We start from the raw sequence: 112634 nt of genomic DNA, 5'->3' as shown, positions 1-112634 counted from the left end.
GGCAGGTCGAGCACGAGCGGCCGCACCTTGGTCCGCAGGAAGTGGTCGGGGCAGGAGGTACCGAGCCCGGCCAGCCTCGGGTGCTCCGTCCTGGACAGGAAGTCGAGCACCACGTCCGAGTCCGTGAAGTGCCCCACCTGCGGCCGGTCGGCCGAGGCCAACGACCGGATCGTCGGAGCCAGTTCGGCCGCCCGCGCCCGGCGCTGCGCCGCGGGCAGCGGCTCGAAGCCCTCCAGGACGGGACCGAACGGCTCGGGCCTGCCGCGCTCCGCGAGGAACGCCTCGGCGGTCCTGATGATGTGCAGCGAGTTGCGCTCGCACTCCTCGCTGGTCGCGCCCCAGGCCGTGATGCCGTGGCCGCCGAGCACGCACCCGATGGCGTCCGGGTTGGCCGCCCGCACCGCCGCGATGTCCAGGCCCAGCTGGAAGCCCGGGCGCCGCCACGGCACCCAGACCACCCGCTCGCCGAAGCACTCCTTGGTCAGCTCCTCGCCGTCCGCGGCGCACGCCAGCGCGATGCCGGAGTCCGGGTGCAGGTGGTCGACGTGGGCCGCCTCCACCAGACCGTGCATGGCGGTGTCGATGGACGGCGCCGCCCCACCCCTGCCGTGCAGGCAGTAGTCGAACGCCGCGACCATCTCGTCCTCGCGCTCCACCCCCGGGTAGACGTCGCGCAGCGCGCGCAGCCGGTCCAGGCGGAGCGCCGCGAGCCCCTCGGGCTTCAGCGTGCCGAGGTCGCCGCCCGATCCCTTGACCCACACGAGCTCCACGTCGCCGCCGGTCACCGGGTCGACCGCGGTGCCCTTGGCCGAGGTGTTGCCGCCGGCGTAGTTGGTGTTCCGCGGGTCGGCGCCGAGCCGGTGCGAGCGGGCGAGCAGCGCCTCGACCTCGGGATGTCCTGCCACGTCGTGCTCCGTCGCGTTCGTCATCGTCGTCACGCCCCCCAACCGGCCTGCTCGCCGCCCACGCGCTCGGCCCTGATCCGCTCGCTCCAGCCCGACCTCCGGTAGGCGGCGATGGGGTCGGGGTCGAGGCCCTGCTCCTCCCGCACCTCGGCCAGCAGCGGCCGCACGTCGGTGTTGAAGGCGTCCATCAGCACCGCGTTGGCGCCCAGCACGTCACCGGACGCCTGCGCGGCTGCCAGCGCGTCCCGGTCCACGAGCAGTGCCTTGGCCGTCGCCTCCTGGACGTTCATCACCGAGCGGATGATCGCCGGGATCTTGGGCTCGATGTTGTGGCACTGGTCGAGCATGAACGCCACGTCCGGCGTGAACCCGCCGCCGCGCACCACCTCGTACATGATGCGGAAGAGCTGGAACGGGTCGGCCGCCCCCACCATCAGGTCGTCGTCGGCGTAGAAGCGGGAGTTGAAGTCGAAGCCGCCCAGCCGTCCCTCGCGCAGCAGCACCGCGACGATGAACTCGATGTTGGTGCCCGGCGCGTGGTGGCCGGTGTCCACCACGACCTGCGCCTTCGGGCCGAGCCGCAGGCAGTGCGCGTAGGACGTGCCCCAGTCGGGGACGTCGGTGGTGTAGAAGGCGGGCTCGAAGAACTTGTACTCCAGCAGCATCCGCTGGTGCTCGCCGAGCCGCTCGTAGACCGCGGCCAGCGCCTCGGCCAGCCGGTCCTGGCGGGCCCTGATGTCGTCCTGCCCCGGGTAGTTGGTGCCGTCGGCGAACCACAGCTTCAGGTCGCGGGAGCCGGTGGCGTCCATGATGTCGACGCACTCGAGGAGGTGGTCGAGTGCCTTGCGGCGCACGGTGGCGTCCGGGTGGCAGACGCTGCCGAGCCTGTAGTCGTCGTCCTGGAAGACGTTGGAGTTGATGGCGCCGAGCCGCAACCCCCGTTCCTTCGCGTAGGCGGCGAGGGCGGCGTAGTCGTCGACCCGGTCCCAGGGGATGTGCAGCGCGACGGTCGGCGCGACTCCCGTGTACCGGTGCACCTGGGCCGCGTCGTCGAGCTTCTCGCGCGGGGTGCGCGGCACACCCTCCTGCGTGAACACCTTGAAGCGGGTGCCGGAGTTTCCGTAGGCCCACGACGGGGTCTCGATTGACTGCGAGGTCAGTGCCGCCTTGACGGCGGATGGGGCGGTCATGCGATCAGGGCTCCCGGGGTGCGGACACCGATATGAATCGTTTCACTGAACCCCGACGCTAAGAGCGGGCGGCGATCGCTGTCAAGGGAGCGGATCATGATCGGTGCGTGGCGCGTGATCCGCCGGGTCCCGGTGTTGAACTGGGGATCTTGACGCTCGGCGGCGGCCGTGGCTAGCTTCCCGGCAGTCGAATGAATCCTTTCAGCCCCGTCGGTCGCGGTCGTGCCCACGCCCCGAGGCGGGCGGGGCGTGCTCCGGGAGGCGGGCAACCATGGCGCAACGGGTCTGTTTTCTGCTCAAGGTCAGGGCCGACCGGATCGAGGAGTACCGGGAACGGCACGCGGCCGTCTGGCCCGAGATGCTGGAGGCGCTCTCCGCCACGGGCTGGCACAACTACTCGCTGTTCCTGCGCGAGGACGGGCTACTGGTGGGGTATCTGGAGACCGAGGACTTCGCCGCCGCCCAGGAGGCGATGGCCGCCACCGACGTCAACGCCCGCTGGCAGGCCGAGATGGGGGAGTTCTTCGAGTCCCTGGACGGAGCTCGGCCCGACGAGGCGATGAAGCCGCTGACCGAGGTCTTCCACCTGGCCTGAACCCGGCCCGACGGGTGCGACCTCGCCCGTGCCGCACGATGCATACGATGGCTGGGCGTGACTGACGCGTAACGAGACGAACGGGGCACGGCACATGGCGCACACGGTGGGGATCAAGGAAGTCGCCCGGCAGGCCGGGGTGTCGGTGGGGACGGTCTCCAACGTGATCAACCGCCCCCACATGGTCGCCGACGAGACCCGCGAGCGCGTCCAGACCGCCATCGTCGAGCTCGGTTACGTGCGCAGCGAGTCCGCGCGTCAACTGCGGGCCGGTCAGAGCCGGATCATCGCCCTGCTGGTGCTGGACATGGCCAACCCCTTCTTCGTGGACGTCGCCTCGGGCGCGGAGCGGGTGGCGCGCGCGGCCACCCTCGGCGTGATGCTCTGCAACAGCGCCCAGAGCACCTCGGAGGAGTCCGACTACCTCTCGCTCTTCGCCGAGCAGCGGGTGCGCGGCGTGCTGCTCACCCCGGCCGACATGTCCGGGCGCAACCTGGCGGACTTCCGTCGCCACGGAATCCCCTTCGTGCTGGTCGACCGGGTGCTGCCGAGCGCCGAGGGCTGCTCGGTCTCGGTGGACGACGTGCTGGGCGGCACGCTGGCGGTGCGCCATCTGCTCGCCCAGGGACACACCTCGGTGGCCTATGTCAGCGGCCCGATGACGCTCCAGCAGTGCCAGGACCGGATGGAGGGAGCGGTGACCGCGCTGACCGAGGCGGGCCTGCCGGACTCGGCACTGCGCCACGTGGAGGCCGAGCGGCTCGATGTGCCGGCCGGGCGGGACGCGGGCGGCCGGTTGCTGGGGATGGCGGACCGACCCACCGCGGTGTTCTGCGCCAACGACCTGCTGGCCCTTGGCGTGCTCCAGGCGCTGTTCGCGGCCGGCGTCCGGGTGCCGGACGAGGTGGCGCTGGTCGGCTACGACGACATCGAGTTCGCCGCGGCCGCGGCCGTGCCGTTGACCTCGGTGCGCCAGCCGGCCGTGCGGATGGGGCGGCAGGCCGCCGAGCTGCTGCTCGAGGAGACGGGGGAGAGCGCCGGGCTCCACCGGCACCAGCGCATCGTCCTCGAACCCGAGCTGATCGTCCGTGAGTCGAGTATGGTCGCGCGGCGCTGAGCGGTCGCCGGCTCGTAGCGTTGGACCATGAGCGATTCCTTCCACACCCGGGTGCTGCGCGTCGCCACCGGCTCCCGGGAGACCGTCGTCGACCTCACCCGTGACTGCGAGGCGTTCCTCGCCGAGTCGGCGCGGGGCGCCGACGGCCTGTTGAACGTGTTCGTGCCGCACGCGACGGCCGGGGTGGCCGTCCTGGAGACGGGCGCGGGCAGCGACGACGACCTGTTGGCCGCGCTGCGCGACCTGCTGCCGGCGGACGACCGCTGGCGCCACCGGCACGGCTCCCGCGGCCACGGCCGGGACCACGTGCTGCCGGCCCTGGTCGCCCCGCACGCCACCCTGCCGGTGATCGGCGGCCGGCTGAGCCTCGGGGCCTGGCAGTCGGTCTGCCTGGTCGACACCAACGTCGACAACGCCGAACGCCAGGTCAGGCTCAGCTTCCTCGGCTGAGCCGGCGGCCGGCGGTGGTCGGTGGTTGCCGGGCACGACAGGGCCCGAGGTGCCGCGCGCGGTGAGCTCGACCGCGGGGTACCTCGGGCCTGGGACGTCGCCGGGGGAGGGGCCGCTTCCCGGCCCGCCCGCTCAGCCGACGGGTGAGCCTGGGCGCTGCGGGGTGATGCCGACCTCCGCCATGTAGGTCGACAGCACCAGCTTGCCGACCGCCGGGTAGGCGCCCAGCGGCTCGGCGGCCGCGCAGCCGGCCTCCTCGGCCGCCGCGGCCAGCAGTCCGTCGGGCACCTCGGGGCCGATCAGGCAGGGGGCCAGGGCGAGTTGCTGTGAGCCGGCCTCGGTGAGCCGGGCCGCCGTGTCGGCGACCGCGCCGTCCTCGTCGAGCGCCGCGGCGAGCACCGGCACGGCGAGCCGCGCGGAGAGCAGCATGCCGGTGATGCCGGCCGCCTGCACCGCCTCCTCGCCGCCCACCGTGGCCAGCACGATGCCGTCGGCCGCCGTGGCGACCGTGAACAGCCGGGCCCGGTCGGCGCGGGCGAGACCCGCCTCGGAGAGCCGCACGTGCACGGCCTCGGCGAGCAGCGGGTGCGGCCCCAGGACGTCGGTGAGCCCCGCGCCCGAGCCGCTGCCCAGCACCGCCTGCCGTATGACCCGCAGGTGGGCGCTGTCCGGGCTGGCCAGCAGCGGCACGACCACCGGCGCCGGCCGCTCCGCGTCGTCCACGTCGCCACCGGCCTCGGCCACGATCCGCGCCAACACCTGCTGCAGGGACGGGAACTCCTCGTCCTGGCTCTCGGCGAAGCCGATCCGCGCGTCGAGCCCGGGCAGCTCCGAGCGCGCGATGCTCACCACCTCCTCGGCCAGCGAGAGGCTGGCGGCGGAGGGCGCGCCGGGCACGGCGAGCACCAGCGTGGGCGCGCCGTCGGGCGCGGACGCCGGCTCCGGACGGCGGTGGCGTCCCGGCTGACGTGGACGCGGCATTCGTACGGGGAGGCCGGATCCCGGCCCAGTGGGGGAGCTCATGTCGCCGCATGTTAATGCCTTGACGTGCTGGGCAGTTCGCCAGGGGGGATACGGTCACCTTCCATCCCGTTTTGTCCAGCGCGTAGGTGTGAGCCCTCCCGTCGCCGCGTTACCGCGCCGCCATCCGACCGTCATGGGCCGGCGCCTCGTGCACGCTGAGCAGTCCCGGCTCCTCGGGCAGGCCGAGCGCGCCGGCCGCGGCGCGCGCCGCCAGCGTGAGCGCGCCCCGCAGCGGGTCACCCGCCGCCGGGACGAGCGTCGCCGCGGGCAGCCGGGCCGCCAACTCCTCCCGCAGCGGCCCAAGCAGCGGCTCGCCGAGCCGCGACAGGCCGCCGGTGAGGGCGATCACCGGCTCGGCCACCGGCGGGCAGACGGCGGCGGCCGTGGCTGCGATCTCGCCCGCCGCCGAGCGCAGGATGGCCACCGAGACCGGATCCGGCGGCTCGGCGGTCGCGCACCGGGCGACCTCGGGGGCGAAGGCGGCCAGCCAGGCGGGCCGGTCGGAGCGCGGATACACCAGGCCGGGCAGCCCCGCGGCCGGCCCGAGGACGGCCTCGACCCTGGCGAGCAGCGCCGCCGAGCCGCCCGCCCGCCCGTCGTGGGCGCGCAGCGCCGCGGTCAGCCCCTCCCGGCCGATCCAGGAGCCGCCGCCACAGTCGCCCAGCAGGTGGCCCCAGCCGTCCGCCCGCCGCCAGTGGTGGCCGTCCAGGCCCAGGGCGATCAGGCCGGTGCCGGCGGCCACCACGGTGCCCGGCCGCCCGCCGAGCGCCCCCACGTGACCCGTCACCACGTCGGCTGCCAGCACCAGCCGGCACGCCCCGAGCCCGGTGGCCAACGCCTCGGGCAGCTCGGCGCGCAACCGCCCGCCGAGGGTCTGCATCCCGGCGGCGCCCACACAGCCGGCCACCACCCGGGAGCCGCCCGCCTCGGCGAGCAACCGCCGGGCCGCGGGCAGCAGTCGGGCGACCAGCTGGCCGGCGTCGATGCCGCCGCCGGCCGTCGGCACCGGCTCGTCGGACGCCACCACCCCGCAGGGCTCGGCCCCCGACCCGGAAGCCACCCTGGCCAGCGCCACGCGCAGCCCGGAGCCGCCGGAGTCCACCCCCAGCACGAACCGGGGGCCGGCCGCGGGGCCCTCGGTCACGGCAGCTTCCAGTCCACTGGCGCCGCGCCCTGCTCTTCGAGCAGTGTGTTGACGCGGCTGAAGGGGCGGGAGCCGAAGAACCCGCGATCGGCCGACATGGGGGAGGGGTGGGCCGACTCCACCGTCGGCACCGGGCCGAGCATCGGCCGCAGCCCGCGGGCGTCCCGGCCCCACAGGACGGCCACCAGCGGCCTGCCCCTGGCGGCCAGCGCCTTGATGGCCTGCTCGGTGACCTCCTCCCAGCCCTTGCCGCGGTGGGCCCCCGGCCGGCGGGGCGCGGTCGTCAGGGCCCTGTTGAGCAGGAGCACGCCCTGGTCCGTCCAGGGCGTCAGGTCGCCCGTGGACGGCCTGGGCAGCCCGAGGTCCGTGTTGAGCTCCCGGAAGATGTTCTCCAGTGAGCCGGGCAGCGGGCGGACGTCGGGGGCGACGGAGAAGCTGAGCCCCACCGCGTGCCCCGGCGTCGGGTAGGGGTCCTGACCGACGATCAGGACCCGCACCTCGGTGAAGGGCTGCTGAAAGGCTCTCAGGACGTTGGGTCCCGCCGGCAGATAGGTGCGCCCGGCGGCGATCTCGGCGCGCAGGAAGTCGCCCATGGCGGCGATCCGGTCGGCCACCGGGGCCAGGGCCTCGGCCCAGCCGGGCTCGATGATCTCGTTCAATGGTCGTGCTGCCACGGTCCGTCACCCTACTGGCCCCGCCGGGCCCCGGTCTCCCCGATCCGGGAAACCGGAGCCCCACGGACCTCGCCTCCGCCGGCCGGTCCCGCCCGGGACCGGCCGATCCGACCTCACCGTCGGACCAGGCCAGTGTGTACCAGGGCACTGACAACGCGTGTCCGGCGACCGCCGGGCGCGCCGGTCCCCGGGGCGCTCAGGCGGCCCTGTGGTACTGCGCGGGACGGTGACCGAGCTCCGCGCCCAACTCGCGCGCCGCCCGCCTCGCCCAGTACGGCTCGCGCAGCAGCTGGCGGCCGAGGAGCACCGCGTCCGCCTCGCCGTTCTCCAGGATGGCGGCCGCCTGTGCCGGCTCGGTGATCAGCCCGACGGCGGCCGTCGGCATCCCGGTCTCCGCCCGCACCCGGGCGGCGAACGGCACCTGGTACCCGGGTCCGGTCGGTATCCGCGCGTTCGGCGCGTTGCCGCCCGTGGACACGTCGAGCACGTCCACCCCGTGGGCGCGCAGGTCGGCGGCGAAGCGCACCGTGTCGTCCGCGGTCCAGCCGTTCTCGGCCAGCCAGTCGGTGGCCGAGATCCGGAAGAAGAGCGGCAGCCGCTCGGGCCAGACCGCCCGTACCGCGTCGACGACCTCGAGCGCGAAGCGGGTGCGGCCGGCGAAGTCGCCGCCGTAGGCGTCGGTGCGCCGGTTGCTGTGCGGGGAGAGGAACTCGCCGATCAGATAGCCGTGCGCGCCGTGGATCTCGACCACCTGGAAGCCCGCGTCCAGCGCCCGGCGGGCGGCCGCCACGAACTGGTCCTTGACCTCGGCGATCTGCTCGACGGTCAGCTCCGCCGGCACCGGGCTGCCCTCGTCGAACGGCACCGGGCTCGGCCCGACCGGCCGCCAGCCGCCCGCCTCGGGCCCCAGCGCCCCGCCGCCTCGCCAGGGCCGGTCGGTCGACGCCTTGCGCCCGGCGTGAGCGAGTTGGATGCCCGCGGTCGAGCCCTGCCCGCCGACGAACGAGGCGATCCCGCGCAGCCCCTCGGCCTGGCGGTCGTTCCACAGTCCGAGGTCGGCCGGGCTGATCCTGCCTTCCGGGCTGACCGCGGTGGCCTCGACCAGGATCAACCCGGCGCCGCCCACCGCCCGGGAGCCGTAGTGGGTGAGGTGCCAGTCGTTGACGGCGCCGGTGTCGGGCCCCGAGGTGTCCGCCGAGTACTGGCACATGGGCGACATCCAGACCCGGTTGGGGATGGTCAGGGACCTCAGTGTCCAGGGCTCGAACAGCGCGCTCATGCGACGTCCTCCGTGATCGGCCGGCCCCTCCGGGCCCGGCGGCGGGATGCCACCCCATAGTACGAGGGGCATCGTACTATCGGAGCGCTCGGTCCCGGGGGTCACCTCTCGTACAATTGCCCGCATGACCCCGAGCACCTCAGGCGCCGCCGGCCGCGATCTCCCGCACCCGGCGCGCCAGCAGATCCGGCTCGAGGAGGTGCTGCACGCGCTCGCCGACCCGGTGCGGCTCGCCGTGGTGAGCCGGCTGGCCACGGGGGACGAGGAGCTCGCATGCTCCGTCTTCGACGTGCCGGTGAGCAAGTCCACCAGCACCCACCACTTCCGGGTGCTGCGCGAGAGCGGCGTGATCCGCCAGGTCTACCGCGGCACCGCCAAGATGAACGCGCTGCGCCGAGCCGACCTGGACTCCCGCTTCCCCGGCCTGCTCGACGCGGTCCTGGCCGCCGCCCGCCACGAGCGGCAGCCGGTCGTCGCCCGTTAGGCCCTGTCCGGCCGACAACCGGTGCCCCGCCCGGCGTCAGCGCATGGCCTCCATCCGGTCGATCTCGATGCTCTGGTCCGCCAGCATGTCGTTCGCCAACTGCTGGGCCGGCCCGTCGTTGCCCGTGGTGAGCGCCTCCGTGGTCATCGTCACCGCGCCCTGGTGGTGGGCGATCATCAGGTCCAGGAAGAGCGTGTCGAACTCGGCCCCCTCGGCGGCCTCGAGGGCCTCCAACTGCTCGGGCGTCGCCATCCCCGGCATGTCCTCGGAGTCATGGCTCCCGTGCCCCTCGCGGTCCTCGTCCGCCGCCGCCCCCGCGTTGCGTGTCAACCAGGCCTCCATCGCGGCGATCTCGCCGTTCTGTCCCGCGGTGATGCGGTCGGCCAGCCGCCGCACGGACTCCTCGTCCGCCCGGTCGTCGACGAGTTCGGCCATGACCAGGGCCTGTTCGTGGTGCTCGATCATCATCCGCATGAAGCGGAAGTCGGCGGCGTTGGGCTCGGTGCCCTCCTGAGCCGCCTCGCGCGCCTCCTCGGGCGAGATCGTCCTGGCCGGCTCTCCTGGCCCCGCGGGCGCGATGACCTGCTGCGAGTCGGCGTCGGCGGCTGGCTCCGCCTCATCGGTGCAGCCGGCCGCCAGGGTCAGGGCCGCCACGGCGGCCAGGGCGGCGAGCAGGGGTCGGCGACGGTCCGTCAACGCTCCTCCTGTTGTACGCGGATGACAGTTCGGTTACCCATCTTGATATGTACATGGGTGGGCGGATACTGAGGGATCATGTTCCGCCCGGCACAGGGCGGAACCCGCGGATTCAGGGAGGACGCGTGACATCGTTGCACACAACCCGGGTGCGACGCAGACGGCTTGGCACACTCGCTGCCGTCTCCGGCCTGCTGGCCGCGCTCTTCGTGGCGACCCCGGCATCGGCGACTCCCGACCCCGGAGACGGCTCCGTCCCGGGAGAAGAGGTCTCAGGGAGCGAGCGGGCCGAGGTCAGGGCCGCGATAGCCGACGGCGAGATACCCGGTGTGGGCGAGATCGCGCACAGCGAGAACATCACGCCGGTCGCCCATGTCCCGCACGCCTCCGGGCTGCCAGGGACCAACTCCGACATCGCCTTCCAGGGCCGGTACGCCTTCGCCGGCAACTACGACGGCTTCGTGGTCTACGACATCCGCCGCCCCGAGTCGCCGAGGATCGTCAGCCAGGTGCTCTGCCCCGGCGGGCAGGGCGACGTAGCGGTCAGCGGCGACCTGCTCATCCTCGCCGTCGACTCCTCGCGCAGCGACGACTCCTGCAACAGCGTTCCCCAGTCGGCGAGCATCGCCGAGTCCTGGGAGGGCATCAGGATCTTCGACATCAGCGACGTGCGGAACCCGGAGTACGTGGCCGCCGTCGAGACCTCCTGCGGCTCGCACACCCAGACCCTGGTGCCCGACGGCCGAAACCTCTACGTCTACGTCTCCTCCTACTCCCCGAGCGCCTCCTTCCCCGACTGCCAGCCGCCGCACGACGGCATCTCCGTGGTCCGCGTGCCGCGCGGCGCGCCCGAGCGGGCCGAGCTCTCCTCCTTCGAGATGCTCTTCCCCGAGGGTGGCTTCCCCGGTGACGACTCCGGCTCCGCCACCACCGGTTGCCACGACATCACCGCCTACCCGGCGCTCGACCTGGCCGCCGGCGCCTGCATGGGCGACGGCATCCTGATGGACATCTCGGATCCGGCCAGGCCCTACGTCATCGACCAGGTGCAGGACGCCGAGCACTTCGCGTTCTGGCACTCGGCCACTTTCAGCCAGGACGGCTCCAAGGTCGTGTTCACCGACGAACTCGGCGGCGGTGGCGGTCCGATGTGCAACCCCGAGACCGGCGACGAGTTCGGCGCCGACGGCATCTACCACGTCACCGGCCGTGGCGACAACCGTCAACTGGTCTTCCAGGGCTACTACAAGATGCCGCGCGAGCAGGCCGACACCGAGAACTGCGTGGCGCACAACGGCTCGCTGATCCCCGCCCGGGGCCGCGACATCATGGTGCAGGCGTGGTACCAGGGCGGCGTCTCGGTCTGGGACTTCACCGACTCCCGCAACCCGCGCGAGATCGGCTACTTCGAGCGCGGGCCGCTCACCGAGGACGTGCTGTCCTTCGGCGGTTCCTGGTCCGCCTACTACTACAACGGCTACATCTACTCCAACGACCAGGCGGGCCTCGACGTCCTGCGGATCGACGACCGGCGCACCGACAGCGCCGAACGCGTCCGCCTGTCGGAGCTCAACGTCCAGACCCAGCCCAGCTACCGCTGAGTCAGCTGACGTGTTCGTGACGTCCCGCCGGGCGGCCCCCCGTCCGGCGGGACCCCCGACTCCCAGTCGAGTCCGTAACGCTCGAACAACTCACCGCGCAGCCGCGCCAGCGGCATCGGCGCGCCGGGCAGCAGTTGCGCCACCACCGCGCCCATCAGCAGTGCCCGCAGCATCGGGTAGTCGGTGTCCGGGTCCGCCGAGCCGTAGCCGACCACGGTCTGCCGCAGCAGCGCCGCGAGGCGCTGCTGCTCGGCGCACTGGATGAACCCGTTCTGCTGCAGCAGCCCGGCCATGTGCGCCCGCATCAACACCGGCCGGTCGCGGGCCAGTCCCAGGATCGCGTCGATCGCCCGCGCCAGCAGCTCCTCGCCGGCGCGCGGGCCGGTCGGGACCGGCGGCCGCTCCAGCGCCTCGCTGAGGGTGAGGTGCATCAGACGGTGGACGGCGGACTGCACCAGCTCCCGCTTACCGGGGAAGTAGTAGGAGATCAGACCACGCGCCGACCCCGCCCGGTCGGCGATGTCGCCCAGGGTGGTGGCCTCGTAGCCGCGCTCGGACACCAGCTCCACGGTCGCCTCGAGCAACCGCTGTCGGGAGCGGCGCCGCATATCCGCATTGACCGACGCGTTGCGAGGGGACATGCTGGACTCCGGATGACTGGCTAACGGCCAGTATACTCGGCTGGCGCCAGGACATCCGCCCGCGGCGGAGTCCTGCCCGGCGGCTGTGCCGGTATCGGACGGCGCGGGGGACCGTCCGATACCGGCGCCGGCCTCTTCTCCCGGCCGTCGCTCAGCCGACCAGGTCGAGCACCGGGCGCAGCGCCGAGGGCCGCTCGTCGGCCGGCAGATGCTCCACCAACCGCACCGCGCAGCCGATCGCCGCCGCACCGGCGTCGGCGTGGGCGCTGTCGCCGACCATCAACACCCGCTCCGGCGGCAGCCCGAGCGCCCGGCAGGCGGTCAGGAACAGCCGCGGGTCCGGCTTCTGCACCCCGTGCTCGAACGACAGCGCGTACGCCTCCACGTAGCCGTCGAGTCCGTGCGCGCGCAGCACCGGGCGCAGGTCCCAGCCGATGTTGCTCACCACGGCGACGCCGATGCCGCGGGCGGCGAGTCCGCGCAGCACCTCCAGGCTGTCCGGATAGGGGTGCCAGGCGGCCGGCTCCATGTGCCGGTCGTACAGGGCGTCGTAGAGCGCGGGCTCCGGTAGCCGCACCAACCGGGCGAGACCCGTGTACAGCGCCCGGTGTCCGGCCGCGTGCCGGTCGCGCTCCCGCCACAGGTCGGCGAGCGCGGGCGGCACCGCCCGTGGCGGCGCGCCGCCGGGCAACGCCCCGGCGTCCTCCAGCGCGGCCGCGTACCGGCCCAGCTGCTCCGCGGTGAACACGGTCCCGGTCCGCTCCGACGCCGCGCGCAGCCAGGAGACCGCAGGCTCCACGCGCATCAGCGTGCCGGAGAAGTCGAACATCACTCCGTCGAGGCTCATGGCACGATCCTGCCCACATCGCGGCCCGCGCCCTAGCCGACGAGCGGTGCCAGCGCCGTCAGGCCGGGCGCGAAGGCCACCAGGAGCGGCACGGCGGGCAACAGCGAGGCGTACGTCGTCAGCCTGGCGCGGCGTGGGGCCGACAGCCGCGGGGCCGGGCGCAGCAGCCGGTGCACCCGGTGCGGGAGCTGCGCGCGCTGGCCGGCAGGGCAACCGAAGACGCCGCGGTCCTCGTTGAGCCCGACGAGCGCCAACGCCGTGGTGAGCCGGCCGAACCGGCGCGAGGCCACGTCGTCCGCCGCGAGTTCGACCAGCCGGTGCACCTGCTGCCGGAACCCCTCGAAGACCGGCACCCCGGGGAAACCGTCGGCCAGCGCGCCCGCGCAGTGCGACAGCCAGTGGTGTCTGGCCCTGACGTGCCCCTGCTCGTGCGCCAGCACCGCGTCCAACTGCCGCCGGTTCAGCCGGCGCAGCGCCCCGGTGGTGATCACCAGGCGCGGCACGGAACCCGGCAGCAGCCAGGCGTCGGGGCGCGGGTCCTCGAGGACGACCAGTCGGTCGGCGGACGTCGCCTCCTCGCCCGGCAGCCGGGGCGAGCGGGCCAGCAGCTCGGCGCGCCGGCGACGCCGCCAGGACCGGGCCGCCCGCACCTCGCGGGTCAGCCTCAGCGCCGTCCAGGCACCGCCGCAGGCGAGCAGCAGCGCCAGCGCCGCGGGCCACCGGCGGCCGGCGGAATGCAGCGCGTAGGCGTCCACCACCCGGGTCGGCGCGGGGGCGAAGAGCTGGCCGCGCACCTCGTGCCAGGCCGCGGCGCCGGCCAGGGCCATGGCGAGCACGCAGCACAGCAGCACCGCGACGACCACGCACTGCCACACCCACAACGCGAGCACCGGCTCCCGGTCCGGCCAGGAGCCCCGGGCCAGCACGCGCGGCGCCGTCGCCGCGGTGAGGCCGCCCAGCACGAGCAGCGCGATGGCGATCACCATGCCACCAGCCTAGGACGAGACCGCCACCGCGCCGGAACGCCCCCGGGTCCGGGCCGGTGCTCACATGCCCAGCAGCATCGCCACCATGGCCACCGCGAGGGCCAGCCGGCAGGCCGCCGCCACCTCGGGCGACCGCCCGGCGTCCGCCGGCCGGCCCACCACCACCTCACCCGGCCCGGCGGCCGGCATCAGGCGGGGCGCGGTCAGCAGCGCGTAGCCCGCGAAGTAGACCAGCAGCGCCCCGGTGAGCGCCGGCAGCCCGGACGGCGTCCCGTGGCCGGCGTGCGAGCCGGGCGCCGCGGCCATCGCCACCACGGTATAGAGCATGGCCGCCGCCTCCACCAGGTGGTGGGCCCGGTGCGCCGGTCCCCGCACCGCGAGGAGCGCGGCGCCACACAGCGCGGCGCCGGCGCACACCAGCGGCAGCACCGGGGCGGCGGGCCACGGTGGCGCGGCCGGCAGCGCCATCGCCGCCATGCCGAGGCCCATGGCGCCCTCGGCCGCCGCGACCACCCGCCGCGGCCCGTCGACGCCACGGCGTGCCAGCAGCAGGCAGTAGCCGCCCGTGGCGCCGCACAGCGCGACCATCAGCCACCCCACCAACGCCGGACCATGCATCGGCACCTCCCGCGCCACCCGCCGGGAAGGCTGCCCAGGCCCAGGCGCGCATACGGCGGCGCACGCCCACCGAGAGGGAGCGCGCGGGCGCGCGCTACGATGCGCGGCTGTGACGGCGAAGACAGACCTCAGCTTCCGGGTGGCCGGCGAGGCCGACGTGCCGGCCCTGGTGGGGCTCGTGGAGTCGGCCTACCGCGGCGACGCGAGCCGCGCCGGCTGGACCACGGAGGCCGACCTCCTCGACGGCCAGCGCACCGACCCGGAGGGGGTGCGCGCGGTGATCACCACCCCCGGCAGCCGGCTCCTCGTCGTGGAGCGCGCGGACGAGCTGATCGCCTGCTGTCAGCTGGAGCGCCGTACCGGACCCGGCGGGCTGGTCGCCGCCTACTTCGGCATGTTCGCGGTCCGCCCCGGCCTGCAGGGCGGGGGAGTGGGCCGCCGCCTCCTGGCGGAGGCGGAGCGCCGGGCCCGCGCCGAGTGGGGCGCGACCGAGATGCGGATGCAGGTGATCTCCGCCCGCGACGAGCTCATCGCCTGGTACGAACGGCGCGGCTACGCCCGCACCGGCGAGCTGGCGCCGTTCCCCTACGGCGACGAGCGCTTCGGCGTCCCCCGCCGCGTCGACCTGGCCTTCGAGCTCCTGGTCAAGCCCCTGACCTGACCGCCGTCACGATCTCCGGCACGTCGGTCACCACTCCGTCGAGAGCCAGCTCGCGTGCCCGGGCGAGCTCGTCCGGCGTGTTCACGGTCCAGCTGATGACGCCGATCCCCGCGGCCCGGCAGCGGGCCACGACCTCGGCCGAGAGCTGAGCGAACTCGCAGGAGACCAGCTCCGCGCCCAGCTCGGCGGCCCGCTCCGGCGCGGTGGCCGTCGAACGGCCGGTGACCAGGCCGAGCGCCACCTCCGACAGCAGCGCCCGGGTCTCGCGCAGTGCCTCGTCGTGGAACGAGATCACCGTGACCCGCTCGGTGAGGCCGCGCCGCTCGATCACCTCGGCCAGCGCCCTGGCCGCGGCCCGGTCCTTGATCTCGGCCTGGATCGGCGCCGAGACCGCGTCCAGCACCTCGGTGAACAGCGGCACCCGCTCGCCGAGGCCGGCGTCCAGGCCGCGGAGCTCGGCGAGCGTGAGGTCCCTGACCTGTCCCGTGCCGTCGGTGGTGCGGTCGACCGTGGCGTCGTGCATCACCACCAGTTCCCCGTCCTTGCTCAGGTGCAGGTCGAGTTCGATGGCGTCCAGCGCCATCCGGTCGGCTCGGCGGAACGAGCGCAGCGTGTTCTCGGGCTCCGCGCCCATGAGCCCGCGGTGTCCGATGGTCTGAAGCGGCATGGCGCGACCCTAACCGCCGCCGGTTGCCGCCGCCCGAACGGTGGGCGAAGGGGGCGGGGCGCGAACTTCCCCGCCCCCGGTTGATCGAAGGATCCGCTGCGGATACCGTGCTATTACGAGAAGTTCTGCTGTGGAGGATGGGTTATGACGGAAACTTTGGCGTCCCTCACCTCTGAGGGCGACACCGCCCCGACCGACCGGATCGTCGCGCGGCCCGCCTGGCACACCCTCAAGCGGGCCGTCGAGGCGATCCGCCCCGCCCAGTCCAAGGACGGCTCGGTGGACTTCGCGGCCGAGGGCGCCCCCACCCGCTCACAGCTGACCCGGGAGATCGAGCAGGCCGTCGCCGCGATCGAGGAGCTCGCGCCGCTGCTGCCGCACGACGCCGCCTACCACCGGGCCCTCGTCGCCGACCTGCGCCGCTGGGCCGACGAGGGCTTCGGGGTCCCCGACTTCCTGGACTCGCTGCTCGCCTTCCACCCGGAGAAGACCCGCGCCGACGGCCGCCAGCACCTGGTCGTCTTCCCCATGTACACGCAGAACGGCAACCCGGACCGCAACCTGGAGGCCGTGGTGCTGCGCGTCGTCTGGCCCGACTGGCTGGCCGCACTCGAACGCGAGCGCTTCGACAACCCGATGTTCGTCGGCATCACCTTCGAGGACTTCACCCCGGGCTATGACACCAACTCCGCCGTCCTCTTCCCCGAGACCATCGCGGTGCGCCAGGCTCCCGAGCGCTTCTCCTGGGGCGGCATCTTCTGCGACCGCGAGGCGGCCCGCTTCCGGCGCGTGATCGGCGCCGCCTGCGAGGTCACCAGCCTGCGGCTGCCCGAGGACGCGGCCGGACTTCTCACCGACCAGGACCGCTGCCAGCAGACGTTCGTCCTGTGGGACATGATCCACGACCGCACCCACAGCCACGGCGACCTGCCGTTCGACCCCTTCATGATCAAGCAGCGCCAACCCTTCTGGATGTACGGCCTCGAGGAGCTGCGCTGCGACCTCACCGCCTTCCACGAGGCCGGGCGCCTGGCCGCCGACGGCCACCCGCAGGGCCGCGACGTCCAGTACGCGGTGCTGCTCGACCGGCTCTTCCGCTTCCCCGTCACCGGCGCCCGGGTCCGCAACTACGACGGCCTCGGCGGCCAGCTGCTCTTCGCCTACCTGCACCAGCACGACGCGCTGCGCTGGACCGACAACCGGCTGACCATCGACTGGGACCTCGCCCGCCGGGTCACCGCGCGGCTGCGCGAGGAGATCGAGACCCTCTACCGCCAGGGCATCGACCGCCCCAAGCTGGTGCACTGGTTCAAGGCCTACGAGCTGGTGTCGCGCCATCTCGCCCCCCACCCCGGCTCGACCTGGGCCAAGGGCCCGGAGGCCCTCGACCTCAGCCTCCCGCCTCGCAAACTGGTCGACGAGGTGCTGCCCGACGAGTTCCCGCTCAGCCTCTTCTACGAGGCGCTGGGCAAGAAGCTCCGCAAGGTCATCGAGTCCACCCGTGGCATCACCGCCACGGCCCCCGCCGCCAGCGCGGCGTGAGCGCGGGGGCGCGGCGCGGCATGATGGGACCCGACGAGGAGGCGAGCACCATGAGCACCACCACCCCCCGGGGCCCCGGCGACGGCGGCCCGCTGGACGGCGCGGTCGTCGCGGTGGCAGGCGCCGGCGGCGCCGCCGGCCACGCCGTCCTGTTGCGCCTGGCCCAGGCCGGCGCCACGGTCGTCGCGGCCGACGCGGACCCTCAGCGGCTCGCCGCCGGCGTGGACGCGGCCCGGTACGCCCACGGCGGCGCCACCGTGGTCGGCGACACCGTCGACCTGCTGCACCTGGCGGCCACCCGCGAGTGGACCGCCAAGATCCTCAAGGACTTCGGGCGCGTCGACGGTCTCGTCCACCTCGTCGGCGGCTGGCGCGGCTCGGCCACCTTCGCCGAGACCGACCTCGCCGACTGGGACCTCCTGCACGACCTGCTGCTGCGCACGGTCCAGCACACCTCGCTCGCCTTCGAGGCACCGCTCGCCCGCGCGGGCAACGGCCGTTACGTGCTGGTGAGCGCCGCCGGCGCCGCCCGACCCACCGCGGGCAACGCCGCGTACGCCGCCGCCAAGGCCGCCGCCGAGGCCTGGACCCTGGCCCTGGCGGACGGCTTCCGCAAGACCGCGGACGCCGGCCCGCTGGGCGCCGCCGCCACCATCGTCGTCGTCAAGGCCCTGGTCAACGACGCGATGCGGGCCGAGCGGCCCGGGCACCGCTTCGCCGGCTTCACCGACGTCCGCGACCTGGCCGAGTCGATCTGTCAGCTCTGGTCCAAGCCCACCGAGGAAGTGAACGGAACCCGCCTGTGGCTCACCCGTCAGCCCTGACCGCCACCACCGACGCCACCCGCCACCACGACCCGGAGGTGCGCGGCTTCGCCAGCGACAACTACTCCGGCGTCCACCCCGAGATACTGGCGGCCATCGCGCTGGCCAACGGCGGCCACCAGCCCGCCTACGGCGCGGACGCCTACACCGAGCACCTCCAGGACGTGTTCCGGGCCCATCTGGGCCCGCTCGCCGAGGCATACCCCGTCTTCAACGGCACCGGCGCCAACGTCGTGGCCCTCCAGGCGCTCACCGACCGGTGGGGCGCCGTCATCACGGCCGAGACCGCGCACATCCACACCGACGAGTGCGGTGCGCCCGAGCGCGTCGGCGGCCTCAAGCTGCTCACCGTGCCCACCCCGGACGGCAAGCTCACCCCCGAGCTCATCGCCCGCCAGGCGTTCGGCTTCGACGACGAGCACCGCGCCACGCCCCAGGTCGTCTCGATCACCCAGACCACCGAGCTGGGCACCCGCTACACCCCGGACGAGATCCGCGCCGTCTGCGAGTTCGCGCACGAGCACGGCATGACCGTCCACCTGGACGGCGCCCGGATCGCCAACGCGGCCGCCTCCCTCGACCTGCCGCTCGCCGCGTTCACCACTGACGTCGGCGTCGACGTGCTCTCCTTCGGTGGCACCAAGAACGGCATGCTCCTCGGCGAGGCCGTGGTGCTCCTCACCCCCGGCGTGGCCCGCCGGATGCGCCACGTCCGCAAGCTCTCCATGCAACTCGCCGCCAAGATGCGCTTCGTCTCCGCGCAGTTCGAGGCGCTGCTCGCCGGCGATCTGTGGCTGCGCGGCGCCCGGCACGCAAACGCCATGGCCCGCCGGCTCGCGGAGGGAGTGCGCGAGGTCGACGGGGTGCGGATCCTCCACCCGGTGGAGTCCAACGCGGTGTTCGCCCGCCTCCCGCACGACGTGAGCGAGCGCCTCCAGAAGCGCTACCGCTTCTACTTCTGGGACGAGGCCGCGGGCGACGTCCGCTGGATGTGCTCGTTCGACACCACCGAGGAGGACGTCGACGGCTTCCTCGCCGCCCTGCGCGAGGAGATGGCGCGTTAGGGCCCGCGCCGGGTGTGCTCCGCGCCGCGCACGGCGCGGAGCACACCTCGCGCGCCGCTCAGAGCGCGTGCGCCGGCGGCGGCGCCGTGCCGCCCAGGTGCGCCGGCAGCCACCACGCGTCCTCCGCGTTCCGCGGTGTGGCCGGATAGGCGCGCTGGGCGGCGTCGAGCAGCTCCTGGACGCGCTCCCGCAGCCGGTCGGAGACGGTCGCCGCCGGCTCGTCCGGGTCGGCCGCCATCGGCGAACCTATCCGGATGGTGATCGGGAAGTGGTTGCGCCGCAGGTCACGCTTGTGGCCCTTGGTCCACAGCCGCTGGGTGCCCCACAGGGCCACCGGCAGGATCGGCACCTGTGCCTGCTGGGCCATCCGCGCCGCGCCCGACTTGAACTTCTTGAGCGTGAAGGACTCCGAGATCGTGGCCTCCGGGAAGATCCCCACTATCTCGCCGTCCCTGAGAGCCTTCAGCCCGTGTCGGAAGGCCGCCTCGCCCTGCGCCCGGTCCACCGGGATGTGCTTCATGGCCCGCATCAGCGGGCCCGAGACGCGGTGCTTGAACACCGACTCCTTGGCCATGAACCGAACCAGTCTGCGGGCCGGGCGGGCCGCGAAGCCGGCGAAGACGAAGTCCAGGTAGCCGATGTGGTTGCTCACCAGTACCGCCCCGCCGGTGCGCGGCACGTGCTCGCTGCCGGCGATGTCGAAGCGCAGGTCGAGCGCCTTGAACATCGTCCGCGCTGCGGCGATGACCGGCGGGTAAACGAACTCTGGCATGCGGAGGGCCCCTCTTCAAGTGCGTCGAACCTACGCCTGCGTAACTTGCGGCGCGGCCGAATCGTGCCCCAAAGCCGGGAGAATCGCCAGTCCCCCGGCGCGGCCGAGCCATCCGGGCGGGAATGAAACCGGACTCCGGCGCGCTGCCGCCGGGTGGAGGTGTCGTCGGGTGGAGCGGAGGGCGAGGCGACGATGAGCGAACCGGCAGAGCCCGTCCGGCTGGCGGCCGCCGACCTGGGCGCTGGCCCGCTGGGTGGGCGGGCCACGCTGGTGCAGTTCTCCTCCGCCTTCTGCCAGCCGTGCCGGGCCACCCGGCGGATCCTGGCGGACGTCGCGGCCATGGTCGACGGCGTCGCGCACCTGGAGATCGACGCCGAGGCCCGGCTCGACCTGACGCGTCGCCTCGGCATCTCCCGCACCCCCACCGTGCTCGTGCTGGACGCCGGCGGTCGGGTGGTACGGCGCGCCGCCGGCCAGCCGCGCCGGGCCGACGTGATCGCCGCCCTGGGCGCGGCGATCAGCGGCTGATCCACGGCCCGGTCGGACAATACGCACGTAGGCAAGGTCACAGTGCGACATGCTTGCCTGTGGGGGATACCCTTGGTTGTACTGGCCAGTAACAACCGGGTTGATCTTCCCATTGCCCCGTGTGCGGACCGATAGCAGTAGGAGAGCCGGCGTGAGCCTGAGGATCGTTGTCTGTGTGAAGTACGTGCCCGACGCCACCGGCGACCGGCGGTTCGCCGACGACCTGACCACCGACCGGGACTCCGTGGACGGGCTGCTCTCGGAGCTGGACGAGTACGCCGTCGAGCAGGCCCTCCGGATCTCCGAGGACGCCGACGACGCCGAGGTCACGGTCGTCACCGTCGGCCCCGAGGACGCCACCGACGCCCTCCGCAAGGCCCTGTCCATGGGCGCCGACAAGGCCGTCCACGTCGAGGACGACGACCTCCACGGCACCGACGTCATCGGCACCTCGCTCGTCCTCGCCAAGGTCGCCGAGCACGTCGGCTACGACCTCGTCGTCTGCGGGATGGCCTCCACCGACGGCGGCATGGGCGTGCTGCCCGCGCTGCTCGCCGAGCGCCTCGGCGTCCCCCAGGTCACCCTGCTCTCCGAACTCTCCGTCGCCGACGGGAAGGTGACGGGCCGCCGGGACGGCGACGCCGCAACCGAGCGCCTGCAGGCCGAACTGCCCGCCGTCATCTCCGTCACCGACCAGTCGGGCGAGGCGCGCTACCCCTCCTTCAAGGGCATCATGGCCGCCAAGAAGAAGCCCCTGGAGACCCTCGACCTGGAGGACCTGGGCATCGAGGCCGAGGAGGTAGGCCTCGCCGGCGCCTGGACCGCCGTCGAGTCCGCCGCCGAGCGCCCCGCCCGCACCAAGGGCGAGATCGTTACGGACGAGGGAGACGGCGGCAAGCGGCTCGCCGCCTTCCTGGCCGAGCACAAGTTCATCTGACGGCCGCCGCCGACGTCCACCCGCCGACCGCCCGCACCTTTCCGCTGGAGACGCGATTCCCATGGCTGAAGTCCTCGTCTACACCGACCACCTGGACGGCGCCGTCCGCAAGCCCACCCTGGAGCTGCTCACCCTGGCCCGCCGCCTCGGCGACCCGGTCGCCGTCGTCCTCGGCCCCGGCGCCGAGATCGCGGCCCCCCTGCTGGCCGAGCACGGCGCCGTGCGCGTGCTCACCGCCGACGCCCCCGAGTTCGCCGACTACCTCGTCGTCCCCAAGGTCGACGCCCTGGAGGCCGCCTACCGGGCCGTCTCCCCGGTCGCCGTGCTCGTGCCCTCCTCGGGCGAGGCCAAGGAGGTCGCCGCCCGGCTCGCCCTCCGCATCGGCTCGGGCCTCATCACCGACGCCGTCGACGTGACCGCGGGCGAGTCGGGCCCGGTGGCCACCCAGTCCGTGTTCGCCGCCGCCTTCACCACCACCTCCCGGGTCGCCAAGGGCACCCCGGTCATCACCGTCAAGCCCAACTCGGCCGCCGTGGAGGCGGCCCCCGCGGCCGGCGCCGTCGAGCCGCTCGACGTCGCCTTCGGCCCGCTCGCCACCGGCACCCGGGTCGTCTCCCGCAGCCCCCGCGAGTCCACAGGCCGTCCCGAGCTCACCGAGGCCGCCATCGTCGTCTCCGGCGGCCGCGGCCTGAACGGCGCGGAGAACTTCGCGCTGATCGAGGCGCTCGCCGACAGCCTCGGCGCCGCCGTCGGCGCCTCCCGGGCCGCCGTGGACGCCGACTGGTATCCGCACTCGCACCAGGTCGGCCAGACCGGCAAGACGGTCTCGCCGCAGCTCTACATCGCGGTCGGCATCTCCGGCGCCATCCAGCACCGCGCCGGCATGCAGACCTCCAAGACGATCGTCGCCGTCAACAAGGACGCCGAGGCGCCCATCTTCGAGCTCGCCGACTACGGCGTGGTCGGCGACCTCTTCGACGTCGTCCCGGCGCTCACCGACGAGGTGAAGGCCCGCAAGGGCTGAACCCAGCCCCCACGGGCCCGCGCGGCGCCCGCGCGTCACCCTCAGGTGACGGTCGCGGGTGCCGCGCCGCGCGTACGGCCGCGGAACCGGCCGCGTCGCCGCCGTCCAGGACCCGCGAGCCCCGGGCTCGCGGCGGCGTCCGACGGCCGGCTCGCCCGCCGGTCCAACTCGTGCCCCGGCACCGCAGGCGGCGGGCCGCTGCCGTCGTCCTCGTTGAGCCGGCCGATGGCCAGCCCGGCCAGCAGCTGGTAGTACTCCATGGTCTCCTCCGTCGGTTGACCGTTCGGTGATCCCCCCCTCGTCACCAGCGTCCGGCAGCCGCGTGACACGGCCTTTGCCCGCCGGTCAACGCTCGGCGTCGATCGGCTCGCCCGCCGTGAACAGGGCATGACGTGCGGACTGTTGTGTTTCCAGCCGGTCGCCGGTTAGCTTCTGTCCACCGAATTCTTCAACGTAATGTTGAAACGCGCGGGGCGGAGTGGTGCGGATGGCTCAGCGGACACCGGTGACGACCACCCTGACGGCGGCGGTCACCGCCGGCGTCGCCGCCTCCCTCGCCGACGTCGACGCCGACCTCGCCCGCCGCTATCCGGGTGACGCCGGCACCCGCCAGCCCGTGCACACCGTCTACGTCCCCGCCGACCGGTTCACCGCCGACACCACCCGCGAGTGGGGCGAACAGGCCCTCGCCCTGCTCGCCGCGCACGCCCCGGACGCCGCCTCCCTCGCCGAAACGCTCGGCCTCCCCGCGTCCCTGGCCGACCCCGTCCACCAGCGCGTCCTCGCGAAGCTGGGCGCCGAGCCCGTCGAGGACCTCAGGATCGACTTCGAGGACGGCTACGGCCCACGACCCGACGACGAGGAGGACGCCGACGCCGCCCGCGCCGCCCGGCTCGTCGCCCGCGCCACCGCCGACGGCACCGCGCCCCCGTTCGTCGGCCTGCGCATGAAGTGCCTGGAGGCCGCCGTCCGCGACCGCGGCATCCGCACCCTCGACATCTTCCTGACCACCCTGCTGGCCACCGGCCCGCTCCCCGCCGGCCTCGCCGTCACCCTGCCCAAGGTCTCCCGACCCGAGCAGGTCACCGCCATGGCCACCCTCTGCCGCGAGTTCGAGACCGCCGCCGGCCTGCCGCCTGGCCGGCTCGGCTTCGAGATCCAGATCGAGACCAGCCAGTCCATCCTCGGCCCCGACGGAACCGCCACCGTCGCCCGGCTGATCGACGCCGCCGAGGGCCGCGCCACCGCGCTGCACTACGGCACCTTCGACTACAGCGCCGCCCTCGGGATCAGCGCCGCGCACCAGGCCCCCGACCATCCGGCGGCCGACCACGCCAAGGCGGTCATGCAGGTCGCCGCCGCCGGCACCGGCGTCCGCCTCTCCGACGGCTCGACCAACGTCCTGCCCACCGGCGACACCGCCCAGGTGCACGCCGCCTGGCGCCTCCACCACGGCCTCGTCGGCCGCGCCCTGGCCCGCGGCTACTACCAGGGCTGGGACATGCACCCCGGCCACCTGCCCACCCGTTACGCCGCCGTCTACGCCTTCCACCGCGCCGGCCTCGACTCCGCGGCCGCCCGCCTCGCCGCCTACGCCGGCACGGCCGGGCACGGCGCCGCGGGCGGCCCGCCCCCCGCCGTGCTCGACGAGCCCGCCACCGCCCGGGCCCTCGGCGGCTTCCTGCTCCGCGGCCTGGACTGCGGGGCGCTCGACCTCGCCGAGATCACTGACCGTACCGGCCTGAGCCGCGCCCAACTCGCCACCCTGGCCGGCCGCCGGGGCGTCTGAACCCGGCCCCGGCGCCCGGGGCGTCGCGTAACTCACCATGATCCGACTGGACAAGCCGGGCCGGCACGGATCAGGCTTCCTGCCCATGACCACTGATCTTGTCGCCGCCGTCGACATCGGCGGCACCAAAGTCGCCGGTGCCCTCGTGGACGGCACCGGGGACCTGCTCCACCGCGTCCAGGGCCCGACCAGGGCCCGGGAGTCCGCGGAGAGCGTGTTGCGGTCCGTGACCGACGTCGTCGCCCAGCTGACCGAGCACGAGCTCTGGCCCAGGGCCGTGGCGGTCGGCATCGGCAGCGCCGGCCCGGTCGACGCGCGCAACGGCACGGTCAGCCCGGTCAACATCCCCGCCTGGCGCGACTTCCCGCTCGTCGACGGCGTCCGCAAGCTCACCGGCGACCTCCCGATCACCCTCGTGGGGGACGGCGCCGCCATCGCCGCGGGCGAGCACTGGGTGGGCGCCGCCCGCGGCCGTTCCAACGCCCTGTGCATGGTGGTGTCCACCGGCGTCGGCGGCGGACTGATCGTCGACGGCCGGCTCAGACCGGGGCCGACCGGCAACGCCGGCCACATCGGTCACATCAGTGTCGACTTCAACGGTGACCTCTGTCCCTGCGGCGGCCGCGGCTGCGTGGAGCGCATCGCCAGCGGCACCAACATCGCCCGGTACGCCCAGGCCGCCGGCTGGCGCCCGGCCGGGCCGGACGGGGACGCCACCGCCGCCGGCGTGGCCCGCGCGGCGGCCGCCGGCGACCCGATGGCCCTGGAGGCCTACGACCGGTCGGCCCGTGCCCTGGCCGCCGGCATCGCCGCCACCGCCACCCTGGTGGAGATCGAGACCGTCGTCGTCGGCGGCGGGGTGAGCCAGGCGGGCGAGGTGCTGTTCGGCCCGCTGCGCCGTGCCCTGCGCGAGTACGCCACCCTGCCGTACGTCAGCGACCTGGAGGTGGTGCCGGCGCAGCTCGGCACGGACGCCGGCCTGGTCGGCGCCGCGGCGGCCTGCTGGAGTGATCCGGATACGTTTTTGATCCTGGGGGAAGCGGGCAACTGACAGCAAGGGCGAAGAAGGAGGGGGATTAAGTGATCATCTGGCTGAACGGGGCGTTCGGCGCCGGCAAGACCACGGCGGCGCACGAACTCCTCCACCTGCTGCCGGGCAGCACGCTCTACGACCCGGACCTGGTCGGCGGGGAGCTGTGGAAGATGCTGCCCAAAGAGCGGTTGGCCCAAGTGGACGACGTCCAGGACCTGCCCGCCTGGCGGCGTCTTGTGGTGGACACCGCCGTGGCGCTGCTGGCGGAGATCCCGGGGCCGCTGATCGCGCCCATGACCCTGCTGGTCCAGCAGTACCGGGACGAGATCTTCGGTGGCCTCGCCGCGCGTCGGATCCCTGTCCAGCACTTCCTCCTCCGCCCCGACGAAACGTTTCTGCGGGCCCGGATAGACCAGCGCGCCGCCAGCGACGGCGACGCGGTGCGCAACTGGTGTCTCGGGCACCTGCCCCAGTACGACGCCGCGCTCGACTGGCTGAGCGCCGACGCGCACACCGTCGACACCTCGCGGTTGACCCCGCGTCAGACGGCGGAGCTGCTGGCCGACGCCGTCCGGCGCGGCGAGGGGGTCTGCCGGATCGTGCAGACGCCGCCGCCGCGTGCCCAGACGCTCGCCGCCGGCGTGCTGCTCTTCGACGACCGGGACCGGGTGCTGCTGGTCGACCCCACCTACAAGGCCGGCTGGGAGTTCCCCGGCGGCGTGGTGGAGCCGGGCGAGGCCCCGGCCCGGGCGGCGGTCCGGGAGGTTGCTGAGGAACTGGGCCTGCGGCTGACCGGCGAGCCCGCGCTGCTCGTGGTCGACTGGGAGCCGCCGACCGCGGCCCAGTTCGGCGGTCTTCGGCTGCTGTTCGACGGCGGGCGCCTGGACGCGGCGCGCTTCGACGAGGTGGCGCTGCCGGGCGAGGAACTGCGCGACTGGTGTTTCGCCACCGAGGCGGAGGCCGAGCAGCTGCTCTCGCCCAACCGGGTCGCCCGGCTGCGCTGGGCGCTGCGCGCCCGCGCCCAGGGCCGGGCGCTCAACCTGGAGGCCGGTGTCCCGGTCGGCGCCTGACCACGCGGCCCGTTCCGGCGGCCGGCCGCCTCCCGCGTCGAATCGCGACGCGTCACGGACCGCTCTAGCGTGACGGTGAAGGACCCCGCACGGGGCCCCTGGCACGAGCGGTGACCGCCATGCGCATACCGGAGTCCATAGCCGGGCCCGCGCCGGGCCTCCACGCCACCCCGTTCGGCGGTGACGAGCCGTCCGGCTGGGGCGTCCGAGCCGCGCTCGCCGCGTCCTCGGCCGTCCTGGCCCTCGGCCTGTCGATGCTGTTCGCCGGCGCCGAGGAACCGGCCGGGCCCCCGCAGCCGGCCGCCCGGCGGGACGCCGGACACGTGCCCTCCGCGCCCGCCGGCGTCGCCGCCGACCCGCTGCCGCCCGCCGAGCCCACCTGGCTCTCCATACCGGCCATCGACGTCGCCGCCCCGCTCTCCCGGGTCGGCCTCGACCCCGAGGGCTGGCTCGAATCGCCCCCGCCGGAGGCCGGAAACGTCGCCGGCTGGTACGACGGTGCCCCGCCGCCCGGCGCGGCCGGCGCGGCCGTTCTCGTCGGACACGTCGACAACGCCAAGGGGCCCGCCGTGTTCTACGGCCTCGGCGCCCTGCGCCCAGGCGACACCGTGGAGGTCACGCGCGAGGACCGGCGCACGGTGCGGTTCACCGTCTACGACGTCGCCGTCTACGACAAGGGGTACGTGCCGGAGGACGTCTACCGCCACGCGGGCGGCGCGGAACTGCGCGTCATCACCTGCGGCGGCACCTTCGACGAGGCCACCGGATACAGCGGGAACGTGGTGGTCTTCGCGCGCCTGACGGGCAGTCGCTGACCCGGACGGCGCAGCCCCCTCACCCGGCTGCCGCTCCCGGGCGGTGCCGCGCGGGACCGGTGCCTAACGTCGGCATCCGGGGCGACGCGCACCTCCCACGAAGGAGCCATTCCGATGACCACACCGCGAACCGCACTGGCCGCCGCCGGGTTGGGCGCGATCGTGCTCGCGTCGAGTGCGCCCGCCGCGCACGCGCTGGCACCGGCCCAGGCCGACACCTTCGGGTTCAGCCTCTCCCCGCAGTCGGTCACGCCGGGCGGCGCCGTCGACCTGACCGTCACCGGCTGCACCGAGTTCGAGGCCACCGCCGAGTCCGCCGTCTTCGACCGGGTCACCCTCGGCATGCCGGGGGAGACCCAGTCGGCCCGCACCACCGTCGACGCCGAGGCCCGGGTCGGCGCCCGGTTCACGGTCACCTTCGCCTGCGGCGCGGAGACGGGCAGCACCACCCTCACCATCGTCTCGCCCACCGCGTCGCCGAGTCCGACCGCGTCCACCACGACCAGCTCGACGACGCTGCCCACCCGCGGCGCCCAGGCCGGCGTCGGCGGCGGTTCCGACTCCGAGGACCCGACCATGCTGCTTTCCGGGGCCGGGCTCTGCATGGCCGCCGTGACCGCGGCCGTGGTCGTCATCAGGCGCCGTGCCAGCCGCCCTCACTGAGGGCCCCTCAGCCGCCGGTGGCCCCGGCTCAGCCCCTGGCGGCCGCCGCGTACCGGGCGAGGAACAGGGCCTCGGCCACCGACATCCGCTCCAACTCCTCGGGCGAGACGCTCTCGTCCACGGCGTGGATCCGCGCCGCCGGCTCGCTCAGACCGATCAGCAGGATCTCAGCCTTCGGGTAGAGCCCGGCCAGGGTGCTGGTCAGCGGGATGGAGCCACCCTGGCCCACCACGGCCATCTCCACCCCGTCGTACGCCTCGCGCATCGCGGCGGCCATCGACGCGTAGGCCGGGCTGGCGGTGTCGGCCCGGAACGGCTGGCCCTCGCCGGTGGCCCGCACCGTCACCCTCGCGCCCCACGGGGCCCTGGCCTTCAGGTGCTCCGCCAGCAGCTCGCTGGCCGCCGAGGCGTCCACGCCGGGCGGCACCCGCAGGCTCACCAGCGCCCTGGCGCTGGCCTGCACCGACGGGGTGGCCCCCACCACGGGCGGGCAGTCGATGCCGAGCACCGTCACCGCGGGCCGCGCCCACAGCCGGTCGGCGACCGACCCCGAGCCGATCAGCTCGACGCCGTCCAACACCCCGGCGTCCGCCCGGAACGCCTCCTCCGGGTACTCCGTCCCCGCCCACCGGCCGTCCCCGGCGAGACCGTCGACGACGGTCGAACCGTCCTCGTCGCGCAGCGAGTCGAGCAGCCGGATCAACGCGGCCAGCGCGTCCGGGGCGGCCCCGCCGAACGCCCCCGAGTGCAGGTTGCCCTCGAGCGTGTCCACCTGGACCCGCACCATGGCCATGCCACGCAGGATCGCCGTCACCGTCGGCTGACCGGCCCGGAAGTTGCCGGTGTCGCCGATCACGATCGCGTCGGCCGTCAGCAGCTCCGGGTGCTGCTCGGCGTACCGCTCCAGCCCGCCCGTGCCCTGCTCCTCGGAACCCTCCACGATCACCTTGATCCCCACCGGCACCCCGCCGTTGGCCCGCAGCGCGCGCAGCGCGAGCAGGTGCATCAGCACCCCGCCCTTGCAGTCCGCCGCACCCCGCCCGTACCAGCGGCCGTCCCGCTCGGTCAGCTCGAACGGCGGCGAGGTCCAGGCCGCCTCGTCCAGCGGGGGCTGCACGTCGTAGTGCGCGTACAGCAGCACGGTCGGCGCCCCCTCGGGCCCGGCCAGCTCGCCGTACACGGACACCGTCCCGTCGGGCGTCTCCAACAGCCGCACGTCGCCGAAGCCCTCGTCGAGCAGCGCCCGCGCTATCCACTCGGCCGCCGCCACGCACTCCCGGGGCGGGAACTGCTCGGCGTCGGCCACCGAGCGGAACGCCACAAGCTCGGCCAACTCCTCCCTGGCCCGCGGCATCAGGGCGGCGACGGTTCCGGAGATCACGGAGTGCTGCGGTCCTTGCGGCATGAGAGGCTCCTCGGGAGGGCGTGGCGCGGTACCCCCGCGAGCGTGGGGTGCGGGGTGTCGGGATGCCGCGATCATCCCACAGCCGGGGTCGGCGCACGGGGGATCGTAGGATGCCGTGCGGTGGTCGTAAGACGGGACGGGACGGGGAGCACAAGCACATCGTGAGCAGCGAGAACGAAGCCGGACGAGGGGTGTGGGACGTCGTCGTGGTGGGCGCGGGCCCCGGTGGAGCCTCCGCCGCCCGGGCCGCCGCCGAGACCGGTCGGCGGGTGCTGCTGCTGGAGAAGGCGGAGCTGCCCCGCTACAAGACGTGCGGCGGCGGCATCATCGGGCCCACCCGTGACGCGCTGCCGCCGGGCTTCGAACTCCCGCTCCAGGACCGGGTGCACGCCGTCACCTTCTCGCTCAACGGCCGCCTGGCGCGCACCCGCCGCTCCAAGCGGATGCTGTTCGGCCTGGTCAACCGGCCCGAGTTCGACCAGCGCCTGGTCGAGGCCGCGGTCAAGGCGGGCGCCGAGCTGCGCACCGGCGCCACCGTCACCCGGGTCGAGCAACACGGTCCCGCGGTGCCCGACCGGCGCACCGTCGCCGTCGTACTGGCCGGCGGCGAGACCCTGCTGGCCCGGGCGGTGGTCGGCGCGGACGGGAGCGCAAGCCGGATAGGGGCCCACGTCGGAGTGCGGCTCGAGCAGGTCGACCTGGGCCTCGAGTCGGAGATCCCGGTGCCGCCCGAGGTGGCCGGCGACTGGGCCGGCAGGGTGCTGATCGACTGGGGGCCGCTGCCGGGCTCCTACGGCTGGGTCTTCCCCAAGGGCGACACGCTGACCGTGGGCGTGATCTCGGCCCGCGGCGAGGGCGCGGCCACCAAGCGGTACCTGGAGGACTTCGTGGCCAGGCTCGGGCTCGCCGGGTTCGAGCCCAGCGTCTCCTCCGGCCACCTCACGCGCTGCCGCACCGACGACTCGCCGCTGTCCCGCGGTCGGGTGCTGGTGTGCGGCGACGCGGCGGGGCTGCTCGAGCCCTGGACCAGGGAGGGCATCTCCTTCGCGCTGCGCTCCGGCCGGCTCGCCGGCCAGTGGGCGGTGCGCATCGCCGAGGCCAACGACGCGGTGGACGCGCGGCGGCAGGCCCTCAACTACACCTTCGCCATCAAGAGCGGCCTCGGCGTCGAGATGGGCGTCGGCCGCCGGCTGCTGTCCGTCTTCGCGCAGCGGCCCCGGCTGCTGCACACGGCGCTGGTCGGGTTCCGGCCGGCGTGGACCGTGTTCGCCCAGATAACCAGGGGCTCCACCACGCTGGCCGGCATCGTGCGGACCCACCCCGTCGCCCGCCGCACGCTGTCCGCCCTGGACCGCGCCGGACGCCCCGAGCCGGACGAGACACCGAAGGCGCCGGACCGGCCCGGCGCCTGACGCGCGGGGCGGTACTCCGCCGGGAGTACGTCGGGGGCCCACTGCAGGCGGACGCTCGGCGCCGCGCCGCCGGGCTAGCGTGGACGGGTGACCATCCACCGCGCGGCCCCACCCGACGCCGGGACGGCCGGGCCCCGGCGGGCCCGCCAGCTCGCGGCGCTCGCCGCGCTGCCCTGGCCGTCCACCGTCGCCGTCGCGCTGGTCCAGCTCGTCGGCTCCGGATTCGCCGCGCACGGCCAGCCGGACCGCGCCGACCTGGGCACCGTCGGCCAGCTGCTGCTCCTCGCCGGGCCGCTCCTGCTGCTCACCCGCCGTGCCCTGCCCCGGTTCGCCGCCTTCGGCTGCGTGACGGTGACCGTGGCCTACCTGGCCCTCGACCACCCCTACGGCCCGGTCTTCCTCAGCCCCGCCGTCGCCGCCTTCCACGCCGTGACCGCCGGGCACCGGCGGGCCGCGGCCGTCGCGATGGCGCTGCTCTGGGCGGGGGTGCTGGTCACCGCCGGCCGCTCCCTCGACTGGGGGCAGGCGGTCGCCGCGACCGCCTGGATGGTGGCCGTGCTCGCGATCTCCGAGACCGCGCGGATCCGCCGCGCGCAGCGGGCCGCCGAGCGGGCCGAGCGGGTGGCGGCCGAGCGGCGCCGCGCCGACGAGGAGCGTCTGCGGATCGCGCGGGAGCTGCACGACGTCCTCGCCCACAGCATCTCGGTGATCAACGTGCAGGCCGGCATGGGGCTCGCGCTGCTGGACTCCGACCCCGAACAGACCCGCGCCGCGCTGGCCACCATCAAGTCCGCCAGCCGGGAGGCGCTGGGGGAGGTGCGCCAGGTGCTCGACACGCTCCGCGCGCCAGGCGCGGCACCACGGGCTCCGGCCCCCGGCCTCGACCGGCTGCCCGACCTCGCCGAGCAGGCCGCCCACGCCGGGCTGCGCGTCGAGACCAGCACCGAGGGCACCCCCGCGCCGCTGCCCCCGGGCGCCGACCTCGCCGCCTTCCGGATCGTCCAGGAGGCGCTGACCAACATCGTGCGGCACTCCGGATCCCGCGCCGCCCAGGTGCGGCTGCGCTACGCCCCCGGCCTGCTGGACATCAGGATCGACGACGAGGGGCCGGCCACCGGCTCCGGCGCCGGCACGGGCAACGGCCTGATCGGCATGCGCGAGCGGGCGGCGGCGCTCGGCGGCACCGTGACGGCCGGCCCGAGACCGGACGGCGGCTTCCGTGTCGACGCCAGGCTGCCCCGCGCCGCGCCCGACCAGGCGACGCCGCCCGACCACCGGGAGACCACGTGATCCGCGTCCTGCTCGCCGACGACCAGGTGCTGGTCAGGGCCGGCTTCCGCGCCCTGCTCGACGCCCAACCCGACGTCACCGTGGTCGCCGAGGCGGCGGACGGGGACGAGGCCGTCGCGCTCACCCGCCGGCACCGGCCCGACCTCGTCCTGATGGACATCCGGATGCCGGTGCTCGACGGCCTCGCCGCCACCCGCCGTATCACCGGGGAACCGGAACTCGACGGGGTGCGGGTGGTGATGCTCACGACGTTCGAGCTCGACGAGTACGTCTTCGAGGCCATCCGCTCCGGGGCCTCCGGCTTCCTGGTGAAGGACACCGAACCCGACGAACTGCTGCGCGCCGTGCGGGCCGTGGTCGCCGGCGACGCGTTGCTGTCGCCCGGCGCCACCCGCCGGCTGATCGCCGAGTTCGCCGCGCGGTCCAAACCGCCGGCCGGTGCCGTGAGCCTCACCGAACTCACCGAGCGGGAACGGGAGGTGATGGCGCTGGTCGGCATCGGCCTGTCCAACGAGGAGATCGCGCGCCGGCTCGTCGTCTCGCCGCTCACCGCCAAGACCCACGTCAGCCGGGCCATGGTGAAGCTCGGCGCCCGCGACCGGGCGCAACTCGTGGTGCTGGCCTACGAGTCGGGTCTGGTGCGCCCCGGCTGGCTGGGCTGAGCCGCCGCCTTGCGCCGCACGTACAGCTGCTTGCGCACCTTCGCCACCACCGTGCCGTCGGCGGCGGCCACGGTGCAGTCGAACCACGGCAGCGCCCTGCCGCCGTCGGCGGTGGCCGCCCTGATCTCGGACACCCGGTCCTCGGACACCTCGAACTCGACGAACACGTGGCCGCGGCCGGGGGAGACGTAGTCGATCTCCGCGGCCTTGTCCCACACCACGTAGCCGGGGCCGAGCCGGTGCAGCACCAGCAGGGCGAAGAACGGGTCGCACATCGAGTAGAGCGAGCCGCCGAACTGCGTCCCGAAGTAGTTCCGGTTGAACCGCCCGAGCCGCAGCATGACCCGGGCGCCGCTCCAGTCGTCCGAGATGTCGAGCACCCTGATCCCGGCGGACCGGTAGGGCGGCCACCAACGCATCAGACGCCGCAGGGTCCTCGGACTGAGAGAACGTGCCATGGCGCGAAGCTACCACGCTGGTTACTGGATAGTAACAACGGGTCCGGCGCGGGAATCAGCCCGACTGGATCGGCCGCCGCGCCAACTGGGCCGTCGCCGCGGCCACCGCCGCGAGCAGCGCCACCGTCGTCATCGCCGTCGCCAACGAGAACCAGTCGGCGAGGAAGCCGATGGCCACCGGGCCCAGCAGGAACCCGCCGTAGCCGAGCGTCGAGGCGGCGGCCACCCCCCGCGGGCCGGCCAGCGCCCCGGCCCGGGCGATGGCCACCGGGAAGATGTTCGCCAGCCCGAGGCCCGTGATCACGAAGCCCAGCAGCACCAGCCACACCGTCGGCCCCCACGCCCCCAACAGCATCCCCACCGCGGCCGTGCCGCCACCCGCCACCAGCGCCCGGGTCTGACCGAGCCGCTCCAGCAGCGCGGAGCCGGTCAGCCGGCCCACCGTCATGGCCATCGCGAAGACCGAGTAGCCCGCCGCCGCGAGCCCCACGCCCGCGTCCAGCGACTCCCGCAGGTGCAACGCGCTCCAGTCCGCCAGCGCGCCCTCGCCGTAGGCGGTGCACAGCGCGATCAGACCGAGCACCAGCACCAGCCAGCGCGCCCCCGCGCCGCCCGCCCCCGGCCCGGCCGTCGCGTCGTCGGGTGCCGGCCCGCGCGGCGCCGGCGCGGCCAACAGGGAACGCGCCGCCAGCGCCGCCACCGCCACCCCGAACACCGCCAGGGCGCCCAGGTGGCGCGCCGCGCTCACCTGCCCGGCCACCAGGCCACCGAGCCCGGCACCCACCATGCCGCCCAGGCTGTAGGCCGCGTGGAAGCTCGGCATCACCGGCCGCCCCAACGCCGCCACCACGTCCACCGCGGCGCTGTTGGCGGCCACGTTCAACGCCCCGAAGCCCGCCCCGAAGACCAGCAACACCAGGCCGAGCACCAGCGGCGACCGCGCGTGCGGCGGCAACGCGACGCTCGCCGAGAGCACCACGGCGGCGCCCACCGTCACCGGATGCGCCCCGAACCGCTGACACAGCCGCCCGGCCAGCATCATGGTGACCACGGCCCCGACCGAGACCCCGAGCAGCGCCAGGCCGAGCGCGCTCGACGACGCGCCCGTCTGCTCCTTCACCGCCGGGATGCGCACCACCCAGCCCGCGAACACGAAACCGTCGAGCGCGAAGAAGACGGTCAACGCCGCCCTGAGACGACGCGCCCCCGGCTCCACCACCACCCGAGGCGCCACCCCCCGCCGCACACGCGAGGTCGACACGGCCCTGCGTTTGTTCATCGGAGGCACAAAGCCAGAATAGGGGCGTGACCCACCCCCGTACCAGGCTCGAGAGGGGCCGGAACGTGCTCGGCCCGGCACTCGAGCTCGTTCACACCGGGCGCGCCCCGACCCGCGCCGTCCTCACCACCGAACTCGGCGTGACCCGCGCGACCGCCGGCGCCGTCGCGAGCGAGCTCCAGAGCCTCGGCCTGATCACCGTCGACGCCCGCCCCGGCGCCGGGGCCGGCGGCCAGGGCCGCCCCTCCCACCGGCTGGCCATCGCCGACGACGGTCCCGTCGCCCTTGCCGCACAGGTGCACGCCGACGGCTTCCGCGCCGCCCTCGTCGGCCTCGGCGGCCGCATCGTCGCCACCGCGCCCGCCTGCGTCACCGTGGCCGCCGACCCCGCCGAGGTCATCGGCGACGTCGTCGAGGCCGGCGCCCGGCTGCTCGCCGAGACCGGCCGCCGGTGCGTGGGCGCCGGCCTCGCCGTCCCCTCCGCGGTCGCCGAGCCCGACGGCACCGCCCTCAACCCGCTGCACCTCGACTGGCCGGCCGGCGCCCCGGTCCGCCACATCTTCAACGACTGTCTCGCCGAGGCCGGCATCGCCGCCGCCGGCCACTGCGGCAACGACGTCAACCTCGCCGCCCTCGCCGAACACCGGCACGGCGCCGGCCGTGGCGCCCGCCACCTGCTGTGCGTCGCCACCGGCCACCGGGGTGTCGGCGGGGCGCTCGTCGTCGACGGGCGGCTGCACACCGGCAGCGCGGGGCTAGCCCTGGAGGTCGGTCACCTCACCGTCGACCCCCAGGGGCGACCCTGCCACTGCGGCGGCCGCGGCTGCCTCGACGTCGAGACCGACCCGCTGGCCCTGCTCGAGGCCGCCGGCAGCCGGCCGGGCCCGCAGGGGTCGCTCCTCGACCAGGCCCGCGACCTGATCGCCACCCGCTACCCGGACGACCCGGCCGTCCGAGCCGCTGCCCACACCGTCATCGACCGCCTCGGCCGCGGCCTGGCCGCCCTCGTCAACATCCTCAACCCCGACCGGATCATCCTCGGCGGAGTGCACGGCGCCCTGCTCGCCGCGGCCCCCGAGCGGCTCGGCTCGGTCGTCGGCGACCACAGCCTCTGGGGCCGCTCGGGCGACATCCCCATCACCCCCTGCGTCCTGGGCCACAACAGCCTCGTCGGTGCCGCCGAACTGGCCTGGCAACCCGTGCTCGACGACCCACTCACCACCCTGGCCGGGTGAGCCGGCCGCCCGTCACGCCTCCCGGCCCGCCCCGACCTCGCGCCCACCCCCACCACCGACCCGCATCGGCGGCAACAGCGCCGACACCGCCCGCCGCCACGGCTCGTCCGCCGCCAGGTCGTACGGATCCGGCGTCACCGGCACCTGCAACCTGACCACCGGTCCCGCACCCAACCGCGCGAAGCCACGCCCCGGCGGCACCCACCCCACCGGCGAGCCGCACGGCGGCGCCCCCAGCACCGCCGCCGCCTGGACCGCCGCCACCGCGCCCAACACCACCCGCGCCCGGGTGCACGCGAACACCGCGCCACCCAACGCGCCGAGACCCTCGAGCTGCTCCCCGAGCACCACCGTCACCCCCACCGCCCGGCCGTACCGCAACGGCACCTCCAACAGCGCCGACGGGTCGGGACCGCCAGCCAGCCGCGCCAGATGACCGAGCAGCGCCGGCCGGTCGACCACCACCCACAGCGCTCCACCCACCGCCGCCGACCGCCCCCGCCCCGCCGCCGACAGCCGCCGCTCCGTCTCCCGCGCCACCCACCGGAGCGCGTCGCCCCCGCCGCCGGGGCCCGACTCCACCCCCGCCACCCCGACCCGCCCCGCGAAACACCCGAACTGCGCCTCGCCGCCGCCGTCCACCAGCAGCACCTCGTCGCGCTCGAGCGCCTGCAACACCACGGAACGCAGCAAGGACGTCACCCCGGACCCGGGCGCCCCCGCCACCAACAGATGCGGCTCACCGGCGCGCGGCCCCGTCCGCCACACCACCGGCGGCGCCGCCACCAACTCCGCGTACTCGGCGCCCCCGCGCACCGGCACCCGGCGGTCCACCACCGCCTCGTCCGTGAAGCCGAGCACCGTCTCGCCGGCGCCCACCACGAACCGCTGGGCCCCGATCCCCGCCGGCAGCGGGGGCAGCGCCACCACCTCCAGCTCGTTGCGCTCCTCGTCCCACCGGAAGTGGTACTCGCGGTCCCGCCCCGCCTTGCCGACCAGCACCCCCTCCACCCGCTCCCGCGCCGCGTGATCCCCGTCGGGGAAGAACGCCGGGTACGCCAGCCGCAGCATCTCCAGCCGGCCGTCCGCGCCGAAGCCGGACGCCAGGAAGCATCCCCGCCACGACCCGCCGGGCGCGTAGAGTCCAGGCCCCGAGGGGTCGGGCGCGGTTCCGAAGTACGGCACCAACGCCTCGTAGATCAAGGTGAGCCGGGCCCCGGCCGCCGCCCGCTCCGCCTCGGCGCGCCCCCCGTCCCGCACCCCGAGCACCACGACCGCCGCCAGCAGCCCGCCACCCGCCAGCCAGGCGCCGTAGGGCAGCAACGGCACCACCAGCGCGCCCGCCACCACCACGAGACCCACGGGGACCCGGCGCTCCCGGGGGACCCGGGCCCACCGCTCGCGCGCCGCCGTCACCAGCCGCCGCAGACCGCGCGTCACCACCCGTAGCGGGCGCCTCGACCCGCCCACTACAGCGTGATCCCGCCCAGCAGGTTCGCGATGCTGGCGCCGCCCGCCGCGATGCTGGGCGCCACCGCCGTGCCCGACAGGTAGAAGCCGAACAGCGCGCACACCACCGCGTGCGAGACCTTCAACCCGTCCTTGCGGGAGAAGAGGAAGACGATGACTCCCAGCAGGACGACACCCGAGATGGAAAGGATCATGAGCACTCCACACGCGACCGAGCGGCCTTCACGGTAAGCACTCTAAGGATCACAAAGGGTGATCATTGCTCGACAGGCGCATAAGGGTGAAAGTGTCGGATGTCCGTCCGCGCCACCCTCAACGACCCGACCACGAGGGGCGATGCGGTGCGGGACCGCTCACGGACCTCGGTAGGCTTGCCTTCGGTCGAGGGCAAGAAGGAGCAAGGACGATGGCAGAGAGTGCGCAGCCGTTGTCGCCGCGGGCCAGGCTGGCCGTGACGGCGGGAAAGGCGGCGGCGGCGGTGTCGCGGGCCGCGGGCCGCGGCAGCGGATCGGTGATCGGCGGCAAGGTCGCCCTCAGAGTGGATCCGGATCTGCTGGGCCGGCTCGCCGGCCATCTCGACGTGGTGCTGGTCTCGGCGACCAACGGCAAGACCACCACGACCCGGCTCATCGCCGAGGCCCTGCGCGCCGCCGGCGAGGTCGTCTCCAACGCGCTGGGCGCCAACATGCCGGCCGGCATCACCTCCGCCCTGTCAGCCGGCGCCCACGCCAGGTTCGGCGTCATCGAGGTCGACGAGAAGTACCTCGCGGGCGTCGCCAGGGACGTGTCCCCCAAGGCCATCGCCCTGCTGAACCTCTCGCGCGACCAGCTGGACCGCGCGGCCGAGACCCGGATGCTCGCCGAGCGCTGGCGGGAGGGCCTCCAGGGTCTCAAGACCACCGTGATCGCCAACGCGGACGACCCCCTGGTCGTCTGGGCCGCCTCGTCGTCCGGCCAGGTCGTCTGGGTCGCGGCAGGCCAGGAGTGGAAGGACGACGCCTGGTCGTGCCCCGCCTGCGGCGGCGTGCTCCAGCACCACGGCGACGACTGGCGCTGCGGCGAGTGCGGCTTCGGTCGCCCCACCCCCACCTGGGTCCTCTCCGGGGATCACGTGCTCGACCCGAACGGCTCCGCCTGGCCCATCCAGCTCCAGCTGCCGGGCCGGGCCAACAAGGCCAACGCCACCAGCGCCGCCGCCGTCGCCGCCACCTTCGGCGTCGCCCCGCAGGTGGCCCTGCAGCGCATGCAGGCCGTCACCGCGGTCGCCGGCCGCTACGACGTGGTCTCCTTCCAGGGGCGTGACGTCCGGCTGCTGCTCGCCAAGAACCCGGCCGGCTGGCTGGAGACGTTCTCGCTGATCGACCCGCCGCCCGCCCCGGTGGTCCTCTCGGTCAACGCCCGCAGCGCGGACGGCACCGACACCTCCTGGCTGTGGGACGTCGACTACACCAGGCTCGCCGGCCACCCCGTCGTCGTCATCGGCGACCGGCGCCTGGACCTCGCCGTCCGCCTCGAGGTCGCCGCTGTCGACTTCCGGGTCTGCGAGACCTTCCAGGAGGCGCTCCAGCAGCTCCCGCCGGGGCGCGTCGAGGCCATCGCCAACTACACGGCCTTCCAGGACCTGCGCCGGATCGTCGGCAACTGACCCACCCGAAACCCCGTACAGGCACCTCACCAGGCAGAAGGAACGGCACGCATGAGCTCATCGACCCTGCGGGTGGTCTGGGTCTACCCCGACCTGCTCAGCACCTACGGCGACCAGGGCAACGTCCTGGTGGTCGAGCGCCGGGCCAGGCAGCGCGGACTCGCCGTGGAGCGCGTCGACGTCCGCTCCGATCAGCAGATCCCCACCTCCGGCGACATCTACCTCATCGGCGGCGGCGAGGACCGCCCTCAGCGCCTCGCCGCCGAGCGGCTGCGCCGGGACGGCGGCCTGCACCGCGCCGCGGAGAACGGCGCCATCATCTTCTCCGTCTGCGCCGGCTACCAGATCCTCGGCCACGAGTTCATCAACGACCTCGGCCAGCGTGAGCCGGGTCTCGGCCTCCTCGACGTGGTCAGCACCCGCGGCGAGGGCGAGCGCTGCGTCGGGGACGTCCTCGCCGACCTCGACGACGGGCTCGGCCTGCCCCAGCTCACCGGCTTCGAGAACCACCAGGGCATCACGCACCTCGGCCCCGGCGTCCGCCCCTTCGCCCGCGTCCGTGTCGGCAAGGGCAACGGCACGGGGGACGGCACCGAGGGCGCCTGGCGCGACACGGTGTTCGGCACCTACATGCACGGCCCGGTTCTCGCCCGCAACCCCGGGATCGCCGACCTGCTGCTGCGGCTCACCCTGGACGTCCGCGCCCTGCCCCCGGTCGACGACCGCTGGTATGAGGCGCTGCGCGCGGAGCGTATCGCCGCCGCCACCCAGGCGGCCTGACGGACACCCTGGCCGTCGCCCCGGCCAGGGCGTTCCCTATCGTTGTTCCGCGGGGGCGCTGCGAGCGGGAGTACACCGGAGATGGAACACGACGGCCACGGATCGGGCATGGACCTGCCGCCGTTCACGCTCTCACGAGCGCTGGAACTCGGCGGCGACCCGGTCTTCCTCATCGGCTGCCTGGCCGCCCTGGCCCTCTACGGCTGGGGCGTGCTGCGGCTCGCGCGCCGGGGTGACCGCTGGTCGCACGGCCGCACCGTCTCCTTCGCCCTCGGCGTCGTCTCCATCGCCGCCGTCACCTGCACCGGGCTCAACGACTACGGCATGGTGCTGTTCAGCGCCCACATGCTCCAGCACATGGTCATCAGCATGGTCTCCCCGATCCTGCTGCTGCTCGGTGCCCCCGTCACGCTGTTGCTGCGCGCCCTGCCCACGGCGGGCCGTGGCCGCCGCGGCCCCCGCGAGATCCTGGTCCGGCTCCTGCACAGCCGCTACGTGAGCGTGGTGACCAGCCCGCTGTTCACCATCACGCTCTTCGTCGCCAGCCTCTACGGCCTCTACTTCACGCCGCTGTTCGACTTCCTGATGGGCTCGCGCGTCGGACACCTGGCGATGATGCTGCACTTCCTCGCCGTCGGCCTGGTCTTCTTCTGGCCCATCATGGGCGTCGACCCCGGGCCGCACCGGCCGAGCCACCTGATGCGGATGCTGGAGCTCTTCGCCACCATGCCGTTCCACGCCTTCTTCGGCATCGCGCTGATGATGGCCTCCGAGCCCATGGTGGACACCTTCGCCGACCCGCCGGCGTCGCTGGGCGTCGAGGCGGTCGCCGACCAGTCGGGCGCCGGCGGCATGGCCTGGGCCTTCAGCGAGATCCCGACCGTCGTGGTGCTCGTCGCCCTGGTCATCCAGTGGTACCTGTCGGAGGAGCGCCGGGCCCGCCGTCAGGACCGCACCGCCGACCGCGACGGCGACCGCGAGCTCGAGGCGTACAACGCCTACCTGGCCTCGCTCCGCTCCCGCGCCTGACCGCGCGTCGCGGTCCAGCTCACCCCTGGCCTCCCGACGCGCCGCCCAGCGTCCGCCCCAGGAAGTCGAACGCGGCCTCCTGTGCCGGCACGTCGAAGCGGTGTGGCCCGTCGGCGAAGCGGAACGCGTAGCCCTCCGGGTGCCCGGACCGCTCGTACAGCTCCCGCAGCCTGCGGTGCGCCGTCCGCATGCCCTCGGCCGAGAACAGCGCGTCCCCGCGCAGGTACTGGACCTGCAGCGGGTCCGGGGCCCGACAGGCCGCGACCTCCGGCCAGTCGGCCACCCGCCCGAGGCCGGGCGGGAAGAGCATCCAACTGTGCGGCGCGACATGCCGGTCCAACATCTCGGCGAAGCCGCTCATCATGCCCACCACCACGGTGGCGGCGACCTCGTCGTGGACCGCCCGCAGCAGCACCGCCCGAGCCCCGCCCCCGGAGAACCCCACGCAGCCGACGCGCCCGGCGTCGACGTCCGGGCGCGACGTCAGGTAGCGCAGCGCCGCGCCGTCCTCGCGGAGGACGGTGCCGGCCACGCTGGTGCCGAGGAGCGTGCAGTACTTCGCGACCGTGTGCTCGTGGTCCCTGGCCACGACGTCGTACCGCTCCGGCAGGCTCGGCTCCCGCCACGCCACGTCCGCCGAGGCCGACCACGCGGCGACCTCGCGTCGTGCCTCGTCCGACTCCAGGTCCAGTTCGAACCTGCGGCTGCCCCACATGAACACGTCGTGCACCAGCACCACGAACCCGCGCCGGGCCAGCGCGTTGGCCCAGGCGCGACCGCCGTAGTAGGTGTCGCGCAGGGCCGCCAGCTCCCGGGGTGGCCCCGCGGGACCGTCCGCGATCTTCTCCCTGCCGTGGTACTTCACGCCCGCGTGCTCGTGCATCGCGACCACCCCGGGCAACGGCCCGACCGTGTCGGGACGCAGCACGAACGCCTCGGTGCGCGGCCCGTACCCCACCGACCAGGAGACCACCTCGCCGCGCAGCCCGTCCGCCCGCCAGGACCGCTCCACCCGCACCTCGCGCGGCGGCTCGCTCCGCCCGCCGTCGAGCACCCGCCGCACCGAGTCCCGGGTGGCCGGCCCGGGGGGCGCGGCGGGAAACAGCCCGTCCGCCAGCCGAGCCCGTTCCGCCCAGTCGCTGTACGCCCCGAGATGCGTGTACCGCCTGTTCACCCGAGCCTCTCCCCGCCTTCCCGCCGCGCCGGCGACGTGCCCACCTAACCGGAGCCACCGGGGGAACCGCCAGACGTTCGGTGGGCCGTCGTGATCACGGTCGGCCGTATTATCCAGTTATGGGCGAATATGGGGAGGCGGGATCAGGACTACTCGACGCCGCCGTCTCCCGCGGGGCGCGGGAGACCGGCGCCTCGGTCGTGCTGGTGTACGTGCTGCCGCCCGACGGCACCGCGCTGCGGCTCGCGGTGCTGTCCGGAGTCTCCCCGCGGATCGCGGCCCCCTGGGTCCGGGTACCGCTGACCGCCCCCATCCCGGTGGCGGACGCCGTCCGGGAGCGCCGCCTGGTGTGGCTGGGGAACCGGGAGGAGATGGCCCGCCGCTACCCGCGCCCGGCCCTGGTGCTGCCCTACGACTTCGCCCTGGCCGCGGCGCCGGTCGCCGAAGGCCCGACGCTCTGGGGCGGCCTCGTGCTGCTGTGGCCCGGCTCCCACCCGCCCCGCCTGACCGCCCGGGAACGCGGCGCCGTGCTCGACTGCTGCCACCATCTCGCGGAGCTCCTGCGACAGTCCGCCGCCCTCGGCCGCCCCTTCGCGCCGGCGCCGCGGCCCCGGCTGGTGGCCAGGCCCCGCACGACGGGCGCCGTCCCCGGCCCCGCCGAGGCCACCGCCGCGGTGGAACTCATCGAGCGGCTGCCGGGCGGCGCCTGCGCGCTCGACCTGGACGGCCGGTTCACCTACATCAGCGGGGTGGCCGCCGAACTCCTCGGCCGCAGCGCCCAGCGCCTGCTCGGCACGCTGCCCTGGGAGGCCCTGCCGTGGTTGGACGACCCCGCCTTCGAGGAGCGCTACCGGGCCGCGCTGATCAGCGGTCAACCCACCCGGGTCACGCTGCTGCGCCCACCGGACACCTGGCTCTCCTTCGGGTTCCACCCCGACCCCTCGGGCATCACCGTCCGCGTCACCCCGGCCGTTCCCGACCCGGCCGTCCGGGCCGAGTGGCGCCGGCGGCCCACGCCGCCCGCCGGGACGAGCGAGGCCACCGCCCTCTACAACCTGATGCACCTGGCGGCCTCCCTGACCGAGGCGGTCGACGTGCAGGACGTCGTCGACCAGGCCGACGACCAGATCATGTCGGCCTTCGGGGCCCAGGCCGTCGTCCTGATGACCGTGGAGGAGGGCAGGCTGCGGATCACCGGCTACCACGGATACCCCGCCGAGCTCATGGCCCGCTTCGACAACGTCCCGCTCAGCTCCGGGACCCCCGCCGTCCGCACCCTCACCAGCGGGGTCCCCCACTTCTACTCGACCTTCGCCGAGCTCAAGCGCGACTACCGCGAGGCGGTCCACCACGACGACAAGGCGGCCTGGGCCTTCCTGCCCCTGATCGCCTCCGACCACGTCATCGGCTCGCTCGTGCTGGCCTACGACAGCCCGCGCGTGTTCCCCCCGCAGGAACGCGCCGTCCTCTCCTCCGCGGCGGGCCTCGTCGCCCAGGCACTGGACCGCGCCCGCCTCTACGACGCCAGGAACCGGCTCGCCCTGCGCCTGCAGTCGGCGTTGCTGCCCCCCACCCTGCCCCACGTACCCGGTCTCGACGCCGCCGCCCGCTACCTCCCCGCCCTCCGCGGCATGGGCATCGGCGGCGACTTCTACGACCTGATCCCGCTGGACGGGGCCGTGGCCGCGACCATCGGCGACGTGCAGGGCCACGACGTGGACGCCGCCGCCATCATGGGACAGGTCCGCACCGCCGTGCACGCCACCGCGGGGGCGCCTCCCGGCGAGGTGCTCGCCCGCACCAACCGGCTGCTCACCGACCTCGACGCCGGCCTGTTCACCAGCTGTCTCTACGCCCAGCTCGACCTCCGCCGGAACCACGTCCAACTGGCCACCGCGGGCCACCTCCCGCCCCTGCTGCGCCACCCCGACGGCCGTACCGAGACCCTCGACCTGCCGCCGGGACTCCTGCTCGGCATCGACGCCCACGCCGAGTACCCGACCGTCGAACTCCCGCTCGCGCCCGGCACCGTGCTCGCCCTGTTCACCGACGGCCTGGTCGAGGCCCCCGGCGTCGACCTCGACGACGCCACGCTCGACCTGGCCGGCCAGCTCTCCCAGGACGGGGACCGCACCATGGAGTCCCTGGCCGACCGCCTCGTCAGCCACGCCGAGCGGTCCGCGCCGCGCGGCGACGACATCGCCCTGCTCCTCATCAGGGCCGGCCTGCCGCCCCACTGAACCGGACCACCCAGGCACCACCCTCCCGGGGCTCGGTCTCACCGTGGTTCCAACCGGTGCACGCGGTCGGCGATCCGCTCGGCCGAGGCGGCGTCCATGACGTCCACGACCGCCCCGTCGGCCAGGAACAGCACCCGGTCGGCGTGGGCCGCGGCGACGGGGTCGTGGGTGACCATGACCACCGTCTGCCCCATGGCGTCGACGACCTCCCGCAGCAGGCCGAGCACCGCCTGACGGGCGGCCAGGTCGAGGGCGCCCGTCGGCTCGTCGGCGAACACCACGTCGGGCCGGGTGACGAGGGCCCGGGCCAGGGCGACGCGTTGCCGCTGGCCGCCGGAGAGCTCGGCGGGGCGGTGGCGGAGGCGGTCGGTGAGGCCGGTGCGTTCGACGATGTCACGCAGCCAGGCGCGGTCGGGGCGGCGGCCGGCCAGCCGGAGCGGCAGCAGGATGTTCTCCCGCGCGGTCAGCGAGGGCACCAGGTTGAAGGACTGGAAGACGAAGCCGATCCGTTCGCGGCGCAGCAGCGTCAGCCGCCGTTCGCGCAGCGCCGTGAGCTCCGTGTCGCCGAGATGGACCGTTCCCGAGCTCGGGCGGTCGAGACCCGAGGCGCACCGCAGGAAGGTGCTCTTGCCGGAGCCCGAAGGGCCCATCACGGCCGTGAAGGAGCCGACCGGCAGGGTGAGGGAGACCCCGCGCAGGGCGTGGACGGTGCCGTCACCCCGGCCGTAGCGTCTCGTCACGTTCACGAGTTTCGCGGCGGCCGGCCGGTCGGTGAGGTCAGACGGTGGCATCGTGCGCGGTGTCCTTTCGGCGGGTACGGGTGGTGCCGAGCTGCGTGCGCCAGGCCGGCAGCAGCGCGGAGGCCAGGGTCAGGGCGAAGGCGCCGAGGGCCACGGCGAGCGCGTAGCCGGGCGGCCCCGCGACGCGGACGGCGCCGGTGAGCGCCAGGCTGGAGCCGGCGAGCGCGACCGTGGCCACCGCGCCGCCCAGGAGCAGCCCGCAGGCGCCGACGAGGGCGCTCTCCCACGCGGTCAGCGCGAGCACGTCGCGACGGGTGGCGCCGGCGAGCCGGAGGGTGGCGAACTCCTCGGAGCGGGCCAGGGTCGCCATCACCTGCGTGTTCGCCAGGGCCAGCGCGGTGAAGGCGGCGGTGAGCACGCCGAAGAGGTAGGCCGGCCAGGTCTCGGTCACGGCGTCCTCGGCGCCGGCCCGCTCCACCGCGGCCCGGTCGGCCACGGTGGCGGTGGGCCAGCGCCGGGTCAACTCGTCGAGCCCGGCCCGCAGTCGTTCGGTGTCCGCGTCGGGCGCCGCCACCAGGTAGACGGCGTCGAGCAGCGGGTCGGGGGAGTGGTCGAGCACCAGGGCGGCGGGCACCAGCAGGTCGGCGAAGCCCAGCGAGTGGTCGTAGCGGGCACCGATCGCCAGCTCCCGCTCGGTGCCGTCCGGGAACCGGAGCCGCATCGTGTCGCCGACCCGCCAGCCGTACTCGCCGGCCTGCTCGTCGCTGACCGCCACGGCGTCACCGGCGGCCACGCCACGCAGCTCTCCCTCGCGCACCCGGAGGTCGAGCACCTCGCCCACCCGCTCGTCCACCCCGAGCGCCGGGATCGGCACGCTCTCCGCCTCGTCGTTGTGGACGGCGGCGCGCAGCCAGGCCGTGGTGGTGGCGGAGGCGGTCGCGACCCCGGGGAGCCGGGCGGCCTCGCCGGCCAGGGCGGGCGGCAGGCCCACGGCGTCCTCCGGCAGGAGGACGTGCGAGGCGACCAGCCGCTCGCCGGCCCACTCCGCGGCCACGGACTGCTGCGTGGTCTGCATGAACAGGGCGGCCACCGTGAAGCCGGTCATCAGCACGATCGGCACCGTGGCGGCGGCGACCCGGCGGACCCCGGTGACGCTGTTGGCCAGCGCGAGGCGGCCGGTCCGCCGGGCCAGGAGCCGGATCACGAGACCGAGCGGCGGGATCAGCGGGCGGGTCAGCACGGGCGCGAGGAGCGCGGTGGCGACGAGCAGGGTCAGCACGCCGCCGAAGGCGAGCCCCGAGCCGGCCAGCCCGCCGAGCGTCACCCCGAACAGGACGAAGAGCGCGGTGAAGGCCAGGAACGCCAGGCCGACGAGGGCCCGGGAGACGGGGAGCAGCCGGGCGGGCGCCGCCGCCTCGGCGAGCGCCTCGGCCGGGCGCACCCGCGCGGCCCGGTGCGCGGCGGCCAGCGCCGCCAGCTGGGTGACGAGCACCCCGCAGCCGGCCGCGCCCACCAGCGGCCAGGGACCCACCACGACGTCCAGCCCCTCGGGAGCGACGCCGATCCTGACGAGTCCGCGGGCGAGCGGCTCGGCCAGCGCGGCACCCGCCGGGACCGCGAGGGCACCGCCGAACACGGCGACGAGCAGCGTCTCCCAGGCGAGCATCCGGCGGATCTGGCCCGGGGTGGCGCCCACGACGCGCAGCAGCGCGAACTCGCGGTGCCGCTGGGCGGTGGCGAACGCGAAGCCGCTCGCCATCACGAACAGGGCCACGAACACGGCCAGCGAGCCCATGCTGACGACGAACACGATGGTGTCGAGCAGCCGCAGGTCGCCCTCCGAGACCTCGGTGGCCCGGCTGTCGGTGAGCACCTCGATCCGCGGACCCGCGTCGACGGCCTCCCGGATCCGGTCGGCGAGCCGCGCCGGGTCGGTGCCCGGCGCCGGGAACACCGCGACGGCGTTGACCAGGTCGCCGGGCGGGGCGAGCCGCCGCGCCGTGGCGTCCGAGAAGAAGAGGGCGCCCTGCTCCTCGGTCAGCCCCCGCTCGGCGGAGGCGACGCCGCTGACCCGGTACGCGCCACGGCCCTCCGCCCCGGTGAGCACGGTGACCTCGTCTCCGGGGCGCAGCCCGCCCCGCCGGGCCGTCGCGGCGTCCAGGACGACGTCGCGCGCTCCCCGTGGCGCCTCACCCTCGCTCAGCGTGAACGGGGTGACCTCGGCGCTCGACCACGCGTGCCCCAGCGAGCGGGCGCCACGCGCCGGGCCCGCGGGCCGCCCGTCGGACCCGATCGGCTGGGCGTGGAAGGCGAGGTCCGGGACCGCGGCGGCCACCCCGTCGAGGGCGCCGATCCGCTCGACCAGGTCGGCGGGTACCAGCGGCCGCGGCACCGCGGCCGCCTCGGGATCGCCGAGGCCGGGCGGGTGGTCCCGCCCGTCGAGACCCAGCTCCGGGTTGCCCGCGACGACGACGGGCGCCGCGGCGAAACGGTCCGCCTCGTCGTGGTCGCGCAGCGCCGACTCGAGCAGCACCCCGGCCGCGGCGAGGAGCAGCAGGGCGAGCGCCACCGCCGCGAGCGACCCCACGAACAGGGACCGGCGGGTGCGCAGGGTACTCAGGGCAAACCGCAGCACGGTACGGGCCTTTCGGATGATCGTGCGAGTGGGACGCCGGCAGCCTGGCGCACCGGCCTGTCCGAACCCTGTCCACGCCCGGCGCGGAAGGCGCTCGCCCCGTGTGGTGCCATGACCGGCATGGAATTCCAACTGCTGGGCGACGTCGCGGTCCGGGACGGGTCCGGCCGTGCGCTCCCGGTCCCCGGTGTGCGCGTGCGGGCCCTGCTCGCCCTGTTACTGCTGCACGCCCCGTTCGCGGTCAGCGCCGGGCGCATCCTCGACGAGCTGTGGGCCGACGCCACCGCCAAGGACCCGGCCGCCGCCCTGCACACGGCCGTCGCCAAGCTCCGCCGGGCGCTCCGCGCCACTCCGCCGGGACCGCTGCTCACCGGTCCCGCCGGATACCGCATCGACCTGTCCGGCCACTCGTTCGACGTCGCCGGCTTCGAGGACGAACTGGCGCGCGCCAGAACGCTCGACGACCCCGCCGCACGCGCGGCGGCGCTGCGCGGCGCGCTGGACCGCTGGCCGGGCAGCCCGCTGGCCGGCCTCCCCGACCTGCCCTTCGTCACCGCCGAGCGGTCCCGGCTCGCGGAGCTGCGGCTGGCCGCGCTCGAGGACGGCGCCGCCGCCGAACTCGCCGCCGGCCCCGGGCCGGAACGCGCCGCCGCACTGGCCGGGGCGCTCCGGACGGCGGCCCGCCGCCACCCCGACCGGGAGCGGCTGCACGCCCTGCTCGTCCACGCCCTGCGCGCCTCGGGGCGGCAGGCCGAGGCGCTGGCGACCTACCGGGAGGTCCGCGCCGCGCTGCTCGACCGCCTGGGCATCGAGCCAGGCCCCGAACTCCGCGCCGCCCAACGGGCCGTGCTGGGCGACTCCGCCCGCCGCGCCCGGCCGACCCCCCGCTCCTCCACGGCCTTCCTCGGCCGCCGCACCGAGCTGGCTCGACTGACGGCCGGCCTGGCGGCCGCCCGGCTGACCACCGTGACCGGCCCACCGGGCGTCGGCAAGACCGCGCTCGCGCACGCCGCCGCCGACGCCGAACAACACCGGGGCGCCACCGTGTTCCGGGTCGACCTGGTGCCCTGCCCCCCGGAGGAGCTGCCCTGGACGGTCGCCGAGGCGCTGGGGATCGACCCCGGCGCCGCGCCGCCCCACCTACTGTTCGAGCGACTGCGCCCGGCCCTCGGCCGCGGCTCCCGCCCCCTGCTGCTGCTCGACAACTGCGAACACCTGCACGCCGAGGCCGCCGACCTGACGGCGCGCCTGCTGGCGGCCTGCCCTGGGCTGCGGGTGCTCGCGACCAGCCGGGAGCCGCTCGGCGCCCCCGGGGAGGCCCGCTTCGAGCTGTCGCCGATGACCGCGGCCGACGCCGTCCGGCTCTTCCACGACCGCCTCGGCCGGCTCTCCCCGTCGGCGGCCAGCGCCGCCGCGACCCCCGATGTCGACGCCGTGTGTGCCGCCGTGGACCGCATCCCCCTCGGCATCGAGCTGGTGGCGCCCAAGGCCACCACCTCCCCGCTCCCGGAGATCGCCCGGCGGCTGCGCGCGCACGGCGCCGTCCCCGGAACGCTGCGCGCCGCCATCGAGCTCGGCTACCGCCGGCTGACCGACCCCGAGCGGGCCGTGCTCCGCGCCGTCTCGGTCTTCACCGCCCCCTTCCCGACCGAGGCCGCAGAGGCCGTGACGGCACTCCCCGACACGGCAGCGGCGCTGGCCCGGCTGGCCGAGACGTCCCTGCTGCTGTTCGACCCGGCCACGGCCCGCTACCGGATGCTGCTCCCGGTGCGCCACTTCGCCCGCGCCGAACTGGCCGGCCACGACGAGGAGCCGGCCGTCCACCTCCGGCACGCCCGGTGGGTCGCCGAACTCGCCGACCACACCGCCGACCTGATGCGCGGTCCCACCAGCCGCGCCGCGTTCGCGACGCTGCGCTCGGTGTTCGCCGAGGTGTCGGCCTGCCTCGACCGCCTCGCGGACGGCGACCCGGGGCAACGACGCCTGGCCGGCCGGATCACCACCCGGCTCTCGCTCTACTGGCTGCTGTCCGGCCGCCGCGCCGAGGGCCACCGGCGCCTGACCGACGCGCTCGCCGCCGCCGACCCCGACGCCCCGTGGTACCCGGAGGCGCTGGCCTGGTGCGGCTGGCTCGGCGTCAACCTGCACGCCGCGGACGACGTCGACCTGTTGCGGCGCGCGGTGACCGCCGCCGTCGAGCGGACCGATCCGGCGGCGACCACCCTGGTCGGCGCGCTGGCGCTGACCGCGCACGTCCGGCAGGACCGGCTCGCCGAGGCCCGCGAGACGGCGGACCGCACCGCCACCGCCCTGGACGAGCGGCGGCACCGCTGGGAGACCGGGATCTGGCACCTGTTCCACGGCGAGCTCCAGGTCGCCGAGGGCAGCCCCCGAGCCGCGCTCGACTCCGCCACCCTGGCCGGCGAACTGCTGGCCGACATCGACCCGCACTCGACGGCGACCGCCGACCTCGTCGCCGGCATGGCCCACGAACGTCTTGGGGAGCGGGCCGCCGCCGTGCGCCGCTGGCAGCGGGCGCGCCGCGAACTCGCCGGGCTCGGCGCGGACCACGAGGCGTCCTACGCCACGGCCGTCCTGGCCTGCGCCGCCGTCGGGGACGCCCGCTGGGCCGACGCGGCGGCGCTCGCCGACGAACTGGCGGGCTACGCCCGCGCCAGCGGCGAGCACTTCCTCCTCGGCAAGACGGCCACGGTCCGCGCCCTGCTGGCGCGCCGGGCGCACCGCGACCACGACCTCGCGGAGCGGCTGCACCGCACCGCGATCGAGCACTACGAGGCCGACAACCGACCGGAGTGCGTCGCGCACGAGCTGGCGCTGCTCGGCGCGGTGGCCGCCGAACGCGGCGAACCGGTGGTCGCCCGGGTGCGGTGGGAACGGGCCCTCAGAACCGCAGAGAGGTCGGGCCGTGCGCACGCCCGCGTCCTCCCGCTGCGCGGCCTGGCCGCCCTGCCGGACCAGCCGGCCGCCGCCCACGACCTGGCCCGGGCGCTGCGGGAGGCACCGCCCCCGCGCATGACCGAGTGCCCCGTCCACCTGACGGTCGCCGACGACACGGCGCCGCTCTGACCGTGCGGATAGCCCGGGACCTGGTGGGTAGGCGCCCCGCCGGCGGGCCGGGCGCCCGCGGAGGAGGAGACGTTGGCATGGGATGGGTGAACCGCCTCGACCGGCGCGTGTTCGAACGGGTCGCCGCCGCACACCCGCCGGGCGTCCAGGCCGTGTTGCCGCGGCTCAGCCGCGCCGCCGACCACAGCCGGCTGTGGCTGGCCACCGCGGCGGTCATGGCCGCCACCGGCGACCGGACCGCCCGGCGCGCGGCGGTACGCGGCGTCGGCGCCCTGGCGCTCGCCTCCCTCGTCACCAACACGGTCATCAAGTACGTCAGCAGCCGAGAGCGTCCGCTCATCGACGCCGTACCGCTGGCCAGGCGGCTGAAGCGGCAGCCACGGTCCACGTCCTTCCCGTCGGGACACTCCGCGTCGGCGGCGGCGTTCGCCACCGGGGTCGCCATGGAGTCGCGGCGCCACGGCCTGCTCGTGGCGCCGGTCGCCGCGGCCGTCGCCGCCTCCCGGGTCTACGTCGGCGTCCACTACCCCGCCGACGTGCTGGCCGGCTGCCTGCTCGGCTCGGGGGCGGCGCTGGCGACGAGTCGCTGGCTGCCGCGCCGGCCCCCGGCCGGCGTGTCCCACCACCGGCGGGCGTCGGCGCCCGCGCTGCCCGGCGGCGCGGGGCTGGTCGTCGTGGTCAACGCGGGCGCCGGCTCGGGCTCCTCGACCGAGGGCGACCGGATACGGAAGCTGCTCCCCGGGGCCGAGGTGGTCGAGCCGGGACCCGACGAGGACCTGGCCGCGGTGCTCGCCGCCGCGGCCGACCGGGCGCGCGCCCTGGGTGTCTGCGGCGGCGACGGCACCGTCAACGCGGCGGCCGCCCAGGCGGCGGAGCGCGGCCTGCCGCTCGCCGTCTTCCCCGGCGGCACGCTCAACCACTTCGCGCTCGACACCGGCATCAAAGGGTTCTCGCAGACCGCCGACGCGGTCACGACCGGTGAGGCCGTCGGCGTCGACATCGCCCGGATCCGCCCCGCCCCCGGCGCGTCGGGCACCGACCGGTACTTCCTCAACACCTTCAGCCTCGGCATCTATCCCGAACTCGTCCGCGCCCGGGAGGAGTTGCGCGGGCGCACCCAGCTCGGGGCGTGGAGCAGGTGGCCGTCGGCCGCCGTCTCCCTGGTCCGCGTGCTCGCCACGGCCGAACCCTTCGAGATCGCGCTCAACGGCCGCCCCCAACGCCTCTGGCTGCTCTTCACCGGCAACGGCCTGTACTCCCCCGAGGGGTTCGCGCCCTCCCACCGCACCCAGCTCGACGACGGGCTGCTCGACGTGCGGACGGTCGCCGCCGACAAGCCACTGGGCAGGACCCGCCTGGCGCTCACCGCCCTCACCGGGACGCTCGCCTACTCGCGGGTCCACACCGCGGTCCGGCTGCCACGCCTCCGGCTGACCGAACTGCCCGACGGCGGCGCGATCGCCTACGACGGGGAGACAGCCGCCGCGCCGAGGGACCTGGTGCTCGACAAGCACCCCGAACCCCTCGCCGTCTACCGGCCGCTGTCCACCGACGAACTCTGAACGACCAGCGCACGCGCCCACCTGGTGGCATCCTCGACCACGAGGCGGCGCCCGCCGGGCGCCCGGGACGGAGGAGCCACCGATGCCCACCACACGGCACACGGTCACCGTGGAGCACGGCGACCGACGAGTCCGCGTCACGATCGGCGACCAGGTCGTCGCCGACACCCGCCGCCCCGTGCTGCTCCACGAGACGGGCCTGCCGGTCCGCTACTACGTGCCGCGCGACGACGTCGACATGACGCTCCTCGAACCGACCCCGACCCACACCACGTGCCCCTACAAGGGCACCGCCTCCTACTGGTCCTTCCACGGCGAGAACGGCCCACTGGCCGACGTCGCCTGGGAGTACCCCGACCCCCTGCCCGCCGTCGCCCTCATCCGGGACCACCTGTCCTTCTACGACTCCCACGCGGACATCCAGGTCCTGCCGGACTGACCGACCGGCCCGGCCAGGTGACGCCCCCGCAGGTTCTCGCCGTTGACGCTCCCCGTCGGGATGGACGCGCCAGGAGCCGCTCGAAGGCCGTCAACTCCGCGGCCCCGGCCGGCCGGCCGACCGCATCCGGTTCTCCGGCAGTGACGTGGCCCACATCCGCCGCCGACCGTGTCACATCCGGGGCGCTCCCCGGTGTCTGGAGGGCGGACGGGAACAGCGAGGGAGAACGAAGGAGTGGACATGACCGGGAGCACCGACGTCGTCGTCCTAGGCGGTGGGTACGCCGGGGTGATGGCGGCCAATCATCTGCGCGTCCGCGACGACGTGCGCGTCACGCTGATCAACCCGCGGCCGTCGTTCGTCGAGCGGATCCGGCTCCACCAGCTCGTCACCGGATCCGACGACGCCGTCGTCGACTACGAGTCGTTGCTGGGGGCGGGCGTCCGGCTGCTCGTCGACGCGGCCACGGCCATCGATCCGGCACGGCGCCGGGTGGCGCTGGCCTCGGGCGACACCGTCGGCTACGACTACCTCGTGTACGCCGTCGGCAGCCGTGGCGCGGCGCCGGTCGTGCCGGGCGTCGCCGAGTTCGCCCACTCGGTCACCGAGTTCGAGGACGCCCAGCGGCTGCGCGCCGTGGTCGACGCGGCGCCTCGCACGGCGCCGCTGACCGTGGTCGGCGGGGGACCGACCGGCATCGAGACGGCCGCCGAGCTCGCCGAGGCCGGCCGTCGGGTCACCCTGGTGTGCGGTGAGGTGCTCGGCCCCTACCTGAGCCCGGCCGGCCGCCGCTCGGTCGCCAGGCGGCTGGCCAGGCTGGGCGTGACGGTGCTCGACGGGCCGGGCACCAGGGCCACGGCCGTGCGCCGGGACGCGGTCGTGCTCGCCGAAGGGCGCGAGCTGCCCAGCGCCGTCACCGTCTGGACGGCCGGCTTCGGCGTGCCCGACCTGGCCGCCCGCAGCGGGCTGAGCACCGACGCGACGGGCCGGTTGCTCACCGACGAGACGCTGACCAGCGTTGACGACGCCCGCATCGTGGCCGCGGGCGACGCCGCCGCCCCTTCGGGCGTGCCGCCGCGCATGAGCTGCCAGGCCGCCATGCCGCTCGGTGCCCAGGCCGCCAACACGGTGCTGAGCCGGATCGCCGGCACCGAGCCCAGGGAGATCAGCCTGGGGTTCGTCGGCCAGTGCGTGAGCCTGGGCCGCCGGGCGGCGACCATCCAGCCGGCGCGCACCGACGACAGCGCGCGCCCGATGTTCATCGGCGGCCGGGCGGCCGCCGCGATCAAGGAGGCCGTCTGCCGGTCGACCGTCTGGGGGCTGGCGCGCGAGGCCCGCAAGCCGGGCTCCTACGTCTGGCTCAAGGGCGGCGGACGGCGGCGGGCGCTCGCGAAGGCCGAGGCCGGGGCCGGGGCCGGCGTCGCATGACCGACACCTCGGGCGAGGAGCACGCCGAGCGGTTCACCCTGCTGCGGCCGCTGCTGTTCACCATCGCCTACGAACTCCTCGGATCCGCGAGCGAGGCCGACGACGTGCTGCAGGACAGCTACCTGCGGTGGGCGAGGGTGGATCTCGACACCGTGCGGGACACCAGGTCGTACCTGGCGCGGCTCGTCACCCGGCAGGTGCTCAACGCACTGCGCGCCGGCGCCCGCCGGCGCGAGGAGTACGTCGGTCCCTGGCTGCCCGAACCCCTGCTGCTCGACGAGCACGACCCGTCGGCCGACGTCGTGCTCGCCGAGTCGGTCAGCACGGCGATGCTGGTGGTGCTCGAGACGCTGAGCCCCGAGGAGCGGGCCGTGTTCGTGCTGCGCGAGGTGTTCGGGTTCGGGTACGACGAGATCGGCTCCGCCGTGGGGAAGGCGACGGCGACGGTGCGGCAGGTCGCCCACCGGGCCCGGGCACACGTCCAGTCCCGCCGCAGGCGGTTCGAGCCGGTCGACGAGGCGGTGTCGACGCGGATCACCACCGAGTTCCTCGCCGCCGCGGCCAGCGGCGACGTGGGGCGGTTGATGGCGAGGCTGGCGCCGGACGTGGTCTGGACCGCCGACAGCGACGGCAAGGTCGTGGCGTCCCGTCAACCGGTGCGGGGCGCCGAGAAGGTCGCCAGGTTGATGATCGGACTGTTGCGCGGCGCGGGCCCGAGCGGCCGCGTCGAACCGGCCAGCTACAACGGGGGCCCCGCGATGGTCCTCTACCTGGGCGAGCACCTGGAGGCCGTGGCCACCCTCGACATCGCCGACGGCAAGATCACCCACTTCTACGTCATGCGCAACCCCGACAAGCTGGCGAACGTGTGGACGCCGAGGACGGTCGGCCGCTGACACGACCCCCGCCCCGCGCGGGGATCACGACAGGGGGCTGGCGTCCTCGGCCGCCCGGACGAACGCCAGGACGCGGGCCGTCGTGTTCGCCTCCAGCCAGACGGGGCCCCGGCGGATGGGCGGCGCGTCGTGGATGGGCACGTAGGCGATGTCGGGCCGCCGGGAGTACTCCCGGGTGAGCTCGCCGACCGGGAGCACGCCCCTGCCGAGCGCCACCAGGGACAGCATCTCCGAGTGGGTGTTCCCCACGGGGCCCCTGCGGACCGGCCGGCCCGAGGGGGTCCGGTCCGGGGTGCGGTCACGCTTGAACGCCGCGGACGTAACCGCCGGGTACTGCACGACCGGGTGGTCGGCCAGCACCTCGAGGGAGACGGAGTCCGCGCCGGCGAGGACATGGTCGACCGGAACCGCCAGCAGTCGCCGCTCCCGCACCAGCGCGGGGCCGTTGGCCATGCCGTCGAACGGGAACGAGGCGATGAGGACGTCGATCGAGCCGTCCAGCAGGCCCGCCCGCGTGCCGGACAGGTGCGCCTCGCTGACCAACACCTCACAGTCGGGGTGACGCTCGGAGAACAGACTCACCGCCCGCATCAGCACCGTGGACGTGGCGTCGCCGACGTAGGCGACCCGCAACCGCCCGGTCACGCCGCGCCCGGCCCGGACGGCCCGGCGCAGCGCCTCCTCCATGCCGGCGACGTGCGGGCGGAGGTCGTCGGCGAGCCGACGGCCGACCGGGGTGAGCCGCACGACCCGGCTGGTGCGCTCGAACAGCCGGGCGCCCACCCGCCGCTCCAGCTTCCTGATCACGTGGCTGACCCGCCCGGTCGTGACCCCGAGACGCTCGGCGGTGCGACCGAAGTGCAGCTCCTCGGCGAGCGTCAGGAAGGACTCGATCTCGTGCCGCTCCAGCACCACACACCCCACATCGTTTACCGGAATTCAACGATAGTGGAGCGATCGTCGCTTGGTCGGCCGCGCCCGCCGGGGCATCGTGGAGCACACCGACCCCCCACCAGGACAGGGAGCGACCAGCCATGCGTGTCACCGGACTCGACCACCTCGTGCTCAACACCGACGACCCCGAACGGGCCCTGGACTTCTACTGCGGCACGCTCGGCCTCGAACCCGTCCGCGTCGACCGATGGCGCGCGGGCGAGGTCCCGTTCCCGTCCGTCCGCGTCTCCCCGGGCACCATCATCGACCTCGTCAGCCGACCCCGGGGCGAGGTCAACGTCGACCACTTCTGTCTCGTCGTCGAGCCGCTCGACTGGCAGCTGGTCATCGACTCCGGGCGCTTCGACGTCGTCGAGGGGCCGGTCGACCGCTACGGCGCCCGCGGCGACGGGATCTCCCTCTACGTCCTGGACCCCGACGGCAACACCGTCGAACTCCGCTGGTACCCCGAGGACGCCGCGCGAGCCTGAGGGGCATCACCATGTCCGAACCCACCACCACCCGCCCCAAGGGCCCGGCCAGCTACTTCCCCGCCATCGAGAAGAAGTACGGTCACCCCGTCGACCACTGGCTGCGGCTCATCCGTGCCTCCCCGCTCACCCGGCACTCGGAACTGGTCGCCTGGCTGAAGACCGAACACGGCCTGGGCCACGGACATGCCAACGCCCTCGTCGCCCACACCCGCGCGATCGGTTAGTCCGGCGGGGCAAGCACGGATCGCACGGCCGCCGGCGACCGGCCCACCACCGCCGTCCCGTCGTCCGCGGTGATGATCGGGCGCTGGATGAGGGCCGGGTGGTCGGCCAACGCCCGGATCCAACGGTCGCGCCACGCGGCGTCCCGCTCCCAGGCGTCCAGGCCGAGACGGGCCGCCTCCGGCTCTCCGAGCCGGGCGATGTCCCAGGGCTCCAGGCCAAGCCGCTCCAGCACCCCCTCCAACTCCGCCACGGTCGGCGGCTGTTCCAGATAACGCCGCACCGTGTACCGCGCGCCCTCCGCGTCCAGCAGGGAGAGGGCGGAACGGCACTTGGAGCAGGCCGGGTTGATCCAGATCTCCACGCGCCGCCTTCTTCCGGTACGCCGGGCCCGAGTCGCTCGCCGCGGCGCAGCCCACGGCCGAGTGGGAGAGCGCGGGCCACGAGGCCCCAGACTATTCCACGCCCGTCACACCTGGTCGAGGTGCGTCCGTGCGCCACAGCCGCGGCGGGTCGCGTCGCGCAGCAGTGGGCCGAGGCGGCGGCAGGCGGCCTCCCGGCCGCGCCGCTCAGCCGCGCGGTGTCAGCTCGCGCAGCCGGCCGTCGAGTTCACCGCGGTAGAAGTCGAGGAAGCCGTCCGGGTCGGGCCCGGCGTTCTGCATCACCAGCCGGTCGAAGCCCGCGTCGACGAACGGCTGGGCCACCGCCACGAACCGCTCCGGATCGGTGCCGCACGCGAACTGGCCGAGGATGTCCTCCTCCCGCACGGTGGCCGAGGCGGCCTCGAAGTTCACCGGATTGGGCAGCTCGCTCATCACCTTCCAGCCGGTCACCGCCCACCGGCTCGTCTCCAACGCCGCCCGCACCGCCGTCCGCTCGTCCGGCGCCCACGACATGGGCACCTCGGCGTAGCGCGGCCCGTCGCCGCCCGCCTCCGTGTAGTGGCGGACCAGGTCCCCCCTGGGCTCGGTCGCGAACAGCCCGTCCCCGAGCTCGGCGGCGAGCCGGGCGGCGTCCTCGCCGCCCGCGGCCACCGCGATCGGCGGCGGACTCGACGGCAGGTCGAACACCCGGGCGTCCTCCAGCCGCAGGTGCCGGCCGTCGTACGAGCGGTACCCGCCCTGCCACAGCAGCCGGATGATCTCCAAGGCCTCCCGCAGCATCTCGTGCCGCACGCGGACCGAGTCGGGGAAACCCCGGCCCACGACGTGCTCGTTCAGCCGTTCCCCGGAACCGATGCCGAGCGTGAACCTGCCGTCCGAGAGCAGCGCCAGGGTCGCCGCGGCCTGCGCGACGATCGCCGGGTGGTAGCGGATGGTGGGGCAGGTCACCCCGGTCGCGAGTCCGATGCGCTCGGTGCGGGCCGCGATCGACCCCAACACCGCCCAGGCGAACGGCGAGTGCCCCTGGTCGTCCAGCCAGGGATGGAAGTGGTCGCTGATCTCCACGAAGTCGAACCCGGCCCGCTCGGCCAGCACCGCCTGCCGCACGAGCTCGGCCGGACCGTAACCCTCCGCCGCCAGCTTGTACCCGATCTGCATCTGACCCCTCGCTCCCCGGTGGGCGTCGCGTCCGGTCGCGCCTGCCCACCCCGGCACGCTGCCAGTCGTCCGGAGACCGCCCCGACCGACAGGCCGCCCGGCCACCGCCCCTCCTCCGGATGGCCGACCGGGCGCCCGGCACCCGCTTGACCTGGTAGTCGACTCGAAGGTTTACGGTCGACCCCATGAGCGCGATGCGGATCTCCCAGCTCGCCGAGCGCACCGGCGTCCCGGCGACCACCCTGCGGTTCTACGAGACGGCCGGACTGCTGCCCGCCGACCGCACCCCGGCCGGTTACCGCAGTTACGGCCAGCACGCGGTGGAACGCCTCGCGTTCATCGGCGCCGCCAAACACCTCGGACTGCGACTGGACGAGATCGCCGAACTGCTCACGGTGTGGGAGGACGGCGCCTGCCGCGAGGTGCGGGCCGACCTGCGCCCCCGCCTGCTCGCCCGCCTCGCCGAGGCCGAGGACCGCGCCGCGGAACTCGCGGCGTTCACCGCCTCCCTGCGCGCCGCGCTCGAACGCCTCGACGCGCTGCCGGACCGGGCCGCCCCGTGCGACCCGAGCTGCGGGTTCCTCACCCCGACCCGTGAGAGCGCGGCGCCGGAGACCGAACACCGGCCGAGCGCCCCCGTGGCGTGCTCGCTGACCGGCCAGGACCTGACCGAACGGGTCACCGCCTGGCAGCGGGCCCTGGACGGCGCGCGCCGCACCCCGGTCCCCGACGGTCTGCGGCTGACGGTCCCGGCCGAGCGCACGTCGGCGGTCGCCGAACTGGCGGCGGCCGAGCAACGCTGCTGCGCGTTCTTCGACTTCCGCCTCCACCTCGACGGCCCCGTCCTCCACCTGGAGGTCCGCGCCCCGGCCGAGGGCGCCGCCCTGCTGGCCGAACTGTTCACCCCGGCCGCCTGAAGAACCCGTCCCCGTTCCCCCGCAGCAGAAGGACCCCGTCGCCGTGCTCGTCGCCCGCTCCGTCGCCCTGTTCGTCGTCGCCGCGCTGTTCGAGATCGGCGGTGCCTGGCTGGTCTGGCAGGGGCTGCGCGAACACCGGGGCTGGATCTGGGTCGGCGCCGGCGTCATCGCCCTCGGCCTGTACGGGGTGGTCGCCACCTTCCAGAGCGACGACAACTTCGGCCGCATCCTCGCCGCCTACGGCGGCATCTTCGTCGCCGGCTCCATCGCCTGGGGCGTGATCGCCGACGGCTACCGCCCCGACCGCTTCGACCTGATCGGCGCGGCGGTCTGCCTGGCCGGCATGGCCGTCATCATGTACGCGCCCCGCGGCAACTGAACCACCCTGGCCAGGCCTGTGCCGGGCCCCGAGATCAACGACCGCGATCCGCCGCGGAGACCGCGCCGTAGGTCACCAGCCCGTACAGCAGGTGCGGCACCGCGTCCGACGTCCAGTCCCTCGCCGACCAGCTCGTCGGATCACTCACCCCCAGCCGCGCCATCGGCAGGTCGGTGGCGGCCATGGCCAGGGCACCGGTGAGCACGCCGCCAAGCCACCACGGCAGGTCGACGCCCGCGCGGCGGAGCAGGGCGACGGCCGCCCCGGTGCCGCAGCCGACGGCGATGCCCGACAGCGCGCCGAGGCCGGAGAGCCGGTTCTCCCGCCCGCCGTCCGAACCCGTGACCGGCCGCCCGATCTCCCGGCTGAGCCTGTCGACCACCTGCGCGGGGGCCTCGCTCGCCGGCCTGCCGCGCCACGCCATGTCGACATAGGTCACCGCGTTCAACACGGTCGTCCCGGCGGCGCCGGCCGCACCACCGCGCACAATGCTCTGGAACATGTCGGCGCGAGTTCCCGCATCCGGCTGTCCGAACCGTGACCGCCCCCGGTTCACCGCCGCGTCGCCGGACGCCCGCCGACCCGGGCCGGGCCGGATGCCGGGCCCGGCGGGGCGTGACCGGCCACCTCGGCGGGGACGACGGGCCCGGTGCGCGCCGCCACCACCATCACGGCGAGGCCAAGCGCCACGACCGCGGCGCCCACGTACAGCGGCGCCGTGTAGCCGAGCCCCGCGCTGATCGCGAGACCGCCCAGCCAGGCGCCCAGGGCGTTGCCCACGTTGGAGGCCGACACGTTGGCGCTGGCGGCCAGCGGCGCGCCACCGGCGGCGTCCGTGACCCGGGTGATCATGCCGGGGACGCCGGCGAACCCGAAGACGCCCATCAGGAAGATCAGCACCACCGAGGCCATCCGCCCCTCGGCCAGCAGCCCGAACACCGCGAGGGTGGCGGCGAGTCCTGCCAGGGACGCGATCAGCGTGCGGTCGCGGTCGCGGTCGGCCCCCAGGCCCCCGACGACATTGCCGATCACCAGGCCGCTGCCGTAGACGACGAGCAGCCAGGCGACGTCGGCGCCGGAGAAGCCGGTGACCTCGGTGAGCGTGTACGCGAGGTAGCTGAACGCCCCGAACATGCCGCCGTAGCCGAGGGCGGTGGCGGTCAGGGTCAGCCACACCCTCGAGGAGCGGAAGGCGTGCAGCTGGGGGCGCAACCCGGCCGTCCTGTGGGTCTCGTCCACGGCGCCCGCCCACGCCGGCACCCACGCGGCGACGGCGGCCACGGCCAGCACGCCGATCCCGGTGATGGCCCAGAACGTGGCACGCCAGCCCCAGCGTTCGCCGACCAGGGCGCCGAACGGCACGCCCAGCACGTTGGCGACCGTCAGCCCGGCGAACATCACGGCCACGGCGCGCGAGGCCCGCTCCGGCGGGACGAGGCGGCGGGCGACCAGCGAGCCGATGCCGAAGAAGGAACCGTGGCACAGGGCGGCGACGACCCGGCCGAGCAGCGCCACGGCGTAGGTGGGCGCGACGGCGGACAGCAGGTTGCCGAGGACGAACAACGCCACCAGGCCGACGAGGACGGTCTTGCGGTGGAGGCGGGTGGTGGCGGCGGTCAGCAGGATCGCGCCGACCGCGACGCTCAGGGCATATCCCGAGATGAGCCACCCGGCCGCGGCCTCGGAGACGTCCAGGTCCCGGCTCACCTGGGGCAGCAGTCCCGCGATCACGAACTCGGTCAGGCCGATCCCGAAACTGCCGAGCCCGAGCGCGACCAACCCCGCAGGCGTCCGCCGCGAACTCACCTCCTGGCTGATGTTCACGTAAACATGATGGGCGCGGGGCGTCGAACAGGACAAGGAGTCACGCGGTGAAACGGGATGCGGCCGACCACGCCGGCCGTCAGGGCGCCCCGCCCGCCACGACGGAGACCCGGGCACCGGCCGGCGGAGCCCCCGCGGAGCCGCACAGGGCCAGCTCCAGGTGGTTGATCAACGCCGCGTCGGCGGGGTGCGGCCCCAGGCGCCGACCTGCTGCGACACCCCCACCGCGGTGAACGTCTTGGTGACGCTGCCGACCCGATGCGCCATCCCGGGGCGCACGGGCCGCCCGGTGCGTACGTCGGCGACCCCGGCCGCCCCCGCCCACCGGCGCGCGCCGTCCCGCACGGCCGAGTAGACGCCGGGGATCCCCGCGTCCCGTACCGCCCCGAGCGTCCGCTCGAGACCGGCGTCCGACGACGCCCCGGCCGTCGGCGTCGGGGACGCCCCGGACGACGGTGCCACCGCCCCCAGCGTCAGCACCGCACCACACACCCCGGCCACGACCACCCGACGAACCCGCACCCACGCCTCCCGACGCCCCTGCCGACCAGACCACGACCATCCTCGGCGCCTCACCCGGGCCGGTGCCTCCGCCGCCGGTCGGAACCCGGGGCCGGCGGCTGCGCCGTTGTGCGTACACCGCACGGCGCTCCCGGGGCGTGGCCCCGCCGGCCGGTCGGACTCGGCGGCGGCCACGTCCGGTCCGCGGGCGACGGCTCACCAGCCGCCGTCGTCGCAGCACCCCTCCCGGCGCATCAGCCTGCCCACCTCCCGCCAGTCCTCCGCCAGGGCTGCCCCGCCGCGCGGGCCCGGCGCGTCCGCGAAGGCCGCGACGAGCGCCGCCTGTTCGACGGGCACCCCGCCGCGCAGCACGGCGACCGTACGCACGAGCGACGAGAAGTCGGTGAACGGGTCGCCGTCCACCACGGTGAGGTCGGCGAGCCGCCCCTCGGTCACCGTGCCGAGGTCGTCCTCGACACCGAAGGCCCGGGCCGGCAGCACGGTGGCGGTACGCAGCGTCTCGGCCACGCCGAGGCCGGCCCGGTGCAGGGCGCGCAGCGCCAGGTGGAGATGGAGGCCGACCGGCACCAGCGGCTGGTCGGTGCCGAGGGCCACCACCCCGCCGCCGGCCAGCACCGTCCGGTAGACGTCGGTCTCCCGTTCCAGCGTGGACACCTCGTCCGCGCTGGGGGGTTGGGCGGCCCGGGCGAGCACGGCGGCGGTGTCCCAGGGCGGCATCAGCGTGGTGACCCGCGGGTCGTCCGCCAGCCCCGGCTCGGCGCCGAGCAGCGGCAGCGCGGTGAACGGGGTGGCCACCAGGCGGAAGTCGGTGGCCGTGTAGATCTCGGTGACGTCCTGGTAGGCGCGGCCGGTCGCCGAGGTGGCGTGACCGTACTCCAGGCGCTGCGTGGCCTGGAGATGGGTCGTCAGGTCCTGGCCGAGCTGCACGCCGGGGGAGCACAGGTGGCTGCCGGCGCGCACGCCGAGCCGGTCGTGGGCGAACTCCGCCGCCTCCGCCATCAACCAACCGGGGGCACGGACATAGGTCTTGACGAAGTCCCAGTCCAGGGCCCGGGCCCGGGCCAGCGTGCGGCGCAGCCCGTCCCGGGTGCCGTGGGCCCTGCCCATGCTGTAGGCCACCCGCGATCCGTCCAGCAGTTCGCCGGTGGCCAGCAGCCGGGGGCCGGTCAGCTCGCCGGCGGCCAACGCCTCCCGGAGGCGGGCCTGTTCGTAGGCGAAGCCGCCGAGCGAGACGGTGGTCGTGATGCCGTAGGCGAGTTGGAGCGCGGTCTGCCGGCCGCCGTAGGTGCTCTGCCAGGGATGGATGTGGGAGTCCCACAGGCCGGGCAGCACCGTGTGCCCCGACGCGTCGTGGCGGCGGGCGGCGGACCGGCCGCGGCGGTGCGGTTCGACGGCGGTGATCCGCCCCTCCCTGACCACCACGTCGACGTCCTCGCGGACCCGGTCGTCGGTGCCGTCCCACAGCCGTCCCGCGTGCACGACGACGTCCCTGGCCCGGGGGCGCCGGTAGCCCAACCGCACCTCGACCGTGCGGGATTCGCCGCTGGCGACGTCGACGGTGCGCAGCCGTCCCGCGGAGAGGTGGAGCACGGTGCGGGAGTCGCCGGACCACGAGGGGTGGTCGGCGGGTTCGTCGTCCGCCGTCAACCGTCTGGGTTCCCCGTCGGGGGTGCCGTCCGGCCGTACCGGCAGGAGCCACAGCGCGGATTCGACGACGACCGCGAGGTGGCGGCCGTCCGGGGACCAGACGGGCCCCGAGTCGTAGCGGTCGGAGAGCGAGGCGTGTGGCCGGAAGGGGTGGAGGGCGGACGCGCCGGTCTCCGTGTCCACGACGCGGATGAGGTTGTAGCCCTCGCGGAAGCGCCCGTTGAGCCGGTTGCGGTCGCAGAGCGCGATGCGCCGACCGTCGGGCGACCAGCTGGGCCGGCCCGGCAGTCCGCCACCGCCCAGCGGCGGTACGAGCACCCGTTCCGTGCCGTCGTCGAGCCGGCGCACGACGAGGTTGCCCGCCATGTCGAGGCAGGCGAGCCGGTCGCCGTCCGGGGAGAGCGCGGGGAAGACCCGGCCGCCTTCGGCGAGCACGGCCTCGGCGCCCGAGTCGAGGTCGCGCCGGCGAACGGCGAGGAGACCGTCGCGGTCGTCGACGTAGACCAGTCCCCGGCCGTCAGGGGTCCAGGCGGGCGCCAGCAGGTAGCGGGTGGGGTCGGCCCGGACGATCCGGCGTGGCGTGCCGCCGGTGATCGGCACGGTCCACAGGGAGTTGAGCGCGACGAACGCCACCTGTCGCCCGTCGGGCGACAGCGCCGGCAGGTGCAGCCCGCGCGCCTGGCGTTCGCCGCCGCCGGCGAGGTCGTAGGACTTGACGCGGTAGCGGGGCGGTCGCAGGTGTTGCGTGGCGCTGAACGGGATGGTCTCGGCGGCCCCGGCCGCCGCGGGGTCGACCAGCTGGAACCGGCCGCCGACGTTGACCAGCAGCGTGCCCTGGGCGGTCCAGCGGACCGGGACGGGGAGTACCTCGCCGTCGGTCCCGACGGGTTCGCCGTCGACGACCAGGGTGCAGGAGGCCGCGGGCGCCGGGGTGGTGCGCAGATAGGCGAGGCGCCCGTCGGCGGCCAGCGCGGGCGTCATGACCTGGGCGTCGGCCGGCCCGTCGTCGGTGTGTTCCGGGGTGACGGGGCCGTCCCCTTCGGCGGGCACCGAGGCGACGAGCCGTGCCTGGAGGGTGCCGGCGGCGGTGATTCCGGCACGGACGAAGAACACCCGGCCGCCGTCCGGCGACCAGGTGGGGTCGAAGTCCTCCCAGGCACCCTCCTGCCCGGGACCCTCCTGGCCGGGGCGGCCCGTGAGCCGGGTGAGTTCGCCGGAGCGCACGTCCAGGACCCAGACGCGGTACGGGCTCCCGGTCACCGGGTCGCCGCCGCGTTCCGAGGCGAAGGCGATCCGGGTGCCGTCGGGCGACCAGGCGGGGGCGCGGTCGTCCCACGGCCCGTCGGTGAGCTGCCGGAGATCGGAGCCGTCGGGGGCGAGCGTCCAGATGTGGAACCCGCCGCCCCGGTAGGCGCAGACGGCGACCCGCCGGCCGTCCGGCGAGAACTGCGGGCGGTTCGGCTCGAGGTCGGGCGGGGTGAGGGCGACGGCCTCGCCGCCCGCGCGGGGAACGGCCCACAGGACGTTCTGCACCTCCGCGACCAGCCGGTCGCCGGCCGGCGAGAGGGTGGCGGAGCCGTTGGTGGCGGCGGTGAGGGTGAGGTCGACGCCGCCCGCCGTCGCGGGGGCGGCCGCGGCGGCGACGGCGGGGGAGAGGGGGACGGCGACGGCCGCGCCTGCGGCGGCCGTTGCCCGGAGCATCGTGCGGCGGGTCACGCCGCTTCCGGAATCGGTCACGAGGTTCACGGTGTCCAACGAAGCCCCCGGCGAATCAGCGCCTCCGCAGCACACCGGTGGCCCCCTGAGCCCGCTCTGCCACCGCCGCGGCGAGCGGAACCGGCCGTCGCCCGCCGACCGCTCAGGACAGCAACTCGCGGACCAGTGCCGCGCCCCACCACCGCTCGACCCGCTCCGGCGACCAGCCGCGCTCGGCCGTGAGCGTCGCGTAGACGTCGATCGTGCACAGCGCCGCGTAGATGTCGACGGCCGACGGCACGTCGAGTCCCGCCCGCAGCACGCCCGTCGGCCACGAGGAGAACACGCGCTCCCTCGTCTCGTGCCCGCGGGCGCGGCCGTCCCGGTAGACCGCGGCCAGCTCGGGCTCGGTTCGGCCTGCCTCGCGGACCAGCGTGATGATGTCCCCGGCCCGTTCGAAGAGCCGCCGGTCGTAGCCCGCCATCGCCGCGAGCTGTGCCGCGGGTTCGATGCCCGGCGCCTCGAGTTCGGCGAGCAGCCGCGAGGGATCGGCCGCCAGGTCCGCCGCGTCAGCCAGGGCGCGGGCCAGTCCCGGCTTGTTCCCGTAGGCGGCGTACACCGTCGGTACCGAGACCCTGGCCTCGCGCGCCACGTCCCGCACGGTGGTCTCAGCCCAGCCCCGCGAGACGAAGAGCCGACGGGCGGCGTCCGCGATCTCGCTCCTGGTACGCAGTGCCTGCTCCGTCCGGCGCAGCGACTCGTAGCGGCGCCTGCCCCGTTCCTCCACCATGGCCGTCTCCCCAATGGTTTTACGCTGCCTATAATCAATATATGAGCCGTCATATAGCGGAGGTCTCGGCCTCCCCCACGGGCTTCCACCGGATCAGCGGCCTGGCCGCTGTCGGCTTCGCCCTCATGATCGTCCTCGCCAACCTGATCGTCGTGCCGGCGGGCCAGCCGACCACCGGGACCGGCATCGCGGAGGTGAGCGAGTTCTTCGCGGCCGAGCGTGACCTCGTCGGCCTCAGCTCCGCGCTCACCCCCGCCGCCTGGGTGCTGGCCACCCTGTTCGGCGCCGGGGCCTTCGCCGCGCTGTGGCCGGCCGAGCGCCGACGAGGCGAGGCGTGGTCACTGCTCGGCGTGGCCGGACTGCTGCTGCAGAACGCCGCCTTCGCCGCCGTCGTCGCCTGCCGACTCGCCCTCGCCACGGCCACCACCCCCGCCGGCGGCGCCTCCCCCTGGCTCTGGGCGCTGCACGACACGCTGTTCACGCTCAACGGCACGTTCCTGGCGCTCGCCCTGGTCGGCCTGTCCGTGGCGGGCCGGCGCGCCGGTCTCCTGCGGCCGTGGCAGCACATCCTGGGACTCGGCGCGGCCGCGCTGCTGTTCACCTCCGCGACCCTCGCCTGGTTGGTCGTCGACCACGCCGGACCGCTCGGCCTGCTCGGCCTGGTGGGATGGCTGATGTGGGTGGTGTGGCTCATCGGCTACGGCATCACCCTCTACCGGCTCGCCCCGGCGGCGAGTGCGGCCCCGGCAACGGCGTGGACGTAACTATCACGAGCGTCGACAGCGCTCGTGATCAACACCCCTAGTCGGTGGGCGCCGTGAGGAGGCGCACCTCGACGATGCCGCTGACGTTGCGGGCGCCGCAGACGTCCCCCGGGACGACCAGCTGCGGGCCCTCACCGTCCAGGGGCGCGCCGTCCCTGGTGACGCCGAGCAGGATCGGGCGGTTGCCGAACTCGGGGTCGATCTCGGCCCAGGACAGGACCGTACGGTGTCCGTCGCCGGCCCGCACCGAGAGCAGGAACCGCAGCCTGTCCCTGCGTTCCCCGGGGGCGAACGCGGGGCCGGCGAGCGCCGCGACGTCCAACAGCAGCGGTCCACTGAAGCAGTGCCGGCGCGGCCCGCCGCTACGGCAGGCGAAGGTGACCTCCCGCTCGTGCTGCGGCAGCGCTCGAAGGTCGGTCATCCGGAGCACGCCGGGCGACCGCACCGCACCGCACAGCCTGATCAGGTCCTCCTCGACGAGCCCGGTCGTCCCCGCCCGTTCCGCCGCCATCGGCCCTCCCCAGCAGACATCCGGATACCGGAACGCTTCTCCGGGCCCCCACCCTAGACGGCTTCCTCGCAGAAGCGGCCTGTCTCGGGGGATTGTCGTCGTAGATGCGAGCTTGATCCGGCGGGCGGGCTTGATCGTGCCGGCTGGCTGTTCTCCGCAACGCGTCGGGTGTGCGGCTCAGCGGGTCCGGTAGCGCGCGTAGATCAGCCCGCTGTCGAAGGAACGCTCCTCGACCAGCCTGAGATCGAGGCGCACGCCGTCCGGGAAGAACCGCTTGCCACCACCGACCACGCTCGTGGTGATGAACAGGTGGTACTCGTCCACCAGGCCGGCCGCGATCGCCTGCGCCGCGAGGTTCGGACCGTCGACGGTGAGGTCGTGATCCGCCTCGGCCTTGAGCTTGCGCACCGCGTCCGGGTCGAAGGTCCGCTCGATCCTGGTCTTCGCGCTGGACACCGAGTCGAGCGTCGTGGAGTACACGACCTTCTCCGCGGCCTGCCAGTCGCGGGCGTACTGCAGGATGTGCGGGGGCAGGTCGGGCTTGGTGTGCGCGGTCTCCCAGTAGACCATCGTCTCGTACATCCGTCGGCCGTAGAGGTACGTGCCGACGGGGCGGAAGAGGTCGTTGACGAAGGTGTGCACCTCCTGGTCCTCGGCCCCGGTGCCGAGGTCGCCCTCCGCCGCCTCGGCGTAGCCGTCGAGCGAGGTGATCATCGAGTAGATGAGCTTTGCCATGTGTCTCCTCCGGATACGAGCGCGTCTCTCCACCAGCGGCTCCACAGGCTGTGACCTCCGCACCACCCGGAACTCATCGATCGGCGGCCGGACTTCCGGCGACCACACCGGCCGTTGGCGGGGAGCAGGAACGGTCCTGAGTCGACCCGGCGAGGCGCCCACCACAGGAGTGCGCGGTCGCGACCATGGACGCGACATCGTCTTCGACGACGACGTCCGGGCTCGGCGGGGCCAGGGCGCCCTCGGGTTAACCCCACCTACGCGGGGGAGTTGACCTGATGGCGGCCAGGGGCCCGGATCGGCGAGGCTCGCTGGCATGATCGATGACAGCAACGACACGGGTACGGCCATCGCTGCGGCCGACAGGCGTCGGCTCCGCCCCGGGCGTCGCGTGGCCGGTATGGCGATCGTCCTCGGGTGCGCCACGCTGGCCACGCTCGTCACGGGTCCGACGGCACTGGCCAGTCATGGCGGCGGGGCCACGCCACTGCAACGCGACGCGGCGGCGGTCCACCAGGCCGGCGCCGTCGGTGTGACGGCCGTGCTGGAGACCCCGGACGGGACCGTGACCGCGCACAGCGGTACCGCCGACCTGCGCACGGGCGCCCCCGCGCGCCCCCAGGCACACGTCCGCGCGGGCAGCACCACGAAGCCGTTCATCGCCACGGTCGTGCTGCAACTCGTCGGCGAGGGGGAGCTGTCGCTGGAGGACACGGTGGAGGAGTGGCTGCCCGGCGTGGTGACCGGCGACGAGATCGACGGCAGCAGCATCACCGTTCGTCAGCTCCTCCAGCACACCAGCGGACTGCCCGACTACCTCGGCCGCCCCGACGTGCTACCGGCCTTCTACTCCGCCGCCGGCTTCCACGAGAACCAGCTGCGGCACTACACCGACGAAGAGCTCGTGGCCGGGGCGCTGCGGTCTTCCGCGGAGTTCGAGCCGGGCACCGACTGGTCGTACTCCAACACGAACTACATCCTCGCCGGCATGATCATCGAGCGCGTCACCGGCCATTCCTGGGAGCGGGAGGTGCGGGACCGCATCATCGAGCCGCTGAACCTCACCGGCACCGAACTGCGCGGCGACGACCCGACGCTGCCGCCGCCGTTCCTGCGCGGCTACCACACCTTCCCCGAGGACGGCCGCCGCGCCGACACCACGGTGTTCAACACGACGGGCGCGAGCGCCAGCGGCGCGCTGATCTCCACCCCGCGCGACATCGACCGTTTCCTGTCCGCGCTCGTCGGGGGCGAGCTGTTGCGGCCGGCGGAACTCGCCGAGATGCAGCGGGTACGCGAGATCCCCGGCCAGACGGACGTGAGCTACGGCCTGGGCCTGTTCCGCCGCGAGCTGACCTGCGGCGGCTTCTTCTGGGGCCACGGTGGCACCGCCCTCGGCTACAACCACGAGAACGGCGTCACGGCGGACGGCAGCCGCGCGGTGACCGTCGCCACCAACAGCTTCGACATGGTCGACGAGGCCACCCAGGATCGCACGGACGACGCCATGCTCACCCTCGTCGACAACGCGCTGTGCGCACGCTGAACGCCGGGCCGGCCCGTGGCCGGGCGACACCCCGAGGCCCTCAGACGCCGACGGCGGCCAGCGCGCCGTAGCCGACGACCGCGACGAGCAGCGTGGACACCGCCCCCAGGGCAAGACCTCGCCGTCCGGCGCGGAGCAGCGCGTCGACCCGGACGCCGCTGCCAAGACCGAACAGCGCGGCGGCGAAGAGCAGTGTGGTGACGAACTCGGCGGCGGACAGCGCGGTGGCCGGCACGAGGCCGCTGCCGCGCACCAGCATCATCGCCAGGAAGCCGAGCACGAACAGCGGGACGATCGGCGGGCGCCTCCCCGTGGCGGTCCCGCCGCGTCGGCGCTGGACGATGCTGACGCCGGCGACCATCGGGGCGAGCAGGACGACTCTGGTCAACTTGATGACGACGGCGACGGCCACCGCCCCGGCGCCCGCCGGTGACGCGGCCGCGACGACCTGGGCGACCTCGTGGACGGAGAGTCCCGCCCAGGCGCCGAGGTGCTCGGGACTCATGCCCAGAGCCTGGCCGACGAACGGTACGAGCGCGATGGCGGCGCTTCCGTAGAGCGTCACGAGGGTGACGGCGGTCGCCACGTCCTCCCGGTCGTTCTCCGTGACGCTGTCCATCGCCGCGATCGCCGACGCCCCGCAGATGGAGAAACCGGTCGCCACCATCAGTGCGAACCCTCGTGACACCCGGACCAGCCGGCCGAACAGGAGAGTTCCGAAGAAGGTCACGAGCACGGTGACCACGACCGCGAGCACCCTGCCCGCGCCGAGCCCGAAGACCTCGCCGAGCCCGAGCTGGAGGCCGAGCAGCACGACGCCAAGACGCAGGAACCTCCGCGTCGCCCAGTCCAGACCTTCCCGGGTCCGTGCCGGAAGACGACCCCCGACGGCGACCCCGAGCACCACCGCGCAGGTGAGCGCGCTCACCGCGGGCACCAGCACGTTGAGGCAGAACGCGGCGGCCGTGCCGAAGGCCACCACGAGCAGCCCCGGGGCCAGCGAACGAACGGCCCCCGCGTCGTCCGGGGAACGCCCGACGAAGTGTCCAGGTGCGGTCATGACCTGATCGTCATCGCGCCGCGTGGAGTGCGGTACCGGTCAACTCGATGGGAGGTCATTCCCCGAGGGCATGACTGAGAGCCATACCCTGAGGTCATGAGCCAGCTGCCGGATCTGGAATCGCTGCGCCTGCTGGTCCTCGTCGGAGACGTGGGGAGCCTGAGCGGGGCGGCGGCTCGGCTCGGCCTTGCGCAGCCGTCGGCCAGCAAGCGGCTGTCCACCCTGGAACGCCGGCTCGGCCTCGTGCTGGTGGAGCGTACGCGCCGCGGATCGCGGCTCACCGACGCGGGTCGTGCCGTGGCGGGGTGGGCACAGCAGGTGCTCCAGGAACTGGACGGACTGCTCACCGGCGCGGAGGCGCTGCGCGCCAAGCGGGACGCCGAGCTGCGGGTCGCGGCCAGCATGACCGTGGCCGAGTACCTGGTGCCGGGTTGGCTTGGCGAACTACGCCGCATGCGACCGGAGTTGTACGTGGCCCTCCAGGTCACCAACAGCGAGCAGGTCCCCGAGCTGCTGCGCGGCGGGGCGGTGGACCTCGGGTTCGTCGAGTCACCGCGCGCCCCGGCCGGACTGCGTGCCCGGCGGGTCGCCCACGACCGCCTCCTCGTGGTCGTCGCACCGGCCCACCCGTGGGCGCGCCGCCGCGCCCCGTTGAGCGTCGCCGAACTCGCCGCCGCGCCACTGGTCCTTCGGGAGCGCGGCTCCGGCACCCGCGAGACCCTCGACCAGGCGTTGCGCCGAGCGGGGGCCGCGGAGCCCCGGCCCCTGGTGGAACTGGGCTCGGCGACGGCCGTGCGTAACGCCGTGATCGCCGGGACCGGCCCGGCGGTGATCAGCGAACTCGCCGTGCGCACCGACCTCGCCGACCGCCGCCTGGTGGCGGTCGAGGTCGAGGACATCGAACTTCACCGCGTCCTGCGCGCCGTATGGGCACCGGAACGCCCCCTGGCCGGCCCCGCGGTCGAACTCCTCTCCGTGATCAGGCGCCACCGGCCGGGTCTCGCCACCGGGCGGTGAGTCCGGCGCACCCGGCGGTCACGATGGCTGCACTTCGTCGAAGAGGGCGAGGGCCTCGGCGGGGTCCGGGCTCACGAGGCGTGCCAGACCGGCCGTCGTGATCTTCGCCCACCTGCCGGCCCGGGCCCACATCTGTTCCTCGAAGGCGCGGACGGCCTCGTCCAGGCCTCCCGGGCCGGTGGCGATGGACTCGGCGAGTTCGGCGCCGTCCAGCATCGCGAGGTTCGCGCCCGCCCCCAGCGGGGGCATCAGATGAGCGGCGTCGCCCAGCAGCGTCACCCCCGGCACGTGGGGCCAGGTATGGGACACCGGCAGGACATGGAGGGGGCGGTGGACGAAAGCGGTGCCGTGCCGGAGGAGGTCGAGGACGGGAGCGGTCCAGCCGTCGAACAGGGCCAGCAGGCTCGCTCGCGTGGCCTCGACATCCGCCAGGTCCAGGTTCGTGTGCCAGTCCAGCGGCGCTCTGAACTGGGCGTACACCTTGACGTGGCCGCCGCTGTTGCGCTGGGCGACGAGAGCTCGGTTCACGTCGTACACCGCCACGGAACCGTCGCCGATCAACCGGGCGAGGTCGGGGTGGCGGGTGTCGACGTCGTCCAGGGAGGTCTCGACCAGGGTGACGCCGGTGTAGTGCGGCGTCACCGCCGAGACCGCCGGACGGGTCCTGGACCAGGCGCCGTCCGCGCCGACCACGAGGTCGAACGCCTCCTGTCGTCCGTCCGCGAACCGGACCAGCACGCCGTCCCGGGTCCCCGGCACCACCCGCGTCACGCCCCGCCCCCACCGGACGTCGAGTGAGCCGAGCAGCAGATCACGGAGTCGCCCGCGGTCGATCTCGGGATTGGCCCGGTCGTCTGGCCGGGGTCGCCAGTCGCGCAGGACGGTCCCGTCCGGGTCCAGGATGCGCATGGCCTGCCCCTCGGGACGAGACAGCGCCCGGAACTCCGCCAGCAGCCCCGCCTTCTCCAGCGCGAGCTGGCCCAGCCCTTCGTGCAGGTCCAGCGTGCCGCCCGGGGGGCGGGCGTCGGGCGCGGGATCGCGTTCGAGGACGGTGACGGCGTGGTCATGGCGCTGCAGGACGCGGGCGAAGGTGAGGCCGGCGGGGCCGCTCCCGACCACGGCGATACGATGTCTCATGGTGATACACCGTATCGTGCTGATGCGGTGTATCACGACGGTACGTTGTTCCCATGACTGTCTGGGACCGCCCGGAGCCGCCGACCCGCCCCGTGCCGCTCGACCGGGGGCGGATCGTCGCCGCCGCCATCGCGCTGGCCGACGAGGGCGGTCTTGAAGCGGTGTCGTTGCGCAAGGTCGCCGCCCGGCTGGACGCCGGCCCGATGCGGCTGTACGGATACATCTCCACCAAGGAGGAGCTGTTCGACCTCATGGTGGACGAGGTCCAGGCCGAGATCCTTCCCGAGGGACCGGCCGATGACTGGCGGGAGGCGCTGCGCGTCCTCGCCCACCGCACCAGGCAGACCGCCCTCCGGCACGAATGGCTGGCCGACCTGCTCGGTGGCCGCCCGACCCTGGGGCCCAACGGCCTCGCCGTGGCCGAGGCCACGCTGGCCGCCCTCGACGGCCTCGCCGACATCGACACCGTCCTGCGCGCCGTGGAGACCGTCAGCGCCTACTGCACCGGCGCGATCAGGCGCGAGATCGCTAACCTGCGGGCCGAGCGCGCCACGGGCCTGTCCGAGCGCGACTGGCAGCGGGCCTCGGGGCCGCACGTGACGAGGATGCTGGCCACGGGCCGCTTCCCGGCGCTGACCAAGGCCGTGTACGACGGCACGGACGTGGACGCCGAGGCATCCTTCGCGACCGGCCTTGACTGGATCCTCGACGCGGTGGCCGCCAAACTCACCCGGCCGCCGGGATGACGCTCATCACCACCTCATCGCGCGCCGCCCGGTGTGAGGCCGGCCCCTGCCGCACCGCGCCGTCCCACCCGCCCCAGGCCGAGCCGGGCGGGGCGGGACGACGCGAGCGTGGGCGTCCGGTGATCAGCAGTACAGGTTGCCGCCCGGCGTGGTTCCGAGGATCCGGCTGAAGTTCTGGAACGTGGTCACCCGGCTCTGCACCTGGGCCGGGTTGCCGCCGTTGCACTCGATGCTGCCGTTGATGCTGCGGATCGACTCGCCGAAGCCGGCGCCGCTGACGATGGCCTGGTGGCCGCTCATGGTGCCGGCGCCGGACTGGGTGTTCCAGAACCACAGCGCGGTGCGCCAGGCGACGGCGGAGTCGTTCTGCACGAGCCACGGGTTGCCCAGCAGATCGATGCCGAGTGCGTCCCCGGCGGCCTTGTAGTTGAAGTTCCAGCTCAGCTGGATGGGGCCCCTGCCGTAGTAGGCGGCCTGCCCGGCGGGGCATCCGTAGGGCTGGTTCCAGTCGCAGTAGTGCGGGTAGTTGGCGGTGTTCTGCTCCACGATGTGGACCAGCCCGCCGGTCTCGTGGCTGACGTTGGCCAGGAACGCGGCGGCCTCGCGTCGCTGCACCTCCAGGCTGCCGGTGTTGGCGAACCCGGGGTAGGAGCTGAGCGCGGCGACCAGGCCGCCATACGTGTAGAAGGAGTTCCGGTTCGGGAACATCTGGTTGAACTGGGCCTCGCTCACCACGAAGCCGCTCGGGGTGCCGCCCCCGTCGCAGCTGTACGGTTCCCAGTACCAGGTGCTGATCAGCGGGTCGTAGCCCGGGTTGTCGTGCTCCGCGATGTAGTAACCACCGTTGTAGCGGACGATGCTGCCGGCCGGGTACCAGGTGCCGGCCCGCCAGTCGGTCGCCGTGGCGCAGGATGCGGCGAGGGGGGACGGCGCCGCGCTCGCCGCCGGCGCCATGACGCCGGCCAGCCCGGTGGCGAGCAGAACGGTCACCAGTAAGGTCACGATGCGTTGTCTCAGCACGCGTTCTCTCCTCAGGAGTGCGGCGGCTCACCGCTCGGGACAGCGGGGAGCGGCCGCGTCGTGGGGGTGATGCGCACACTGAAGCGCGCCACGAAGGCACCGTCAAGGTCTAGACCAGACAAGCGTCAGGTCCATACCGAACGCGCTGGCGTGCCACCCCGGTCTACGGTCCTCCGCCGGGCTCGCCGTGCGCGGTGGGTGCGGCGGCTGCCGGGCTTCTCGGCACGCGACCGGCCTTCGCCGTGGCCGCCGCCGGGGCTCGCTGCCCCCGCTCGACCATGCCCAGCGCCACCCCGACGATGATGATGACGCCGCCCACCGCCTGGGCCGGCCGGATCGACTCCCCGTTGATCACCACCGCGCCGATGACGCCGAAGACCGGAACCAGGTTGAGGATGTTCACGGCGACGCTCGACGCCATCTGGCGCAGGCCGTAGTTGTAGAGCAGGAAGCCGCCGACCGAGCAGGCCACGGCCAGGTAGACCAGCAGCGAGGAGGCAGTCACGCCCGGCACCCGCCACTCGTCGACCTCCAGCAGGGAGGCGAGCAGGAAGCCGGCCGCGCCGGCCAGGGTCTGGTGGTAGGTGACGCTCACGGCGTCCTGGCCGGCGCTGGCGCGCTTGCCGAGCACGTTGTAGCCGGCCCAGGCCAGCCCGCCGAGCAGCAGCAGGACGTCCCCGAGCCAGCGCGAACCGCCACCGACCTCGGCTCCGTTGCGTACGACGAGGAAGGCGCCGACAGTCGCCAGCAGCACGCCCGCAACCCGCGACAGCGGGATCCGCGTGCGGTGCACGAACAGCTCCACCAGCATCGTCATCAGCGGGTAGGTGGCCACGATCAGCGACGCGTCCGAGGCCGTGGACAGATCGACGCCGACGTTCTCCAGGACGAAGTACACGGTGATGCCCAGGAATCCGCTCAGGTGGAGCAGCCGCCGCTGCCGCGCGTCCGGCCGAGCCGGGCGACGTCGGCTCAGCCGCACCATCACACCCAGGAGCAACGCCGCGAGCGTGAACCTGACGGCGCCGATGGTGAGCGGGCCGACGTCCTCCAACACCCGCTTGGTCACCGCGTACGAACTGCTCCAGAACAGCGCGGCCGCCACGACCGCACCCACCGCCCACACCGTGGGCCCCCGATCCCGCACCCGAGGTCGCTCCTCTCCACCACCCGCCTCGACCGAACGAACGTCAGCGAAGCAGGGAGGAGGCTAACAACAACACCGACAGCCATGCGTAGAATCCGAATTAACTTCGGAATCCGGCGGGGCGAGGCAAGCGTGGACGAACTAGATTCGGCGTTGGTGCGGATGCTTCAGGAAGACGGTCGGCGAACCAACCGGGACATGGCCCAGGCCCTCGGGATCGCCCCGTCGACCTGTCTGGAGCGGATCAGGGCGTTGCGCCAGAGCGGCGTCCTCACGGGATTCCACGCGGAGGCCGACCTCGCCGCGATCGGCCGTGGTCTCCAGGCCGTGATCGCCGTGCGGGTCCGCCCGCCGACGCGCGCGGTGATCGAGGCCTTCCAGTCGTTCCTGGAGCGGATGCCCGAGGTGATCTCGATCTTCGTCCTGACCGGCAACGACGACTTCCTGGTGCACGTCGCCGTCCGTGACACCGACCACCTGCACGCGGTGGTCCTGGACAAGCTGACGAAGCGTCCGGAACTCGCCGACGTACGGACATCGGTGGTCTACAACCACCTGCGGAAGAAAGTCATCGGTCCGGCCTGACGCCCGGGAGCGCGGGTGAACACCGCTCCCGAACGAGGCACTGGCGGGCGGCGCCGCCGAGGGGGCCGGTGCCTGCGTGCCAGCGGCAGGCGGTGGCGCGGCACGTGGCGACCGCCTTGGACCGGTTCACCTGACGGCACGTCGACGAAGGTGAAAACTGCCGGATCTGGGCAATGACCTCGACCGGTGTCGCAGCCGGGTTCTCGGTACCGGCGGAGAAACCGGAAGGTGGGAGCCCGGCGTCGCCGTGCCTGGACGAAAGGCTTACAGATGAGACTGGCCCGTGCTGTTCTGACCGTGGCGGCGACCGCTTTGACGCCGGCGCTTCTGCTCACCACGCCCGCCTTCGCCACCGGCACGACCGGTTCCGCAAATCCCGGCGTGACCGCCTCGACGGACGGCTCGGCCACGCCGGCCGACGAGACCGAGGACCGGGTCGCCGTCTTCCGTATCCTGCACATCGCTCAGCAGAACAACGACCGGGCGGTCATCCGAGAGGCGACCGCGGCCCTGGACGCCGGCACCCCGGAGGCCCTGCGCGCCTTCCTCGAGACCGGCTACCGCCTCGCCCCAGTTCGAGGACGACCGAATCGCCGTCTTCCGTATCCTCGGCGACCCCACCATCAGCGACGCGCTCCGTACAGCGGCGGAGCAGGCCCTCGACAACGCCACACCGGAGTCGTTGCGGCACTTCCTGGAGCACGGCCGGTACGAGGTCGACGCCTGAAGGACGAGACCGACGTCCCTCGCGAGAACCACGGTGCCCGAAGGTGCGTCTGACGGTGCGTGATGGCACGTCAGGAAGCACGGAGCGGCACTGCGGCCGCGGGTTGCCTGGTCCTGGTTGTCGGGGCCGTGCTCGGATTCGCGGTGTGGCTGTATGCGCCTCCCCCCGGGTATCGATGGGCCTTCGAGGGGGAGGGGCCGCGGGAGCCGTACTACGTGGATCTGCCGCTGCTGGTGTGCGGCCTTCCGCTGCTGGCCCTGTGCGTCTGGCTCGTGGCTCGCACCGCGGTGGTTCGGGGCCGACTCGGACGGTGGGCTCCTGCCCTGGCTGCCGGCGCCGCGCTGGTGGCACTGACCTGGGGCGCGTCGCTGTACATGGCAGGGCGGGAGAGCGACCTCCGGTACGGCGAGGAAGGCCTATAGGTCAGTATTCGCTCTCCGACCACCCGACTCCGGCCAACCAACCAGCCGGTCGGCCGAGGGCCTCGACGCCGACCGGCCTCGGGCCCGCCGGCTGCCGACACATCCGCCGCGATGCTCCGGGACCCGCACCACCGGTGCGCCCCTGGCGTCGACCTGCTCGTTCGCCTCGGAGCGGTGTCAGTGGGGCGTGCCATGCTCGGGGCGTGGGATTCTTCGATGATCTTGTCCTGCCGGAGGAACCGGCCGCCGAGCGGGCCGTGTTGGCGCGGCTGGCCGTTGTGGGGGAGGACGAGGGGCGGTACGCGCCTCCCGTCGACCGGTTCGCTCCGGCGTCGGTGTCGCAGCTCGAAGTGGTCGGCGCCGGTGCGGAGAGCCGGGTGGTGCTGACGGGATGGTCGCTGTGGCCGCGGTTCCTCACCCTGCACCTGGCCGTCTTCCGCAAGGCCTTCAGGGACGGCGCCGACCCGCGGCGCCAGTCCGGGCTCCGGGTGGGACTGCGGTTCTCCGACGGCCGCCGGGTGACCTCGCTGGACGGCACGATCACGCGGCACGTCACGGTCACCGGGCCGCGAGGCCCGAGCGTGGCCGCGACGGAGCAGGCGATCGGACTGATCCCGCTCGACCCGGGTCCCCAGCACTCCCGCAGGTCCCTCTTCAAGACCGACGTCGACCTCTATCTGGCGGAGCTCCCGCCGCCCGGGGAGACGCGGCTGGTGGTGGAGTGGCCGGACGAGGGGATAGCCGAGACCCACACGCCGGTCGACGGCGCGGCGCTGTGTGCCGCGGCACGTCGATCGATCGAGGTCTGGCCGGACCTCGACCCGCCGGAGGCGACGCCGCGGGCGGGCCTGCTCGCGACCGTGACACTGGGCGGCCCGCCGACCCTGCTGGCTCCGCCGCTGACCTGGGAACAGCGCGAGCGGCTCCAGCGGGAGGAGGAGGCCCGGCAGCGGTACGTGCCGCGGGCCGACTGGGAGCGCGTCGGCCACCGCGACTGGTCCGACACCGCGCTGATCCGTGCCCGGCTGGACGCGGGCGCTCCACCCGGGGCCCGTATCGGCCACCTTGGCGCCACCACCCCGCTGCACCTCGCGGCGGAGTGGGGCTCGCAGGAGGGCGTGCGGCTGCTCCTGGCGCACGGTGCGGCCGTCGACGCACGCGACCAGCGCGGGCACACGCCGCTGTGGTACGCCGCCTGCAGCCTGGACGAAGGCCGTGTCCGTGCGCTGCTCGACGCCGGGGCGGACGCGTGGACGCCGCAGTGGGACGTCTGGTCGCCGGGGCGCCTGCTGGCCACCACGCCCCTCGCCCCGCTCGTCACGCACCTGCCCGGGGCACAGGAGCTGCCCGCGGAGGACGTCGCGGGCCTGCGGCGGGCGGACGCCCTCATCGCGGCCTTCGGCACCGAACCTCTGTGGACGGACGGGCTCGGCGTCGCCTTCGTGCGGGGCCTGAGCGAGGACGAACTGATCCGGCGGCTCGGCGCCGACCCCGACCGGTGCCCGATGCGGGACCCCGAGGACGCGCCCTTCGACCCGATGGACTACGACGAGTCCCTGCGGTACGTGGCGGTGCGAGCCGTGGCCGGGGCCCCGGGCGGCTGTGTGGTGAGGCAGGAGGGATACCTGCCGAGCCAGGACGCCGTGCTGGAGGCGATCTCCACCGGGACCTCCGCCTACGGGGTGTACTTCAACCCCAAGGGTGGACGGTTCGGCACCCTGGCCCGCGATGGTGAATCCGTCGCTCGCGACGAGATAGGTGGCGGGCCCCACAGGTCGGACCCGAACGCCTACTGGCACTTCCGTTTCTGGCAGTGCCAAGGCGCGGGCCAAGGCGCGTTCCCCTACGGCGCCGACATCCTGGCCTACGCCTGCGCCGCGGCAGGCCTGAGCATCGACGACGGCCGTCACGCGGTCGATCGCCGCACCCCGGGTCGCTGGGTGGAACTACCCGCGGAGCTTCGGCGACGATGACGACCGGCACGGAAGCGGACCCTCACCCGGCGCCCCCAAAGACCGCTTCCGTGCCCGTGCCGCCTCGCTCAGCCCAAGGTGTCCATCACGGCGGTGACATAGGCATCCAGCCGCTCCTCCACGACGCGCGTCGTCAGGTCGGTCCTGCCTGCCTCCCGCCATGCCCGAGCCACCGGCCGTACTTCCTCCGAGGACGCCAGCCCGTCCCTGACCTGCCAGTACAGCCGCTCGCCCGCGGCCGCGGCCAGCACCCCGCCGGCCTCCTCATAGGCCGCGGGGAACCGGAGTCCCCACGCGGGCCCGTGCAGCAGCGCGAGATTGACGGCGCAGTGCGCCACGTCGAGATCCGCCGGGCCCCAGGAGGTCGCCGCCCAGTCGACGACGCCGGTGATCCGGGCACCTGCCGGCCTTGCGGACGGCACGTCGAACAGCACGTTGCCGGGGTGGAAGTCGCGGTGCAGGAAGCGCCCTTCGTAGCGCGGCACGGGCTTGCGGATCACGTCGATCGCCGCGGCCCAGACGCCCGCGTCGGCGCCCTCCGGAACGACGACGGTGTCGGCGGTCGTCAACGTCTCGTACGTCCGGGGCCGTTCGGCGGGGCGCAACGCGTGGATCGCCACGAGCTGGCGGGCCAGCAGCGGGACGCGCGCCTCCAACCCCGCGTCGTCGAGGACCGTCCTGCCCGTCACATGGGTCATCAGGAGCGACGGGTACTCGCAGTGCCTGGCGGTCGGATCGACCGCCACGAGTCCAGGTGCCGACACGCCGGTCCCCGGGAGCAGGGTGAGGGCGCCGGCCTCCCTGTTCAGCGAGTCCTCGGCACGTTCCACGTAGAACGGGTCGACGAAGCTCCGCAGCACCAGTTCACGGGTACCTCCGTCCCGCCCGCCGATGGTCAACCGCCGCATCTCGGCAGTGGCACCGCCGCGCAGCGCCTCGGTCCCGACGATCCGCTCGCCGACGTCCAGCTGCCGGCTCACCCAGGCCAGCGTCAACGGTCGGACAGCCGCCGCCTCACCGTGAATGGTCACCGTGCCACCTCATCATCCGCACGGCGACACGCGCGAGGGCTTTACCGGAGGCTCGCCGGGCCGGCCACCGTCACGGGGCGCCACCGAGGCCCGTCGCCTCGGTGATGCGGGCGCGCAGCTCCCGTGCCCTGACGTGGCGGCGATAGGGGGCGAGGGCACGGCCCACGGCCGTCAGGGCCGTCGTCGCGCGGTGCGACGACGTGAGCTCGTAATGGGCCAGGGCCTGCCGGCACTCGTCGAGCGAGGTCTCGATCTCGCCGAGGGCCAACAGCGTCCTGCTCAGGTGCGTGTGGGTGAGGACACGGGCGATGTGGTGGTTCGGCGGTCGTGCCGCCAGGGACTCCCGGAAGGCGGAGACGGCCTCGGCCCGGTCGCCGAGCGCCAGCAGGACCTCCCCGCGCCGGTGCAGGAACGCGGCCGGGGGATACCGTCTGAAGGGATCGGCGTCGCCCTGGTCGGCCGCGTCCAGGTGCCGTTCGGCGGCCAGCAGGTCGTCGAGCGCCGCCCGCCGTTCGCCGTCCACGGCCCGCACCATCGCGCGCCCCGCGTGCAGGCGGGAGAGCACGGCGGGCGACACGGTGGGGCCGGCGCCCTCCAGCGCGCTCTGCGCCCACTGCCGCGCGTGTGGCACGTCGTCCAGCCGCAGCGCCAGCATCGACATGGCCCGCAGCGTGAGGGGATAGACGTTCCGCTCTCCTGCCCGATGCGCCTGTTCCAGCGCGGACCAGTAGCAGTGGTACCCGAAGTTCGGCAGTCCGGCGTCGACGGCCATCCAGCCGAGCAGGTGCGTCAGGCGGGCGCTTCCGCCCAACAGGGAGAAGTCCGACGCGTCCTGGTGGTTGGCGGCCAGGAGCCGGTAGCGCACGTCGTCGGCGATGTAGGCGCCCAGGGCGGAGCGTGCGTGAGCGCCGCCGTACTTCTCGGTCAGGTCGGTGAAGACGATGACCACGTCCGTGAGGCGCGGGTCGTCCGCCGGCCGCCCCGTTCGCTCGGTGGCGCCCCCTGGGCCGGTCGTCGGCGTGACCGGTGCCGGCCAGTTGGGCAGCCGGACGTCGGTGGCCGTGAACATCTGTCGGTTGAGGGCCAGCCGGCTCGGGGGATCCGCGTCGGCGCGGCACAGTGCCGACAGGCGCTGGATGAAGTCGCCGGTGGTCAGCACCGTCTCGTGGGCGGGCCTCGCCGCCGGGGTGAGTCCCGTCTCGCCGACGTGCACGACTCGCCCGATACGGCGGCCGAACGCCTGCGCCACGAGGCCGGGCACCGGGGGCCGCGGTCTCGACCCCTCCAGCCAGTGGGCGATCGCCGTCCGGTCGTAGCGCAGCCGCAGTCCGTACCTGACGCCCAGGGCGTTGACGGCGCGCGCCAGTTCGCCGGCCGTCCAGTCGGCCTCCGTGAGTAACGCGGCGAGGGAGCGGTTCGGCTGGCGCCGGCCCATAGCAGCCTCCTGGTCCACCGCTCGGCCCTGGGACCGTGGCGTTCAACGCGTTCACGCCCTGACAGCCGAAAGCTCTTCAACCACCGCCTTGCCCATGGTTGGTTGGAGACATGCCCGGGGCGACGGGAAGGGTCCGCCCCCCGTGCCGACGGCACATGCCGACCGCGGGCGCCGGGAACCGCGGAGCACCGCGGGGCGCGTGTGCCGGATGAGACCGGTCGCCGACGTCCGCGGCGCCGGGCAGCGAGTCGGCCGGCTGTGCCCGGAGCCCGGCCGTCGAGGGCGTGACCGCGGGGCGGCCACGTCACGGCCGGGCGGAGCCGCACCATGACCACGCCCACCCGTTGACACCGCTCCGCACGGCCCGGCTTCCCGCCCGTCACGGACGCCCCGGAAGTGGCCGCCCCAACGGGGGGCCCCCTTTCCCCAACGCCAGGAGGGACGAATGTCTCGCGCACCCGACCGAGGCGCGCCCAGCGCGCCGCCACCCGTCGTCGTCCACATGTTTCCCGGTCAGGGGGACTTCTCCGTCACACCGTTGGTGCGCGCCGTGCGCACCCGACCGGTGGTGCGGGCGGCGGCCGCCGAGGTGTTCGCGCGGATCGACGAGGTGAGCGACGGATACGGGATCCCCGCGCTGGGTCCGGCCCTGCTGGGTGACCGCCCGCCGAGCGGCCGGGAACTCGCCGCCGGTCCCGTGGGGACTCCACAGGTCGCCCTGTTCGGCGCCGCCCTGACCGTCCATCGCGCGCTGTGCGCGGCCGGGGCGGTCCCCGAGCGGATGGTGGCCGTGAGCTTCGGCGAGATCGCCGCACTGACCGCGGCCGGGGTGTGGAGCCCGGCCGACGGCACGCACATCGCGTGTCGGCTCTCCCGCTACCTGGCCCACTGCCGGGGCGGCATGACGCTGCTGGCCGCGGGCGAGAGCGAGGCGAGGAGGCTGATCGACACCGCCGGCAGTCGGCGAACGGTCGTGGCCTGCGTCAACGACCCGGACACCACCGTTCTCAGCGGCCCGTCCCTGGAACTACGCCAGGTGGAGCGGTGCGCGGGGGACCGCGGGGTGGGGGCCGCCCCGCTCCGACTCTCCTTCGCCTCCCACCACCCGTCCCTGACGGCCGAGGCCGAGGGGTTCGCGGCGGCGATCCGCACCCTGACCCCTCGGCCGGCCCACACCATGGTGTACTCGGCCGTCCACGGCGGGCCCTACGGCAAGACCGACGACCTCCACCAGGCGCTCGCCGACTGCCTGACCCGGCCGGCACGACTGCCCCGGGTGCTCGCCCGGGCCACGGACGCCGGCCCCGCGCTGCTGCTCGAGACCGGCATCGGCGAGACGCTCACCCGAAGCGCCCGGCGTGTCCTGTCCCAGCGCGAGGGAGTCAGGGCCCACAGCCCGCTCGCCGACCCCGACTTCCCGTGGGACCGCCCGCGACGTCTGCTGCTGACCGACGCCCCACGCCAGGGAGCGATCACCTGATGCCGACCAGCACCCACCCACCGACCACGTTGCCCGAGCCGCTCGTCGATCCGCTGCGCGGCCACCGGGCCCGGCACCTCGTGGACGTCCTCCGCCCCACCGCCGTCCCGCCCCACACGCCACCGGACGGGACGAGCCGCAACCATCTGGCCCACGGCCGGCTGGCCCGGCTGGCCGAGGTGCTGCCGCCCGCCCACCACCTGCTGCACGACGGCGAGTGGATGGCCACGCTCAGCGCCTGCACCGCCGTGCTGGATCCCACGCTGTACATGACGGTGGTCAACCACTACGTCCTCTGCCTGGGCTCCGTCGTCGCCTCGACGGAACCGGGGCAGGTCGGCGGCGGCCTGGCGGAGACGGTGACCGCCCTGGAGAGCGGCCACCGCAAAGGCGTCTTCCTGGTGACCGAGATCGGCGACGCCAACAGCCACCAGGCGATCCGCACCACCGCCGAGTTCGACCGGCGCCACGGCGAGTTCGTCCTGCGCACCCCGGACGCCGGCGCCGCCAAGCTGTCGAGCGTGGGCGTCCCGGGGCGGCCACAGTCGGCCGTGGTGTGCGCCCGGCTGATGGTCGACGGAACCTGCCACGGCGTCCATCCCTTCCTGGTCGACCTGTGCGACGAGCGGCGGACCGCACCGGGCGTCACCGTGTCCGGCGCCCTCGAACTGGACGCCCTGCCGCTGGAGTACGCGCTGGTGCGGTTCGACGGGGCGCGCGTCCCCGCCGACCGCTGGCTGGGCGGCACGGCCCGGATCGACGCGGACGGCGCCCTCCGCGACCAGGAGCCCGGTGGCCCGGAAGCGGCTCTCCACCGCACGCTCGGCGTCGGCCGCCTGCTCTGGGCGACGGTGCCGACGGCGGCCGCGGCGACGGCCAGAACCGCCGCCATGGCGGCGCTGCGTCACTCCCGACACCGCCGCTCGCACAGCCGACTCGCCCCGGGAGTCCCGGTGCTGGACTACAGCACCCAGCAGCGGGCGCTGCTTGGCGCGTTGGCCGAGGCGTTCGCCCTGACCTGCGTCGCGCACACCGCCTTGGCCGACTGGAAGCGCTCGGAGGACCTCCGGACGGACACCACGGCCGGGGCTCCCGGGGCCGCCCGCGCGGCGGCCGCCGCGTTCACGCCGTGGGCCGCGGTCGACCGCCGGCTGTCGGCGCTCAAGGCACTGGCGGCGGAGAGCGCGGCCCGGGTCACGGCCGAGTGCCGGCGGCGTTGCGGGGTGGCCGGCTACCTCGGCGTCAACCGCGTCAGCGGCTACGCCGGCCTCATGGAGTCGTTCAGGACAGCCGGCGGCGACAACCGGCTCATCTTCCTGGACGTCGGCCAGGCCGTGGCGGGGGAGGCCGACCCCGCCCCCACGGACGACGACGCCCGGGCCGCCGGCCCCGACCACCCCGCCTGGTGGCTGGAGACCGTGACCGAGCTGGAACGGCGGCTGGCGAACGGGCTCCGGGCGGCGCTCGACGCGTCCCGGCGGGACGGCCGGGGCGGTCTCGAGCTGTGGAACCCACTGCTGGAACCCGTCCGCCGGTTGGGCGAGGTCCACGCCCTGCGGCTGGCCGCACGGTCGGTGACCGACATCGCCGCCCCCGCCGGGGAAGAGGACCCGCTGCGCCGGCTGGCCGCGTTCCACGGGACGACGCAGGCGCTGCGACTGGCCGGCCCGCTGCAGTGGACCGGCGTGCTCTCCCCGGCGGAGGCGGCCTCCCTGGAGACGACGGCGGTCGACCAGTGCGCCCGACTCCTGCCGCGGCTGGACGAGCTGACGGCGCTCCTCGCGCCGCCGGACGAACTGGCGCCCACCCCCCTGGCCGCCCAGGACTACGCGACCGCCCTCCGGGACACCCTCGACCGACGCGATGGAGGACACTCATGACAAAGGACCTCGAACCGGCTCCGACCCCGCCCCGCGTCGGCGTGCTCGGCATGGGCACCCACCTGCCCACCCGGCGGCGAACCAACGAGGAGGTCGCCCGCGCCGCGCGAGTCAGTCCCGACTGGATCACCGAACGCACCGGGGTGCGCAACCGTCACACGGCCGGACCAGAAGAGGCCGCCTCCGACCTGGCGGCCGCCGCCGTGCGCTCGGCCACGGCGGCCGCGGGACTCGACATCGACCGGCTGGACCTCCTGGTCCTGGCCACCTCGACCCCCGACGAGCTCGGCCCGGCGACGGCCTGCCGCGTGCAGGCCCTCACCAAGGCACGCAACGCCGTCGCCCTCGACGTCAGCGCGGCCTGCTCGGGCTGGCTGTTCGCGACCCGGGTCGCGAACGACTGGCTGCGCTCGGACAACGCCGCCAAGCACGCGGTCGTCGTGGGCGTCGAGGCCTACTCGAAGTTCCTCGATCCCACCGACCGGGGCACCGCCGTGCTCTTCGCCGACGGCGCCGCCGCCGCCGTGCTCGGTCCCGTCCCCGCCACCGAGGGCTTCGCCGACTTCCACCTCGGCTCGGACGGAGAACTCGCCGACCACGTGCTGATCCCCGCGGGCGGCAGCCGCGCCCCCGCGAGCCCCGCCACGGTCACCGACGGCCGTCACACGATCCACATGGACGGACGCGCCGTCCGGGACTTCATCGCCGAGATGTTCCCCGTCGTGCTCTCCGACAGCCTGGCCCGCAACCGGCTGCGCATGGCGGACATCGACGCCTTCGTCACCCACCAGCCCAACCCGAGGCTGCTGCGCTCGGTCGGCACCGCGGCTGGCATCCCACCCGACCGTCTGCCGATCGTCGCGGAAGAGGTGGGCAACATCGGCGCCGCCTCGACCCCGTACACGCTGGCCGCGGCGGCCGTGGAGACCCCGCTGCGCCGCGGCGACCGGATCGTCCTCGCCACCTTCGGCGCCGGCATGACATGGGGCAGCGCCCTCCTCACCTGGAGCGGCGCCCCCGTCATCCGTACCGGCCCCACCACGTGACCCACATCCGACGAGAGGAGCAGACGTGAACAGCAGCACCACCCTCACCGCCGCCGACGCCTTCCGGCTCGACGGGGCCCGCGTCCTGGTGACCGGCGCGTCGCGCGGCATCGGACGTGCCGTCGCCCTCGCCCTCGCCGACGCCGGCGCGGACCTGGCGCTGTCCGCCCGCGGCGCGGAAGCCCTGCGGAACACCGCCTCCGAGGTCGAGCGGCGGGGACGAACCGCCGTCCCGGTACCCGGAGACCTCGCGGAGCCCACCCGGGCCGGCGCCGTCGTCGACGAGGCGGCCGCGGCACTCGGCGGACTCGACGTGGTGGTCCACAACGCCGGCGTCCTGCCGAGCCGACCCGACGGCACACCGCTGCTGGCCCCGCTGCACGGCGCCAGCCAGGAGGACTGGGACAGCGTGGTGACCGTCAACCTCAACGCCTCCGCCGCGCTCTGCCGCCACGCCCACCGGCACCTGACCGCCTCCGGGCGGGCCAGCGTGGTGCTGATGTCCTCCGTCGCCGGCGCCATGGGCGCCCCCCTGATGGAGGCGTACGCCGCGACCAAGGCGGCCCAGATCTCCCTGGCCCGCAGCCTGGCCGTCGGCTGGGCACGCGAGGGGATCCGGGTCAACGCGCTGTGCCCGGGATGGACCCGCACCGACATGACGGCGTTCGCGCACCGGACCGGCCCGCTCTCCGACTGGCTGATGGCGCACGTACCGCTGGGTCGCTGGGCCGAGCCGGAGGAGGTCGCGTGGGCCGCGCTCTACCTCGCCTCGCCAGCGGCCGCCTACCTGACGGGCCAGGCCCTGCTGCTGGACGGCGGAGTGTCGGTACCCGACGGCGGTCTCGCCGGCGTCCCCAAGCCCGCCTCCCCCTTCGCCGAGGGGTGAGTCCAGGTGCCGACCACCCCGACCGGCCGACTCCCCGGCACCGCCACCGTGTGCGGCATCGGTGCCTCCCTGCCCCCCGACGTGCTGAGCAACGACGACGTGGTGCACGAGGGGAACCTGAACGTCACCGACGAGTGGATCCGCGCCCGCACCGGCATCGCGCGCCGCCACCGGGTCGGCACCGGCGTCTCCACCGGCGACCTCGCCACGGCGGCCGGGCGAGCCGCGATGGAGTCGGCCGCCGGAGCGCCCCCCGACCTGGTGCTCGTGGCCACCACGACACCGGACCGCCGTTGCCCGGCCACCGCCCCCGAGGTGGCCCACCGCCTCGGCCTGGGCACCGTCCCCGCCTTCGACCTGGCCGCCGTCTGTTCGGGCTTCGTGTACGCCCTCTCCGTCGCCACCGGTCTGGTCCGGGCCGGGACGTGCGCCCGCCCCCTCGTCATCGGCGCCGAGACGTACTCGACCATCGTCGACCCCCGGGACCGGAACACCGCCATCCTCTTCGGCGACGGCGCCGGAGCGGTGCTCCTGCGCGGCGGGCAAGCCACTGAACCGGGCGCGGTGCTCGCCACCGACCTCGGCGCCGACGGATCGGGCGGCGACCTGATCTCCATCGCCGCCGGCGGTTCCCGCGCGCCGGCCGCCACGGCGTCACCGGCGCCCGACCGCCGGTACCTGCGGATGCGTGGCCGAGAGGTCTACGCCCTCGCGGTCCGCCAGATGACACGGTCGTCACGCACCGTGCTGCGCCAGGTCGGCTGGCCCTCCTCGTCGGTCGGCGCCTTCATCGGCCACCAGGCGAACCAGCGCATCCTGGACGCGGTCGGAGAGCGGCTCGGCATCGCGCCGCGCCACCGGTTCGGCAACATCCAGGACGTGGGCAACACAGCGGCGGCCTCGGTACCGCTGGCGCTGGCCGACACCGCCGCCCGCGGCCTCGTGCGCCCCGGCACGCGCACCCTGCTGACGGCCTTCGGCGGCGGGTTGACCTGGGGCACCGTCGCCCTCGGCTGGCCGGCGGCCACCCCGCGCACCGCACCCCCCAGCCCGCCCGCCGCCGTGCCTCACCACCACTCCCGACCCGAACGCCACCTGCGAAAGGACCCCTCATGGATCCCGTCCACGACCACCTGACCACCGTCCTCACGAACAAGTTCGAGGTCGCCCCCGGCGACGTCCGCCCGGAAGCGACGCTCACCGAACTGGGCCTCGACTCCCTCAGCGCCACCGAACTCGCCGTCACACTCCAGGAGCACTGGGGCGTCGAGGTCCCGGAGGACGCCTTCACCGGCGAGTCGACGGTGCGGGACGTCGTCACACGCACGCGCGACCTGTTGGACGACGCCCGGCGGCCCACGGCGCGGGACGGCGCGGAATGAGCGACGCCCACACCGCCGGGCCGGTAGTGGCGGTCAGCGGCGTCGGCCTGGTGACACCGGCCGGGGTCGGCGTCGAGGAGACCTGGCGCCGCGTCTGCTCGGGACTGCCCACCGCCGCCGAGGACCCCACGCTGGCCGGCGCGCCGATCACCGTCTCCTGCCGGGTCCACGGCTTCGATCCGCGGCGACACGTCGGCGGCACGCGCCCCTCGCGGCATGACCGCTTCACGCAGTTCGCCGTCGCGGCGGCGCGGGAAGCGATCCGGGACGCCGCGCTCGACCCGCGGACGTGGGACGGCGCGCGGGTCGCCGTGGTCCTCGCCTCGGCGGCCGGCGGCGTCGCCACCTACGAGGAGCAGCACCGCAAGCTCCTGACCACCGGCCACCACACGGTCTCCCCCCTCACCCTGCCCTCGTTCCTGCCGAACATGGCCGCCGGCCAGCTCGCGATCGAGCTGGGCGCGCACGGCCCCGCCCTGCACACGGCCACCGCGTGCGCGTCCGGGGCGAGCGCGATCATCACGGCCGCCGGCCTCCTGGAGCGTGGCGCCTGCGACATCGTCGTGGCGGGCGGCAGCGACGCCATGGTCACCCCGCTGTGCGTGGCCGGCTTCGCCCAGGCGGGGGCCCTGTCCCGGCGCTCCGACGACCCCGCCGGCGCCTCCCGCCCGTTCGACGCCGCACGGGACGGTTTCGTCCTCGCGGAGGGCGCCGGCGTGCTGGTGCTCGAACGAGCCGTCGACGCCGCCGCCCGGCGGGTCTCTGCCCGCGCGCTGCTCGTGGGGCACGGCTCGTCGACCGACGCCCACCACGCCGTGGCTCCGCGCCCGGACGGTCGCTGGCTGCGGGACGCCATGCGGCAGGCACTCGCCGGCGCCGGCGCCGCCCCGGCGGACGTGGACCACGTCAACGCGCACGGCACCGGCACCCGGCTCAACGACCGCACCGAGGCGGCCGTCCTGCGCGACCTCTTCCCCGCCGGCCCGTCGGTGACCGCGGCCAAGGGCGTCACCGGCCACACCATGGGCGCGGCCGGCGCCATCGAGGCCGCCCTCACCGTCCTGACCGTGCAGCGGGGCATCGTGCCCCCCACCGCCAACTTCCACCGGCCCGACGCCGACACCGCGGACATCGATGTCGTCGACGACGTCGCGCGAACCCAACGTGTCGGGCTGGCGGTCAGCAACTCGTGCGGCTTCGGAGGCCACAACGCGGTGCTCGCCTTCGCCCCGGGCTCCGCCGCCCCGAGCCGGGGACGGAGCCGGCCCGCCCGAAGCCGTCACCCGACCCCGTCACCCGACGGGCTGTGAGGGGTTGAACTCCTTTCGGCGATCGCCGTGACCGCCAGGGCGACGGCGGTCAGCGGGGACAGCAATGCCCAGGCGAGGGTGAAGCCGCCGGTGAGATCCACCAGGAGGCCGAGCAGGGGCGGCACCGCGACGATCGCGATCTGGTTGACGGACATGGCCAGCCCCAGGGCGAAGCCGGTCCTGCCAGGTGGGGCGGATTCGGTGACGTAGGCGACCCACCGGCCGTACCAGCCGAAGCCGAAGAAGCGAGCCAGACGAAGACGCCGGAGGCGACGACGGGTTCCGCCGGATCCGGCCCTTCCTGAACGCCGCCCGCCGCAGCGCCCGGGCCGCCACCTACGCCGAGGGTTCCCCCGTCGGCGAACCCCGGGACACCGTCCGGTACACCCCGATGATCCGCGTCCCACCCCGGGAACGATCGCGGCCATGAGGGCCCCAGGCCGCCCCCTTCCCCCGATCGACCAGGTCGGGTGTCGGCCGTTGGCGACCCGGTGCTGGCATCTGCTTTGCGCCGTCGGGTCCGCCGGCAGGGAGTCGGCGATATCCTCTTCACCGGGACGGCGCTGCGCCAACTCGTGCGGGCCGCAGGGGGCTTGATGGCGGATCGTCAGCTGGCGGGAGGCCCTTGAGGCCCTGAGGCACGACCAGCCCGAAGTGGAGGCCGGCTTGCGAACACTCGTGGACATGATCCGACGGCAGCTTCCCACCGGCGACAGGCGTTGAGCCCCGCCCAGCAGCAGACCGTTCATGCGGTCAACGGCTTCGCCTACGGCTGTATCGGCGCGGACATCCACGTCTTCGGTGACGGCGCGCCACTGTACGTCCTTCAGCGATGGCGCCCCGAAGCCCGGCCGAGTCCGTCCTGGCTACTGGACCTGCCCAGCCGCATGCTGAACGCGCGGTTCGCGGTCGTCGACTTCAGCGGGCGCCAGAACGAACTCGCCGACCTGCGCCGCTGGCGCGATCACGGTCCACGGTTGGCGGTCCAGTGGCTGCACGCTCCCGGCGGTCAGGGCAAGAGCCGACTGGCCGCGCAGTTCGCGAAGGAGTCGGAGGCCGCCGGCTGGACCGTCGCAACGGCCGCGCGTGGCCTCGGCGTCACCCACCCGCCCCCCGGGAGCCAGGACCTGCGCACCGACTCCAGCGCCGGCGCACTCCTGATCGTCGACTATGCCGACCGGTGGCCGGCTGCCCACCTGACCTGGCTGCTCAGCAACACGCTCCTGCACCGGGCCACCGACCAGGCGCGAGTGCTGCTGCTGGCCCGCAGCCGAGACCCCTGGCCCGCCGTACGCGCCTCGCTCGCCGACCTCCAGGCCGACGCCTCGACACGCGCCTTACCGCCCCTGGCCGACACCGGCCGCCGGATCGGCGACAGCGAGCGCCACGACATGTTCCGCGCCGCACGCGACGCCTTCGCCGCCCTGTACGGGATACCCGCCTACCTTGTCGAACCGCCCGACGAACTGAGCGAGCCGGACTTCGGGTTGACGCTCGCGGTCCACATGGCCGCCCTGGTGGCCGTGGACCGCCACGCCCATGCCGGCACCGCGGCCACGGGGCCGGACCTGACCGGCCTGACCGCCTATCTGCTGGACCGGGAACGCCGCCACTGGCACACGCTGCACGAGACCGGGGCGCTCGGCACCACCACGGCGGAGCTCTCCCGCGCCGCCTTCGTCGCGGCGCTCACCGGACCGCTCCCTTACCCGGAAGCGAAGAGGGTGCTCGGGACGGCAGGACTCGGTGCCGACGCGGACCGCCTGCTCACCGACCACGCGTACTGCTACCCACCCGGCGCCTCCAGCACCGTCCTGGAACCTCTCCACCCCGACCGTCTCGCCGAGGACTTCCTGGCGCTCTCCCTGCCGGGCCACCACCTCGCCGACCACGCCGCCGATCCCTGGGCCGCCGGGATCCCCGAACTCCTGCTTCCCGCAGCCGAGTCCGTCGGCTCCGAAGAGGGCGACGACGGACTGCCGTCCTATACCCCCCGGGCTCTCACCTTCCTCACCGCCGCCAGCCACCGCTGGCCCCATGTGCTCGCCACGCTGGAAAACCTCGACGCGCGCCTGCCGGAGGACCTCGGCGCGAGCGACGAGCTCGCCGCGGCCGCGGCCGACCTCGCCGAGCGCCTCGCCCCGCGCCGCCTGTCGGCAGCGGTCGACACGGCCGAACGCGCCCGGATCCACCGCGAGTTGGGGCAGCGACTCGACCAGGCGAGCCGGGCAGGGAAGGCCGCCCCGGCGTTGGCGGAGGCCGTGCGGCTCTATCGTGGACTCGCCGCCTCGACCCCCCGGGACTTCGAAGCCCGCTTCGCTGAGTCGTCGTTCGAACTGGCCCAGGCGCTGGTCTTCGCGGATCTGGAACCCTGGGCGCGGAAGCCCTTCGAGAACCTCTCGGCCGACGCCGCACGACTCGAACAGGCGGCCGCGGCGATCCGGGACGCCATCGAGACCTTCCGCCGGCTGGCGGCGGAGAACCCCGCCGAGTACCAGCACCGCCTGGCCGCGACGCTGACCGCGGCGGCCTTCCTCGTGCCGCGGCTGGGACCGTCCGACCTGGCGGTGGCCGCGGCGCGGGAGGCGGTCGACATGGTTCGCCGCCTGGCGGACGAGGCCCCCGACGAATGGGCCGACCAGCTGCCCTATGTGCTGGCGGCCTCTGCCGTGGCCTTCACCGGAGCAGACGCCGAGCAGGCAAGGGCGCTGGCCGACGAGGCGGTCGGCAGCGCTCGCCGGATGGTCCGCGAGGACCCGGAGACCCACCTGGAGCACCTGGTCTTCATGCTGTCCATCCGGGGGTCGGTGCTGCTGAGGCTGGAGCGGGCCGAGGAAGCCGTCGACGCGCTCAGCGAGGCCGCGGAGCTCAGCGGACGACGACCACGAGCGGATCAGGGCAGGGACCCCTGGTACGAGATCATGGCCCAGACGCTCAGCTTCGTGTGGCTGCAGGAGCGGGCCACCGGGGCGACGACCGGGCGGAGCATGGCCGTACAGGTGCTGAGCCGCCTGGCCTACGGCGACACCGCCGGTCGCGGGCCCGGGCTGCTGAGAGCCCTGGTGGGCCTCGAGGGCATGCTCGATCCGACCGCGCACCTCGAGGACGCACTCGCCGTGCATCGCGCGGTCATCCACCTCCTCAGAACGTCGGACGAGATCTCGTACGCGGGGGACGACTTCCTGGGACGGTCCGACGTCCACGGCGTGCTGGTCACGGCGAGCATCCTCCTGGCGAGAAACGGACGGTGGGAGGAGGCCCTGGCCCACCTGGACGAAGCGGCCGGGGAACTACGGGCCGAGGGAACGAGACCTCTCGACGCGGCCCTGGGCGGCGTGCTCACCACCATGACCGCCGACCTCGCCGACCTCGGTCCCGACGAGGACGACGATCCCTACCACCGCATGGCCCGGCCCCGGGCCGTGCGCGTGCTGGGGCGGATCGCCGAGACCTATCGCCGCCTCGCGCGGGACGACCCCGCCGCGCACGAACTCGGCCTCTCCGTCACGACGAAGATCCTGTCCGAGGCGCAGTGGCTGCTGGGACGGCGGCAGGAAGCCGTGGACGCCGGCCGGGAATCGGTCCGAACCCGGCGGCGCTGCGCCGCCAGGGACGGTGGGGCCGAACACCGCGACCAACTCGCCCTCGCCCTGCACCGCCTCGCGGACAAGCTGACGGACACCGGCCACGCCGAGGAAGCGGCCACCGCGGCGCGAGAGGCCGCAATCCTCTGGCGCGCTCTGTCCCGCGAGTACCCCGCCTACTCCTACCGGAGCCAGGGTGTCGCCGAGGCCCTCTACCTCGTCGCCCTGAATCTGCGTCGGCTCCGCCCGGCCGAGGCCCTGTCCGCCGCGGAGGAGTCCGCGACGCTCCTCCGGCGCTTCGCGGCCGACGACCCCGCCGGGTACCAATCCAGCCTCGCCACGGTTGACGGCCTCGTCGCCGATATCCGCCAGGAACTCCACGGGTAGCCGGGGACCGGCCGCTGGTCGAGGCACGCGGTGTCACCGGAGCAGGTCGCCTCGCTGGCTCTGGCCCTCCGCGCCGGGTAGCCGTTTCCAGGACCTGGCGGACCCGGTCGATGCGGGCGGGCTGTACTCGACCGTTCCCGACCTGTCGCGGTCTCCCCACTGCGCGGCGGCTGGTCACCAGGGACCGCGGGGCGTAGCCGCCAGTCCTGGTGCCGAGGGGCCGGGCTCGCTCAGATGCTGAAGCGTTCCCTGCCCAGCAGCGGACGCACCCGGGAGCCGAAGCCGCCGGTGCGGAAGGGGCGTTGCAGGAGACCCGGTCGGAGTCGCTGGGCCAACGCGGCGGCGATCATGCCCTGGTCGAGGGCGAGGACGAAGTCGCTGACGCGGCCCGTGGCGACGTTGACCGAGTCGCGGAAGCCGTAGCGGTCGTCGTAGGCGCCGAAGTCCCGGGCCAGGGCCCCGAGGTTGGCCAGGGCCTCCGGTTCGGCGTAGGGGAGGGCGAGGAAGGAGGCGTGAGGGGTGACCACCCCGAGGGAGTGGTAGCCGTCCTCCTGCATGCCGATCGCGTCGACGCCGTACTCGCGGTAACCGCCCTCCGGGATGTTGGCGGGGGAGAACCCCCAGTAGCCGTACTCCTCCTCGATCAGACCGTGCTCGATCTGGCTGCGGACGTGGCGCCGGTGGTTGGTGCCCCACGAGCGGGGCGACCATTCGGCCTCAGGGACGAACAGCGGCACCATCAGGGCCTCGAACATCGACCCGCCCCAGGTGGGGACGAGGGCACGGCCCCGGTGGGTGTAGTGGCCCTGCCACACGCGTACGCCGTCCACCGTGACGTACCTTCCCTCGGGCTCCTGTTCCTGGCCCATGCCGGGCAGCAGCGTGCGGAACATGTGCCAGTAGTGCGCGCCGGGCAGGCTGCCGTCCGCGATGCCGAGGTAACTGGCCATGCGGGGCTCGGTGTTGAGGGCGCCGTAGTGGTGCCCTGTGGGTTCGCCCTTGCCCGGCCCGTCGGGCCAGAAGCCGCCCCGCAGCTGGCCGGGGCCCGCGACCGGGTCGGCCGGGTCGTACGGCGTGTAGTAGTACGACCAGTCGGCGTCGTCGAGCAGGGCCGCGACGCGCGGGCGCAGCGTGCTGTCGGCGTCGGCGGCGATCATCAGCCCGGTGACCAGCCAGGCGTTGTCCACGCTGGACAGGAACGGGCGGATCGGCGCACCGGTCTCCGGCCAGCTCGTCAGGAGCGAACCGTCGTGGGCGTCGTACCAGTTGAACCAGAACCCGTGGGCGCGTTCCAACCTCTCCACGGCCGCGAGGGTGCGGGCGAGACGGTCGCGCATGGTGGCGGGGGAGATCACGCCGAGACCGGCCGCGGCCACCGTGGACCACAGGCTGCACCCGATGTTGGTCGGGGAGGTCTGGCGGGAGGGCACGGGGGTGCCGGGGCGGCTCACGTCGATCTTGTCCGCGGTGAGGCCGAGGTCCGTGGTCATGGCCTCGATGGACCGGTAGGTGGCCGCGAACACGGTGCTGAGTGTGGGGGAGCCGGAGCTGGAGGCGGCGCGGGGGCGGGGCCCGCTAAGGGCGGTCGCCGAGGCGGTGGGGGCCGCGGCACAGACGGCGGCTGCCGCGGTCGCGGCGGCCGTGAGCAGACGACGACGGTTCATGGGGCTCACTCCTCGATGAGGGCCGATCGGAGGGGGCGGTGCCGTGCGTGTGGTGCGCTGGTCCCCGGGGGCCGGCGGCTCTTCGGGTGCACCGGCCCCGGGGTGCTGGGGTGGGATGCCGGGGCGTCAGGAGGCCACGCGCGGGAGTTCCCGGGTGCGGCCGATGCCGCCGAGCCAGGCGGCGGATGGCTTGGGGGTGCGCTCGAAGGTGACCGGGTCGACCGCGATGAGGCCGAAGGTGGGCTCGTAGGAGCCCCACTCGTAGTTGTCCAGGGCGCTCCACGCGTAGTAGCCCCGGATGTCGAGGCCGTCCTCGATGGCGGCGGCGACCTCGGACAGGGCGCCCGTGTAGTAGTCGATCCGGCGGGTGTCGTCGTCGGTGGCGATGCCGTTCTCCGTGACGATGAGGGGGACTTCGCCCACGACATCCGCGGAGTGCCGCAGCGCGGGGCCGATGGCGGGCGGGTAGTACTCCCAGTCGGTGAGGGTGCGCTCGGCGTCCTCGGGGGTGGGGATCGGTCCTTCGGGGCCGACCCTGGTGCGGGTGTACGCCTGGACGCCGAGGAAGTCGTCGCCGCGGGCCGCCTCCAGGAACACGTCCTCGCGAGGGTACCGGTATGCCGCGGTCACGTCCTCGGCGCCCGGCAGGGCCTGGTAGTTCTGGTTGGCGACGGTCCAGCCGACCTGGATGTCGGCGTCGATGTCCTTCACCGCGCGGACGGCGGCGCGGTGGGCGGCGATGACGGCCTCGGTGGTCGCCCCGTCCGGAGCCGGCGTGCCCACCGGGCCCCAGCCGATGTCGCCGGCCTTCGCCGCCCCCGCCATGACGGCGATCATGTTGGGCTCATTGATCGTGCACACATGGCGGACGCCGCTGCCGATGACCGGCGCGGTCGCGGCCACGTAGCGGGCGAAGAGGTCGACGGCACCGTCGGCGGTCCACCCGCCGCGCTCCGCGAACCAGCGGGGCACGGTGAAGTGATGGAGCGTGACCATGGGACGCAGCCCGCGCTCGATGGCGCCGTCGACCATGCGGCGGTAGTGGGCGAGTTCGGCCGGTGAGAAGTGGCCGGGGGCCGGCTCGACGCGGGCCCACTCGACGCTGAACCGGTAGTCCGTGAAGCCGAGTTCCACGAGCAGGTCCATGTCCTCGCGCCACCGGTGGTAGCTGTCGCAGGCGTCCAGGCTCGGCTCCGCGATCTGGGGGGTGCCGCTGTGCTCCTTCTGCCACCAGTCGCTGTTGGTGTTGTTGCCCTCGATCTGGTGAGCGGCGGTGGCGGCACCCCACAGGAAGTGGGCGGGCAGGGGCAGTTGGCTCGAAGACATGGATGGGTCCTTGGTCCGGGGAGGGGAGTGAGGGGTCGAAGGGGGAGGTCGGTCACCTGATGCCGACGGTGGCGACGCCCTGGACGAAGAAGCGCTGCAGGAACATGAACAGGGCCACCACGGGAGCGATGACGAGGACCGCGCCGGCGAGCAGCAGACCGTAGTCGGTGGCGTTCTGCCCCTGCGAGTACAGCGCCAGGGCGACCGGCAGGGTGTACTTGTCCTCGCTCTGGGCCGCCACCAGCGGCCACAGGAAGTTGTTCCACGAACTGAGGGCGGTGAGGATCGTGAGGGTCGCCAGGGGCGGTCCGCACAGCGGCAGCACGATCCTGGCGAAGGTACGCACCTGCCCGGCGCCGTCGATCCGCGCCGCTTCCAGGAGCGAGTCCGGGATGCCCAGCATGAACTGGCGCATGAGGAACACCCCGAGCGGCGTGGCCAGATACGGCAGGATCAGGGCCGGATAGGTGTCGACCAACTGCAGCTTGGCCACCATGACGAACAGCGGCACGAACGTGACCACGCCAGGCACCATGAGCATGATCATCACCATGGCGAACAGCAGGCGCTTGCCGGCGAAGTCCAGCTTGGCCAGCGCGTAACCCACCATCGAGCAGAACACCAGATTGCCCAGCACGGTGACGACCGCGACGAGAAGGCTGTTCAGGAAATAACGGCCGATGTTCAACTCGCCGAGCCAAGCGGTGTAGTTGCTCACCGTCGGCGACCGCGGAAGCCAGCCGCCCGGGTCGCGCAGCAACTCGCCCTGGGTCTTGAAGGACGACAGCAGCATCCAGACGAACGGCAGCAGCGTCGCGGCCAGCGCCAGGGCGAGCACGAGGTAGGTCAGCGCCCGGAAGCGTCGTGAGGCCGCCGCCGCGGTGGGACGAGGGGGAGTGTCGTTTCGCATCGTCGGGCCGCCTCAGTCCCTGGACCGCAGCAGACGGAACTGGATCACGCTGAGCGCGGCGACCACGGTGAACAGCACATAGCTGGCGGCGGCGGCGTACCCGTACTCGCCGAAGCCGAACTGGTTGTAGGTGAAGTAGCTCACCGACAACGTGGAATCCAGTGGACCGCCCTGCGTCATGACGAACGACTCCTCGAAGAACTGCATGTAGGCGACCGACAGCAGTACGGCGCCCAGCAGCAGGGTCGGGCGCAGCAGCGGCAGGGTGATCAGGCGAAAGCGCTGCCAGGGACCCGCGCCGTCCACGACGGCCGCCTCGTGGAGCTCCGGGGGGACGTTCTGCAGGCCGGCGAGAAAGATCACCATCAGCGTGCCCATGTTCCGCCACGCGGTCATGACGATCAGCGACGGCAACGCCCAGGTGGTGCTGTGCAGCCAGTCTGGCCCGCTGATACCGACCCAGCCGAGCATGGTGTTGAGCAGCCCGTCGGGTTGCAGGACGAAGCGCCACACCACGGCCACGGCGACGATGCTGGTCACCACGGGGGTGTAGAAACCCGTCCGGAACACCGTGCGGAACCGGGTGATGCCGCTGTTGAGGGCCACGGCCAGCGCGAGGGCGACCGCCATGGTCAGCGGGATGCCCACCACGACGACATACCCGGTGTTCAGCAGCGACTTCCGGAACTGCGCGTCCCCGAACAACTCCGCGTACTGGTCGAGGCCGACGAAGTTCACCGCGAACGGGGTCTGCGCGTCCGTGCCCCGGAAGTCGGTGAACGACATCAGGAGGGAGGAGACGAGCGGCACGAGCATGAAGACGCCGAAGACCAGCATGAACGGCAGCGCGAACAACCACGCGGCCAGACCCTGCCGTCGTCGCGCGGCTGAGGCACGGCCCCCGCGCCGGCCGCCCCGCCTGCCCGGGCCCCGACCGGCGCCGCGCTCACCGGCGGCCCGAGGACGAAGGGTGGTGCTGTGAGCCATCCGATCAGTTCCCGGTTCCTATCGACTCGGCGGCGCTCTGCAACTCGCCCAGCGCCTCGGCGGGATCCGCGCCCCGGACGATGCGCTCCAGCTGCGTGTCACCGGCGGCGCCGACCTGCGTCCAGGCCGTGTTGGCCGGGGGCGACATGACGTCGTTCAACTGGTCCCGGAACACCTCGAGCTTCGGGTCCCCGCTCAGCCTCGAGTCGTCCCAGGCCGACTGCGACGCGGGCAGGTCACCCGTGAGCTCGTACCACTCCGCCTGCACGTCCGGCCGGATCAGGTACTCCACCAGCTTCCAGGCCGCGTCGCTGTTCTCGGAGTCGCGGAAGACGACCAGGTCGGAGCCGCCGACGAACGAGGTGCCGCTCTCGTTCCTCGGAAACGTCATGACGCCGTACGAACTGTCGAAGTCGTCGCCACCGGCCTCCCTGAGCAGGCTCATCTCGTAGCCGCCGGCGATGAGCACCGGCGTGCGCCCGTCGACGAACGCGGACTCCGCCGTGCCGGCCTCGGTGGACATGTTCGGGTCGGCGATCCCGTCCGTGAAGAAGCTCTGGTAGTACTCCAACGCCTCGACCATCCGCGGGGTGTCCAACGTCCACGCGGTGCCGTCGCCGTTCATCAGCGACGCCCCGGCCGACCAGATCCACGGCAGCGCGCCCTGGAAGGAGTCGGTGCCCCGCGGAAGCAACGCGATGCCCCAGTCCGCGCCGGCGCGCGTCTGCATCGCCCGGGTCAGCTCGCGAAAGTCCTCCCAGGTCTCCGGTGGCCTCGGGTAGCCGGCCTCCGCGGCCAGGTCCGTGCGGTAGTAGATGACCCGCACGTCCACGTACCACGGCACACCCACCGTGGCCCCGTCCACCACCGTCGGCCCCTTCACGTCGGCGAAGATGTCACCGGTGTCGAGTCCTTCCGGCACCGGCTGGAAGGCCCCGGCGAAGTCGGGCATCCAGGTCGTGCCCATCATCCCGATGTCCGGCACCGTGCCGCCGGCGATCGCGGTCTGGTACTTGTCGTGCGCGCTCTCCCAGGGCACGGCGGTGACCTCCACCCGCGCCCCGGGATTCTCCTCCTCGAAGCCCCTGGCCAACTCCGGCAGGAGCTCGGCCTCGGTGCCCTGCGCCCACACCCGGACCGTTCCGGTGACCCGACCCGACGGCACCGTGCCGGCGGACGCCGGCGAGTCGGTGCCGCCGCGCCCGCACCCGGCGAGCACCACCGGGATGGACCCGCACATGGCCGCGACGAAAGCCCGTCTCCGCACCTCGCTGCTCCTCTCGTGGAAACCGCCACCCGACCGGGCAGCGCGGAACGTCCGATCCAAGGTCGATCTAAGCGCTTAGATTCGGAGCGTGGACGGGACTCTAAGCGCTTAGAAGCAGGACTGTAAAGAGCAAGTACCGGCGACATCACGGGCATGAGTCCCGACCCGGCGGTCCCCGACCGGCTGAGCGGGCGGGTGGGAGGGCCCGCCGGGGCGGCTACCGCTTCGAGTGGCGAGACCTCAGGGCCGCGCGCAGCCGCAGCTCTCGCGCAGCACGACCTGCACCGGTAGGCGGCGCACGATCGGTGGCTCCTCGGGGCTGCTGATCCGGCTCACGAGGATGTCCACCGCGGTGCTTCCCATCGCCTGCATCGGCTGGCGCACCGTCGTCAGCGTCGGCCGCACGACCCGACCCGCCATGACCCCGTCGAAGCCCGTCACGACCACCTGCTCCGGTACCCGCACCCCGCGTTCGGCCAGCGCCGTCATCAGCCTGATCGCGTCCAGGTCGGTGACGCACACGAACGCCTCGGGCAGGCCACCGTCCGCCAGCAGCCGCGCGACGAGGCCGTCCGGGTCCTTCCGCTCGGCCGCCAGTCGGGCCGGCGCCGGGCGCGGCCCCCGGATCCCGGCCGCCCGCAGCGCCGCCTGGAACCCGGCGAACCGCTCCTCGAAGTCGAAGATGCTCGTCTCGCCGAAAAAGCGCAGGTCACGCAGACCGTGCTCGGTGACCAGGTGCTCCGTGAGCGCGCGCATCCCGCCGCGGTTGTCGGCTGAGACGATGCTCAGGCCCTGATGCTGGGGCTCTTCGGAGAGCGCTACCACCGGTATCCGCTGCGAGATCCGCTCCAGCACGTCGTCGGGAACGGTGCGAGGGAACACCGTGAGGCCGTCGACACGTCCGACGATGTCGGTGACCGCCGCGGCGCTGTCGACCTGGCTGCCGCCACCCATCAGCAGGGCGTAGCCGCGGCGCCAGCAGGCGAGCTCGACACCCCGCTGCACCTCGTCGGTGTACAGCGGGTACAGCCGGTGGTCCTCGTCCCGGTCGTCCCGGACCACGGAGACCGCCTGCCCCGTCCGCCCCTGACGGATCGGCTCCACCGCGGCGGGCTCGTCGAACGACTCCGGGAAGAAGTAGTCGAACGAGTACAGGCCGAGCGCCCCGGTACGCCCGTGCGCCAGCCCGCGCGCACTCGCGCTCGGCACGTAGTTCAACGCCTCGGCGGCGGCCAGGACCAGCCTCCGGGTCTCTTCCTTCACCTTGTGGGGACGACGGAAGGTCATCGACACGGTCGCGATGGACACGCCTGCCCGTTGCGCCACGTCGTACACCGTCGCAGCCTTCGCCACGCTCCCGCCTTTCCTCAGCCCTGCGCCATGTTATGCGCTTAGATCGAGTGCCCGGCGACGAGGCGGCCCCTGGCGGCGGCGACGGGATCCACCGGGCCGCGTCGGTCCATGGAGACCTCGATGCGTTCACCTTCCTCGCTGGCCCGCTCGCGCGGGCCACGCTCCATCCGGCCGAGGTCCTGTTCGGCCGCGTAGTCGATGAGGTGGTAACGGGTCCCCCGCCGCACGTCCGACTCCTCGTCCCAGTACGCGGGCGCGGTCTCGGCGACGATGGCTTCGGCCCGTTCGCCCTCATGCGCGTGGTAGACCTGCGACCCGCGACGACGAAGGCGACGGCACCGTCAGCTGAACCACGGTGAGCAGCGTGCCCCACAGCGGCCACCACCCGTGCGCCTTGATGAACACCCGCCGAGCACGATCAACGCCACCGGCCAGCACCCCAGCAGCGCGACCGTGCTCACGCCGTCAGCAGGCTCGCCAGGACGGCGCACACCCCGACCACCACGGCGACCGCCACCGGGCGCCGTCCCTCGCGCTCACGTGCCCCGTCCCTTTCCCCTCGCCGCCCGCCCTCGCCCCGTGGGTCCTTGATAGCGCGGCCCGGTCCGGGACCCCTCCCGATCCGGCGAGGCCCCCACGGCTGGCACTGTCCGAAGGCCCCGGACGGCTGGTGACACGACTACTGCACGACGGCTGTGCGGAGGTCCGTCCGGTGCCGCGGCTGAGGTGACAGCGGCCGGCTGCCCGCGGTCACTGCGCGGTGTAGCCGCCGTCGACGGGGAGGGCGATACCGGTGACGTAGCTGGCGCCGGGGCTGCACAGCCACAGGACGGCCTGGGCGATCTCGTCGGCGGTGCCCAGCCGGTCGATGGCCTGGCCGGATTCGGCCTGACCACGGTCGAGTTCCCCGCCCTCGACCATGGCGTCCACCATGGGGGTGCTGATGGTGCCGGGGCAGACGGCGTTGATGCGGACGCCGCGCGCACCGTATTCGAGTGCGGCGCTCCTGGTCAGGCCGATGACGCCGTGCTTGGAGGCGTGGTAGGCGGCACGGCCCGGGTTGCCGACGAGGCCGCCGAGGCTGGAGCAGTTGACGATGGCGCCGCTTCCTTGGGTGCGCATGTGGCGCAGTTCGTGCTTCATGGCCGCCCAGATGCCGCGCAGGTTGATGGCCTGGACGCGGTCGAACTGGTCGGCACCCTCGTCGGCGGCGTCGGTGGGCGGGTGCATGATCCCGGCGTTGTTGTAGGCCATGTCGAGCCGTCCGAAGTCCTCCACCGTGCGATCGACGGCGGCCGTGACCTGGTCTTCGTCGGCGACGTCGCAGACCAGTCCAAGGGCCTGATGGCCCGCGTCGGTGAGCTTCCTCGCCGCCTCGTGCACCGCGGCCTCGTTGATGTCGGCGAGGGCGACGGCGGCACCCGAGGCGGCGAAGGCACGGGCGGCAGCCAGGCCCATGCCGGAGCTCGCGCCGGTGACGAACGCGACCTGGCCGGCGAAGTCGTATGTGGGGTTCATGGGATTCCTCCTGTGGGACGGCGTGCGGGATGGGCGGACTGGCTCAGCGCCGGGGCGTCGACGTCGCCTCGTCGACGTCCCGCGGCACCGGGGCCCGCGCTTCGGCAGCGCCGTGGGCGATGACGCGGGTCGTCCCGCGCCTGGCGGCGACGGCCAGGGCCATGAGGAAGATCAGGACGACGGCGGCTGCCGGAGCCGTGGACAGCGGGATCAGCGCGAGCAGGACCAGCGTGGTCGTGGCGGCGGCCGGGATCGTCGTGGCCATCGGTCGGCGGTCGCTCAACCTGCCGCCGATCGCGGTGCCGCCCAGCGCACCCGCACCGAAGGCGACCAGGACCAGCGGCACGGCATCCGCCGGTATGCCGGGGCCACGCCTCACCGGAGCGCGGTGGTCCGGCGCCACGTCAGGCGGTGGCCGGGGCGGCGGTGTACTCCTCGTCGGTGACGGGGTTCAGCCAGTGCACGAGGGCGTGGTCGTCGTCGCCCTCGTTGATGGCCAGGTGGACCATCAGCCGGTTCGGGGCGGCGCCGTGCCAGTGCTCCTCGTCGGCTTCGAACAGGACGCGGTCGCCGGGCCGGATGACCTCGACGGGTCCGCCGCGGCGCTGGCACAGGCCGATGCCTTCGGTGACGAAGACGGTCTGGCCCAGCGGGTGGCGGTGCCAGTGGGTGCGCGCGCCGGGCATGAAGTGGACGAGGGAGGCGGTGACCCGGGACGGGGCCGGCGCGGCGGCGACGGCGTCGATGTAGACGTCGCCGGTGAACCAGTCGGCGGGTCCCTTGGCGGTGTCGATCGAGCTGCGGGTGATCTGCATGATGTGCTTGCTCCTTGCGCGGGCGGGTCAGGGCTTGAGGAGGGTCTTGATGGCGCGGCGCTCGTCCATGGCCTGGTAGCCCTCGGCGACCTGCTCCAGCGGCAGGGTGAGGTCGAAGACCTTGCCGGGTTCGATGGCACCGGCAAGGACGCGGTCGATGAGGTCGGGCAGGTAGCGGCGCACGGGGGCGGGGCCGCCGCGCAGGCCGACGTGGGAGAAGAACAACTCCTGGCCGTCGACGGCGACCCCGTGCGGGACGCCGACGAAGCCGACGTTGCCGCCCGGACGGGCGGAGTGCAGGGCCTGCCGCATCGCCTCGGAGGTGCCGACGCACTCCAGAACACTGTCGGCGCCGATTCCGCCGGTCAGCTCCTTGATCCGGGCCACGCCCTCGTCACCGCGCTCGGTGACGATGTCGGTGGCGCCGAACTCGACGGCGAGCTTCTGGCGGGGTTCGTGGCGGGACATGGCGATGATCCGCTCCGCGCCCATCTCCTTGGCGGCGATCACGGCACACAGGCCGACCGCGCCGTCGCCGACGACCACGGCGGTGGAGCCGGGCCTCACCTCGGCGGCGTCGGCGGCCCACCACCCGGTGCCCATGACATCGGAGACGGCCAGCAGACCGGGCCAGAACTCCTCGCCCGGCACCCCGTCGGTGGCGACCAGCGTTCCCTGGGCGTTCGGGATGCGCACGTACTCGGCCTGGCAGGTGCTCATGAACTCGCGGTTCAGGCAGTTGGACTGGAAGCCGTTCCTGCAGTTCGGACAGGCGTTGTCCGAGGTGGCGAAGGAGCCGACGACGAACTGGCCCGGCCGGACCGAGGTGACCTCGGAGCCGACCTCCTCCACGAAGCCGACGTACTCGTGGCCCATCGGATGCGGGTCGCCGATCGGCTCCGCACCGCGGTAGGGCCACAGGTCGGAGCCGCACACGCAGGTCACGGCCGTGCGGATGATCGCGTCGGTCGGGTGGAGGAGCTCGGGGCCGTCCAGGGTCTCGAAGCGGATGTCGCCGGGGGCGTGGATCACTGCGCCGCGCATGAGTAGGGGTTCCTTCGCGTGCTGGGGCGGATGGTTCCGGAGGTCCGGGGGTGCACGCCCGTCGTACCGCGGCGGGCGGAAAGCACCACGTCACCCAGGTAACCCGCTCCCAGCGCGCGTAGCGAGACACCATCAAGGGGTGTACTGCCAGTACATCCCTATGGCCGCGGGCGGGACGTACCGTCGAAGACGTGGACAACCAGGCAGAGGTCCGCGAGTTCCTCACCTCGCGGCGCGCGAAGATCACCCCCGAGCGGGCCGGACTGCCCTCCGGCAGCCGCCGACGCGTTCCCGGACTGCGCCGCAGCGAGGTCGCCGCACTGGCCGATGTGAGCGTGGAGTACTACGCCAAGCTGGAGCGCGGCAATCTCGCCGGCGTCTCCCCAGCCGTCCTCGAAGCCGTCGCCCGCGCCCTCCAGCTCGACGACGCCGAACGCGCCCACCTGCTGAACCTGGCCCACGCCGCCGACGGCTCCGACGCCCTCACCCGGCCACGCCGCCGCACCACCCGGGCCTGGACCCCGCACCGGAGCCTGCAGTGGATGCTGGACGCCGTCACCGCCGGACCGGCCTTCGTGCGCAACGGCCGCATGGACCTCCTCGCCACGAACCAACTCGCCCGCGCCTTCTACGACGACGTCTACGCCGCGGCCGACAACCAGGCGAACCTGGCCCGGTTCAACTTCCTCGACCCCGCCTCGCGCCGCTTCTACCCCGACTGGGACGAGGCCGCGGACATCGCCGTCGCCATCCTGCGCACCGAGGCCGGCCGCAACCCGCACGACAAGGACCTGCACGACCTCGTCGGCGAACTGTCCACCCGCAGCGACGCCTTCCGCACCCGCTGGGGCGCCCACAACGTCCGCCACCACGGCACCGGCACCAAACGCTTCCACCACCACGCCGTCGGTGACCTCACCCTCGCCTACGAGGGCCTGGAGATGACCGCCGAACCCGGTCTCACACTCACCATCTACACCGCGGAACCCGGCTCCGCCTCCGAGGAGGGACTGCGCCTGCTCGCCTCCTGGGCCGCCACTCGCGGCGCCGGCTTCCGCGCGGAACAGCGAGCCGACTGACCGTCACCGACCGGGCTGCCCGGGGCTCCCCGCTCTCTGGGTATTGCGGTCGGCCGTTCGCTGTCCCCAGGCGACGCCGGACCATGCCGCCGCGACCGTGTGATGTGCGCGTGACCAGATCCGTGGCGCTGGACATCGGCGAGACCTGGACCCGCGGGCCCGCCGGGCTGACTGGCTCGGAGCCGAGTACCAGGTGCGCGAGGCGTCCAGGCATGGCGAAGTGCGTGGTGCGCGCCCTGGTGGCCGGCAACCAGACGAGACCGAGTACGTCGGCGATCACCCGGCCAACGACCTGCGGCAGACGATCCGGCTGCGCACGCGGCGGACCGCACACGGCATCGCTGATCCGAGCCCTCATGACCTGCCCGATGCCCCGAAGCACACCGCCCCTGAGCGACGGGCTCCTCCCACGTGGCCCCCGCGCAGGGCGGGGGTGGCCCGACGCGTCGGGCGCGCGACAGCCGGGATCGCCATGGCCACCCCTATCCGGTTCGCCCTCGGCGGCACGGGTACTCGGCACGCTCAGCTGCCGGTCCTGCCGGTGCGTGTGCCGGTCTACGAATACGAAGGAGGAAATCCCCCGTGGCCACAGAACTGACTCTGTTCGACAGCGGCGACCTGACTGGAGATACCCAGCAGGTGCCGGTCGGCCCAGGCGAGTCCACGAACGTCCAGACGCCGTTCACCACGTGGGCCGCCACCAACGATTCGCAGTACACCGCGGAGCTGTACACCAATCCCGACTGCTCGGGTGATCCGGCGGCGCGCATCAGCGCGGGGAACACCGAAACCTTCTCGCAGGGCATGAACGTGCAGTCGATCGCATTCACCTCGTGAGCCGGAGTACGGATGGCCGGCTGCGCCGGCATGTGAACTGGTTCAGCTCCCGGGCCGCTGCGTGGCCTCCGCGACGAATGCCGCGCAGGGCGCCGGCGGTGTTGCCCGGGACGACGATGATCCGCTGCGAGGTGGCCGGGGCCTGGTGGGCGGTCGTCACGGTGGGGTAGATCAGGCGGGAGGGGAAGCCGGTGAGGCTGGGGGGCGTCCTCGACTTCCCCATGCCTTCGACGGCGGCGGAAGGAATCGTGGTGAACACCGCTCGTTAACGACATCTCCATGCATAGTGGGGCGCCGTTGTGGCGTAAATAACCCTGGAGTGTTCGGAAACGGGCGGACGATGTTCGGGGGGCGCGCTGTCTTGTCGTTCACGGTGCGGCCGCGAGGGCGGGCAGGTGTGTGCGGCGGAGGATCAGCATCGCTGCGGCGGCCGAGAGGAGCGCGGCCGCGGGGAAGCTGATCCAGAGCCACGGTGTCCCCAGCAGGCTGAGGGCGAGCAGGAGCGGGACATGGACGGCGAGGATCGATCCGACGGAGATCACGAACGAGGGACGCGCCCGTCCGCGTGCCTGGAAGTAGGTGGCCAGCAGGGCCGTCACCCCGGCGAAGGGGTAGCCGAGCGCGATGAGGCGCAGCACCTCGGCGGTCGTCTTCGCCGCGTTCGGGGCGTCGGTGAAGGCGGCGGCGAGCGGGTCGGCCGCCGCGAGCAGGCCGAGGCAGGCGACCGCCCCGTAGAGGGTGGTCGCGCGCAGCGCGAGGACCCGGGTGCGTTCGGCGCGCGCGGTCAGGCCGCGGCCGGCGTTGTAGCCGATGAGTGGTTGCATGCCCTGGGCGATGCCGGTCTGGGGCATGAGGACGAAGGTGGTGACGCGGACGGAGGTGGCGTATGCGCTGAGGGCCGCCGGGTCGCCGAGGGCCGCCAGGCGGTTGTTGGCGAGGAACATGATGAGGGTGTTGCCGAGGCCGGCGAGGAAGGACGGGGCCCCCACGGCGACCAGCTCGCGCAGGGTGGGGCCGTGTGGCCGCAGGTCGGCGAAGGTGATGCGGTAGGGGCGGTCGCGTTGGAGGAAGAAGAACCACAGGCTCATCGCCATGGAGACGGCCTGGCCGCCGACCGTCCCCACGGCGGCGCCGCGCACGCCCCAGCCGAGGCCGAAGATCAGCAGCGGGTCGAGCATGATCTGGCACAGGACCGGGATCATCCACAGCAGGGTGGAGAAGCGCAGGCGCCCCTCGGCCCGCACGAGGCTGGAGAAGCCGGTGGCGGTGATCGCGCCGGCCAGCATGATCAGCGCGTAGTCGTGGGCGTGGCCGCGGACCTCGCCCCTGGCCCCCAGCAGGGTGAGGAGCGGGTCGAGCAGGAGCAGGCCGAGGACGGTGATGGCGATCGCCGTCGTCCAGTAGACGAGAAAGGTGTTGCCGGCGGCCCGCGCGGCCTGGCCCGGGTTCCCGGCGCCGAGGCTGCGCGAGACCATGGACGCGCCTCCGACGCCGACCGTGGTGGAGACCGCCCCGAGGATGAGCAGCACGGGCGCCACGACGTTCACGGCCACCAGCGCGTCGGGGCCGACCCCTCGGGAGACGAACCAGGCGTTGGTCAGGGCGTAGATGCCGTAGGTGGCGACCGACATGGTGGTGTGGGCGCTGGTGCTCCACAGCAGCCGCCCGACCGGTCGGGTGCCGAGCGCCGCCGTGTGGTCGTGCCGCCCGGCGCGCTGGGCGGGGGGTGCCGTGGTGGTCTCTTCGCCCACGCCCATCAGCGGGTCACGGAGTCGCAGCCGAACTGGGGCATCAGCAGGTCGAGTTGTGCGCGGCCGAATTCGTACGTCGTCGCGTCCTGGTGGCCGCGGTACTTCGTCTCGACGATCATGATGACGGCGAGGTAGAGGGAGTACAGCCGCCGGCGGACGCGCTCCGAGGCGGACAGTTCGCCGATCCCGTATCCCCGCATGAAGTCGGTGGGGTCCCCGAACGCCGGCAGGTCGATGCCCGTGAAACCGGCCTCCATCAGCGGATCTCCGTAGAGGGCCCGCTCGTGGTCGAGGATGGCGACGATCCGGCTGTCCCTGATCATGGAGTTCTTGGTCCACAGATCGAGCTCGACGAACCGCGGCTCGGTCACCTCATCGAGTACGTGCGCGTTCTCGGCGAGCACAGCGCGGATCTCGTCGTAGCTCCAGCCGATGTCGACGTTGGCCCGCGCACCGTCCAGGAGGGTGTCCTCGATCATCCGGCTGAACGCCGCCCGCCAGGTTGCCGAGCCCGGCCCGGCCAGCGGTCCGAAGTGCGGCCCGACGATCGAGTTCAGCTCCCGGTTGAGCGCGCCCAGCTGCCGTCCGCCGGCGACGACGACCTCGTCCGGGAGACGCCCCTGCGAGGTGGCGATACCGAAGTTGACCGCGTCGACGTACTCCATGAAGAAGTAGTCCGCGTCGACCAGCTCCCTGGAGATATCGGCGTAGTCGACCCGGGGTATCGGCACCTTGGTGTGCGCGCGGACCAGCGACATCGCGGCAAGCTCGTTGCGCATCATGTCGCGCTCGCGGGTCAGTACGGCGACGTCGGCGGGCGGCGCGATCTTCAGCACCGCCTGCTGTCCGTCGCGAAGCCGGATCCGATAGGCCACGTTGAACCAGCCGTGCGTGATCTCCTCGGCGAAGTCCTCGCGCTCAGGCACCTGGGCGCTTCCGTAGGCTCGCTCGATCATCGTCCGCAGAGTCTGGGGCGACTGCCGGTTCTTGGTGATGCTCTCGGTCACGGCTTCCACAGACGTTCCTTCGGCGGCGGGGCTCCACGGATCAGCCCGGCCACCACCTGGCGTCTCTCCCCACGGGTGGCCGGACGCGTCATACCGTAGTGCGGGACGGCACTCCACGACTATGAGAGCGTTCCCGTGCCGGGTGGTCGGGTCAGCGCGTCCCGCAGCGGCACGTGCAGGTCCTGCCGTGGCAGCCGCGGATCGGCCGGACACGCTCGCAGGATGTCCACCGCGAGCCGCCCGGGTCCGTCGTCGGTTGCCAGGCCGTGGTCAGAGCGGCTAGGAGATCCGCCCACCTTCGATGCCGTCGAAGCCGGTGAGCGCCACGTCCCTGGGCACGTCGACTCCCTCGGCGTTGAACACATCCAGGAGGCCGAGGGCCGTCTCGTCGTTCGCGCACACCAGCGCCCCGGGCAACGGGACGCGGCCGCTCCGGTAGTCGGCCACGAGCCGCTGGGCCAGCACTCGCCCCGTCGCCCGGGTGAAGTCGCCGCGCAACGCCGGCTTGTGGATGGTTTGGCGCGGCGCTACCCGGCGCCCGCTCCACGGTCCGAGGTGCCGTCAGAACGGTCTGAGCTGCCTGTACAGCTGTCCGAACCGACGCCGACGCCGACGCCGGCGCCGACGCCGGTGTCGGCGTCGGTGTCGGTGTCCGCGTCTACCGCACCTGCTCCCGGGCCGGAGAACGCCCCACAGGCCGCCGAAGCCCTGGTGGCGTGGGTGACGGATCGGGACAGGTCGGGGCGGCCGGTCACCGGCCCCGCTGCGCCGTGTGTGTTGTGTGGCCAGCCCACCCCGTACCGCGCTGGCGGTCGGCCGCAGCACTGGGACGGGGTGTGTACCCCGGGCGCCACGCTCACCGCCGCGACGGCGGCGGTGTCCAACTCACCGATCCCGGCGGCCGGTCCGGCCTCGAGTACCACGTCGGTCGGGAACGACGACCAGGAGCTGCCGGCCGTGCCGGCCGCCGTTGGCCGGCAGCATACCCAGAGCCCGGGACGGCCGAAGGAGCGGCAGGACACCTCCGGCCTGATCGCGCGGAACGTCGCGCAGGCGCTGGAGGACAACGGCGGCGACATGGACGCTGCCCTCGCGGCGCTTATCAAGCGGGCCATCCCGGATGGAATGGCGCTGCTGAACTCCACCCGCGTCGGATCGACTTACGACTTCACGAACTACGTGGACACCGACGCGATTCCGATCCTGAAGAAGCCCTCCCGTGACGGCGCCGACCTGATCTGGGAGGGCCGCCCGAAGTGGCGTAACCGCGCCGTTGAATCCGGCCCCGCCCAGACCGTGACCGCGTTGGACGTGAACGGCGCCTACTTGTCGGCGTTGAAGACGCATCTGCCGATCGGCGCGCCGCGGCACTCCAGTGATGGCACCTACGACCGGAAGCGTTCCGGGGTGTACCTGATCGACCCTCCGGCCTGGGCGCATGAGGACCTCCCGAATCCGTTGGGGAACCGGGAGGAGCCGAGGCCGCTGTGGGTGACTGACCCCACGCTGCGGCTGCTGATCCGCCTGTCGGGCCCGAAGTACGGGCTGTGCGCGCCGCCGGTGATCCGGGAGTCGTGGACGTCCGGGTCGTCGGAGGCGTTGCTGGAGCGGTTCCGTCGGGAGATGGCCGCGGCCCGCGACGCGGCGATCGAGGAGGGCGACCGCGTCACCCTCGAATACGTGAAGGCGATGTACGCCAAGTTCGTCTCCACCATCGGCGAGAGCAGCGCGAATCGGGAGATGCGGCGGCCGGACTGGATGCACATCATCCGCTCCCAGGCGTTCGCGAACCTCTGGCTCAAGGCGTGGAAGGCGCACCAGGCCGGCCTCACGATTGTCCGCATGCTGGGCACGGACGAGCTCCACGTCATCGGCGACTGGCGGCAGGTTTTCACTGAGGGGCGGAAGCTCACCGACATGAAGCTCAAGACCGAGTACACGATCGGGACCGGGGGCGATAGCTGATGGCCGGCCGCTGGGCCAACTTCGGCTTCTACGGCGCCCGAGGCGTCCCCGGCTGGGTCGCCCTCGGCCGGGAAATGGACCGCAACGTCACCGGCATCAAATCCCCCGTCGAATCGACACGAGGCCTCTCCGCCCGGCTGCGCTACCTCACCCGCTCACCAGCCGGCATGGAGGCGATGCGCCGCGCCGGCATCACCGCCCCGCAGCGCAGGATCGACGCCTGGATCGCGAAGACGGTGCGCCCCAACAAGGCGAACCTCCAGCGGATCGACTCGGCGTACTGGGACCTGCGCCGCCGGAACCTCGGCGTCGAATGGCAACGGCGCCTGGCCGACCGCGGCACCCGGATCGAGATCCACCCCGTCGACCAACGCGACGTCACACCCGGCCGCGAGCGGAACATCCCGGTGCGGCGGTTGACGGTGCGGGGGCACCGGATCTGGGACGACATCATCCAGGCCTGGATCGACGAGGACGGCCAGATGCTCGACATCGTCTGGGACGAAATCATCACCGACATCGGCTCCGACTACGACTCCTACTCCTACGTCTCCAGCGTCGGCTTCGGCATCTGACTCTGGCTGTAGGTTCTCTGCTTCTGTGTCATTTTCTCCGTTGTCGTGTCATGACGATGGCACTTCTGACACCTACTGGAGAAGCACAGTTCAGGGGCGTCACCCGATCGTGGTGGGCTGCCGAAGCCGCACTCGGCGGCATGGCCCCGACAGCCCCGGCAAGATGGCCGGGGCCGCCACCGACCCGGACTTCCTTCAGGAGAAGGCCCCGCGGCGCATCTGGCCCGGCATCATGGCCTGGTGACCACGTGGGTGCGCTGCCACTGGGACGAGGAAGACATCTGGTTCTACTTCGAGGTCGACGCCGAAGGCTGGGTCACCCGGCAGGTCGAACTCCAGGGGCCAGAACTGACACCGATCGCGGCCGCCTCCCTCGACGAATGGCGGCAGGCCCACGACGCCGGCCGCCTCGATGAGTACGACAGCAGGTTCGGGATCACCGCCGAACTGCCCGTCTCGGAATGGGCAGACCACGACCCCGAACAACTCACCTTCGAGGCGTTCGAGGAAGTCTGGGGGCTGCCCGTGGCCAGATTGCATCCCGGCCCGGCTGACCGCTCGGCCGTGTGGAGACTTGTTGGCATCATCGCGGCATGACCCCGACCCTTCCCCGCACCGTCCGAGCCGTCGATACCGCTCAGCTCCTGGACCTGGCCCAAGAGGCCGCCATACATGGCTTCAGTCAGCGGCTCCCGGTCGACTGGCTCCGAGAGCACCTTGCCGTGGAGGCGACGCACTACCTGTTCCCGACGCTCGTGCAGCGGCTCGCGCACCGCCCCGAGATGCCGCTGCAGTGGAGGTGCCAGCAACTGCTGACCGTCAACACGGGCGAACAGATCTGGGGTCTGCTCGACGTCCTTCCTGACACCTTCGACAAGATCCCGGAGACCCTGGACACGGCCTTCCAAAAAGGTCATCGTCAGCCGCATCGAGCGAGCAGTCACCGTGCGCGAGTGGATGGAACGGATGGGCGCCGAAGCAGGTTCGTGACGCCCCTGGGCAGCGGTGCAGCCTGCCGGACAGTCTGAGGAAATGACATCGATCTGAGACAGCCGCCAGCCGACATGCTATGAGACTGGGAGACGAACATCCAGGTCACAGCGTCGGCGCATGACAGCGAAAGCGAGAACCTGCACTCGCGCCTTCACCTCGCCGGCCGGCCCCCCCCCCGGGGCGGGCCGCGCCGTCGGCCGGGGGGGTGGGGCCCCCGGGGGGGGGGGGGTGGCGCCCCCCCGTGGCTTATAAACAAAAGAAGC

The 112634-nt window shown here is 73.8% G+C and carries 106 protein-coding genes and 3 pseudogenes (1 of these 109 running past the window's edge); 56 read left to right on the top strand and 53 right to left on the bottom strand.

What is annotated here, in order from left to right; translation table 11 throughout:
* Window positions 1–905: the start of a bifunctional aldolase/short-chain dehydrogenase gene (locus tag ACFWI8_RS11570; RefSeq protein ID WP_387088875.1), read on the bottom strand. The gene continues 1135 nt to the left of window position 1, outside the view; the window shows 905 of its 2040 coding nt (coding positions 1–905); it begins with the start codon at window positions 903–905; its stop codon lies beyond the left edge, outside the window.
* 29 nt (window positions 906–934) lie between these two features.
* Window positions 935–2095 (bottom strand): L-rhamnose isomerase, encoded by a 1161-nt coding sequence (rhaI, locus tag ACFWI8_RS11565; RefSeq protein ID WP_387088799.1) that lies wholly within the window; start codon window positions 2093–2095, stop codon window positions 935–937.
* A 271-nt stretch (window positions 2096–2366) separates the two neighbouring features.
* Here rhaI and ACFWI8_RS11560 point away from each other — a divergent pair, with 271 nt between their 5' ends.
* From ACFWI8_RS11560 to ACFWI8_RS11550, 3 genes are all read left to right on the top strand, one after another.
* Window positions 2367–2690 carry an L-rhamnose mutarotase gene (locus tag ACFWI8_RS11560; protein WP_387088797.1) on the top strand — a complete coding sequence of 108 codons (324 nt, stop codon included), beginning with the start codon at window positions 2367–2369 and terminating at the stop codon, window positions 2688–2690.
* 94 nt (window positions 2691–2784) lie between these two features.
* A complete protein-coding gene (locus ACFWI8_RS11555) occupies window positions 2785–3807 on the top strand; it encodes a LacI family DNA-binding transcriptional regulator (RefSeq protein WP_387088795.1) in 1023 nt (340 codons plus the stop codon).
* A 27-nt stretch (window positions 3808–3834) separates the two neighbouring features.
* Window positions 3835–4257, top strand: a complete 423-nt coding sequence (locus ACFWI8_RS11550) for a secondary thiamine-phosphate synthase enzyme YjbQ (protein WP_387088792.1) — start codon at window positions 3835–3837, stop codon at window positions 4255–4257.
* A gap of 132 nt (window positions 4258–4389) precedes the next feature.
* On the opposite strand, the gene ACFWI8_RS11545 is transcribed toward ACFWI8_RS11550, so the two are convergent.
* The 4 genes from ACFWI8_RS11545 to ACFWI8_RS11530 form a co-directional block, all read right to left on the bottom strand.
* Window positions 4390–5280 carry a sirohydrochlorin chelatase gene (locus ACFWI8_RS11545; RefSeq protein WP_387088790.1) on the bottom strand — a complete coding sequence of 297 codons (891 nt, stop codon included), beginning with the start codon at window positions 5278–5280 and terminating at the stop codon, window positions 4390–4392.
* A gap of 109 nt (window positions 5281–5389) precedes the next feature.
* Window positions 5390–6424, bottom strand: a complete 1035-nt coding sequence (locus ACFWI8_RS11540) for an N-acetylglucosamine kinase (RefSeq protein ID WP_387088787.1) — start codon at window positions 6422–6424, stop codon at window positions 5390–5392.
* A complete protein-coding gene (locus tag ACFWI8_RS11535; protein ID WP_387088784.1) occupies window positions 6421–7098 on the bottom strand; it encodes a uracil-DNA glycosylase in 678 nt (225 codons plus the stop codon). Before ACFWI8_RS11535 ends, ACFWI8_RS11540 begins: the two co-directional genes overlap by 4 nt.
* Window positions 7099–7294: 196 nt before the next feature.
* Entirely contained in the window at window positions 7295–8377 is a 1083-nt protein-coding gene (locus ACFWI8_RS11530; RefSeq protein WP_387088781.1) for an NADH:flavin oxidoreductase/NADH oxidase, read from the bottom strand.
* Window positions 8378–8501: 124 nt separating this feature from the next.
* On the opposite strand from ACFWI8_RS11530, the gene ACFWI8_RS11525 reads away from it, so the two are divergent.
* Window positions 8502–8861: an ArsR/SmtB family transcription factor gene (locus ACFWI8_RS11525; RefSeq protein ID WP_387088778.1), complete on the top strand. Its 360-nt coding sequence runs from the start codon at window positions 8502–8504 to the stop codon at window positions 8859–8861.
* Window positions 8862–8897: 36 nt separating this feature from the next.
* On the opposite strand, the gene ACFWI8_RS11520 is transcribed toward ACFWI8_RS11525, so the two are convergent.
* The gene (locus ACFWI8_RS11520; RefSeq protein WP_387088775.1) at window positions 8898–9557 is read right to left on the bottom strand and encodes a DUF305 domain-containing protein; all 660 of its coding nucleotides are present in this window, start codon (window positions 9555–9557) and stop codon (window positions 8898–8900) included.
* A gap of 125 nt (window positions 9558–9682) precedes the next feature.
* Here ACFWI8_RS11520 and ACFWI8_RS11515 point away from each other — a divergent pair, with 125 nt between their 5' ends.
* Window positions 9683–11158 (top strand): LVIVD repeat-containing protein, encoded by a 1476-nt coding sequence (locus tag ACFWI8_RS11515; protein WP_387088773.1) that lies wholly within the window; start codon window positions 9683–9685, stop codon window positions 11156–11158.
* On the opposite strand, the gene ACFWI8_RS11510 is transcribed toward ACFWI8_RS11515, so the two are convergent.
* The 4 genes from ACFWI8_RS11510 to ACFWI8_RS11495 form a co-directional block, all read right to left on the bottom strand.
* A complete protein-coding gene (locus ACFWI8_RS11510; RefSeq protein WP_387088770.1) occupies window positions 11149–11799 on the bottom strand; it encodes a TetR/AcrR family transcriptional regulator in 651 nt (216 codons plus the stop codon). The two genes, ACFWI8_RS11515 and ACFWI8_RS11510, sit on opposite strands and share 10 nt — an antisense overlap.
* Before the next feature lie 151 nt (window positions 11800–11950).
* Window positions 11951–12646, bottom strand: a complete 696-nt coding sequence (locus tag ACFWI8_RS11505; protein WP_387088767.1) for an HAD family hydrolase — start codon at window positions 12644–12646, stop codon at window positions 11951–11953.
* A gap of 32 nt (window positions 12647–12678) precedes the next feature.
* Entirely contained in the window at window positions 12679–13632 is a 954-nt protein-coding gene (locus ACFWI8_RS11500) for a M56 family metallopeptidase (protein WP_387088764.1), read from the bottom strand.
* Between the two features lie 60 nt (window positions 13633–13692).
* Window positions 13693–14250 (bottom strand): DUF5134 domain-containing protein, encoded by a 558-nt coding sequence (locus tag ACFWI8_RS11495; protein WP_387088872.1) that lies wholly within the window; start codon window positions 14248–14250, stop codon window positions 13693–13695.
* Window positions 14251–14359: 109 nt separating this feature from the next.
* Between ACFWI8_RS11495 and ACFWI8_RS11490 the strand changes: the two genes are divergently transcribed.
* A complete protein-coding gene (locus tag ACFWI8_RS11490; protein ID WP_387088761.1) occupies window positions 14360–14911 on the top strand; it encodes a GNAT family N-acetyltransferase in 552 nt (183 codons plus the stop codon).
* Here the strand turns inward: ACFWI8_RS11490 and ACFWI8_RS11485 are convergent.
* On the bottom strand, window positions 14895–15578 hold the full coding sequence (locus tag ACFWI8_RS11485) for a glycerophosphodiester phosphodiesterase (protein WP_387088758.1): 684 nt from the start codon (window positions 15576–15578) through the stop codon (window positions 14895–14897). The genes ACFWI8_RS11490 and ACFWI8_RS11485 overlap by 17 nt on opposite strands.
* 144 nt (window positions 15579–15722) lie before the next feature.
* Here ACFWI8_RS11485 and ACFWI8_RS11480 point away from each other — a divergent pair, with 144 nt between their 5' ends.
* Genes ACFWI8_RS11480 through ACFWI8_RS11470 form a run of 3 tightly spaced genes read left to right on the top strand, consistent with a single transcriptional unit; the run spans window position 15723 to window position 19008 of the window.
* Window positions 15723–17120, top strand: a complete 1398-nt coding sequence (locus tag ACFWI8_RS11480) for a DUF6421 family protein (RefSeq protein ID WP_387088755.1) — start codon at window positions 15723–15725, stop codon at window positions 17118–17120.
* 50 nt (window positions 17121–17170) lie between these two features.
* A complete protein-coding gene (locus ACFWI8_RS11475; RefSeq protein ID WP_387088752.1) occupies window positions 17171–17944 on the top strand; it encodes an SDR family NAD(P)-dependent oxidoreductase in 774 nt (257 codons plus the stop codon).
* Window positions 17923–19008 (top strand): threonine aldolase family protein, encoded by a 1086-nt coding sequence (locus tag ACFWI8_RS11470; RefSeq protein WP_387088749.1) that lies wholly within the window; start codon window positions 17923–17925, stop codon window positions 19006–19008. Before ACFWI8_RS11475 ends, ACFWI8_RS11470 begins: the two co-directional genes overlap by 22 nt.
* 58 nt (window positions 19009–19066) lie before the next feature.
* Here the strand turns inward: ACFWI8_RS11470 and ACFWI8_RS11465 are convergent, their stop codons facing one another.
* Entirely contained in the window at window positions 19067–19780 is a 714-nt protein-coding gene (locus ACFWI8_RS11465) for a lysophospholipid acyltransferase family protein (RefSeq protein ID WP_387088746.1), read from the bottom strand.
* A gap of 192 nt (window positions 19781–19972) precedes the next feature.
* Here ACFWI8_RS11465 and ACFWI8_RS11460 point away from each other — a divergent pair, with 192 nt between their 5' ends.
* From ACFWI8_RS11460 to ACFWI8_RS11450, 3 genes are all read left to right on the top strand, one after another.
* Complete coding sequence (locus ACFWI8_RS11460) at window positions 19973–20308, top strand: TlpA family protein disulfide reductase (RefSeq protein WP_387088743.1); 336 nt, start codon at window positions 19973–19975, stop codon at window positions 20306–20308.
* Window positions 20309–20459: 151 nt separating this feature from the next.
* Window positions 20460–21245, top strand: coding sequence for an electron transfer flavoprotein subunit beta/FixA family protein (locus ACFWI8_RS11455; protein ID WP_387088740.1), 786 nt, complete (start codon window positions 20460–20462; stop codon window positions 21243–21245).
* A 61-nt stretch (window positions 21246–21306) separates the two neighbouring features.
* Window positions 21307–22269: an electron transfer flavoprotein subunit alpha/FixB family protein gene (locus tag ACFWI8_RS11450; protein WP_387088737.1), complete on the top strand. Its 963-nt coding sequence runs from the start codon at window positions 21307–21309 to the stop codon at window positions 22267–22269.
* 41 nt (window positions 22270–22310) lie between these two features.
* On the opposite strand, the gene ACFWI8_RS11445 is transcribed toward ACFWI8_RS11450, so the two are convergent.
* Complete coding sequence (locus ACFWI8_RS11445) at window positions 22311–22529, bottom strand: hypothetical protein (RefSeq protein ID WP_387088734.1); 219 nt, start codon at window positions 22527–22529, stop codon at window positions 22311–22313.
* A 227-nt stretch (window positions 22530–22756) separates the two neighbouring features.
* Here ACFWI8_RS11445 and ACFWI8_RS11440 point away from each other — a divergent pair, with 227 nt between their 5' ends.
* The 5 genes from ACFWI8_RS11440 to ACFWI8_RS11420 all read left to right on the top strand — a co-directional run bounded on the left by ACFWI8_RS11440 (window position 22757) and on the right by ACFWI8_RS11420 (window position 27639).
* Complete coding sequence (locus ACFWI8_RS11440; RefSeq protein WP_387088731.1) at window positions 22757–24058, top strand: DUF6986 family protein; 1302 nt, start codon at window positions 22757–22759, stop codon at window positions 24056–24058.
* Window positions 24059–24143: 85 nt separating this feature from the next.
* Window positions 24144–25109 (top strand): ROK family protein, encoded by a 966-nt coding sequence (locus ACFWI8_RS11435; protein WP_387088728.1) that lies wholly within the window; start codon window positions 24144–24146, stop codon window positions 25107–25109.
* Window positions 25110–25138: 29 nt separating this feature from the next.
* Window positions 25139–26161 (top strand): NUDIX domain-containing protein, encoded by a 1023-nt coding sequence (locus ACFWI8_RS11430; protein ID WP_387088725.1) that lies wholly within the window; start codon window positions 25139–25141, stop codon window positions 26159–26161.
* A gap of 119 nt (window positions 26162–26280) precedes the next feature.
* On the top strand, window positions 26281–26976 hold the full coding sequence (locus tag ACFWI8_RS11425) for a class F sortase (RefSeq protein WP_387088722.1): 696 nt from the start codon (window positions 26281–26283) through the stop codon (window positions 26974–26976).
* A 114-nt stretch (window positions 26977–27090) separates the two neighbouring features.
* Window positions 27091–27639, top strand: a complete 549-nt coding sequence (locus tag ACFWI8_RS11420) for a hypothetical protein (RefSeq protein WP_387088719.1) — start codon at window positions 27091–27093, stop codon at window positions 27637–27639.
* 28 nt (window positions 27640–27667) lie between these two features.
* Here ACFWI8_RS11420 and ACFWI8_RS11415 read toward each other — a convergent pair whose 3' ends face one another.
* Entirely contained in the window at window positions 27668–29044 is a 1377-nt protein-coding gene (locus ACFWI8_RS11415; RefSeq protein WP_387088717.1) for a dipeptidase, read from the bottom strand.
* Between the two features lie 110 nt (window positions 29045–29154).
* Here ACFWI8_RS11415 and ACFWI8_RS11410 point away from each other — a divergent pair, with 110 nt between their 5' ends.
* The 3 genes from ACFWI8_RS11410 (at window position 29155) to ACFWI8_RS11400 (ending at window position 32408) form a co-directional block, all read left to right on the top strand.
* Window positions 29155–30456 (top strand): geranylgeranyl reductase family protein, encoded by a 1302-nt coding sequence (locus ACFWI8_RS11410; RefSeq protein WP_387088714.1) that lies wholly within the window; start codon window positions 29155–29157, stop codon window positions 30454–30456.
* Between the two features lie 87 nt (window positions 30457–30543).
* A complete protein-coding gene (locus tag ACFWI8_RS11405) occupies window positions 30544–31746 on the top strand; it encodes a sensor histidine kinase (protein ID WP_387088711.1) in 1203 nt (400 codons plus the stop codon).
* Window positions 31743–32408: a response regulator gene (locus ACFWI8_RS11400; RefSeq protein WP_387088708.1), complete on the top strand. Its 666-nt coding sequence runs from the start codon at window positions 31743–31745 to the stop codon at window positions 32406–32408. Before ACFWI8_RS11405 ends, ACFWI8_RS11400 begins: the two co-directional genes overlap by 4 nt.
* Here the strand turns inward: ACFWI8_RS11400 and ACFWI8_RS11395 are convergent.
* Together ACFWI8_RS11395 and ACFWI8_RS11390 are read right to left on the bottom strand one after the other, a co-directional pair.
* Window positions 32369–32866, bottom strand: coding sequence for a DUF4442 domain-containing protein (locus ACFWI8_RS11395; protein ID WP_387088705.1), 498 nt, complete (start codon window positions 32864–32866; stop codon window positions 32369–32371). The two genes, ACFWI8_RS11400 and ACFWI8_RS11395, sit on opposite strands and share 40 nt — an antisense overlap.
* A 55-nt stretch (window positions 32867–32921) precedes the next feature.
* Window positions 32922–34154 (bottom strand): MFS transporter, encoded by a 1233-nt coding sequence (locus ACFWI8_RS11390; RefSeq protein ID WP_387088702.1) that lies wholly within the window; start codon window positions 34152–34154, stop codon window positions 32922–32924.
* Window positions 34155–34171: 17 nt separating this feature from the next.
* Between ACFWI8_RS11390 and ACFWI8_RS11385 the strand changes: the two genes are divergently transcribed.
* The gene (locus tag ACFWI8_RS11385) at window positions 34172–35380 is read left to right on the top strand and encodes an ROK family protein (RefSeq protein WP_387088700.1); all 1209 of its coding nucleotides are present in this window, start codon (window positions 34172–34174) and stop codon (window positions 35378–35380) included.
* Window positions 35381–35392: 12 nt separating this feature from the next.
* Here the strand turns inward: ACFWI8_RS11385 and ACFWI8_RS11380 are convergent, their stop codons facing one another.
* Both ACFWI8_RS11380 and ACFWI8_RS11375 read right to left on the bottom strand, forming a co-directional pair.
* Complete coding sequence (locus ACFWI8_RS11380) at window positions 35393–36820, bottom strand: hypothetical protein (RefSeq protein WP_387088697.1); 1428 nt, start codon at window positions 36818–36820, stop codon at window positions 35393–35395.
* A gap of 29 nt (window positions 36821–36849) precedes the next feature.
* Window positions 36850–37044: a hypothetical protein gene (locus ACFWI8_RS11375; RefSeq protein WP_311601898.1), complete on the bottom strand. Its 195-nt coding sequence runs from the start codon at window positions 37042–37044 to the stop codon at window positions 36850–36852.
* A gap of 212 nt (window positions 37045–37256) precedes the next feature.
* On the opposite strand from ACFWI8_RS11375, the gene ACFWI8_RS11370 reads away from it, so the two are divergent.
* The 3 genes from ACFWI8_RS11370 (at window position 37257) to ACFWI8_RS11360 (ending at window position 40304) form a co-directional block, all read left to right on the top strand.
* Complete coding sequence (locus ACFWI8_RS11370; RefSeq protein WP_387088694.1) at window positions 37257–38495, top strand: MurT ligase domain-containing protein; 1239 nt, start codon at window positions 37257–37259, stop codon at window positions 38493–38495.
* Window positions 38496–38546: 51 nt separating this feature from the next.
* Complete coding sequence (locus ACFWI8_RS11365; protein WP_387088691.1) at window positions 38547–39275, top strand: type 1 glutamine amidotransferase; 729 nt, start codon at window positions 38547–38549, stop codon at window positions 39273–39275.
* 81 nt (window positions 39276–39356) lie between these two features.
* Entirely contained in the window at window positions 39357–40304 is a 948-nt protein-coding gene (locus tag ACFWI8_RS11360; RefSeq protein ID WP_387088688.1) for a cytochrome c oxidase assembly protein, read from the top strand.
* 19 nt (window positions 40305–40323) lie between these two features.
* On the opposite strand, the gene ACFWI8_RS11355 is transcribed toward ACFWI8_RS11360, so the two are convergent.
* Entirely contained in the window at window positions 40324–41478 is a 1155-nt protein-coding gene (locus ACFWI8_RS11355) for a dienelactone hydrolase family protein (RefSeq protein ID WP_387088685.1), read from the bottom strand.
* A 119-nt stretch (window positions 41479–41597) separates the two neighbouring features.
* Here ACFWI8_RS11355 and ACFWI8_RS11350 point away from each other — a divergent pair, with 119 nt between their 5' ends.
* On the top strand, window positions 41598–43718 hold the full coding sequence (locus tag ACFWI8_RS11350) for a SpoIIE family protein phosphatase (protein WP_387088683.1): 2121 nt from the start codon (window positions 41598–41600) through the stop codon (window positions 43716–43718).
* Window positions 43719–43756: 38 nt separating this feature from the next.
* Here the strand turns inward: ACFWI8_RS11350 and ACFWI8_RS11345 are convergent, their stop codons facing one another.
* Window positions 43757–44509: an ABC transporter ATP-binding protein gene (locus tag ACFWI8_RS11345; protein ID WP_387088680.1), complete on the bottom strand. Its 753-nt coding sequence runs from the start codon at window positions 44507–44509 to the stop codon at window positions 43757–43759.
* Window positions 44496–47093 carry an ABC transporter permease gene (locus tag ACFWI8_RS11340; RefSeq protein WP_387088677.1) on the bottom strand — a complete coding sequence of 866 codons (2598 nt, stop codon included), beginning with the start codon at window positions 47091–47093 and terminating at the stop codon, window positions 44496–44498. The genes ACFWI8_RS11345 and ACFWI8_RS11340 overlap by 14 nt, the downstream gene beginning before the upstream one ends.
* Before the next feature lie 111 nt (window positions 47094–47204).
* Between ACFWI8_RS11340 and ACFWI8_RS11335 the strand changes: the two genes are divergently transcribed.
* The 5 genes from ACFWI8_RS11335 to sigJ all read left to right on the top strand — a co-directional run bounded on the left by ACFWI8_RS11335 (window position 47205) and on the right by sigJ (window position 54505).
* A complete protein-coding gene (locus tag ACFWI8_RS11335; RefSeq protein ID WP_387088675.1) occupies window positions 47205–50180 on the top strand; it encodes an ATP-binding protein in 2976 nt (991 codons plus the stop codon).
* A gap of 77 nt (window positions 50181–50257) precedes the next feature.
* The gene (locus tag ACFWI8_RS11330; protein ID WP_387088672.1) at window positions 50258–51742 is read left to right on the top strand and encodes a bifunctional phosphatase PAP2/diacylglycerol kinase family protein; all 1485 of its coding nucleotides are present in this window, start codon (window positions 50258–50260) and stop codon (window positions 51740–51742) included.
* A gap of 82 nt (window positions 51743–51824) precedes the next feature.
* The gene (locus ACFWI8_RS11325) at window positions 51825–52181 is read left to right on the top strand and encodes a DUF427 domain-containing protein (protein WP_387088669.1); all 357 of its coding nucleotides are present in this window, start codon (window positions 51825–51827) and stop codon (window positions 52179–52181) included.
* Window positions 52182–52421: 240 nt separating this feature from the next.
* Window positions 52422–53609 carry an NAD(P)/FAD-dependent oxidoreductase gene (locus tag ACFWI8_RS11320; RefSeq protein WP_387088667.1) on the top strand — a complete coding sequence of 396 codons (1188 nt, stop codon included), beginning with the start codon at window positions 52422–52424 and terminating at the stop codon, window positions 53607–53609.
* Entirely contained in the window at window positions 53606–54505 is a 900-nt protein-coding gene (gene sigJ, locus ACFWI8_RS11315; protein ID WP_387088664.1) for an RNA polymerase sigma factor SigJ, read from the top strand. The genes ACFWI8_RS11320 and sigJ overlap by 4 nt, the downstream gene beginning before the upstream one ends.
* Before the next feature lie 24 nt (window positions 54506–54529).
* Here the strand turns inward: sigJ and ACFWI8_RS11310 are convergent, their stop codons facing one another.
* The gene (locus ACFWI8_RS11310; protein ID WP_387088661.1) at window positions 54530–55417 is read right to left on the bottom strand and encodes a LysR family transcriptional regulator; all 888 of its coding nucleotides are present in this window, start codon (window positions 55415–55417) and stop codon (window positions 54530–54532) included.
* A gap of 122 nt (window positions 55418–55539) precedes the next feature.
* Between ACFWI8_RS11310 and ACFWI8_RS11305 the strand changes: the two genes are divergently transcribed.
* Together ACFWI8_RS11305 and ACFWI8_RS11300 are read left to right on the top strand one after the other, a co-directional pair.
* Window positions 55540–55929, top strand: coding sequence for a VOC family protein (locus ACFWI8_RS11305; protein ID WP_387088658.1), 390 nt, complete (start codon window positions 55540–55542; stop codon window positions 55927–55929).
* An 11-nt stretch (window positions 55930–55940) separates the two neighbouring features.
* Window positions 55941–56156 carry a DUF4287 domain-containing protein gene (locus ACFWI8_RS11300; protein WP_387088655.1) on the top strand — a complete coding sequence of 72 codons (216 nt, stop codon included), beginning with the start codon at window positions 55941–55943 and terminating at the stop codon, window positions 56154–56156.
* Here the strand turns inward: ACFWI8_RS11300 and ACFWI8_RS11295 are convergent.
* Together ACFWI8_RS11295 and ACFWI8_RS11290 are read right to left on the bottom strand one after the other, a co-directional pair.
* A complete protein-coding gene (locus tag ACFWI8_RS11295) occupies window positions 56153–56518 on the bottom strand; it encodes an ArsC/Spx/MgsR family protein (RefSeq protein WP_387088653.1) in 366 nt (121 codons plus the stop codon). The two genes, ACFWI8_RS11300 and ACFWI8_RS11295, sit on opposite strands and share 4 nt — an antisense overlap.
* A gap of 205 nt (window positions 56519–56723) precedes the next feature.
* Window positions 56724–57695 carry a TIGR03557 family F420-dependent LLM class oxidoreductase gene (locus ACFWI8_RS11290; protein WP_387088650.1) on the bottom strand — a complete coding sequence of 324 codons (972 nt, stop codon included), beginning with the start codon at window positions 57693–57695 and terminating at the stop codon, window positions 56724–56726.
* Between the two features lie 185 nt (window positions 57696–57880).
* On the opposite strand from ACFWI8_RS11290, the gene ACFWI8_RS11285 reads away from it, so the two are divergent.
* Together ACFWI8_RS11285 and ACFWI8_RS11280 are read left to right on the top strand one after the other, a co-directional pair.
* Window positions 57881–58612, top strand: coding sequence for a MerR family transcriptional regulator (locus ACFWI8_RS11285; protein WP_387088647.1), 732 nt, complete (start codon window positions 57881–57883; stop codon window positions 58610–58612).
* A gap of 43 nt (window positions 58613–58655) precedes the next feature.
* Window positions 58656–58991, top strand: coding sequence for a YnfA family protein (locus ACFWI8_RS11280; RefSeq protein WP_387088644.1), 336 nt, complete (start codon window positions 58656–58658; stop codon window positions 58989–58991).
* A 34-nt stretch (window positions 58992–59025) separates the two neighbouring features.
* On the opposite strand, the gene ACFWI8_RS11275 is transcribed toward ACFWI8_RS11280, so the two are convergent.
* The 5 genes from ACFWI8_RS11275 to ACFWI8_RS11255 form a co-directional block, all read right to left on the bottom strand.
* The gene (locus ACFWI8_RS11275) at window positions 59026–59493 is read right to left on the bottom strand and encodes a hypothetical protein (RefSeq protein ID WP_387088641.1); all 468 of its coding nucleotides are present in this window, start codon (window positions 59491–59493) and stop codon (window positions 59026–59028) included.
* 50 nt (window positions 59494–59543) lie between these two features.
* Complete coding sequence (locus ACFWI8_RS11270) at window positions 59544–60815, bottom strand: MFS transporter (protein ID WP_387088638.1); 1272 nt, start codon at window positions 60813–60815, stop codon at window positions 59544–59546.
* Window positions 60816–60983: 168 nt separating this feature from the next.
* Window positions 60984–61277 carry a serine hydrolase gene (locus ACFWI8_RS11265; protein WP_387088635.1) on the bottom strand — a complete coding sequence of 98 codons (294 nt, stop codon included), beginning with the start codon at window positions 61275–61277 and terminating at the stop codon, window positions 60984–60986.
* 255 nt (window positions 61278–61532) lie between these two features.
* On the bottom strand, window positions 61533–64685 hold the full coding sequence (locus tag ACFWI8_RS11260) for an amidohydrolase family protein (RefSeq protein ID WP_387088869.1): 3153 nt from the start codon (window positions 64683–64685) through the stop codon (window positions 61533–61535).
* 157 nt (window positions 64686–64842) lie between these two features.
* A complete protein-coding gene (locus ACFWI8_RS11255) occupies window positions 64843–65469 on the bottom strand; it encodes a TetR/AcrR family transcriptional regulator (RefSeq protein ID WP_387088632.1) in 627 nt (208 codons plus the stop codon).
* A 41-nt stretch (window positions 65470–65510) separates the two neighbouring features.
* On the opposite strand from ACFWI8_RS11255, the gene ACFWI8_RS11250 reads away from it, so the two are divergent.
* A complete protein-coding gene (locus tag ACFWI8_RS11250) occupies window positions 65511–66233 on the top strand; it encodes a 2-oxoglutarate/malate transporter (protein ID WP_387088630.1) in 723 nt (240 codons plus the stop codon).
* 37 nt (window positions 66234–66270) lie between these two features.
* Here the strand turns inward: ACFWI8_RS11250 and ACFWI8_RS11245 are convergent, their stop codons facing one another.
* Together ACFWI8_RS11245 and ACFWI8_RS11240 are read right to left on the bottom strand one after the other, a co-directional pair.
* Complete coding sequence (locus ACFWI8_RS11245) at window positions 66271–66744, bottom strand: hypothetical protein (protein WP_387088627.1); 474 nt, start codon at window positions 66742–66744, stop codon at window positions 66271–66273.
* Window positions 66745–66921: 177 nt separating this feature from the next.
* On the bottom strand, window positions 66922–67479 hold the full coding sequence (locus tag ACFWI8_RS11240; protein WP_387088624.1) for a dihydrofolate reductase family protein: 558 nt from the start codon (window positions 67477–67479) through the stop codon (window positions 66922–66924).
* Between the two features lie 400 nt (window positions 67480–67879).
* Here ACFWI8_RS11240 and ACFWI8_RS11235 point away from each other — a divergent pair, with 400 nt between their 5' ends.
* On the top strand, window positions 67880–69025 hold the full coding sequence (locus ACFWI8_RS11235; protein WP_387088621.1) for a serine hydrolase domain-containing protein: 1146 nt from the start codon (window positions 67880–67882) through the stop codon (window positions 69023–69025).
* Window positions 69026–69065: 40 nt separating this feature from the next.
* Here the strand turns inward: ACFWI8_RS11235 and ACFWI8_RS11230 are convergent, their stop codons facing one another.
* Window positions 69066–70085 carry a YeiH family protein gene (locus tag ACFWI8_RS11230; protein ID WP_387088619.1) on the bottom strand — a complete coding sequence of 340 codons (1020 nt, stop codon included), beginning with the start codon at window positions 70083–70085 and terminating at the stop codon, window positions 69066–69068.
* A 96-nt stretch (window positions 70086–70181) separates the two neighbouring features.
* Between ACFWI8_RS11230 and ACFWI8_RS11225 the strand changes: the two genes are divergently transcribed.
* A complete protein-coding gene (locus ACFWI8_RS11225) occupies window positions 70182–71102 on the top strand; it encodes a LysR family transcriptional regulator (protein WP_387088616.1) in 921 nt (306 codons plus the stop codon).
* Window positions 71103–71120: 18 nt separating this feature from the next.
* On the opposite strand, the gene ACFWI8_RS11220 is transcribed toward ACFWI8_RS11225, so the two are convergent.
* The gene (locus ACFWI8_RS11220; RefSeq protein WP_387088613.1) at window positions 71121–72239 is read right to left on the bottom strand and encodes an FAD-dependent oxidoreductase; all 1119 of its coding nucleotides are present in this window, start codon (window positions 72237–72239) and stop codon (window positions 71121–71123) included.
* Window positions 72240–72292: 53 nt separating this feature from the next.
* On the opposite strand from ACFWI8_RS11220, the gene ACFWI8_RS11215 reads away from it, so the two are divergent.
* Entirely contained in the window at window positions 72293–72985 is a 693-nt protein-coding gene (locus tag ACFWI8_RS11215) for a TetR/AcrR family transcriptional regulator (RefSeq protein WP_387088610.1), read from the top strand.
* A gap of 123 nt (window positions 72986–73108) precedes the next feature.
* Here ACFWI8_RS11215 and ACFWI8_RS11210 read toward each other — a convergent pair whose 3' ends face one another.
* Both ACFWI8_RS11210 and ACFWI8_RS11205 read right to left on the bottom strand, forming a co-directional pair.
* Window positions 73109–74002, bottom strand: coding sequence for a glycoside hydrolase family 19 protein (locus tag ACFWI8_RS11210; RefSeq protein ID WP_387088866.1), 894 nt, complete (start codon window positions 74000–74002; stop codon window positions 73109–73111).
* A gap of 166 nt (window positions 74003–74168) precedes the next feature.
* Window positions 74169–75122: a DMT family transporter gene (locus ACFWI8_RS11205; RefSeq protein ID WP_387088608.1), complete on the bottom strand. Its 954-nt coding sequence runs from the start codon at window positions 75120–75122 to the stop codon at window positions 74169–74171.
* Window positions 75123–75284: 162 nt separating this feature from the next.
* Between ACFWI8_RS11205 and ACFWI8_RS11200 the strand changes: the two genes are divergently transcribed.
* From ACFWI8_RS11200 to ACFWI8_RS11185, 4 genes and pseudogenes are all read left to right on the top strand, one after another.
* Window positions 75285–75737 (top strand): Lrp/AsnC family transcriptional regulator, encoded by a 453-nt coding sequence (locus ACFWI8_RS11200; RefSeq protein WP_387088605.1) that lies wholly within the window; start codon window positions 75285–75287, stop codon window positions 75735–75737.
* 270 nt (window positions 75738–76007) lie between these two features.
* A pseudogene (locus ACFWI8_RS11195) lies at window positions 76008–76244 on the top strand (hypothetical protein); the annotation flags it as partial.
* An 82-nt stretch (window positions 76245–76326) separates the two neighbouring features.
* Window positions 76327–76464, top strand: a complete 138-nt coding sequence (locus ACFWI8_RS11190) for an ALF repeat-containing protein (protein ID WP_387088863.1) — start codon at window positions 76327–76329, stop codon at window positions 76462–76464.
* 625 nt (window positions 76465–77089) lie between these two features.
* Entirely contained in the window at window positions 77090–78859 is a 1770-nt protein-coding gene (locus ACFWI8_RS11185) for an ankyrin repeat domain-containing protein (RefSeq protein ID WP_387088602.1), read from the top strand.
* Window positions 78860–78927: 68 nt separating this feature from the next.
* Here ACFWI8_RS11185 and ACFWI8_RS11180 read toward each other — a convergent pair whose 3' ends face one another.
* Together ACFWI8_RS11180 and ACFWI8_RS11175 are read right to left on the bottom strand one after the other, a co-directional pair.
* Window positions 78928–79890 (bottom strand): phosphotransferase family protein, encoded by a 963-nt coding sequence (locus tag ACFWI8_RS11180; RefSeq protein WP_387088599.1) that lies wholly within the window; start codon window positions 79888–79890, stop codon window positions 78928–78930.
* Window positions 79891–79960: 70 nt separating this feature from the next.
* Complete coding sequence (locus ACFWI8_RS11175; protein WP_387088596.1) at window positions 79961–81325, bottom strand: hypothetical protein; 1365 nt, start codon at window positions 81323–81325, stop codon at window positions 79961–79963.
* 445 nt (window positions 81326–81770) lie between these two features.
* Here ACFWI8_RS11175 and ACFWI8_RS11170 point away from each other — a divergent pair, with 445 nt between their 5' ends.
* The 7 genes from ACFWI8_RS11170 to ACFWI8_RS11140 are packed head-to-tail and all read left to right on the top strand — an operon-like array spanning window position 81771 to window position 89309.
* The gene (locus ACFWI8_RS11170; RefSeq protein ID WP_387088593.1) at window positions 81771–82805 is read left to right on the top strand and encodes an acyltransferase domain-containing protein; all 1035 of its coding nucleotides are present in this window, start codon (window positions 81771–81773) and stop codon (window positions 82803–82805) included.
* Entirely contained in the window at window positions 82805–84685 is a 1881-nt protein-coding gene (locus ACFWI8_RS11165; protein WP_387088590.1) for a hypothetical protein, read from the top strand. Before ACFWI8_RS11170 ends, ACFWI8_RS11165 begins: the two co-directional genes overlap by 1 nt.
* The gene (locus ACFWI8_RS11160) at window positions 84682–85731 is read left to right on the top strand and encodes a 3-oxoacyl-ACP synthase III family protein (RefSeq protein WP_387088587.1); all 1050 of its coding nucleotides are present in this window, start codon (window positions 84682–84684) and stop codon (window positions 85729–85731) included. The genes ACFWI8_RS11165 and ACFWI8_RS11160 overlap by 4 nt, the downstream gene beginning before the upstream one ends.
* A 25-nt stretch (window positions 85732–85756) precedes the next feature.
* The gene (locus ACFWI8_RS11155; protein WP_387088584.1) at window positions 85757–86617 is read left to right on the top strand and encodes an SDR family NAD(P)-dependent oxidoreductase; all 861 of its coding nucleotides are present in this window, start codon (window positions 85757–85759) and stop codon (window positions 86615–86617) included.
* 6 nt (window positions 86618–86623) lie between these two features.
* Window positions 86624–87754 (top strand): beta-ketoacyl-ACP synthase III, encoded by a 1131-nt coding sequence (locus ACFWI8_RS11150; RefSeq protein ID WP_387088581.1) that lies wholly within the window; start codon window positions 86624–86626, stop codon window positions 87752–87754.
* The gene (locus ACFWI8_RS11145; RefSeq protein WP_387088578.1) at window positions 87730–87999 is read left to right on the top strand and encodes an acyl carrier protein; all 270 of its coding nucleotides are present in this window, start codon (window positions 87730–87732) and stop codon (window positions 87997–87999) included. The genes ACFWI8_RS11150 and ACFWI8_RS11145 overlap by 25 nt, the downstream gene beginning before the upstream one ends.
* Window positions 87996–89309: a beta-ketoacyl-[acyl-carrier-protein] synthase family protein gene (locus ACFWI8_RS11140; RefSeq protein ID WP_387088575.1), complete on the top strand. Its 1314-nt coding sequence runs from the start codon at window positions 87996–87998 to the stop codon at window positions 89307–89309. The genes ACFWI8_RS11145 and ACFWI8_RS11140 overlap by 4 nt, the downstream gene beginning before the upstream one ends.
* Here ACFWI8_RS11140 and ACFWI8_RS11135 read toward each other — a convergent pair.
* On the bottom strand, window positions 89279–89464 hold the full coding sequence (locus ACFWI8_RS11135) for a hypothetical protein (RefSeq protein WP_387088572.1): 186 nt from the start codon (window positions 89462–89464) through the stop codon (window positions 89279–89281). The genes ACFWI8_RS11140 and ACFWI8_RS11135 overlap by 31 nt on opposite strands.
* A 732-nt stretch (window positions 89465–90196) precedes the next feature.
* Here ACFWI8_RS11135 and ACFWI8_RS11130 point away from each other — a divergent pair.
* A complete protein-coding gene (locus ACFWI8_RS11130; protein ID WP_387088570.1) occupies window positions 90197–93280 on the top strand; it encodes a hypothetical protein in 3084 nt (1027 codons plus the stop codon).
* A 230-nt stretch (window positions 93281–93510) separates the two neighbouring features.
* On the opposite strand, the gene ACFWI8_RS11125 is transcribed toward ACFWI8_RS11130, so the two are convergent.
* From ACFWI8_RS11125 to ACFWI8_RS11075, 11 genes are all read right to left on the bottom strand, one after another.
* Window positions 93511–94944, bottom strand: coding sequence for a glucoamylase family protein (locus ACFWI8_RS11125; protein ID WP_387088567.1), 1434 nt, complete (start codon window positions 94942–94944; stop codon window positions 93511–93513).
* A gap of 126 nt (window positions 94945–95070) precedes the next feature.
* Entirely contained in the window at window positions 95071–96270 is a 1200-nt protein-coding gene (locus ACFWI8_RS11120; RefSeq protein WP_387088564.1) for a glycoside hydrolase family 1 protein, read from the bottom strand.
* 52 nt (window positions 96271–96322) lie between these two features.
* A complete protein-coding gene (locus ACFWI8_RS11115) occupies window positions 96323–97180 on the bottom strand; it encodes a carbohydrate ABC transporter permease (RefSeq protein ID WP_387088561.1) in 858 nt (285 codons plus the stop codon).
* A 12-nt stretch (window positions 97181–97192) separates the two neighbouring features.
* A complete protein-coding gene (locus ACFWI8_RS11110) occupies window positions 97193–98167 on the bottom strand; it encodes a carbohydrate ABC transporter permease (protein WP_387088558.1) in 975 nt (324 codons plus the stop codon).
* A 4-nt stretch (window positions 98168–98171) separates the two neighbouring features.
* Window positions 98172–99434 carry a sugar ABC transporter substrate-binding protein gene (locus ACFWI8_RS11105; RefSeq protein WP_387088555.1) on the bottom strand — a complete coding sequence of 421 codons (1263 nt, stop codon included), beginning with the start codon at window positions 99432–99434 and terminating at the stop codon, window positions 98172–98174.
* Between the two features lie 240 nt (window positions 99435–99674).
* On the bottom strand, window positions 99675–100787 hold the full coding sequence (locus ACFWI8_RS11100; RefSeq protein WP_387088552.1) for a LacI family DNA-binding transcriptional regulator: 1113 nt from the start codon (window positions 100785–100787) through the stop codon (window positions 99675–99677).
* A gap of 38 nt (window positions 100788–100825) precedes the next feature.
* The gene (locus tag ACFWI8_RS11095) at window positions 100826–101014 is read right to left on the bottom strand and encodes a hypothetical protein (protein ID WP_387088549.1); all 189 of its coding nucleotides are present in this window, start codon (window positions 101012–101014) and stop codon (window positions 100826–100828) included.
* A 523-nt stretch (window positions 101015–101537) separates the two neighbouring features.
* Window positions 101538–102305, bottom strand: coding sequence for an SDR family NAD(P)-dependent oxidoreductase (locus ACFWI8_RS11090; protein ID WP_387088546.1), 768 nt, complete (start codon window positions 102303–102305; stop codon window positions 101538–101540).
* Window positions 102306–102348: 43 nt separating this feature from the next.
* Window positions 102349–102684 (bottom strand): hypothetical protein, encoded by a 336-nt coding sequence (locus ACFWI8_RS11085; RefSeq protein WP_387088543.1) that lies wholly within the window; start codon window positions 102682–102684, stop codon window positions 102349–102351.
* A gap of 25 nt (window positions 102685–102709) precedes the next feature.
* The gene (locus ACFWI8_RS11080) at window positions 102710–103120 is read right to left on the bottom strand and encodes a cupin domain-containing protein (protein WP_387088540.1); all 411 of its coding nucleotides are present in this window, start codon (window positions 103118–103120) and stop codon (window positions 102710–102712) included.
* Window positions 103121–103147: 27 nt separating this feature from the next.
* Window positions 103148–104164, bottom strand: a complete 1017-nt coding sequence (locus tag ACFWI8_RS11075) for a zinc-dependent alcohol dehydrogenase family protein (protein ID WP_387088538.1) — start codon at window positions 104162–104164, stop codon at window positions 103148–103150.
* A gap of 191 nt (window positions 104165–104355) precedes the next feature.
* Between ACFWI8_RS11075 and ACFWI8_RS11070 the strand changes: the two genes are divergently transcribed.
* Entirely contained in the window at window positions 104356–105243 is an 888-nt protein-coding gene (locus ACFWI8_RS11070) for a helix-turn-helix transcriptional regulator (RefSeq protein ID WP_387088535.1), read from the top strand.
* Between the two features lie 582 nt (window positions 105244–105825).
* Window positions 105826–106080 (top strand): hypothetical protein, encoded by a 255-nt coding sequence (locus ACFWI8_RS11065; RefSeq protein ID WP_387088532.1) that lies wholly within the window; start codon window positions 105826–105828, stop codon window positions 106078–106080.
* A gap of 368 nt (window positions 106081–106448) precedes the next feature.
* Here the strand turns inward: ACFWI8_RS11065 and ACFWI8_RS11060 are convergent, their stop codons facing one another.
* From ACFWI8_RS11060 to ACFWI8_RS11050, 3 genes are all read right to left on the bottom strand, one after another.
* Window positions 106449–107831 carry an MATE family efflux transporter gene (locus tag ACFWI8_RS11060; RefSeq protein WP_387088529.1) on the bottom strand — a complete coding sequence of 461 codons (1383 nt, stop codon included), beginning with the start codon at window positions 107829–107831 and terminating at the stop codon, window positions 106449–106451.
* Between the two features lie 5 nt (window positions 107832–107836).
* Complete coding sequence (locus ACFWI8_RS11055) at window positions 107837–108787, bottom strand: phosphotransferase family protein (protein WP_387088526.1); 951 nt, start codon at window positions 108785–108787, stop codon at window positions 107837–107839.
* Window positions 108788–109117: 330 nt separating this feature from the next.
* Window positions 109118–109336 (bottom strand): substrate-binding domain-containing protein, encoded by a 219-nt coding sequence (locus ACFWI8_RS11050; RefSeq protein WP_387088523.1) that lies wholly within the window; start codon window positions 109334–109336, stop codon window positions 109118–109120.
* Window positions 109337–109795: 459 nt separating this feature from the next.
* Between ACFWI8_RS11050 and ACFWI8_RS11045 the strand changes: the two genes are divergently transcribed.
* The 4 genes and pseudogenes from ACFWI8_RS11045 to ACFWI8_RS11030 all read left to right on the top strand — a co-directional run bounded on the left by ACFWI8_RS11045 (window position 109796) and on the right by ACFWI8_RS11030 (window position 112368).
* Window positions 109796–110803: a hypothetical protein gene (locus ACFWI8_RS11045; protein WP_387088520.1), complete on the top strand. Its 1008-nt coding sequence runs from the start codon at window positions 109796–109798 to the stop codon at window positions 110801–110803.
* Window positions 110803–111378 carry a transcriptional regulator gene (locus tag ACFWI8_RS11040; RefSeq protein ID WP_387088517.1) on the top strand — a complete coding sequence of 192 codons (576 nt, stop codon included), beginning with the start codon at window positions 110803–110805 and terminating at the stop codon, window positions 111376–111378. Before ACFWI8_RS11045 ends, ACFWI8_RS11040 begins: the two co-directional genes overlap by 1 nt.
* 240 nt (window positions 111379–111618) lie before the next feature.
* Window positions 111619–111932: pseudogene (locus ACFWI8_RS11035) on the top strand (hypothetical protein).
* A gap of 39 nt (window positions 111933–111971) precedes the next feature.
* Window positions 111972–112368: pseudogene (locus tag ACFWI8_RS11030) on the top strand (hypothetical protein).
* Window positions 112369–112634: the final 266 nt, after the last annotated feature.

The organism is Streptomyces sp. NPDC127098, from assembly GCF_042722465.1.
In the GTDB taxonomy this organism is placed as follows: domain Bacteria; phylum Actinomycetota; class Actinomycetes; order Streptomycetales; family Streptomycetaceae; genus Streptomyces; species Streptomyces millisiae.
Note: the sequence above shows the minus strand (reverse complement) of the source record. Positions and strands in the feature narration are given on the sequence as shown.

Bases quoted from the DNA above. Each gene is read 5' to 3' on its own strand.
- ACFWI8_RS11240 (WP_387088624.1), bottom strand. From the start codon at position 67,479: ATGGCAAAGCTCATCTACTCGATGATCACCTCGCTCGACGGCTACGCC.
- ACFWI8_RS11235 (WP_387088621.1), top strand. From the start codon at position 67,880: ATGGCGATCGTCCTCGGGTGCGCCACGCTGGCCACGCTCGTCACGGGT.
- ACFWI8_RS11285 (WP_387088647.1), top strand. From the start codon at position 57,881: ATGAGCGCGATGCGGATCTCCCAGCTCGCCGAGCGCACCGGCGTCCCG.
- ACFWI8_RS11345 (WP_387088680.1), bottom strand. From the start codon at position 44,509: ATGCCACCGTCTGACCTCACCGACCGGCCGGCCGCCGCGAAACTCGTG.
- ACFWI8_RS11230 (WP_387088619.1), bottom strand. From the start codon at position 70,085: ATGACCGCACCTGGACACTTCGTCGGGCGTTCCCCGGACGACGCGGGG.
- ACFWI8_RS11225 (WP_387088616.1), top strand. From the start codon at position 70,182: ATGAGCCAGCTGCCGGATCTGGAATCGCTGCGCCTGCTGGTCCTCGTC.
- ACFWI8_RS11090 (WP_387088546.1), bottom strand. From the start codon at position 102,305: ATGAACCCCACATACGACTTCGCCGGCCAGGTCGCGTTCGTCACCGGC.
- ACFWI8_RS11505 (WP_387088767.1), bottom strand. From the start codon at position 12,646: ATGAGCCTCGACGGAGTGATGTTCGACTTCTCCGGCACGCTGATGCGC.
- ACFWI8_RS11080 (WP_387088540.1), bottom strand. From the start codon at position 103,120: ATGCAGATCACCCGCAGCTCGATCGACACCGCCAAGGGACCCGCCGAC.
- ACFWI8_RS11255 (WP_387088632.1), bottom strand. From the start codon at position 65,469: ATGGTGGAGGAACGGGGCAGGCGCCGCTACGAGTCGCTGCGCCGGACG.
- ACFWI8_RS11140 (WP_387088575.1), top strand. From the start codon at position 87,996: ATGAGCGACGCCCACACCGCCGGGCCGGTAGTGGCGGTCAGCGGCGTC.
- ACFWI8_RS11350 (WP_387088683.1), top strand. From the start codon at position 41,598: ATGGGCGAATATGGGGAGGCGGGATCAGGACTACTCGACGCCGCCGTC.
- ACFWI8_RS11395 (WP_387088705.1), bottom strand. From the start codon at position 32,866: ATGGCACGTTCTCTCAGTCCGAGGACCCTGCGGCGTCTGATGCGTTGG.
- ACFWI8_RS11525 (WP_387088778.1), top strand. From the start codon at position 8,502: ATGACCCCGAGCACCTCAGGCGCCGCCGGCCGCGATCTCCCGCACCCG.
- ACFWI8_RS11160 (WP_387088587.1), top strand. From the start codon at position 84,682: ATGACAAAGGACCTCGAACCGGCTCCGACCCCGCCCCGCGTCGGCGTG.
- ACFWI8_RS11495 (WP_387088872.1), bottom strand. From the start codon at position 14,250: ATGCATGGTCCGGCGTTGGTGGGGTGGCTGATGGTCGCGCTGTGCGGC.
- ACFWI8_RS11410 (WP_387088714.1), top strand. From the start codon at position 29,155: ATGCCGTGCGGTGGTCGTAAGACGGGACGGGACGGGGAGCACAAGCAC.
- ACFWI8_RS11375 (WP_311601898.1), bottom strand. From the start codon at position 37,044: ATGATCCTTTCCATCTCGGGTGTCGTCCTGCTGGGAGTCATCGTCTTC.
- ACFWI8_RS11325 (WP_387088669.1), top strand. From the start codon at position 51,825: ATGCCCACCACACGGCACACGGTCACCGTGGAGCACGGCGACCGACGA.
- ACFWI8_RS11335 (WP_387088675.1), top strand. From the start codon at position 47,205: ATGACCGGCATGGAATTCCAACTGCTGGGCGACGTCGCGGTCCGGGAC.
- ACFWI8_RS11415 (WP_387088717.1), bottom strand. From the start codon at position 29,044: ATGCCGCAAGGACCGCAGCACTCCGTGATCTCCGGAACCGTCGCCGCC.
- sigJ (WP_387088664.1), top strand. From the start codon at position 53,606: ATGACCGACACCTCGGGCGAGGAGCACGCCGAGCGGTTCACCCTGCTG.
- ACFWI8_RS11220 (WP_387088613.1), bottom strand. From the start codon at position 72,239: ATGAGACATCGTATCGCCGTGGTCGGGAGCGGCCCCGCCGGCCTCACC.
- ACFWI8_RS11275 (WP_387088641.1), bottom strand. From the start codon at position 59,493: ATGTTCCAGAGCATTGTGCGCGGTGGTGCGGCCGGCGCCGCCGGGACG.
- ACFWI8_RS11170 (WP_387088593.1), top strand. From the start codon at position 81,771: ATGTCTCGCGCACCCGACCGAGGCGCGCCCAGCGCGCCGCCACCCGTC.
- ACFWI8_RS11115 (WP_387088561.1), bottom strand. From the start codon at position 97,180: ATGCGAAACGACACTCCCCCTCGTCCCACCGCGGCGGCGGCCTCACGA.
- ACFWI8_RS11530 (WP_387088781.1), bottom strand. From the start codon at position 8,377: ATGAGCGCGCTGTTCGAGCCCTGGACACTGAGGTCCCTGACCATCCCC.
- ACFWI8_RS11075 (WP_387088538.1), bottom strand. From the start codon at position 104,164: ATGCGCGGCGCAGTGATCCACGCCCCCGGCGACATCCGCTTCGAGACC.
- ACFWI8_RS11445 (WP_387088734.1), bottom strand. From the start codon at position 22,529: ATGGAGTACTACCAGCTGCTGGCCGGGCTGGCCATCGGCCGGCTCAAC.
- ACFWI8_RS11300 (WP_387088655.1), top strand. From the start codon at position 55,941: ATGTCCGAACCCACCACCACCCGCCCCAAGGGCCCGGCCAGCTACTTC.
- ACFWI8_RS11260 (WP_387088869.1), bottom strand. From the start codon at position 64,685: ATGCTCCGGGCAACGGCCGCCGCAGGCGCGGCCGTCGCCGTCCCCCTC.
- ACFWI8_RS11510 (WP_387088770.1), bottom strand. From the start codon at position 11,799: ATGTCCCCTCGCAACGCGTCGGTCAATGCGGATATGCGGCGCCGCTCC.
- ACFWI8_RS11485 (WP_387088758.1), bottom strand. From the start codon at position 15,578: ATGCCGCTTCAGACCATCGGACACCGCGGGCTCATGGGCGCGGAGCCC.
- ACFWI8_RS11365 (WP_387088691.1), top strand. From the start codon at position 38,547: ATGAGCTCATCGACCCTGCGGGTGGTCTGGGTCTACCCCGACCTGCTC.
- ACFWI8_RS11330 (WP_387088672.1), top strand. From the start codon at position 50,258: ATGGGATGGGTGAACCGCCTCGACCGGCGCGTGTTCGAACGGGTCGCC.
- ACFWI8_RS11500 (WP_387088764.1), bottom strand. From the start codon at position 13,632: ATGGTGATCGCCATCGCGCTGCTCGTGCTGGGCGGCCTCACCGCGGCG.
- ACFWI8_RS11165 (WP_387088590.1), top strand. From the start codon at position 82,805: ATGCCGACCAGCACCCACCCACCGACCACGTTGCCCGAGCCGCTCGTC.
- ACFWI8_RS11110 (WP_387088558.1), bottom strand. From the start codon at position 98,167: ATGGCTCACAGCACCACCCTTCGTCCTCGGGCCGCCGGTGAGCGCGGC.
- ACFWI8_RS11055 (WP_387088526.1), bottom strand. From the start codon at position 108,787: ATGATCGAGCGAGCCTACGGAAGCGCCCAGGTGCCTGAGCGCGAGGAC.
- ACFWI8_RS11125 (WP_387088567.1), bottom strand. From the start codon at position 94,944: ATGAACCGTCGTCGTCTGCTCACGGCCGCCGCGACCGCGGCAGCCGCC.
- ACFWI8_RS11290 (WP_387088650.1), bottom strand. From the start codon at position 57,695: ATGCAGATCGGGTACAAGCTGGCGGCGGAGGGTTACGGTCCGGCCGAG.
- ACFWI8_RS11245 (WP_387088627.1), bottom strand. From the start codon at position 66,744: ATGGCGGCGGAACGGGCGGGGACGACCGGGCTCGTCGAGGAGGACCTG.
- ACFWI8_RS11305 (WP_387088658.1), top strand. From the start codon at position 55,540: ATGCGTGTCACCGGACTCGACCACCTCGTGCTCAACACCGACGACCCC.
- ACFWI8_RS11440 (WP_387088731.1), top strand. From the start codon at position 22,757: ATGGCTCAGCGGACACCGGTGACGACCACCCTGACGGCGGCGGTCACC.
- ACFWI8_RS11040 (WP_387088517.1), top strand. From the start codon at position 110,803: ATGGCCGGCCGCTGGGCCAACTTCGGCTTCTACGGCGCCCGAGGCGTC.
- ACFWI8_RS11135 (WP_387088572.1), bottom strand. From the start codon at position 89,464: ATGTCCGTCAACCAGATCGCGATCGTCGCGGTGCCGCCCCTGCTCGGC.
- ACFWI8_RS11545 (WP_387088790.1), bottom strand. From the start codon at position 5,280: ATGAGCTCCCCCACTGGGCCGGGATCCGGCCTCCCCGTACGAATGCCG.
- ACFWI8_RS11215 (WP_387088610.1), top strand. From the start codon at position 72,293: ATGACTGTCTGGGACCGCCCGGAGCCGCCGACCCGCCCCGTGCCGCTC.
- ACFWI8_RS11420 (WP_387088719.1), top strand. From the start codon at position 27,091: ATGACCACACCGCGAACCGCACTGGCCGCCGCCGGGTTGGGCGCGATC.
- ACFWI8_RS11480 (WP_387088755.1), top strand. From the start codon at position 15,723: ATGACGGAAACTTTGGCGTCCCTCACCTCTGAGGGCGACACCGCCCCG.
- ACFWI8_RS11560 (WP_387088797.1), top strand. From the start codon at position 2,367: ATGGCGCAACGGGTCTGTTTTCTGCTCAAGGTCAGGGCCGACCGGATC.
- ACFWI8_RS11250 (WP_387088630.1), top strand. From the start codon at position 65,511: ATGAGCCGTCATATAGCGGAGGTCTCGGCCTCCCCCACGGGCTTCCAC.
- ACFWI8_RS11555 (WP_387088795.1), top strand. From the start codon at position 2,785: ATGGCGCACACGGTGGGGATCAAGGAAGTCGCCCGGCAGGCCGGGGTG.
- ACFWI8_RS11130 (WP_387088570.1), top strand. From the start codon at position 90,197: ATGCTGAACGCGCGGTTCGCGGTCGTCGACTTCAGCGGGCGCCAGAAC.
- ACFWI8_RS11425 (WP_387088722.1), top strand. From the start codon at position 26,281: ATGCGCATACCGGAGTCCATAGCCGGGCCCGCGCCGGGCCTCCACGCC.
- ACFWI8_RS11145 (WP_387088578.1), top strand. From the start codon at position 87,730: ATGGATCCCGTCCACGACCACCTGACCACCGTCCTCACGAACAAGTTC.
- ACFWI8_RS11460 (WP_387088743.1), top strand. From the start codon at position 19,973: ATGAGCGAACCGGCAGAGCCCGTCCGGCTGGCGGCCGCCGACCTGGGC.
- ACFWI8_RS11450 (WP_387088737.1), top strand. From the start codon at position 21,307: ATGGCTGAAGTCCTCGTCTACACCGACCACCTGGACGGCGCCGTCCGC.
- ACFWI8_RS11360 (WP_387088688.1), top strand. From the start codon at position 39,357: ATGGAACACGACGGCCACGGATCGGGCATGGACCTGCCGCCGTTCACG.
- ACFWI8_RS11550 (WP_387088792.1), top strand. From the start codon at position 3,835: ATGAGCGATTCCTTCCACACCCGGGTGCTGCGCGTCGCCACCGGCTCC.
- ACFWI8_RS11120 (WP_387088564.1), bottom strand. From the start codon at position 96,270: ATGTCTTCGAGCCAACTGCCCCTGCCCGCCCACTTCCTGTGGGGTGCC.
- ACFWI8_RS11320 (WP_387088667.1), top strand. From the start codon at position 52,422: ATGACCGGGAGCACCGACGTCGTCGTCCTAGGCGGTGGGTACGCCGGG.
- ACFWI8_RS11175 (WP_387088596.1), bottom strand. From the start codon at position 81,325: ATGGGCCGGCGCCAGCCGAACCGCTCCCTCGCCGCGTTACTCACGGAG.
- ACFWI8_RS11475 (WP_387088752.1), top strand. From the start codon at position 17,171: ATGAGCACCACCACCCCCCGGGGCCCCGGCGACGGCGGCCCGCTGGAC.
- rhaI (WP_387088799.1), bottom strand. From the start codon at position 2,095: ATGACCGCCCCATCCGCCGTCAAGGCGGCACTGACCTCGCAGTCAATC.
- ACFWI8_RS11465 (WP_387088746.1), bottom strand. From the start codon at position 19,780: ATGCCAGAGTTCGTTTACCCGCCGGTCATCGCCGCAGCGCGGACGATG.
- ACFWI8_RS11435 (WP_387088728.1), top strand. From the start codon at position 24,144: ATGACCACTGATCTTGTCGCCGCCGTCGACATCGGCGGCACCAAAGTC.
- ACFWI8_RS11370 (WP_387088694.1), top strand. From the start codon at position 37,257: ATGGCAGAGAGTGCGCAGCCGTTGTCGCCGCGGGCCAGGCTGGCCGTG.